The 112,670-nt window shown below is 61.5% G+C and carries 106 protein-coding genes, 7 pseudogenes and 1 riboswitch (2 of these 114 running past the window's edge); of the genes and pseudogenes, 39 read left to right on the forward strand and 74 right to left on the reverse strand.

Annotated features, from left to right (window positions below):
- From OXH74_RS22255 to OXH74_RS22265, 3 genes are all read right to left on the reverse strand, one after another.
- Window positions 1-176 carry the start of an AraC family transcriptional regulator gene (locus tag OXH74_RS22255; RefSeq protein ID WP_375738897.1) on the reverse strand. Its footprint begins 844 nt before the window's first position, so 176 of the gene's 1,020 nt are visible here — the first part of the coding sequence; the start codon lies at window positions 174-176; its stop codon lies beyond the left edge, outside the window.
- Window positions 177-186: 10 nt separating this feature from the next.
- Window positions 187-1,923, reverse strand: coding sequence for a bifunctional isocitrate dehydrogenase kinase/phosphatase (aceK, locus tag OXH74_RS22260; protein ID WP_375738898.1), 1,737 nt, complete (start codon window positions 1,921-1,923; stop codon window positions 187-189).
- A gap of 206 nt (window positions 1,924-2,129) precedes the next feature.
- A complete protein-coding gene (locus tag OXH74_RS22265) occupies window positions 2,130-3,041 on the reverse strand; it encodes a LysR family transcriptional regulator (protein ID WP_375738899.1) in 912 nt (303 codons plus the stop codon).
- A gap of 105 nt (window positions 3,042-3,146) precedes the next feature.
- Here OXH74_RS22265 and OXH74_RS22270 point away from each other — a divergent pair, with 105 nt between their 5' ends.
- The 3 genes from OXH74_RS22270 (at window position 3,147) to OXH74_RS22280 (ending at window position 6,922) form a co-directional block, all read left to right on the forward strand.
- Window positions 3,147-4,889, forward strand: a complete 1,743-nt coding sequence (locus OXH74_RS22270) for an amidohydrolase (RefSeq protein WP_375738900.1) — start codon at window positions 3,147-3,149, stop codon at window positions 4,887-4,889.
- Between the two features lie 102 nt (window positions 4,890-4,991).
- Window positions 4,992-5,723: a TorF family putative porin gene (locus tag OXH74_RS22275; protein ID WP_375738901.1), complete on the forward strand. Its 732-nt coding sequence runs from the start codon at window positions 4,992-4,994 to the stop codon at window positions 5,721-5,723.
- A 290-nt stretch (window positions 5,724-6,013) separates the two neighbouring features.
- Window positions 6,014-6,922 carry a DMT family transporter gene (locus OXH74_RS22280; protein ID WP_375738902.1) on the forward strand — a complete coding sequence of 303 codons (909 nt, stop codon included), beginning with the start codon at window positions 6,014-6,016 and terminating at the stop codon, window positions 6,920-6,922.
- A gap of 66 nt (window positions 6,923-6,988) precedes the next feature.
- Here the strand turns inward: OXH74_RS22280 and cysK are convergent, their stop codons facing one another.
- The gene (gene cysK / locus OXH74_RS22285) at window positions 6,989-7,963 is read right to left on the reverse strand and encodes a cysteine synthase A (protein WP_375738903.1); all 975 of its coding nucleotides are present in this window, start codon (window positions 7,961-7,963) and stop codon (window positions 6,989-6,991) included.
- 219 nt (window positions 7,964-8,182) lie between these two features.
- Between cysK and OXH74_RS22290 the strand changes: the two genes are divergently transcribed.
- The 3 genes from OXH74_RS22290 to OXH74_RS22300 all read left to right on the forward strand — a co-directional run bounded on the left by OXH74_RS22290 (window position 8,183) and on the right by OXH74_RS22300 (window position 10,741).
- A complete protein-coding gene (locus tag OXH74_RS22290; RefSeq protein WP_215375440.1) occupies window positions 8,183-9,028 on the forward strand; it encodes a MoxR family ATPase in 846 nt (281 codons plus the stop codon).
- 104 nt (window positions 9,029-9,132) lie between these two features.
- Window positions 9,133-9,528 (forward strand): GFA family protein, encoded by a 396-nt coding sequence (locus tag OXH74_RS22295; protein ID WP_375738904.1) that lies wholly within the window; start codon window positions 9,133-9,135, stop codon window positions 9,526-9,528.
- A gap of 34 nt (window positions 9,529-9,562) precedes the next feature.
- Window positions 9,563-10,741 (forward strand): VWA domain-containing protein, encoded by a 1,179-nt coding sequence (locus OXH74_RS22300; RefSeq protein ID WP_375738905.1) that lies wholly within the window; start codon window positions 9,563-9,565, stop codon window positions 10,739-10,741.
- 107 nt (window positions 10,742-10,848) lie between these two features.
- On the opposite strand, the gene OXH74_RS22305 is transcribed toward OXH74_RS22300, so the two are convergent.
- From OXH74_RS22305 to OXH74_RS22335, 7 genes are all read right to left on the reverse strand, one after another.
- Entirely contained in the window at window positions 10,849-11,076 is a 228-nt protein-coding gene (locus OXH74_RS22305; protein ID WP_215375488.1) for a YMGG-like glycine zipper-containing protein, read from the reverse strand.
- An 11-nt stretch (window positions 11,077-11,087) separates the two neighbouring features.
- Complete coding sequence (locus OXH74_RS22310; protein WP_375738906.1) at window positions 11,088-11,468, reverse strand: hypothetical protein; 381 nt, start codon at window positions 11,466-11,468, stop codon at window positions 11,088-11,090.
- Window positions 11,469-12,053: 585 nt separating this feature from the next.
- Window positions 12,054-12,725 carry a twin-arginine translocation pathway signal protein gene (locus tag OXH74_RS22315; RefSeq protein WP_375738907.1) on the reverse strand — a complete coding sequence of 224 codons (672 nt, stop codon included), beginning with the start codon at window positions 12,723-12,725 and terminating at the stop codon, window positions 12,054-12,056.
- Between the two features lie 569 nt (window positions 12,726-13,294).
- Complete coding sequence (locus tag OXH74_RS22320) at window positions 13,295-13,819, reverse strand: DUF2937 family protein (RefSeq protein ID WP_375738908.1); 525 nt, start codon at window positions 13,817-13,819, stop codon at window positions 13,295-13,297.
- Window positions 13,820-13,838: 19 nt separating this feature from the next.
- Window positions 13,839-14,612, reverse strand: a complete 774-nt coding sequence (locus OXH74_RS22325; RefSeq protein WP_375738909.1) for a class II glutamine amidotransferase — start codon at window positions 14,610-14,612, stop codon at window positions 13,839-13,841.
- Window positions 14,613-14,615: 3 nt separating this feature from the next.
- Window positions 14,616-15,062, reverse strand: coding sequence for an HIT family protein (locus OXH74_RS22330; protein WP_375738910.1), 447 nt, complete (start codon window positions 15,060-15,062; stop codon window positions 14,616-14,618).
- A 68-nt stretch (window positions 15,063-15,130) separates the two neighbouring features.
- Window positions 15,131-15,616, reverse strand: a complete 486-nt coding sequence (locus OXH74_RS22335) for an MFS transporter (protein ID WP_375738911.1) — start codon at window positions 15,614-15,616, stop codon at window positions 15,131-15,133.
- A gap of 104 nt (window positions 15,617-15,720) precedes the next feature.
- On the opposite strand from OXH74_RS22335, the gene OXH74_RS22340 reads away from it, so the two are divergent.
- The gene (locus OXH74_RS22340) at window positions 15,721-17,757 is read left to right on the forward strand and encodes a S9 family peptidase (RefSeq protein WP_375738912.1); all 2,037 of its coding nucleotides are present in this window, start codon (window positions 15,721-15,723) and stop codon (window positions 17,755-17,757) included.
- Here OXH74_RS22340 and OXH74_RS22345 read toward each other — a convergent pair whose 3' ends face one another.
- Window positions 17,758-18,072 (reverse strand): hypothetical protein, encoded by a 315-nt coding sequence (locus OXH74_RS22345; RefSeq protein ID WP_375738913.1) that lies wholly within the window; start codon window positions 18,070-18,072, stop codon window positions 17,758-17,760.
- A gap of 138 nt (window positions 18,073-18,210) precedes the next feature.
- Here OXH74_RS22345 and OXH74_RS22350 point away from each other — a divergent pair, with 138 nt between their 5' ends.
- Both OXH74_RS22350 and OXH74_RS22355 read left to right on the forward strand, forming a co-directional pair.
- Complete coding sequence (locus tag OXH74_RS22350) at window positions 18,211-18,585, forward strand: YajD family HNH nuclease (RefSeq protein ID WP_215375409.1); 375 nt, start codon at window positions 18,211-18,213, stop codon at window positions 18,583-18,585.
- 200 nt (window positions 18,586-18,785) lie between these two features.
- Window positions 18,786-19,466, forward strand: a complete 681-nt coding sequence (locus OXH74_RS22355) for a type 1 glutamine amidotransferase domain-containing protein (RefSeq protein WP_375738914.1) — start codon at window positions 18,786-18,788, stop codon at window positions 19,464-19,466.
- A 120-nt stretch (window positions 19,467-19,586) separates the two neighbouring features.
- Here OXH74_RS22355 and OXH74_RS22360 read toward each other — a convergent pair whose 3' ends face one another.
- The 5 genes from OXH74_RS22360 to rnd all read right to left on the reverse strand — a co-directional run bounded on the left by OXH74_RS22360 (window position 19,587) and on the right by rnd (window position 23,932).
- On the reverse strand, window positions 19,587-20,810 hold the full coding sequence (locus OXH74_RS22360; RefSeq protein ID WP_375738915.1) for a hypothetical protein: 1,224 nt from the start codon (window positions 20,808-20,810) through the stop codon (window positions 19,587-19,589).
- Window positions 20,811-20,885: 75 nt separating this feature from the next.
- Complete coding sequence (locus OXH74_RS22365) at window positions 20,886-21,335, reverse strand: YcgN family cysteine cluster protein (protein ID WP_375738916.1); 450 nt, start codon at window positions 21,333-21,335, stop codon at window positions 20,886-20,888.
- Window positions 21,336-21,531: 196 nt separating this feature from the next.
- Window positions 21,532-22,464, reverse strand: a complete 933-nt coding sequence (locus OXH74_RS22370) for a D-2-hydroxyacid dehydrogenase (protein WP_375738917.1) — start codon at window positions 22,462-22,464, stop codon at window positions 21,532-21,534.
- Entirely contained in the window at window positions 22,464-22,757 is a 294-nt protein-coding gene (locus OXH74_RS22375) for a YcgL domain-containing protein (protein WP_375738918.1), read from the reverse strand. Before OXH74_RS22375 ends, OXH74_RS22370 begins: the two co-directional genes overlap by 1 nt.
- Before the next feature lie 47 nt (window positions 22,758-22,804).
- A complete protein-coding gene (gene rnd, locus OXH74_RS22380; RefSeq protein WP_375738919.1) occupies window positions 22,805-23,932 on the reverse strand; it encodes a ribonuclease D in 1,128 nt (375 codons plus the stop codon).
- Window positions 23,933-24,067: 135 nt separating this feature from the next.
- On the opposite strand from rnd, the gene OXH74_RS22385 reads away from it, so the two are divergent.
- The 6 genes and pseudogenes from OXH74_RS22385 (at window position 24,068) to OXH74_RS22410 (ending at window position 30,398) form a co-directional block, all read left to right on the forward strand.
- On the forward strand, window positions 24,068-25,129 hold the full coding sequence (locus OXH74_RS22385) for an SMP-30/gluconolactonase/LRE family protein (RefSeq protein WP_375738920.1): 1,062 nt from the start codon (window positions 24,068-24,070) through the stop codon (window positions 25,127-25,129).
- 170 nt (window positions 25,130-25,299) lie between these two features.
- Complete coding sequence (locus OXH74_RS22390; RefSeq protein ID WP_375738921.1) at window positions 25,300-25,767, forward strand: Lrp/AsnC family transcriptional regulator; 468 nt, start codon at window positions 25,300-25,302, stop codon at window positions 25,765-25,767.
- A 246-nt stretch (window positions 25,768-26,013) separates the two neighbouring features.
- Window positions 26,014-27,189: a cystathionine beta-lyase gene (gene metC, locus OXH74_RS22395; RefSeq protein WP_375738922.1), complete on the forward strand. Its 1,176-nt coding sequence runs from the start codon at window positions 26,014-26,016 to the stop codon at window positions 27,187-27,189.
- Window positions 27,190-27,286: 97 nt separating this feature from the next.
- A complete protein-coding gene (locus OXH74_RS22400) occupies window positions 27,287-28,141 on the forward strand; it encodes a sulfurtransferase (RefSeq protein WP_375738923.1) in 855 nt (284 codons plus the stop codon).
- A 321-nt stretch (window positions 28,142-28,462) separates the two neighbouring features.
- The gene (locus OXH74_RS22405; RefSeq protein ID WP_215375385.1) at window positions 28,463-28,942 is read left to right on the forward strand and encodes a hypothetical protein; all 480 of its coding nucleotides are present in this window, start codon (window positions 28,463-28,465) and stop codon (window positions 28,940-28,942) included.
- Between the two features lie 191 nt (window positions 28,943-29,133).
- Window positions 29,134-30,398 (forward strand): annotated as a pseudogene (locus OXH74_RS22410) (OmpP1/FadL family transporter).
- A 57-nt stretch (window positions 30,399-30,455) separates the two neighbouring features.
- On the opposite strand, the gene OXH74_RS22415 reads toward OXH74_RS22410, so the two are convergent.
- The 4 genes from OXH74_RS22415 to OXH74_RS22430 all read right to left on the reverse strand — a co-directional run bounded on the left by OXH74_RS22415 (window position 30,456) and on the right by OXH74_RS22430 (window position 32,855).
- Window positions 30,456-31,007, reverse strand: a complete 552-nt coding sequence (locus tag OXH74_RS22415; protein ID WP_375738924.1) for a glutathione peroxidase — start codon at window positions 31,005-31,007, stop codon at window positions 30,456-30,458.
- A 65-nt stretch (window positions 31,008-31,072) separates the two neighbouring features.
- Window positions 31,073-31,195, reverse strand: a complete 123-nt coding sequence (locus OXH74_RS22420) for a hypothetical protein (protein WP_375738925.1) — start codon at window positions 31,193-31,195, stop codon at window positions 31,073-31,075.
- On the reverse strand, window positions 31,192-32,397 hold the full coding sequence (locus tag OXH74_RS22425; RefSeq protein ID WP_375738926.1) for an MFS transporter: 1,206 nt from the start codon (window positions 32,395-32,397) through the stop codon (window positions 31,192-31,194). Before OXH74_RS22425 ends, OXH74_RS22420 begins: the two co-directional genes overlap by 4 nt.
- Window positions 32,398-32,441: 44 nt before the next feature.
- Window positions 32,442-32,855, reverse strand: a complete 414-nt coding sequence (locus OXH74_RS22430; RefSeq protein ID WP_375738927.1) for a MarR family winged helix-turn-helix transcriptional regulator — start codon at window positions 32,853-32,855, stop codon at window positions 32,442-32,444.
- A gap of 160 nt (window positions 32,856-33,015) precedes the next feature.
- Between OXH74_RS22430 and OXH74_RS22435 the strand changes: the two genes are divergently transcribed.
- The gene (locus tag OXH74_RS22435; protein ID WP_375738928.1) at window positions 33,016-33,183 is read left to right on the forward strand and encodes a DUF559 domain-containing protein; all 168 of its coding nucleotides are present in this window, start codon (window positions 33,016-33,018) and stop codon (window positions 33,181-33,183) included.
- A 33-nt stretch (window positions 33,184-33,216) separates the two neighbouring features.
- Here OXH74_RS22435 and OXH74_RS22440 read toward each other — a convergent pair whose 3' ends face one another.
- From OXH74_RS22440 to ttcA, 18 genes are all read right to left on the reverse strand, one after another.
- On the reverse strand, window positions 33,217-33,966 hold the full coding sequence (locus OXH74_RS22440; RefSeq protein WP_375738929.1) for an adenosylcobinamide-GDP ribazoletransferase: 750 nt from the start codon (window positions 33,964-33,966) through the stop codon (window positions 33,217-33,219).
- A complete protein-coding gene (gene cobC / locus OXH74_RS22445; RefSeq protein ID WP_375738930.1) occupies window positions 33,963-34,532 on the reverse strand; it encodes an alpha-ribazole phosphatase family protein in 570 nt (189 codons plus the stop codon). Before cobC ends, OXH74_RS22440 begins: the two co-directional genes overlap by 4 nt.
- A complete protein-coding gene (cobT, locus tag OXH74_RS22450; protein WP_375738931.1) occupies window positions 34,529-35,584 on the reverse strand; it encodes a nicotinate-nucleotide--dimethylbenzimidazole phosphoribosyltransferase in 1,056 nt (351 codons plus the stop codon). Before cobT ends, cobC begins: the two co-directional genes overlap by 4 nt.
- Window positions 35,584-36,102, reverse strand: coding sequence for a bifunctional adenosylcobinamide kinase/adenosylcobinamide-phosphate guanylyltransferase (gene cobU / locus OXH74_RS22455; RefSeq protein WP_375738932.1), 519 nt, complete (start codon window positions 36,100-36,102; stop codon window positions 35,584-35,586). Before cobU ends, cobT begins: the two co-directional genes overlap by 1 nt.
- Window positions 36,090-37,577, reverse strand: a complete 1,488-nt coding sequence (locus tag OXH74_RS22460; RefSeq protein ID WP_375738933.1) for a cobyric acid synthase — start codon at window positions 37,575-37,577, stop codon at window positions 36,090-36,092. Before OXH74_RS22460 ends, cobU begins: the two co-directional genes overlap by 13 nt.
- Window positions 37,574-38,566 carry a threonine-phosphate decarboxylase CobD gene (gene cobD, locus OXH74_RS22465; RefSeq protein ID WP_375738934.1) on the reverse strand — a complete coding sequence of 331 codons (993 nt, stop codon included), beginning with the start codon at window positions 38,564-38,566 and terminating at the stop codon, window positions 37,574-37,576. The genes OXH74_RS22460 and cobD overlap by 4 nt, the downstream gene beginning before the upstream one ends.
- Window positions 38,559-39,467, reverse strand: a complete 909-nt coding sequence (cbiB, locus tag OXH74_RS22470) for an adenosylcobinamide-phosphate synthase CbiB (protein WP_375738935.1) — start codon at window positions 39,465-39,467, stop codon at window positions 38,559-38,561. The genes cobD and cbiB overlap by 8 nt, the downstream gene beginning before the upstream one ends.
- On the reverse strand, window positions 39,464-40,114 hold the full coding sequence (gene bluB, locus OXH74_RS22475; protein WP_375738936.1) for a 5,6-dimethylbenzimidazole synthase: 651 nt from the start codon (window positions 40,112-40,114) through the stop codon (window positions 39,464-39,466). The genes cbiB and bluB overlap by 4 nt, the downstream gene beginning before the upstream one ends.
- Window positions 40,111-41,379, reverse strand: coding sequence for a cobyrinate a,c-diamide synthase (locus tag OXH74_RS22480; protein ID WP_375741665.1), 1,269 nt, complete (start codon window positions 41,377-41,379; stop codon window positions 40,111-40,113). Before OXH74_RS22480 ends, bluB begins: the two co-directional genes overlap by 4 nt.
- Window positions 41,380-41,550: 171 nt before the next feature.
- The gene (cobO, locus tag OXH74_RS22485) at window positions 41,551-42,162 is read right to left on the reverse strand and encodes a cob(I)yrinic acid a,c-diamide adenosyltransferase (RefSeq protein ID WP_375738937.1); all 612 of its coding nucleotides are present in this window, start codon (window positions 42,160-42,162) and stop codon (window positions 41,551-41,553) included.
- Between the two features lie 23 nt (window positions 42,163-42,185).
- The gene (gene btuB, locus OXH74_RS22490; RefSeq protein ID WP_375738938.1) at window positions 42,186-44,057 is read right to left on the reverse strand and encodes a TonB-dependent vitamin B12 receptor; all 1,872 of its coding nucleotides are present in this window, start codon (window positions 44,055-44,057) and stop codon (window positions 42,186-42,188) included.
- 65 nt (window positions 44,058-44,122) lie between these two features.
- A riboswitch (cobalamin riboswitch) is annotated at window positions 44,123-44,331 on the reverse strand.
- A gap of 41 nt (window positions 44,332-44,372) precedes the next feature.
- A complete protein-coding gene (locus tag OXH74_RS22495) occupies window positions 44,373-44,693 on the reverse strand; it encodes a hypothetical protein (protein WP_375738939.1) in 321 nt (106 codons plus the stop codon).
- 39 nt (window positions 44,694-44,732) lie between these two features.
- Complete coding sequence (locus OXH74_RS22500; RefSeq protein WP_375738940.1) at window positions 44,733-45,383, reverse strand: O-methyltransferase; 651 nt, start codon at window positions 45,381-45,383, stop codon at window positions 44,733-44,735.
- Between the two features lie 8 nt (window positions 45,384-45,391).
- Window positions 45,392-45,916, reverse strand: coding sequence for a C40 family peptidase (locus tag OXH74_RS22505; RefSeq protein WP_375738941.1), 525 nt, complete (start codon window positions 45,914-45,916; stop codon window positions 45,392-45,394).
- A gap of 151 nt (window positions 45,917-46,067) precedes the next feature.
- Complete coding sequence (locus OXH74_RS22510; RefSeq protein ID WP_375738942.1) at window positions 46,068-46,673, reverse strand: C40 family peptidase; 606 nt, start codon at window positions 46,671-46,673, stop codon at window positions 46,068-46,070.
- 70 nt (window positions 46,674-46,743) lie between these two features.
- Window positions 46,744-47,511 (reverse strand): NAD-dependent deacylase, encoded by a 768-nt coding sequence (locus tag OXH74_RS22515; protein ID WP_375738943.1) that lies wholly within the window; start codon window positions 47,509-47,511, stop codon window positions 46,744-46,746.
- Between the two features lie 27 nt (window positions 47,512-47,538).
- Window positions 47,539-48,210 carry a DNA-3-methyladenine glycosylase I gene (locus tag OXH74_RS22520; RefSeq protein ID WP_375738944.1) on the reverse strand — a complete coding sequence of 224 codons (672 nt, stop codon included), beginning with the start codon at window positions 48,208-48,210 and terminating at the stop codon, window positions 47,539-47,541.
- A gap of 108 nt (window positions 48,211-48,318) precedes the next feature.
- Window positions 48,319-49,143 (reverse strand): tRNA 2-thiocytidine(32) synthetase TtcA, encoded by an 825-nt coding sequence (gene ttcA, locus OXH74_RS22525; protein ID WP_215375277.1) that lies wholly within the window; start codon window positions 49,141-49,143, stop codon window positions 48,319-48,321.
- Between the two features lie 100 nt (window positions 49,144-49,243).
- Between ttcA and OXH74_RS22530 the strand changes: the two genes are divergently transcribed.
- The 3 genes from OXH74_RS22530 to OXH74_RS22540 all read left to right on the forward strand — a co-directional run bounded on the left by OXH74_RS22530 (window position 49,244) and on the right by OXH74_RS22540 (window position 51,226).
- A complete protein-coding gene (locus OXH74_RS22530; protein ID WP_375738945.1) occupies window positions 49,244-49,840 on the forward strand; it encodes a DNA-J related domain-containing protein in 597 nt (198 codons plus the stop codon).
- A gap of 166 nt (window positions 49,841-50,006) precedes the next feature.
- Entirely contained in the window at window positions 50,007-50,606 is a 600-nt protein-coding gene (locus OXH74_RS22535) for a Yip1 family protein (RefSeq protein ID WP_215375270.1), read from the forward strand.
- A gap of 125 nt (window positions 50,607-50,731) precedes the next feature.
- Window positions 50,732-51,226: a SprT family zinc-dependent metalloprotease gene (locus OXH74_RS22540; protein WP_375738946.1), complete on the forward strand. Its 495-nt coding sequence runs from the start codon at window positions 50,732-50,734 to the stop codon at window positions 51,224-51,226.
- 39 nt (window positions 51,227-51,265) lie between these two features.
- Here the strand turns inward: OXH74_RS22540 and OXH74_RS22545 are convergent, their stop codons facing one another.
- From OXH74_RS22545 to OXH74_RS22560, 4 genes are all read right to left on the reverse strand, one after another.
- Complete coding sequence (locus OXH74_RS22545; RefSeq protein ID WP_375738947.1) at window positions 51,266-52,447, reverse strand: CaiB/BaiF CoA transferase family protein; 1,182 nt, start codon at window positions 52,445-52,447, stop codon at window positions 51,266-51,268.
- 37 nt (window positions 52,448-52,484) lie between these two features.
- The gene (locus OXH74_RS22550; RefSeq protein ID WP_375738948.1) at window positions 52,485-53,315 is read right to left on the reverse strand and encodes an amidohydrolase family protein; all 831 of its coding nucleotides are present in this window, start codon (window positions 53,313-53,315) and stop codon (window positions 52,485-52,487) included.
- 102 nt (window positions 53,316-53,417) lie between these two features.
- Complete coding sequence (locus OXH74_RS22555; RefSeq protein ID WP_375738949.1) at window positions 53,418-54,557, reverse strand: acyl-CoA dehydrogenase family protein; 1,140 nt, start codon at window positions 54,555-54,557, stop codon at window positions 53,418-53,420.
- A 231-nt stretch (window positions 54,558-54,788) separates the two neighbouring features.
- Window positions 54,789-56,087: a dicarboxylate/amino acid:cation symporter gene (locus OXH74_RS22560; protein ID WP_375738950.1), complete on the reverse strand. Its 1,299-nt coding sequence runs from the start codon at window positions 56,085-56,087 to the stop codon at window positions 54,789-54,791.
- 324 nt (window positions 56,088-56,411) lie between these two features.
- On the opposite strand from OXH74_RS22560, the gene OXH74_RS22565 reads away from it, so the two are divergent.
- Window positions 56,412-57,410, forward strand: coding sequence for an AraC family transcriptional regulator (locus tag OXH74_RS22565; protein WP_375738951.1), 999 nt, complete (start codon window positions 56,412-56,414; stop codon window positions 57,408-57,410).
- Window positions 57,411-57,466: 56 nt separating this feature from the next.
- On the opposite strand, the gene OXH74_RS22570 is transcribed toward OXH74_RS22565, so the two are convergent.
- The 3 genes from OXH74_RS22570 to OXH74_RS22580 form a co-directional block, all read right to left on the reverse strand.
- Window positions 57,467-58,852 carry an ATP-binding protein gene (locus OXH74_RS22570; RefSeq protein ID WP_375738952.1) on the reverse strand — a complete coding sequence of 462 codons (1,386 nt, stop codon included), beginning with the start codon at window positions 58,850-58,852 and terminating at the stop codon, window positions 57,467-57,469.
- Entirely contained in the window at window positions 58,849-59,526 is a 678-nt protein-coding gene (locus OXH74_RS22575) for a response regulator (protein WP_375738953.1), read from the reverse strand. Before OXH74_RS22575 ends, OXH74_RS22570 begins: the two co-directional genes overlap by 4 nt.
- A gap of 179 nt (window positions 59,527-59,705) precedes the next feature.
- Window positions 59,706-60,890, reverse strand: a complete 1,185-nt coding sequence (locus OXH74_RS22580) for an MFS transporter (protein WP_375738954.1) — start codon at window positions 60,888-60,890, stop codon at window positions 59,706-59,708.
- A gap of 365 nt (window positions 60,891-61,255) precedes the next feature.
- Between OXH74_RS22580 and OXH74_RS22585 the strand changes: the two genes are divergently transcribed.
- A complete protein-coding gene (locus tag OXH74_RS22585; RefSeq protein WP_375738955.1) occupies window positions 61,256-61,975 on the forward strand; it encodes a 4'-phosphopantetheinyl transferase in 720 nt (239 codons plus the stop codon).
- Window positions 61,976-62,207: 232 nt separating this feature from the next.
- Here OXH74_RS22585 and OXH74_RS22590 read toward each other — a convergent pair whose 3' ends face one another.
- Both OXH74_RS22590 and OXH74_RS22595 read right to left on the reverse strand, forming a co-directional pair.
- Window positions 62,208-63,824, reverse strand: coding sequence for an ATP-binding protein (locus OXH74_RS22590; RefSeq protein ID WP_375738956.1), 1,617 nt, complete (start codon window positions 63,822-63,824; stop codon window positions 62,208-62,210).
- A 105-nt stretch (window positions 63,825-63,929) separates the two neighbouring features.
- Entirely contained in the window at window positions 63,930-64,655 is a 726-nt protein-coding gene (locus tag OXH74_RS22595; RefSeq protein ID WP_375738957.1) for a response regulator, read from the reverse strand.
- Window positions 64,656-65,369: 714 nt separating this feature from the next.
- Between OXH74_RS22595 and OXH74_RS22600 the strand changes: the two genes are divergently transcribed.
- The 3 genes from OXH74_RS22600 (at window position 65,370) to OXH74_RS22610 (ending at window position 70,714) form a co-directional block, all read left to right on the forward strand.
- The gene (locus OXH74_RS22600; protein ID WP_375738958.1) at window positions 65,370-68,243 is read left to right on the forward strand and encodes a ribonucleoside-diphosphate reductase subunit alpha; all 2,874 of its coding nucleotides are present in this window, start codon (window positions 65,370-65,372) and stop codon (window positions 68,241-68,243) included.
- 294 nt (window positions 68,244-68,537) lie between these two features.
- A complete protein-coding gene (locus tag OXH74_RS22605) occupies window positions 68,538-69,794 on the forward strand; it encodes a ribonucleotide-diphosphate reductase subunit beta (protein WP_215375228.1) in 1,257 nt (418 codons plus the stop codon).
- A gap of 551 nt (window positions 69,795-70,345) precedes the next feature.
- Window positions 70,346-70,714 carry a cupin domain-containing protein gene (locus OXH74_RS22610; RefSeq protein WP_375738959.1) on the forward strand — a complete coding sequence of 123 codons (369 nt, stop codon included), beginning with the start codon at window positions 70,346-70,348 and terminating at the stop codon, window positions 70,712-70,714.
- 272 nt (window positions 70,715-70,986) lie between these two features.
- On the opposite strand, the gene OXH74_RS22615 is transcribed toward OXH74_RS22610, so the two are convergent.
- The 3 genes from OXH74_RS22615 to tatA form a co-directional block, all read right to left on the reverse strand.
- A complete protein-coding gene (locus tag OXH74_RS22615) occupies window positions 70,987-72,300 on the reverse strand; it encodes an alginate export family protein (RefSeq protein WP_375738960.1) in 1,314 nt (437 codons plus the stop codon).
- Window positions 72,301-72,421: 121 nt separating this feature from the next.
- Window positions 72,422-72,883: a nuclear transport factor 2 family protein gene (locus OXH74_RS22620; protein ID WP_375738961.1), complete on the reverse strand. Its 462-nt coding sequence runs from the start codon at window positions 72,881-72,883 to the stop codon at window positions 72,422-72,424.
- Window positions 72,884-72,896: 13 nt separating this feature from the next.
- Window positions 72,897-73,094: a twin-arginine translocase TatA/TatE family subunit gene (gene tatA, locus OXH74_RS22625; protein WP_375738962.1), complete on the reverse strand. Its 198-nt coding sequence runs from the start codon at window positions 73,092-73,094 to the stop codon at window positions 72,897-72,899.
- A 201-nt stretch (window positions 73,095-73,295) separates the two neighbouring features.
- On the opposite strand from tatA, the gene feaR reads away from it, so the two are divergent.
- The 4 genes and pseudogenes from feaR to OXH74_RS22645 all read left to right on the forward strand — a co-directional run.
- The gene (feaR, locus tag OXH74_RS22630; protein ID WP_375738963.1) at window positions 73,296-74,210 is read left to right on the forward strand and encodes a transcriptional regulator FeaR; all 915 of its coding nucleotides are present in this window, start codon (window positions 73,296-73,298) and stop codon (window positions 74,208-74,210) included.
- A gap of 165 nt (window positions 74,211-74,375) precedes the next feature.
- The gene (locus OXH74_RS22635; protein WP_375738964.1) at window positions 74,376-75,827 is read left to right on the forward strand and encodes a flavin monoamine oxidase family protein; all 1,452 of its coding nucleotides are present in this window, start codon (window positions 74,376-74,378) and stop codon (window positions 75,825-75,827) included.
- Entirely contained in the window at window positions 75,824-76,225 is a 402-nt protein-coding gene (locus OXH74_RS22640) for a c-type cytochrome (protein ID WP_375738965.1), read from the forward strand. Before OXH74_RS22635 ends, OXH74_RS22640 begins: the two co-directional genes overlap by 4 nt.
- 722 nt (window positions 76,226-76,947) lie before the next feature.
- Window positions 76,948-77,460, forward strand: a pseudogene (locus OXH74_RS22645) (LysR family substrate-binding domain-containing protein); the annotation flags it as partial.
- 422 nt (window positions 77,461-77,882) lie between these two features.
- Here the strand turns inward: OXH74_RS22645 and OXH74_RS22650 are convergent.
- From OXH74_RS22650 to OXH74_RS22660, 3 genes are all read right to left on the reverse strand, one after another.
- Window positions 77,883-78,266: a VOC family protein gene (locus tag OXH74_RS22650; RefSeq protein ID WP_375738966.1), complete on the reverse strand. Its 384-nt coding sequence runs from the start codon at window positions 78,264-78,266 to the stop codon at window positions 77,883-77,885.
- 70 nt (window positions 78,267-78,336) lie between these two features.
- The gene (locus OXH74_RS22655) at window positions 78,337-79,449 is read right to left on the reverse strand and encodes an S-(hydroxymethyl)glutathione dehydrogenase/class III alcohol dehydrogenase (protein WP_375738967.1); all 1,113 of its coding nucleotides are present in this window, start codon (window positions 79,447-79,449) and stop codon (window positions 78,337-78,339) included.
- Window positions 79,450-79,518: 69 nt separating this feature from the next.
- Window positions 79,519-80,958, reverse strand: coding sequence for an APC family permease (locus OXH74_RS22660; RefSeq protein WP_375738968.1), 1,440 nt, complete (start codon window positions 80,956-80,958; stop codon window positions 79,519-79,521).
- 409 nt (window positions 80,959-81,367) lie between these two features.
- Between OXH74_RS22660 and OXH74_RS22665 the strand changes: the two genes are divergently transcribed.
- A complete protein-coding gene (locus OXH74_RS22665; protein WP_375738969.1) occupies window positions 81,368-82,060 on the forward strand; it encodes a response regulator transcription factor in 693 nt (230 codons plus the stop codon).
- Between the two features lie 184 nt (window positions 82,061-82,244).
- Here the strand turns inward: OXH74_RS22665 and OXH74_RS22670 are convergent, their stop codons facing one another.
- The 4 genes from OXH74_RS22670 to OXH74_RS22685 form a co-directional block, all read right to left on the reverse strand.
- Complete coding sequence (locus tag OXH74_RS22670; RefSeq protein ID WP_375738970.1) at window positions 82,245-82,937, reverse strand: histidine phosphatase family protein; 693 nt, start codon at window positions 82,935-82,937, stop codon at window positions 82,245-82,247.
- 147 nt (window positions 82,938-83,084) lie between these two features.
- Complete coding sequence (locus OXH74_RS22675; protein ID WP_375738971.1) at window positions 83,085-84,029, reverse strand: phosphotransferase family protein; 945 nt, start codon at window positions 84,027-84,029, stop codon at window positions 83,085-83,087.
- The gene (gene solA / locus OXH74_RS22680) at window positions 84,026-85,165 is read right to left on the reverse strand and encodes an N-methyl-L-tryptophan oxidase (RefSeq protein ID WP_375738972.1); all 1,140 of its coding nucleotides are present in this window, start codon (window positions 85,163-85,165) and stop codon (window positions 84,026-84,028) included. The genes OXH74_RS22675 and solA overlap by 4 nt, the downstream gene beginning before the upstream one ends.
- 527 nt (window positions 85,166-85,692) lie before the next feature.
- Window positions 85,693-86,973 (reverse strand): aspartate aminotransferase family protein, encoded by a 1,281-nt coding sequence (locus OXH74_RS22685; protein WP_375738973.1) that lies wholly within the window; start codon window positions 86,971-86,973, stop codon window positions 85,693-85,695.
- 843 nt (window positions 86,974-87,816) lie between these two features.
- Here OXH74_RS22685 and paaK point away from each other — a divergent pair.
- Window positions 87,817-89,133 (forward strand): phenylacetate--CoA ligase PaaK, encoded by a 1,317-nt coding sequence (gene paaK / locus OXH74_RS22690; protein ID WP_375738974.1) that lies wholly within the window; start codon window positions 87,817-87,819, stop codon window positions 89,131-89,133.
- Window positions 89,134-89,240: 107 nt separating this feature from the next.
- A pseudogene (locus OXH74_RS22695) lies at window positions 89,241-90,207 on the forward strand (transposase).
- A 294-nt stretch (window positions 90,208-90,501) separates the two neighbouring features.
- On the opposite strand, the pseudogene OXH74_RS22700 reads toward OXH74_RS22695, so the two are convergent.
- From OXH74_RS22700 to OXH74_RS22730, 7 genes and pseudogenes are all read right to left on the reverse strand, one after another.
- Window positions 90,502-91,554 (reverse strand): annotated as a pseudogene (locus tag OXH74_RS22700) (transposase).
- Between the two features lie 170 nt (window positions 91,555-91,724).
- Complete coding sequence (locus tag OXH74_RS22705; RefSeq protein ID WP_375738975.1) at window positions 91,725-92,570, reverse strand: alpha/beta fold hydrolase; 846 nt, start codon at window positions 92,568-92,570, stop codon at window positions 91,725-91,727.
- A gap of 33 nt (window positions 92,571-92,603) precedes the next feature.
- Window positions 92,604-92,759 carry a catalase-related domain-containing protein gene (locus tag OXH74_RS22710; protein ID WP_375738976.1) on the reverse strand — a complete coding sequence of 52 codons (156 nt, stop codon included), beginning with the start codon at window positions 92,757-92,759 and terminating at the stop codon, window positions 92,604-92,606.
- A pseudogene (locus OXH74_RS22715) lies at window positions 92,758-93,066 on the reverse strand (catalase); the annotation flags it as partial. The gene OXH74_RS22710 and the pseudogene OXH74_RS22715, both read right to left, overlap by 2 nt.
- A gap of 12 nt (window positions 93,067-93,078) precedes the next feature.
- Complete coding sequence (locus OXH74_RS22720) at window positions 93,079-93,699, reverse strand: isochorismatase family cysteine hydrolase (protein WP_375738977.1); 621 nt, start codon at window positions 93,697-93,699, stop codon at window positions 93,079-93,081.
- A 29-nt stretch (window positions 93,700-93,728) separates the two neighbouring features.
- Entirely contained in the window at window positions 93,729-94,553 is an 825-nt protein-coding gene (locus OXH74_RS22725; RefSeq protein ID WP_375738978.1) for an alpha/beta fold hydrolase, read from the reverse strand.
- 145 nt (window positions 94,554-94,698) lie between these two features.
- Window positions 94,699-95,817 carry an SMP-30/gluconolactonase/LRE family protein gene (locus OXH74_RS22730; protein ID WP_375738979.1) on the reverse strand — a complete coding sequence of 373 codons (1,119 nt, stop codon included), beginning with the start codon at window positions 95,815-95,817 and terminating at the stop codon, window positions 94,699-94,701.
- A gap of 229 nt (window positions 95,818-96,046) precedes the next feature.
- Between OXH74_RS22730 and OXH74_RS22735 the strand changes: the two genes are divergently transcribed.
- On the forward strand, window positions 96,047-96,430 hold the full coding sequence (locus OXH74_RS22735) for a helix-turn-helix domain-containing protein (protein WP_375738980.1): 384 nt from the start codon (window positions 96,047-96,049) through the stop codon (window positions 96,428-96,430).
- Here the strand turns inward: OXH74_RS22735 and OXH74_RS22740 are convergent.
- A complete protein-coding gene (locus OXH74_RS22740; protein WP_375738981.1) occupies window positions 96,417-97,379 on the reverse strand; it encodes a helix-turn-helix domain-containing protein in 963 nt (320 codons plus the stop codon). The two genes, OXH74_RS22735 and OXH74_RS22740, sit on opposite strands and share 14 nt — an antisense overlap.
- 531 nt (window positions 97,380-97,910) lie before the next feature.
- Here OXH74_RS22740 and OXH74_RS22745 point away from each other — a divergent pair.
- Window positions 97,911-98,479: pseudogene (locus OXH74_RS22745) on the forward strand (transposase); the annotation flags it as partial.
- Window positions 98,480-98,631: 152 nt separating this feature from the next.
- Here OXH74_RS22745 and OXH74_RS22750 read toward each other — a convergent pair.
- The 4 genes and pseudogenes from OXH74_RS22750 to OXH74_RS22765 all read right to left on the reverse strand — a co-directional run bounded on the left by OXH74_RS22750 (window position 98,632) and on the right by OXH74_RS22765 (window position 102,544).
- Window positions 98,632-100,011, reverse strand: coding sequence for a purine-cytosine permease family protein (locus OXH74_RS22750; RefSeq protein ID WP_375738982.1), 1,380 nt, complete (start codon window positions 100,009-100,011; stop codon window positions 98,632-98,634).
- A gap of 299 nt (window positions 100,012-100,310) precedes the next feature.
- Window positions 100,311-100,921, reverse strand: a pseudogene (locus OXH74_RS22755) (helix-turn-helix domain-containing protein).
- 35 nt (window positions 100,922-100,956) lie between these two features.
- Window positions 100,957-101,679 (reverse strand): SDR family oxidoreductase, encoded by a 723-nt coding sequence (locus OXH74_RS22760; protein WP_375738983.1) that lies wholly within the window; start codon window positions 101,677-101,679, stop codon window positions 100,957-100,959.
- Window positions 101,680-101,695: 16 nt separating this feature from the next.
- Window positions 101,696-102,544 carry a type 1 glutamine amidotransferase domain-containing protein gene (locus tag OXH74_RS22765; RefSeq protein ID WP_375738984.1) on the reverse strand — a complete coding sequence of 283 codons (849 nt, stop codon included), beginning with the start codon at window positions 102,542-102,544 and terminating at the stop codon, window positions 101,696-101,698.
- A gap of 117 nt (window positions 102,545-102,661) precedes the next feature.
- Between OXH74_RS22765 and OXH74_RS22770 the strand changes: the two genes are divergently transcribed.
- The 6 genes from OXH74_RS22770 to OXH74_RS22795 all read left to right on the forward strand — a co-directional run bounded on the left by OXH74_RS22770 (window position 102,662) and on the right by OXH74_RS22795 (window position 108,790).
- A complete protein-coding gene (locus tag OXH74_RS22770; protein WP_375741666.1) occupies window positions 102,662-103,588 on the forward strand; it encodes a LysR family transcriptional regulator in 927 nt (308 codons plus the stop codon).
- A gap of 264 nt (window positions 103,589-103,852) precedes the next feature.
- On the forward strand, window positions 103,853-104,422 hold the full coding sequence (msuE, locus tag OXH74_RS22775) for an FMN reductase (protein WP_375738985.1): 570 nt from the start codon (window positions 103,853-103,855) through the stop codon (window positions 104,420-104,422).
- 13 nt (window positions 104,423-104,435) lie between these two features.
- On the forward strand, window positions 104,436-105,623 hold the full coding sequence (locus OXH74_RS22780; RefSeq protein WP_375738986.1) for an acyl-CoA dehydrogenase family protein: 1,188 nt from the start codon (window positions 104,436-104,438) through the stop codon (window positions 105,621-105,623).
- 9 nt (window positions 105,624-105,632) lie between these two features.
- Window positions 105,633-106,733, forward strand: coding sequence for a sigma-54 interaction domain-containing protein (locus OXH74_RS22785; protein WP_375738987.1), 1,101 nt, complete (start codon window positions 105,633-105,635; stop codon window positions 106,731-106,733).
- A gap of 81 nt (window positions 106,734-106,814) precedes the next feature.
- On the forward strand, window positions 106,815-107,945 hold the full coding sequence (ssuD, locus tag OXH74_RS22790; protein WP_375738988.1) for an FMNH2-dependent alkanesulfonate monooxygenase: 1,131 nt from the start codon (window positions 106,815-106,817) through the stop codon (window positions 107,943-107,945).
- Window positions 107,942-108,790, forward strand: a complete 849-nt coding sequence (locus OXH74_RS22795) for an amidohydrolase family protein (RefSeq protein ID WP_375738989.1) — start codon at window positions 107,942-107,944, stop codon at window positions 108,788-108,790. The genes ssuD and OXH74_RS22795 overlap by 4 nt, the downstream gene beginning before the upstream one ends.
- A gap of 32 nt (window positions 108,791-108,822) precedes the next feature.
- Here OXH74_RS22795 and OXH74_RS22800 read toward each other — a convergent pair whose 3' ends face one another.
- The 4 genes from OXH74_RS22800 to OXH74_RS22815 form a co-directional block, all read right to left on the reverse strand.
- Window positions 108,823-109,842, reverse strand: a complete 1,020-nt coding sequence (locus OXH74_RS22800) for a methionine ABC transporter ATP-binding protein (RefSeq protein WP_375738990.1) — start codon at window positions 109,840-109,842, stop codon at window positions 108,823-108,825.
- A gap of 65 nt (window positions 109,843-109,907) precedes the next feature.
- A complete protein-coding gene (locus OXH74_RS22805) occupies window positions 109,908-110,681 on the reverse strand; it encodes a MetQ/NlpA family ABC transporter substrate-binding protein (RefSeq protein WP_044875504.1) in 774 nt (257 codons plus the stop codon).
- Window positions 110,682-110,778: 97 nt separating this feature from the next.
- The gene (locus tag OXH74_RS22810) at window positions 110,779-111,444 is read right to left on the reverse strand and encodes a methionine ABC transporter permease (RefSeq protein WP_044875268.1); all 666 of its coding nucleotides are present in this window, start codon (window positions 111,442-111,444) and stop codon (window positions 110,779-110,781) included.
- A protein-coding gene (locus tag OXH74_RS22815) for an LLM class flavin-dependent oxidoreductase (RefSeq protein WP_375738991.1) crosses the window boundary here: on the reverse strand, window positions 111,441-112,670 show its 3' portion. 144 nt of this gene lie beyond the right edge of the window; the window shows 1,230 of its 1,374 coding nt (coding positions 145-1,374); the start codon falls outside the window, past its right edge — the gene reads right to left on this strand; its stop codon occupies window positions 111,441-111,443. Before OXH74_RS22815 ends, OXH74_RS22810 begins: the two co-directional genes overlap by 4 nt.

The following is a 112,670-nucleotide window of genomic DNA, read 5'->3' on the forward strand; positions in this document are numbered from 1 at the left end:
TGTTCTTGCTCAGGGTTGACCAGCCTCTGCAACTCGGCCAGGTCCTGCTCGCTGATGCCGGAACCGGCCAGCACATCGCAAGCGGCAATGCCCTGCTCGCGCAGCAAGGCGACGGTCAGGGCCGACATGTGCAGCGAGTTGAGCCAGGTGGCGCGGGAGAAATTCTGCTCCGGCATGGTTGGCGACCTATTGGATGGCTTCGGTCAGTTCCCGCTCCTGGCGCCGGTACGGAAAGACATCGATCACCTTGCCGCCACGAATGGCGTCCTGCAGGCTCTTCCAGTACTCGGCCTCATAGAGGTCGCCGTGAAGCTTGTTGAACAGGAGGCGCTGGCCCTTATCGGCAAACAGGAAGCGGGGGAACTCCTCGGGGAACACGTCGTTGGGCGCCACGGAATACCAGGGCTCGGACGACATTTCATCTTCCGGATAACGCGGCGGCGGAATAACGCGGAAGTTCACTTCGGTCAGAAAGCAGATCTCGTCGTAGTCGTAGAACACCACACGGCCGTGACGGGTGACGCCGAAGTTCTTCAGCAGCATGTCGCCGGGGAAGATGTTCGCCGCGGCCAGTTGCTTGATGGCCAGGCCGTAATCGTAGAGCGCTTCATGCACCTGGGCCTCGCTGGCGCTCTCCAGGTAAATGTTCAGTGGGGTCATCCGGCGCTCGGTCCAGCAGTGTCGGATCAGCACCACGTCGCCTTCCAGCACAACGGTGGAAGGGGCGACTTCCAGCAACTCGGCCAGGCACTCCGGCTCGAACTTGGATTTGGGAAAGCGAAAGTCGGCGAACTCCTGGGTATCAGCCATGCGCCCCACACGGTCGACGCTTTTCACCAGGCGGTACTTCTCGATAACCGTGTTGCGGTCAACCGTCTTGGCATGCGCGAAGCGATCCTTGATGACCTTGAACACGGTATTGAAGCCCGGCAGCGTGAACACGCTCATCACCATGCCACGCACCCCGGGCGCCATGATGAAGCGATCGTCAGTGTTGGCCAGATGGTTGATGAGGGCGCGGTAGAACTCCGACTTCCCGTGCTTGTAGAAGCCGATGGAGGTGTACAGCTCGGCGATGTGCTTGCCCGGCAGGATGCGTTTGAGGAAACCGACGAAATCCGCCGGGACCGGCACATCCACCATGAAATACGAACGAGTGAAGGAAAAGATGATCGACACATCTGCTTCATCGGTGATCACGGCATCGGCCTGGATCCCCTTGCCCTCGCGGTGCAGCAGCGGGATCACCAGGGGCCACTGCTCGTCACGAGTATAGATGCGCCCAACCAGGTAGGCGCCCTTGTTGCGGTACAGCGTGGAGCCGAACAGTTCGATGCACAGCTCCGGGTCCTTGCAGACCCAATCCGGCAGGTGCTCGCGCAACTGCGCCTCCAGCCGCTCCAAGTCCCCGGGGCGGTCGTCATAGGGCACATCGAAGCGATAATCGTCGAGGATCGCGCTCAGTGCCGCGTGCAGGCGCCCCTCGGGACGGTAGCAGCGGGTTTGTGGAGCCCGCTCATGGGCTCGCAGCGAAGGCCGGGTGGTGTGGATGAACATGCAGCCGTCACTGATCAGGTCATGGCTGAACAGGCTGCAGAAGATCGAGTTGTACCAGGTCTCGGACAACTCATCGTCATAGCGCAGGTCGATCAGGCTGATGTAGGCGCTCTTAACCAAGGGCCAGAGCTGCACATCCGACAACGCCTCGGCATCGAACGCTGCACGCAGGCGGGCGCTAACCTCGTTGACCTTGACTTCGTAGAGGGCGATACGCTCGGCGGCAGCGTGCTGGGTTTCCTGCCACTGCGCATGCTCGAAGCGAGCACGTGCGCCATCAGTGATCTGGCGGAAGTGCTCACGGTAGTCGTCGAAGCCTTCGAGGATCAGTCGCGCAATATTTTCTGCCGGCCATTGCTGCGCCATGGATTTGTCTCGGTTGCGGAACAGGAATGGCGAGCTTATCCAGAGGTGGGGATGAAAAAAAGCTCCGGCGGCGACGGGCCCATGAGCTGCATCCTCCACTGTGGGAGCGAACTCATTCGCGAAGGGCAGCAAAGCTGCCCCAACAAGCTTGAAGGGCAGGCCCGCGACCCGCTTTGCGAATCAATTCGCTACCAAAAACTGCACGCTCAGCCTATCTCCCGCTCCCGCAGATGCGCCTCCAGCATCTCGATGAACACCCGCACTTTGCGGGTGCGACGCCGATGGGCGAGGTAGAGGACATGCACCCAAGGCCCGAAGGCGTCGGGCTCCAGCAAGTACTCCGGCAGCAACCGCACCAGCTCGCCCCGCACCAGGTAGGGTGCGGCGCTCCACTGCGGGAGGAACTGCAGGCCCTGGCCGTCCAGCAGGCAGGCGAGGAGGAAGTCGTAGTTGTCGCTGGCCAGACGAGGCACCGGCTGGGGCACACGCATGCGCTGCTCACCCTGGCGTATCCACCAGAAGTGGCGGTTGAGCAAGGGATGGCGGAACACCAGCCAGTCGTGCTGATCGAAGTTTTCCAAGGTCACCAACCCTTTGCGCGAAAGGTAGGCCGGAGTGGCGCAGAGCAGGATGCGATTCTCGGTGAGGGGGCGGGCGATCAGTCCCGGCAGGTCGGTGGGGCCATCGCGCAGGGCCAAGTCGTAGCCACCATCGATCAGGTCGACGAAGGCGTCGTTCAAGTCCACTTCGAGGCGCACCTGGGGATGCTCGCGCATGAAGCGACAGCAGACCTCGTTGAGGAAAGCGGGCCCGAAGGATGGCGGCGCGGTGAGTCGCAAGTTGCCACGCAGCTCGCGCTGCAACTGATCCACCTCCTCTCCCGCCAGTTGCAGCTGCATCAGCACCTGGCGCGCACCTTCCAGGTAGATGTGCCCGGCTTCGGTCAGGGCCATGCGCCGAGTGGTGCGTTCGAACAGGCGCACGCCCAGTTCGCCCTCAAGGTGCCCTACCGCCTTGGTCAGGGCCGAGGGTGTCTTGCCCAGTTGCTCGGCAGCACGGCTGAAGCTGCCGCGCTCGGCGGTGGCGACGAACATGGTGAGCGCGCTGAGCTTGTCCATTCATCTGTTCCAGATCGGCACAAAAGTTGTGCGAAAGATAGCATTCTACCGCACGGCCGGCTTGGTTAGGCTCAGCGTCATACCAACAAGAACAGGAAACACCCGATGAGAACGTTTGTTCCCACCCTGATCGCCGCCGCGCTGGCCTGTTCCTCAATGGAAAGCATAGCCGCGGTGGATCTTATCTTTCACAACGCCAAGCTCTACACCGCCGAACCCGGGCAGCCCCTGCAGCAGGCCGTGGCGGTGGAGGACGGCAAGATCCGCGCGGTCGGCAGCGATGTCGACGTGCTGAAGTTGAAAGAAGCCGGTACCCAGGTGGTCGACTTGGACGGCAAGGTGCTTATGCCGGGCTTTGTCGATTCCCACTCCCACGCGGTCATGGGCGGCCTGGAACTGGCCTCGGCTAACCTCAACACCCAGCTCATCCCCATGGCCGAACTGGAACAACGCCTGCGCCAGTGGCGCGCGGACGGCAAGGCGAAGCATGGCGAGATCCTCAGCGTCGGCGGCCTGCCGTCTGCCTACTGGAGCCAGGTGGCGGAGTTCGAGCAACGCTTCAACCAGGGCGAGTGGGCCGAAGTGCCGATCGTCTTCGTCGGCTGGGACCACCACACCGGCTGGGCCAACCAGGCCATGCTCAAGCGCGCCGGCATCGACGCCGCTACGGTCAAGGCACTCAAGGGTGAGCAACTGGCGACCATCGGCCACCACGAGGACCAACGCCCCAACGGATTCCTCGCCGATGCCGGCCTGGACCCGGTGCTGGCGCAATTCCCGCCAGCCACCGCCAAGCAGTTGCTGGATGCCGGACGCGCCGCCCTGCAATACAACCTCAGCCTCGGCATCACCGCCTGGATGGACCCGGCGGCCAACGCTGCGCCGGGCGAGCCGCTGTTCGACTTCAAGCCCACCGCGCAGACTCTCGGCATCCTCCCGGTGTACAAGGCCATGGCGCAGCAAGGCGAATTGACCGCCCATGTCGCCGCGCTGCTGGTGGCGCATCCAAAGAGCACGCCGGCCGACCTGGACACCCTGGAGAAGGTGCGCCAGCAGTTCCAGGGCCTGCCCAACCTGAGCCTGCCGGGGATCAAGATCTTCGCCGACGGCGTGCCCGAGTACCCGGCGCAGACTGCGGCGCTGCTGGAGCCGTACAAGAACTCGAATAAGTCCGGCGAACTGCTGATCGACCCGGCGCACTTCGGCGAGCTGATCAGCGCGGCGGATGCCCGAGGCTGGCTGGTGCACGTCCATGCCATCGGCGACCGCGCGGTGCGCGAGTCCCTCAATGGCATCGAGCAGGCCCGCCGCGACCGGCAGAGCGGCATTGCGCACTCCATCACCCACCTGCAGCTGGTCAACCCCAAGGAATTCGCCCGCTTCAAGCCGCTGGGCGTGATCGCCTCCATGCAGCTCTACTGGGCCAGTGCCGATGACGCCACCTTGGACCTGGTGCAGCCCTACGTCAGCGCCATGGCCTTCCAGTACCAGTACCCGGCCCGCTCACTGCTGAAGAACGGCGCCACCCTCGCCGGCGCCAGCGACTGGCCAGTGACCACTCCCGAGCCGTGGAAGGCCATCTACCAGGCGGTCAGCCGCAAGGGACCGAAGGGCGTGCTAAACGCCGCCGAGGGCATCGACCGCGAAACCATGTTCCAGGCCTACACCCTCAACGCCGCCCGCACCATCGGCCTGGACAAGCAGATCGGCTCCCTTGCCCCCGGCAAGCAGGCCGACCTGATTCTCCTCGACCGCGATGTGTTCCAGGTCGAGCCCGACGCCCTGCGCGACACCCGGGTGCTCAAGACCTGGTTCGCCGGCCGCGAAGTCTTCAACGCTGATCTCTAAGCACTAGAAACCCCAGCTCCGCACTCAGCTCCCGCTTCCTGGCCGGGGCCGGGCGGAGCCTTGCCCGCACTTGCCAGAACAATCACAACACCGGGAACCACCATGCGCCGTATCACGCTCCTCGCCCTGATCCTGACCCCAATCGCCTGCCAGGCCGTGCAACTCTCCGACAACTTCGCCCTGCAGATCGACCTGAACCTGGCCAGCGACTACCGCACCCGCGGCATCTCCCAGACCCAGAACGATCCGGCGGCCCAGGTCGGCGCCACCCTGCTCCACAGCAGTGGCCTGTATACCGGGGTCTGGACCTCGAATGTCGACTTCGGTTTCGGTCTCAAGACCCGCCAGGAAGTGGACTATTACGCCGGGTGGTACTGGCAGGCCAGCGACGATGTGAACCTGGACCTCGGCTACATCAAGTACAGCTACCCGAAGGAAGGCCAGTTCAACCAGAGCGAGGTCTACGCCATCCTCGGCGCCTATGGCTTCAAGCTCGCCGCCCAGTACTCCGGCGACGCGAAGAACCTGTTCGGCGAAAAGCAGGACACGCTCTACAGCTACGTCAGCTACGAAACCGCCCTGCCCCTGGATCTGGGCCTTAAGCTGCGCTACGGGCGCAACGACTTCAAGGACCCGCTGTTCTGGTCCACCGGCGGCACCAGCTCCGACGACTACCACGAGTGGGAAGCCAAGCTGACCCGCGATTTCGCCGGCGTAACCTGGGGCCTCGCCTACATCGACACGGACCTGTCCGAATCCGAATGCGCCAGCTACTACGGCTTCACCGATGTCTGCAGCGCGACCTGGGTGGCCAGCGTGAGCAAATCGTTCTAGCTCCCCCTGTGCACGTTGGCGCAGAGCCGAAGGCGAAGCGCCACAGGCTGTCACTTGAGGTGACTGGCGAGCAGCCATGTAGGTTGGGCTGAGTTATACGAAGCCCAACGGACCAAGGCATGGAATGGCGCCGGGCCGAGTTGGGTTTCACTGCGCTCAGACCTGCGCGGCCCGCACCGACCTACGGAGCCGGTGCGTTGTAACTGTGCCGCCAATTTGAAGGCAAGTTGTAGATTGCGCCGCCCGCCAGGCGGCGTCATCGTGCGCGCTCCCCCTGCAAGGAGCGTCCCATGAAACCCGCCGATCTCATCCGCCTGCTCAGCCTCGCAGCCATCTGGGGAGCCAGTTTCCTGTTCATTCGCCTGCTGGTGCCGGATATCGGCGCCCTGCCGACAGCCTTTCTACGCGTACTGCTCTCCGGTATCGGCCTACTGGTGATTCTCGCCGTGCTCCGCAGCCAGTGGGATTTTCGCGGCAAACTGGGCAAGACCCTGGTGATTGGCATCGTCAGCTCGGGTGTGCCTGCCGCCATGTACGCCCTGGCCGCGCAAGTGCTGCCGGCTGGATATTCGGCGATCCTCAATGCAACGACGCCATTAATGGGTGTCCTGATCGGCGCGCTGTTCTTCAGCGAGAAGCTGACCGGCGCCAAGGCTGGTGGTGTGTTGATGGGGCTGGCCGGGGTCGCCGTGCTGACCCGGACGGGTCCGGTGGCGTTTGACCAGGATCTGCTATGGGGCGCTGCCGCCTGCCTGCTGGCCACCACCTGCTACGGCTTCGCCGGCTTCATGACCAAACGCTGGATCACCGAGGCCGGCGGCATGGACAGCGGCCTGGTAGCCCTTGGTTGCCAGATCGGCGCCACATTGTGCCTGGTGCCGGCTTTCATCTGGAGCGCCCCAGGCATGCCACTGGCACCACTGCTCGATATGAAGGTCTGGCTGTCGCTGGCGGCGCTGGGTTTCGTCTGTACCTCGTTTGCCTACATCCTCTACTTCCGCCTGATCGCCAATGTCGGGCCGGTCAAGACCATGACGGTCACCTTCCTGATTCCGCCCTTCGGCGTGTTCTGGGGTGTGCTGCTGCTAGACGAATCGCTGTCGATGGCCCACCTGCAAGGTGGTGTGTTGATCGCCCTGGCGTTATGGCTGGTGCTCAAGCCGGCGCCGGTAGCGGCGGCGACTGCACGCTCGGTTTAGGGACGAAGGGATAAGCGATGTGCAACCCCTCAGGTGCCGAGCGATGCCTGAGGGGCTGTCCCGATCTTACTGTTGCAGTTCCTGTTCGCCGAACAGACCGTCGAACAGCATGCTCGACAGGTAACGCTCACCCGAGTCGGGCAGGATCACCACGATGGTCTTGCCCTGCATCGACGCATCCTCAGCCAGGCGTACGGCGGCTGCCATGGCTGCGCCACCAGAAATACCGCTGAGAATGCCCTCTTCGCGCATCAGGCGCAGAGCCATGGCCTTGGACTCCTCATCGTTGACCTGCTCGACCCTGTCGACGATGGACAGATCGAGGTTCTTCGGCACGAAGCCGGCACCGATCCCCTGGATCTTGTGCGGACTGGGCTTTACCTCCTCACCCGCCATGGTCTGGCTGATCACCGGCGAGCTGATCGGCTCCACCGCCACAGACAGGATCGGCTTCCCGCAGATCTTCTTGATATAGCGAGAGACACCCGTAATGGTGCCGCCGGTACCAACCCCCGCGACCAGTACATCGATGGCGCCATCAGTGTCATTCCAGATTTCCGGGCCGGTAGTCTTTTCGTGGATCGCCGGGTTGGCCGGGTTCTCGAACTGCTGCAGCAGCAGGAACTGCTCGGGATCGGTGGTGACCAACTCATTGGCCTTCTCGATCGCGCCCTTCATGCCCTTGGCCGGCTCGGTGAGCACCAGCTCGGCGCCCAGCGCCTTGAGTACCTTGCGACGTTCCAGGCTCATCGAGGCGGGCATGGTCAGGACCAGTTTGTAGCCACGGGCAGCCGCGACGAACGCCAGGCCGATACCGGTGTTGCCGGAAGTAGGCTCGACGATGGTCATGCCAGGCTTCAGACGGCCGGACTCCTCAGCGTCCCAGATCATGCTGGCGCCAATGCGGCACTTCACCGAATAGGCCGGGTTACGGCCCTCCGTCTTGGCGAGGATGGTCACGCCCTTGGGCCCCAGGTGGTTGATCCTGACCAGAGGCGTGTTGCCGATGGATTGCGAATTGTCAGCGAAGATACGGCTCATGGCGGATTCCTTCTCATGCCTGAAAAACGCCAAGCCTATGTCGGCGCCGAGGGGAGCGTCCAGCGTCTTGGCGCCTTCAGTCGCGAGGTGACCCACCATTCAGTGACTGAATGAAGGTTCTGCGTTCACAGTCGACCGGCGCGCAAGTTATAGTCAGGTTTTCCCAAATATTGAACCGCCCGGTTTCGTACCGAGGCGCCCGAGTTCGAGGATTCCCTGATGAAGTTCGAAGGCACCCAGTCCTACGTCGCCACCGATGATCTGAAGCTCGCGGTGAACGCCGCCATCACCCTGCAGCGCCCGCTGCTGGTCAAGGGCGAACCGGGTACTGGCAAGACCATGCTGGCCGAGCAACTGGCCGAGGCCTTCGGCGCCAAGCTGATCACCTGGCACATCAAGTCCACCACCAAGGCACACCAGGGCCTGTACGAATACGATGCCGTGAGCCGCCTGCGCGACTCCCAGCTCGATTCCGACAAGGTCCACGACGTTCGCAACTACATCAAGAAAGGCAAGCTGTGGGAGGCCTTCGAGGCTGAAGAGCGCGTCATCCTGCTGATCGACGAAATCGACAAGGCCGACATCGAGTTTCCCAACGACTTGCTGCAGGAACTCGACAAGATGGAGTTCTACGTCTACGAGACCAACGAAACCATCAAGGCCAAGCAGCGCCCGATCATCATCATCACCTCGAACAACGAGAAGGAGCTGCCGGATGCATTCCTGCGCCGCTGCTTCTTCCACTACATCGCCTTCCCGGATCGCGAGACCCTGCAGAAGATCGTCGACGTGCACTACCCGAGTATCAAGGCCGAGCTGGTTTCCGAAGCGCTGGACGTATTCTTCGACGTGCGCAAGGTGCCGGGCCTGAAGAAGAAGCCCTCCACCTCCGAGCTGGTGGACTGGCTCAAGCTGCTGATGGCCGACAACATTGGCGAAGCCGTACTGCGTGAACGCGACCCGACCAAAGCCATCCCGCCGCTCGCCGGCGCCCTGGTGAAGAACGAGCAGGACGTGCAGCTGCTCGAGCGCCTGGCCTTCATGAGCCGCCGCGCCAGTCGCTGAAGCTGAACAATCCATCGCCGTAGGAGCGAGCTTGCTCGCGAAGCCGTTCGCCCGTGTTCGCGAGCAACTCCTACGAGACAAGCGTATTGGGAGAGGGTGTAGCCATGAATAGCGGCAGCTGCCTGTGCGGCGCGGTGACGTACGAGATCGACGCGCCGATCAAATCCGCCACCCATTGCCATTGCAGCCAATGCCGCAAGGGGCACGGCGCGGCCTTCGCGACCTATGGCAATGTCCGCCGCAAGGACTTCCGCTTCACCCAGGGCCAGGAGTCGGTGGCCGAGTACCACTCATCCCCTGGCGTGACCCGCACCTTCTGCAAGCACTGCGGCTCCAACCTCCAGTGGTTCGCCGAGCATCCTTATCCCGAATGGCTCTCCGTGGCCCTGGGCACCCTGGACACACCGCTGGGCGAGATCCCGCAGAAGCATATCTACCCGGAATCCAAGGCGGCCTGGTACGCGATCGCCGACGGCTTGCCGCAGGAGCCACGCTCCTAGCGCTTCACACAAATAAATAGATGAGGGTGCAGCCATGCTGCTCAACCTGTTCAACGAAATGCGCGCGGCCAAGGTTCCGGTCTCGGTGCGCGAGCTGCTCGACCTGATCAACGCGTTGAAGCACAACGTGGTGTTCGCCGATATGGACGAGTTCTACTTCCTCGCCCGCACGGTCCTGGTCAAGGACGAGCGCCATTTCGACAAGTTCGACCGCGCCTTCAGCGCCTACTTCAAAGGCCTGGAGAAGCTTGACGATTATCTCCAGGCACTGATCCCGGATGAATGGCTGCGCAAGGAGTTCGAGCGCATGCTGACCGACGAGGAAAAGGCGCAGATCCAGACCCTGGGTGGCCTCGATAAACTGATCGAGGAGTTCAAGAAGCGCCTGGAGGAACAGAAGGAGCGCCATGCCGGCGGCAACAAGTGGATCGGCACCGGCGGGACCAGCCCCTTTGGCTCCGGCGGCTTCAACCCCGAAGGCATCCGCGTGGGCGACGCTGGCAAGCGCCAGGGCAAGGCAGTCAAGGTCTGGGACCAGCGCGAATACAAGAACCTCGACGACCAGGTGGAACTCGGCACCCGCAACATCAAGGTCGCCCTGCGCCGCCTGCGCAAGTTCGCCCGCGAAGGCGCGGCGGAAGAACTCGACCTCGAAGGCACCATCGACCACACCGCCAAGGACGCCGGCCTGCTCAACATCCAGATGCGCCCCGAACGGCGCAACACGGTGAAGCTGCTGCTCCTGCTGGACATCGGCGGTTCGATGGACGCCCACGTGAAGGTCTGCGAAGAGCTGTTCTCGGCCTGCAAGACCGAGTTCAAGCACCTGGAGTACTTCTACTTCCACAACTTCATCTACGAATCGATGTGGAAGAACAACTTGCGCCGTACCTCGGAACGTACCGCCACCCTGGACGTACTGCACAAGTACGGCCCGGACTACAAAGTGGTCTTCGTCGGGGACGCCGCCATGGCGCCCTATGAAATCACCCAGGCCGGCGGCAGCGTCGAGCACTGGAACGAGGAGCCGGGCTACGTCTGGATGAAACGCTTCGTGGAGAAATACAAGAAGCTCATCTGGATCAACCCCTACCCCAAAGACACCTGGAACTACACCGCCTCCACCAACATCGTCCGCGAGCTGATCGAAGACCGGATGTACCCGCTGACGCTGAGCGGACTTGAAGACGGGATGAAGTTCCTCTCCAAATGAAAACGGGCCCTGCGGGGCCCGTGTTTGTTTAGGGGTTCTGGCGTTGCTTTACGAGGCAACGCGCGGTTGAACGAGCTTGCCGATGCAGGCGGGTCCGTGCCCTACACCTATTTCTGCTGTTTGCTGCCTTTGATGTTGCCGGCAACCCCGCCGGCGACGGCACCGATCGCCGCGCCGGTCCATCCACTGCCGCCGGCGATTGCAGCAATGCCGGCGCCGGCCGCAGCACCGATGGCCGCGCCGCTCATCGTCCCCTGCTGCTGGGGGGTCATCGAAGTGCAGCCAATCACACTCACAGCAGTGAGGGCTGCGGCAATTGATAGGAACCGCTTCATGTTCATCTCCGTTACCTGTTCTGCTGCAGGCCAGGCAAGACCATCTCAAACCAGATGGTCTCGATGACGGGTCGTTTTACACGGTCGGGATTGGAGGCGTACCACTGGTTTAGCCCTTCGCGCACACTGTCGAGCGTGTGACCCTTCAGCCCTCTGCTGAAACGCGGGATCAAGCTCTGCTCATCAGACGGCGGCTTCGCCTCATAGTAGGCCGCCTCCACCTGGTAGGCGTTGGCGATGCCGATGAGATAGGCCTTCTTCAGTTGCTCCGACGACTGCATCCATTGCTCGCCGGTGATCATGGGCACCTCGCCGGCGCGGGCATTTCCCGATGCCGTCGCCAGGGTCAAGCATGCGGCCAATGCCAGCGTGCCCAATCGCAATATCCGCATCGTCTCCCCTCCTCACTAGACTGAGCCTCGACACCTAAGCGTAGCCTGCACCGGCAGTCCTGCGTCGCCTCACCGGATAGCGCTTCGAACCAGTCGAGAACACCGGATTTACATCGCGCTCCCGCCGGGCCCAGATGCCAATGCCAAGGCGAAAGCCCGGGCTACTGCAGTCAACGAGAGACGATGCTGGTCAGGTGTTGATGTTCGATGCGGTAGGGCCTGCGGAGGGGAGTGACAACCTGGCTCATTCGTCCCCTGCTCGGAAACGACACTTGAACCAAGAGCGTATCCCCCTTCCTGGCAACAGCAAGTCTAGTCGAGGGCATACCAGACGTGAGAAAGAGGAACGGGGAAAGCCGTTCTTGGCTGGCTCGTCATTTAGGTACCTGCATCGGCACGCATAGCCAAGACTCGTCCATCTGTCTCCGCTCTCTGCCGGTCGTGCCTACGACGTGCGTTGGCCAAACCGAACACAAATGGGCGCCAGGAAAGTAACTCGAACAACCAACGGGGGCTCAGTCGTCTCCGGGCCAAAGTGCAGAAAGGGGAATCGCATCATCCGCAACCGGTCGCCAAAGGAGCCGACTAAAATCCCCTCGCAAGTACGACATCAAAAACACCACGCCGCACCTTGCCATCCTGTTTCAAATCAATCACCAGCGATGGTTTCAGGCCCGCCCAGGGATCGTCGGCAATGAAGGGGTCGCCCTTGAAATAAAGCTGCGTCGTAACCGGCACATGCAGCGATTCCATGACTCGCATGTGGATGTGCGCGGGGCGCGTCATACCCGCATATTTCTCGAGCCCCGGGAGATTGGGCGGGATCGGGTATCGGCCAGGCACAATCGTCTCGATCTCGTATTGCCCCTTTTCATTCGTGTACAGCATTCCCCGCAAGTTGAAGGTGCTGGCCTCGGTGAAATTGCCTGGCTTGTTGGTGTCATATAAGCCAGCCGCATTCGCTTGCCACACTTCAATCAATGCTCCGGGGAGGGGCATAGCGCAGTCAGAACTGAACACCGTACCTGTCAGGACGAGCCTGTCACCGGGTTCACCGAGGCTTGCCAGTTGGGTGCGAAAGGGAGCCCCGAACCGATAGTACGGACCGATGATATCGGATTGCGTGGGATGACAGAGTTGCTTGGCAGCCAGCATGGGCCGAGCCAGAAGTGCGCTTCCTACGATCACCGCACTCCCCTGCAGGAACACCCGCCGAGGAATGGCCAAAGCCGGATTAACAATCGGCGCCTTGCTCATGCTTGCCTCCTGTTCGGATATTCGCCCGCGATAGACAAATACGGTTAAGCGGCATGCCATGTAACGAATCGGGTTGCGATGGCGTGCCGTATGGCGTTCCTGGCCGTCCTGCTGTCCTTATCTAGCCTAGAGCCGGTGGTGGCAAACGCGAATTTACTGAGTGAAATTGCCCCTTCAGGTCATCCGTGATTCGGCGCGTGGTGAGAGGGTTGGCCAGTCTTCCCTCACCCCCGCCCTTCTCCCGCGGGGAGAGGAGAGACTCGTGCCGGATGCCGATCAGTACATCGAAGCATCCGTAGAATGTGGTTGAGCGCAGCGATACCCTTTCCACGGGTGAGCTGCCTGGCGGTTTGAAAACAGGCCCTGCTGGACGCGTTCTGGCAGGTTTGCGCTAGCTTTCGCCAGAAATAGACTCTCGAGCCAAGAGCCTAGTAGGAGCGCGCTTACTCGCGAAAAGGTCCGGTTCGCGGGCAAGCTCGCTCCTACACTGAATGCAGCCAGTTGCAACACTTGACTGGGGCAGAACCAATCCATTGGCGCCGATAGGACATTGCCCACAATCGTCCGGCTCAGCGCCAATGCCGTTCCTGCACTTTGCGGCTACGCCCGCCGCTGATGGCCCACCCCAGCAGCACAAATTGGCTTTCGACCAGCCAGGCCAGCAATAGCCCGGCGCCAAGGCCCCAGGCAATGGCCTCGGGCGCCAGCAGCACCTGATAGTTGTAAGCGGCCAGGGTTTCCTTGCGCAGTTCGGGGTCGGCGCCGAGCACAACATGCCAGGCGCGCAGATACCAGGGCCCCTGCATGGCCCGCCACTCCCGCTCCAGCAGCTGGGCTCGGCTGACGAGGCTGGACACACTCTGGGCATCGCTACGCATCACCGGGTCGTCGCTAACCCGGTAATGGGCTACCAGCGCATCCAGGTCACCCTTGAAGAAGCGCTTGGCCGTTGCGCGAAAGCCCTTCAGGCCCTGCTCCGCCTCCAAGCGATGGGCCTCGACGCGCTTGGCGTAATCGTCGATGAAACCGGGCACCTGCACCCCGACCAGCAGGCCGAAGGTGAACAGGATGAGGCGCAAATAGCTTCTGAACATTCCCTGTCCTCCTCGGGACTCAGGTTTGACCCTGGGCAACGATCTCGCCACGGCGCCAGAGGATCCACTCGCCCGGCTGGTAGAGCGACCAGGTTTCGTTGTCAGTCAGAGGCTCAGTGGCGATGACGGTCACCACATCGTTCGGCGTGGTCTCGGCCTGGAAGTCGACGGTCAGGTCGGCATCCTTGAGCCGTGCGGGACCGAAAGGCGCACGGCGGGTGATATGAGCGAGCTTGGTCGAGCAGAAACTGAACAGCCAGTCGCCGTCGCTGAGCAGGCAATTGAATACGCCCTTCTGACGGAGTTCGAAGCAGACCTGGACCAATACAGGCAGCAGGATCTCCGCCATCACCGGCCCCGGAAAGGCGCTCCGGACCCGATTCAACAGGTTGCAGAAAGCGGCTTCACTATCGGTATCGCCCACCGGCCAGTAGAACCCCTGGGGCGGCTCGAAGCCCTCCAGTTGGCCGTTATGCGCAAAACACCAGTTGCGCCCCCAGAGCTCCCGCACGAAGGGATGGGTGTTGGACAGGCAGACCTTTCCGACGTTGGCCTGGCGGATGTGGCCGATCACCGTTTCGCTCTTGATCGGATAGCGCTGCACGAGCCGCGCCACCTCGGATTCGACGCTGGCGGCCGGGTCCTGGAACAGCCGCAGCCCGCGGCCTTCATAGAAGCCGATGCCCCAACCGTCACGATGCGGCCCGGTGCCACCTCCGCGCTGCATCAGGCCGGTGAAGCTGAAGACGATATCGGTGGGGACATTGGCGCTCATGCCAAGCAATTCGCACATGGTTCAGGACTCTAGCTTCAAGGCATTCTTCAGTTGTTCGGCTTCACGCTCCAGCCGTGCTTGCAGCCTGTCCCGACCAAACGGCAGGAAACGCGTGAGAGCCCGCCAGAGCAGGCCGACCAGGTCGCCTCGCTCCCGCGGAATCAGGTGCAGGTGCAGATGGGGCACATGCTGGTTGGCGGCCGGGCCGTCGTTGATCAGCAGGTTGATGCCGTGTCTGCCATAGCCGGCCCATTGCAACGCCTTAGCGATCTTGTCGGCGCAGGCCAGCAGGCGCTCGCGGGTATCGACGGAAAGGTCTAATAGGCGGGGAGCATGCTCGCGCGCCACGATGAGCACATGGGCCGGGCGAAGTGGGTAGATGTCGAGAAGCACCAGGAAGTGCTCGTCTTCATACAGCAGGTGAGTCGGCAGTCTGCCGGCGGCGATGGCGCAGAACACGCAGTCCATGGGCGTTCCTTCTGTTGGATGGCTCATGCTGAACGCGTAAGGAAGCGGGCGCAATAGCGCCCGCTGTATCAAAGCCTCGGCTCGATGCGCAAACGACGATCGCCGTTCTCGTCGATGCGGGTATCCACGCCGGGCGCGTGGTCACGCTCCTGCATCATTTCACGCAGCGTGGGCTCACCGTCAGCCTGATCAGCTGCCTGGCGCTCAGCACGGCGGGCCTGGAGCTTGCGCTCGATCGGCCAGCGCAGGCTGGCGAAGACCAGGTAAAGGGTTAGGCCGATGATGCTGTACATGGTCAAGTCCAGCGCGGCCTTCCAGGCGTTGTTGCCGACCTTGAAGAGCAGATCCAGGGCCGTGATGGCGATGGCCGGGGCGAAAAGATCCTTCGCCGGGTCGACGATCGTAGGCGTCAGCAACAGCACCGCCACCAGCAGCCGCAGGGGCTCACGCAACCAACGCCACATCCAGCCGGTCAGGCGGAACCAGACCAACAGGCAGCCGAGTGCGGCGAGTCCGTAGGCGGCCCAGGCGAGGAGATAGTCGTTTTCAGTCATTGGCGTCCGTGGCATGGCTGGCAAAAGGGCGCTTATGATAACGGCTTTTCCTGGCTCCGGCGCCCCCGCCGACGTCCGGAACCTCCCTGCCCTCGAGAGTACACATGCCCGAAGCCCCCATTGCCCGTATCGAACCCGGTGACGACCCCTACCGCTGGTTGGAACAACGTGACGCCCCGGAGGTACTTGCCTACCTGGAAGCAGAGAACGCATGGATGGAGTCCGAACTGGCCGGGCAGGCGGAGCTGCGCGAAAACCTGTTTCAGGAGATCAAGGGCCGCATCCGCGAAACCGACCTGTCGCTGCCCGTGCCATGGGGGCCCTGGCTCTACTACCAGCGCACCACCGCCGGCGACGAATACCCACGCCATTACCGCTGCCCGCGCCCTGCAGACGGCAGCCTGACAATCGACGTCGGCGCAGAGCAGCTGTTGCTGGACCCCAATGAGCTGGCGGCCGGTGGCTTCCTCTCGATCGGTGCCTTCAGCATCAGTCCGAACCACGCCCGCTTGGCATACAGCCTGGATACCAGTGGCGATGAGGTGTATCAACTGTTCGTCAAGGAGCTGGGCAGCGGCGAAATCCATGCCCTGCCCTTCGAGCACTGCGACGGCAGCATGACCTGGGCCAACGACAGCCAGACCCTGTTCTTCGGCGAGCTGGACGAGACCCACCGACCCCATCGCCTGCATCGCCATCGCCTGGGCAGCGCAACCGCCGACGCAATCTTCGAGGAGCGCGACGGTCGATTCTTCCTGAGCTGCTACCGCGCGAGCTCCGAGCGTCAGTTGATCCTGCTGCTGAACAGCAAGACCACTAGCGAGGCGTGGGTGCTGGATGCCGACACGCCAGAGGCTGAGTTCCGCTGCCTGGCGCCACGGGAGGAAGGCCACGAGTATTACGTTGACCACGGCAAGCTGGCAGGCGACTGGCACTGGTTCATCCGCAGCAACCAGACCGGCATCAACTTCGCCCTGTACCGGGCCGCCGAAGCCACACCGACCCGCGAGCATTGGCAAGAGCAGATCGCCCACGACGAGGCGCGGATGCTTGAAGGCGTCAGCCTCAACGTCGGCGCCTTCGTTCTCAGCCTGCGCGAAGGCGGCCTGCCGATCATCGAAGTGCACCCCGAAGGCGCATCCGCCTACCCTGTCCAGCTGCCGGATGCTGCCTACAGCCTTTACGTCCAGGACAGCTTGGAGTTCGACAGCCCGGTGATCCGCCTGCGCTACGAGGCGCTCAATCGCCCGGCGCAAGTGCGTCAGCTGGAACTGGTTGGCGGCGCTCAGCTGGTGCTCAAGGAAACTCCGGTCGAAGGTCCCTTCGATGCCGACGCCTACGTCAGTCAGCGCCTCTGGGCGACCGCCGTCGATGGCACGCGCATCCCCATCAGCCTGGTCGCTCGACGCGAAGTGCTGGGCACGCCCGCGCCGCTTTACCTCTATGGCTACGGTGCCTACGGCGAGAGCCTCGACCCCTGGTTTTCCCATGCCCGCCTGAGCCTGCTGGAGCGCGGTTTCGTCTTCGCCATCGCGCACGTCCGCGGCGGCGGTGAGTTGGGCGAGGCCTGGTACCGTGCGGGCAAGCTGGAGAACAAGACCAATACATTCGGCGACTTCATCGCCTGTGCCGAACATCTGATCGCCCGGGGCTACACCACTGCTGCCCAGTTGGCAGTAAGCGGTGGAAGTGCAGGCGGCCTGCTCATCGGCGCGGTGCTCAACCAGCGCCCTGAGCTGTTCGCTGCCGCCATCGCCGAGGTGCCTTTCGTCGACACCCTCAACACCATGCAGAACCCCGACCTGCCCTTGACTGTCACCGAGTATGACGAATGGGGCGACCCAGCCGAACCGGATGTTTTCGAGCGGATTCGCGCTTACGCCCCCTATGAGAACGTACGCGCCCAGGCCTATCCGGCCCTGCTGGTGGTGGCCGGCTACAACGACAGCCGGGTGCAGTACTGGGAAGCTGCCAAATGGGTGGCCAAGCTGCGCGCGACTCGGACCGATGATCACCCGCTGCTGCTCAAGACCGACCTCGGCGCCGGTCATGGTGGCATGAGCGGCCGCTACCAGGCACTGCGCGATGTGGCCCTGGAATACGCCTTCCTGATCAAGGTACTGGGGCTGCCGGAACGCTGATCAGGGGTTGCCGGTAGAGGTCCCCAGCCCTTTGCTATTGCGCTCCTGGCGCTCCTCCAACAGCGGGATAGAGCTGTCCCGCTGCTCCAGGGAGTCGTTCAGTCGACGCAGGTTCTGGGAGTCGTTCTTGAGCATGGGGGGATTGCCACGTTGGGGGGCCGGCGTCATCACGGTGCGCGGCGTCACCTTCGGGAACGGCTGAGGCGTTGCGCTACCGGGCCTCGCCCCCGGCACCGACACTGGCTGCTGCGCCTGGGCGATGCCCACCATCAGCGCCACGAACGCCAGCGCACAACGAGTGGATTGCTTGACCACAAGCCGACTCCCGAGCGTTGAACTTTTGTTCAGTCTAGGCCCGCCATCCAGATTCTTAGCGGCCAAGCGACGGGTAGCCTGCGATCTGCCGAGCGGGGTCTAGACTTTCTTCAGAACCCGGTCGTTGGAGCACAGTGAATGGGCAGCGATAAGCCGACATCCTCTCCGAGCAAGCTGGACAGGCTGCTCGAAGAAGAGCGCAAGCGTCGTGAGCACAGTTACCGCGAGCAGGCGCTGAAGCTCTACCCCTGGGTTTGTGGCCGTTGCGGTCGCGAATTCAGCGGCAAGCGCTTGAGTGAACTCACCGTCCACCATCGCGACCACAACCATGACAACAATCCACCCGACGGTTCCAACTGGGAGCTGCTCTGCCTTTACTGCCATGACAACGAGCACTCCCGCTACACCGATCAGCAATGGCACAGTGAAGAACAACCCGGTGCCCGCCCGGCCCCGCGCACCACCTACAAGGCCTTCGCCGCCATCGGCGACCTGTTGAAGAGCAAGGAATAGCCTGGTAACTGGCCGTTCGGTAAACGACCGTTGAAGAACGCAGGCGAGGCAGGCAAGACAAGGCAGAAACGGTCGAAAAGCGGAGTTTGCGTGCTGTATATGAACCTTTGAGACGCCGCGTCCCGGACCGGTTTTAACGCAGCATTGCCAACGCAGGCAGTTTTCCAACGGCCTGCAAACGGATCCGCAAGGAGATCACAATGAAGATCCTGATGGTACTGACCTCCCACGACCGCCTGGGCGACACTGGCCACAAGACCGGTTTCTGGCTAGAGGAATTCGCCGCGCCCTACTTTGCGTTCCGCGATGCCGGCGCCGAGGTGGTGCTCGCCTCGCCTCGAGGCGGCAAGCCGCCGCTCGATCCGAAAAGCGATGACCCGGCCGCGCAGACCGAGGCCACGCACCGTTTCAACGAGGATGACGAAGCCCGTCGAGCACTGGCCAATACCTTGAGGCTCGACACACTGGTGCCGTCCGATTTCGACGCCGTGTTCTATCCCGGCGGCCATGGCCCGCTCTGGGACCTGGTCGACGACCCCCACTCCATCGTGATGATCGAATCGCTCTACGCCGCGGGCAAACCTGTAGGCGCCGTGTGTCATGCCCCGGCCGTCCTGCTCAACGCCAAGGCCCCGGACGGCGCGCCGCTGGTGCAGGGCAACGCCGTGACCGGATTTGCGAACTCGGAGGAAATCGCGGTGGGGCTGGCAGAGGTGGTGCCCTTCCTGCTCGAGGACGAGCTCAAGGCCCAGGGCGGCCACTATTCCAAGGTGGCAGACTGGCAGCCGCACGTGGTGGCTGACGGCAACCTGGTGACCGGTCAGAACCCTGCTTCATCCGAACCTGCGGCCGCGGCCTTGCTGGAGTTGCTGAACCGGTAATGACACAGCAGATCCAGATAGCCTTTGTAGGAGCGAACTTGCTTGCAAACGGGCGCGGTTGGTTGCCTTCGCGAGCAAGCTCGCTCCTACGAGGAGTCGTACGACCAGGTATTGCGCGGTTTACCGCAGCAGCTTGGTTCCCAGCACTTCGGAGCTGCCGCCGATCAGGTTCTCGCTGATCTGGATGAAATCCTTGGTGCTGGCCTTGTCCAGGCGCATCAGGCCGCGGGTGACATCGTCCACCGAATGTTTGCCATCGGTCTTCAGGCGGATTTCCTTGTCCAGGTCCTGCAACAGCAGCACCGCGCGTGCAGTGAGCGGCCCGCTGGCATGCTCATCGCGCAGGGACTCGACCTTGCGGCTCCACTGCCCCAACTGCTTGCGGATCAGCGCATAGCGATCGTCGCTGAGGCCACCGGCGCGGCGCATCAACTCGATGGCGTAGTACTCAGCGATGCCTTCGCTGATCCAGTCGCTGCGGTCTGTATCCCGGATACGGCTGAACACATGGACCAGCTCATGCAACAGTGAGCTGGTTCCGTTCTCGCTCACCAGCGGCCGCGCCGAATGCATGAAGAAGGAATTAGGTGCAGACAGCCCGCCTCTCCACATGGGGTCGTTGGCGCCGACGATAAGCAACTTGCCCGGCTCACGCGGGAAAATCTCCTGTGCATGGGGCCAGACGAAGGTCAACAGCGTCAGGATGTCCATACGGCGCATCCCCTCACCGACCGGCGCGCTGACGGTGACGTCGGTATTGCCCAGGGTGGCACGCCGACTGCCAAGCTTGCCGGCCAGAATCCAGCCAGTGGGGCGATCGAAGAGTCGCTCAGGGTTATCAATGCGAAAGCGGTTCTTGCCGATCCGCGGCCATCCGGTTTCGACCGCCTTCCAATCCTTGGGCAGCTCGACGGTCATGCGGGAGACCAACTCGTTGCCCTCGACCAGGTCCAACCGGGCACTGGGCACCAGGTCATCGCCGCGCAGCAGGGCCCAATCAGGCGTCATGCGGGCGTCGAAGCGACCGTCTTCGCGCGGGTGGCTGATCCGCACCCGGTAACTCAGGCTGGCCTTGCCGGCAGCAGGCGTCCAGGTGCCGTGGCCTAGGTCTTCTTGCTGCCAGCTCCCGGTAGCCTTGAAGTCGCTGTAATAGCCCTTGTCACCAAGGTCGAAGCGGAGGTGACGCACCGCTTCCCCTTGCTCCAGAGTCAGGCTGACTTCGGCCTGGTCGCTCTCCGGCAAAAAACGAACCTGATAGTCGAGATCGACCCGCTTGGCCGCCAGTAGTGGCGCACTCAGAGTCAGCAAGGCAGTGGATAGCAGCAACTGGCGAGGGGCGAACATCGAGGAAGGTTTCCTTAAGGACATGACGGTCAATCCCTGAGACTCGGTTGGCGGCGGTTTGATCCCTGGGCGGAATCAGCCCGCGCGAAAAATCAGGTAATCCTCCCAATCGTCTTCCGCGACGCTGTTTTCGCTCAGCATCCGTCCAGACTGGGAGATGCCCGCCTTGTGCACCGCTTCTGGGTCATTGCAGACCAGTGGATGCCAAGGCGGCAGGTCTTTGCCCTCGGCCACGAGGCGGTAACCGCAGCTAGGCGGCAGCCAGCGGAACTCATCAGCCTGGGCCGGCGTCAGCTGGATGCAATCGGCGACGAACTGGCGGCGGTTCGCGTAGTTGGTGCAGCGGCAGGTATTGAGGTCAAGCAGCTTGCAGGCGACGCGCGTGTAATAAACGCTGCCATCGTCCTCATCCTCAAGCTTCTGCAGGCAGCAGAGGCCGCAGCCATCGCAGAGGGATTCCCACTCCTCCTGATCGAGCTGGTCGAGGGTCTTGCGCTTCCAGAAGGGTTCTACTTTGGCGGCCATGGCATGAGGACAAGGATAAAGGGGCGCGTAGTCTAGTCGTGCCGAGGGTACGGGCCAAGCATAGCTGACCGTTGGTTACGGATGACCGGACAACTCCATCACGGAACTGGAACTACCCTGTAGGAGCCAGCTTGCTGGCGAATGCCGTGGGTGCGGGCTTCGCCAGCAGGCTCCCTCCTACGACGGAGTCTGTCGCTCAATAACCACGCTTGAAATCCACCGTGCCCCGCAGGGGCTCAGCGGCATGGAACCGACGCAGGTTATCGATGAACAACCGTGCCATGGCGCTAGGCAAGGTGGGCGCCGAGCTATGGCCGGTCAGCAGCAGGTTGGGTGCTGTCCAGAAGGGATGCCAGGTGGGCAAGGGCTCTTCGCGGCATACGTCGATCACCGCGCCGGCCAGTTGTCCCGCCTCCAGTGCCGCCACCAAGTCGGCATCCACTACCGCGACACCGCGGCCTGCATTGATGAACAGCGCGCTCGGACTCATCCGGGCAAATAGTGCGGCGTCATAGACATCGCGGGTTGCCGGCGTGTCCGGCAACAGGTTGACGAGGTAGTCCGCCCAGCCAGCCTGCTCGGCAAGGGCGTCCAAGCTGTGGACCTGCTCGAAAGGCTCCTGCGGACGCGATTCGCGGGTGATGCCGTGCAGCTCGACCCCGAACGGTGCAAGAAAACCCGCCACGCTCTGGCCGATATCACCGCTGCCGACGATCAGAACTCGCTTGCCCTCCAGGCTGCTGGGCAGGCGGTTGTCCCAACGCTTCTCACCCTGGCTGGCAACCCGTGACAGCAATTGCCGCTCATGGGCGAGGATGTAACCAAGCACATATTCCGCCATCACCTGACCGAAAATGCCCACAGCCCGGCTCAGCCGATAGTCGTGCGGGAGGTCGGCAGCCAGCAGTGGGGTGATGCCGGCCCAGGTCGACTGGGCCCAGTCAGGCTTGCAGCCGTTGCGCAGCAGCTGGGCAAGCAAGTCCGGCTCCCCCAGCCAGACCGGGCATTGCCCGGCAATAGCGAGCAGGTGCTCGACCTCGCGCCCCGCATGTAGCTGCAAGCCGGGCTCCGCTGCCCGTAACAGGTCGGCGTAGAGCGCAAAGTCGTCTTCGGCGATCAGGACATTCATCAGATTGGGTCGTTCATCCGCAGCAGTTCTTCCGGCAGGTGCTCGATGTACTCCTCCTCACCCGGCGGCATCTGCAGGTGGAAGCCCTGCTTCTCGATATTCTCCAGCACCTTGGCAATATCCTCGCGGGCCAGATTGCGCTCGGGCGTAAGCACCAGGTCGAAGGCATGCACGGGAGCACCGAAAGCGGTCAGCAGCGCTTCAGGCACCCGGGACAGGGCTTCGCTCCTGTCGACGTACAGGTACATCTCATTCTTGCGCGGACTTTTATAGATGGAGCAGATTCGTTTCATGTTCAGGCTCGCGGGGCATACCGTGCCATTTGGCACGGCGAAGTCAATCATTGGTTTGAAGCAGCCAGCGTATCCAGCAACGCCTGCCCCATCAGCTCACGGCGCCAGCCCTTCAGGGCATCGGGCAACTGATAGGGTCCGTTGGGGAAACCCGTCTTGAGCAAGGCCTCGAGATGTTTCTTGCGCAGCATCAGCTCAGGTGCCATGCCCAGCCGCTCAGCCTCGGCCTGGCCGACCGCACGCAGTGTCTTCAGCAAGCCCGACGCCTCTGGCGGCAACGGCTCAGGAATGGCCTCCGGCCAGTCGGCCGGTGGCGTTTCGGCAGCCTCTCGGATCAATTTAAGCAACGTATTGCCGTCCTGGCGCACTGTGCGCGGGTGCATATCGTCGATGCGTGCCAAGGCCACCAGGTTATCCGGTTGGAACCGCGCAAGGGGCCATAACGAGTGTTCACGCAGTATGCGGTTGCGTGGCATATCACGCAGGCGAGCCTCGATCTCACGCCAGGCGCAGAGTTCGCGGAGCACGGCGAGCTGGGCGCGGGACAGTTTCCAGGCGAGCTTCGCTTCGCGATACAGCTCCTCGGGCACTACTTCTCGGCGCAGGTTGGCGACTAGTTCGGCGCCATCCTCCAGAATCCACGACAGTTTTGGCTCTACCAGGCGAGGAGCCAGGGCTGCATAGAGCTCCGCCAGATGCTGGGCGTCTTCGGCGGCATAGCGCACCTGCATCTCGGTCAGTGGACGCTGCAGCCAGTCGGAACGGGTTTCGTCCTTCGGCAGGTCGATGCCCAGGACACTCTGCACCAGGCGCGAGTAGCCCATCGAATAGCCGATGCCGAGGTAGCCCGCGGCCAGCTGGGTATCCAGCAAGGGTTGCGGCAAGGCTCCCGTCAGGCGCAGGAAGACCTCCAGATCTTCGCTGCAGGCATGCAGTACCTTGAGCACGGCGCTGTTTTCCAGCAGCCTGGCGAAAGGAGTCCAGTCGCCGATCAGCAGAGGGTCGATCAGGTAGGCCCGCTTGCCGTCTCCGACCTGGATCAGACCGGCCTTCGGGTAGAAGGTGTCGACCCGCATGAACTCGGTGTCCAGGGCCACGAAAGGCAGGCGCTGCCACTCGGCGCAATAGCTCGCCAGTTCAGCGTCGTCGCGTATCCAGGTAATGTCGATAGCCACAGGGCTCTCCTTGAATCAATGGCGCGCAGTATATATCGACCCTGGCAATTGCTGAGCATTCGCGGCTTGCCGCATTTTCTTGCGCTCCCTATCCTGCGCGCGCCTTATCCGACAAGATCCATAAAAGGGAATGCCATGAAGAAGCTTCTGGGCCTGATCGGCCTCCTCGCCGCCGCCCTGGCGATCTACCTCGCCGTCACCCCCAGCCCCATCGACCCGCTGGCCTGGCAGGCACCTCAGGCACCACTGATGACCGGCCCCCTCGAGCCCAACGACACCTTGATGAAGGCCGACCTACTGGCCAAGGGGCAGATCCACGGACCGGAAGATACCGCCGTCGACGCACAGGGCCGCACCTATGCCAGCCTGCACGACGGGCGGATCGTGCGCATCACCGCCGACGGCACTCCGGAAACCTTCGTCGAAACCGGCGGACGCCCGCTGGGCATGGACTTCGATGCCGCAGGCAACCTGATCGTTGCAGATGCATACAAAGGCCTCCTGCGCCTTGCCCAGAGCGGGAAAATCCAGGTCCTGGCCACCGAAGCCGACGGCGTGCCATTCCGCTTCACCAATGACCTGGATATCGCCCGCGACGGTCGCATCTACTTCACCGACGCCTCCAGCAAGTTCCAGCAGCCGGACTACCTGCTCGACCTGCTCGAAGCCCGGCCGCACGGCCGCCTGCTGCGCTTCGATCCGGCGACTGGCAAGACCGAAGTACTGCTCAAGAACCTCTACTTTGCCAACGGTGTGGCGCTGTCGGCCAAGGAAGACTTCGTACTGGTCAACGAGACCTACCGCTACCGAATCACCCGCTTTTGGCTGAGCGGCGAGAAGGCGGGCACCCAGGACGTGTTCATCGACAACCTGCCGGGCCTTCCGGACAACCTGCAGGGTGACCGCCAGGGCACCTTCTGGGTCGCCCTGCCCTCACCACGCAAGGCCGACGCCGACTTCCTGCACACCCAGCCGTGGCTGAAAGCCCAGCTCGCCAAGCTTCCGCGCATGTTCTGGCCCAAGCCGGTTACCTACGGCCTGGTGCTGGCCATCGATGAAAACGGGCAGATCACCCAGAGCCTCCACGACGCCAGCGGCAGCCACCTACGCATGATCACCTCAGCCAAACCCGTGGGCGATTACCTCTATATGGGCAGCCTGGACAACGACCGGATCGGGCGGCTGAAGATTCATTGAGACCCATCGTAGGAGCGGGCCTGCTCGCGAAGAGCCCTGCGCTAGCGTATTCGCGAGCAGGCCCGCTCCTAGAGGTCTTACAGGTCCACGCGACTTCGATCGCGCCGGTCCTTATGATGTCGGGAATCATCGATTAGCCCCGCCCGCAGCGACCAGCACGGACCCGCCCCATGGACAAGAAAGACCTGCAGATACTGAGCCTCCTGCAGCAGGACGCATCGATCTCCCTCGCCGACCTCGCGGAGGCCGTGAACCTTTCCCCCACACCCTGCTGGCGTCGCCTGCAGCGGCTGCGCGAAACAGGCGTTATCCAGAAGCAGGTGGTGCTCTGCGACCCCGAACAGCTGCAACTGGGCGTCACAGTCTTCGTCACCGTTCGCACCAGCCGCCACAGCGATGACTGGACCCGGCAGTTCGTCGAGGGCACGCGCGCGATACCCGAGATCGTCGAGATCTACCGCATGAGCGGCGACATCGACTATCTGCTGAAGATCGTCGTCCCCGACATCAAGGGCTACGACGCTGTCTACAAACGGCTGATTCGCGTCGCGGACCTGTCGGATGTCAGCGCCGGTTTCTCCATGGAAGTGATCAAGCACACCACGGCCCTGCCGATGGGTCACCTGAGCCAGAGCTGACGACGCTGCATGACGCCTCTCCATCGCCGATCAGGCTATTTGATCAGCGCAAGACAGGTGTGCAGGAAAATATTTCCTCTAGATATCAGTCCCGTAGGATAATTTTCTATTGGCTCGCCTTGCTCCTGCTATGAACGCAAACTTTTTCTCACGATACTTGCGTAAGGTTTGCCCTATCAGAGCGCCTGCGTACAACCCGCCACAAAGCGCTCGAATCAAGACTTTGCGGGCATGAGGAACACCCAGGTGGACGACCGGAAACTTCATATTGAAACACTGCTGGCCCATGAGGGCCGCGAGCGGGGCCAGATCGGCGGCACCGTCAACACCCCGGTCTACCGTGCCTCCACGCTGCTGTTCCCCACTGTCGAAACGCTGCACGCACAACACGGCACGCTCAATACCTACGGCCGTCACGGCAACCCCACAACCCGCTCACTGGAGCAGGCGCTCTGCCAGCTGGAGGGCGCCTATGGCGCCATGCTCACGCCCAGCGGCCTGAGCGCGCTGACCACCGCCCTGCTGGCAACGCTGCAACCAGGCGACCACCTGCTGATGACCGATTCGGTCTATGACCCGACGCGAGCCTTCTGCGACGAAACCCTGAAGCGCTTCGGCATAGAAACCACCTACTACGATCCGCTAATCGGCGCCGGCATCGCCGACCTGATCCGACCCAATACCCGCGTGGTCTTCGTCGAATCTCCCGGCTCCTTGACCTTCGAGGTTCAGGATATACCGGCTATTGCTGACGCGGCTCACGCTCGTGGAGCCCTGGTCATGCTCGACAACACCTGGGGCACTCCCGCGCATTTCCCATCCTTCAAGCACGGCGTCGACATTTCGATCCACGCGGCCACCAAGTACATCGTCGGCCATTCCGACGTGTTGATGGGCGTGATCATGACCACCGAGGCGCTCTACCCGCGTATCCGTGGCTTCTACAAGCAACTGGGCCTTTCGGTCAGCGCCGATGACGCCTACCTGGCACTTCGCGGCCTGCGCACCCTGTCGACGCGCCTGGAACGCCACCAGCGCAACGCCCATGCCGTGGCCGAATGGCTGTCCGCTCAGCCGGAGGTGGAGCGTCTGCTTTACCCAGCGCTACCTGGCGCTCCGGGCCACGACATCTGGAAGCGCGACTTCACCGGCGCTTGTGGCCTGTTCGGTGTGGTGTTCAAACCCATCACCGAATCCGCCATTCGCGCCATGCTGAATGACATGCAATTGTTCGGCATGGGCTTCAGCTGGGGCGGCTTCGAAAGCCTGATCCTGCTCACCCGACCGAGTTCGCATCGCACCGCCACCACCTGGAATGCAGAAGGTCCACTAGTGCGACTGCACGTCGGCCTGGAACATCCCGACGACCTCATTGCCGACCTCGAAGCCGGTTTTCAGCGCCTGCGTGCAGCGCGCGACTGAGCAATCCCGCGGGTAAGAGCATGCGCAGCAACGCGACTTACGCTGCGCACCTCCCTATGATGTTGGTTACGGTCAACTTCCCGACAAGGAACACACCATGTCGCTCGCGCAACTCATCAGCCCTGAACAGCTCAACGCCCGCCTGCATGAACCCGGCCTGGTCGTCCTCGACTGCCGTTTTGCACTCGAGGACCCCGCCTATGGCCAGCGCAGCTACGCCGAGAGCCACGTCCCCGGCGCGCTCTTTGCTGACCTGGAGCATGATCTCTCCGGTCCGGTAAACAAGGGCGTAACCGGCCGACATCCCCTGCCCGCCGCCACAGAACTCGTCGAGAAGCTGCGCACCTGGGGCGTTAGCGCCGACAGCAACATCGTCCTGTATGACGATGGCCCTGGCGCCTTCGCCGCCCGCGCCTGGTGGCTGCTGGCCTGGTTGGGCAAACGGGACGGGGTATTCCTCCTCGATGGGGGACTGAAGGCCTGGCGTGATGCCGGTCTGTCGCTGACTGCCGTGCCGCCGACCATCAAAGCAGGCGACTTCCAAGGCGAACCGGATGCCAGCCTGCTGGTGGACGCACAAGGCCTGCAAAGCCTACTTGGCCAAAGCGACCTGACCTTGCTGGACGCCCGCGCACTGCCACGCTTCAAGGGCGAAGTCGAACCCATCGACCCGGTGGCCGGGCATATCCCCGGAGCGCAATGCGCCGTCTTCACCGACAACCTGGGCACAGACGGCCGGTTCCTGCCCGCCGCGCAGCTCAAGCGACGCTTCGCCGCCCTGCTTGGAGAGCGCCCGGCTGACGATCTCGTGGCCTACTGTGGCTCTGGCGTAACCGCCTGCCACAACCTCTTCGCCCTTAGCCTGGCCGGCTACCCCCTGGCGCGCCTGTATGCCGGCTCCTGGAGTGAGTGGATCACCGATCCGTCCCGCCCGATGGCGAAGGGTGACTGAGCCTGCACCAGGTCCCTGGCATCTGTGTGGGTGCGAATTTATTCGCAAAGCAGGCCAGAAGCCTGCCATGTGTTCCGCGGGACCGCTGCGCGGCCCATTGCGAATAAATTCGCACCCACAAGCGTTCCTGCCCATAAAGCACAGCCAGCTATATAGACAATAACCAAAAGCCTGAAACGGTTTAAAAACAGTCCTTTACAGCCGACATATCGCACTAGACTTGAAATTGAGCGGCTAACCCCGCTCCCGGCGGGGCCTTCACGATAACGATGAGAAGCTGCCAAACGCCCCGGTCCCGCCGGCAATCTCCGCGAGGGCTATATGGGAATTGCCGCCAGCGACCTCTGTGAACTAGTCATCCGTCCGACGCTCCTCTACCTGCGCCGCCCCTCCCCTACCGCCGAAGCCCTGTTACTGGGCGCCGCTGCCTGTCAGTCGGCGCTCGGCAGTGCACTCGACGACAAACTCGGCCGTGGCCTTTATCGCATCAGCGATGAACGCCACCAATGCCTCTGGGACCAGCACTTGGCGCACGACCCCGACCTGGCGAGCCAGGTGCGCGGCCTGGCCAGCCAGCACGCGTTCCTCGCCGCACCGCACCTCGAGCTCACGGTCAACCTCCGCTATGCCACGGCCATTGCCTGGATGCTGGTGGAGTCGAGCATCCTGGTCATGCCCGCCGCCGATGACCTGATCGGCATGGCCATGGTCTGGCGCCAGGTATTTCGCCCGGACGGAAGCCCCCGGGAGTTCCTCGATGCCTGGCGGGATCATGTCAGCGGGCTGAGCCGCGTAGCGTGAAATCGTTCACTGACCGATCAGTCAGAAAAGCATTCACTCTGGCGAAATACACGATCGAAGAAGATAACTACGTTTTTGTCCTACAATCCAACATGATTACGTAGATTGGCTACAAACTCCGAGCTGGAAAGGGCCTGCGAATCCTGTTAGCGTGCCGCCCCTTTCGCGACACCGCTCAGGAGTTAACCGTGATCAATCGCGCCCTCAAAACCGGCCTCACCCTCGCGATCGGGGCCGCCTCCAGCTACAGCCTGGCCTCTGGATTCGCCATCAACGAGCAGAGTGTGAGCGGCATGGGCACAGCCTTCGCAGGCCGCTCCTCCTCGGCCGATGACGCCACCATGGTATTCGGTAACCCGGCCGGCATGTCCCGCCTCAAGCGCGAACAGATCAGCGCCGGTGCAGCAATGATCTATGCTCGCACCGACATCGACGATGCCCGCAGCACCTCGGTGGCAGCAACGACGGCGATATGGTGCCGGCTGTGGCGGCGCCCATGGGTTATTACGTCAAACCGCTGGATGACAAATGGAGCTTCGGCCTTGGCATGTACGTGCCGTTCGGCCTGATCACCGACTACGAAACCGGCTACGCAGGCCGCTACTACGGCGACCGCAGCGAAGTCCGCGTGATCACCCTGCAGCCGACCATCAGCTACCGCATCAACGATCAACTGTCAGTCGGCTTTGGCCCCACCATCAACCGCATTGACGGCGAACTGACCTCCTCGGTCCTCAACCCGCTGTCCCCCGGTCGCAACGACGGCAAGGTGAAGGTCAAGGGCGATGACACCGCGCTCGGCTTCAATGCCGGAGTGCTGTTCGAGCTGGACGAGAAAACTCGCTTCGGACTGACCTACCACTCCAAAGTGGACTACACGCTCCAGGGGGACACCACCGTCTCCGGTAGCGGTCCAGTGCTCGGCAGCTCGGCTGGCAAGTACGATGCTTCGCTGGACCTGGAGACGCCAGAGTCGGTCGACTTCTCGATAACCCACGAACTCAATGACGCGTGGACCCTCTATGCCGGCAGCACCTGGACCCGCTGGAGCCGCCTGAAAGAGATCAAGGTCGAGAACGAAGGCTTACGCGGTCTGCTGGCCCCGGCCCTCGGCACCATTACCGAAGAACAGGAATGGCGTGACACCTGGGCCTACGCCGTGGGCACAGCGTACAAGCTGAACCCGCAATGGACCTTGCGTGCGGGCCTCGCAATCGACCAGTCACCGACTCGAAACGAGTTCCGTTCGCCGCGTATTCCCACCGACGATCGCAAGATCTTCAGCCTGGGTGCCGCCTGGAGCCCAAGCGACGATGTGACCGTCGACGTCGCCTATTCCTACCTGAAGGAAGACGACGCCGACATCAACCAGACCAGCCCGGGCAAACTGCGCTACAGCTCCACCTTCAAGAACAGCGCCCACGGCTTGGGCGCCCAGGTGACCTTTCGTTTCTGATTCGAGGCATCACCCACAAAAAGCCCGGACTGCTCCGGGCTATTTTTTATTTCGCTGTCAGGGTTTGCTGGCCAAGGCCCGTTCAACGGCCTCGATCAAGTCTGGATCATCCGGCTTGGTCAGGCTGGAGAAGTGGGCAATCACCTTGCCTTGGCGATCCACCACGTACTTGTAGAAGTTCCAGCGCGGCGACTGTCCAGACTGGCTGATCAGCTCCTTGTAGAGCGGTATCGCCTCGTCGCCGGTGACATGCTGCGGCTGGGTCATGGCAAAGGTCACGCCATAGTTCACGTAGCAGACCTTGGCGGTTTCAGCGGTGTCAGCGGCCTCCTGCTTGAAGTCGTCGGAAGGCACCCCGAGCACCTCCAAGCCGTGCTCCTTGTAGCGCTTGTAGAGCGCTTCCAGCCCCTTGAACTGCGGCGTGAAGCCGCAGTGGCTGGCAGTATTGACGATCAGCAATGGCTTGCCCGCAAAGCGCTGGCACAGGTCGATGGTTTCCTTCGAGCGCAATTGCGGCAACTGATGTTGCAGCAAGCTCGGACATTCGGCGGCCAGGGCCTGCCCCCCGAATAGCGCCAGGGCCAGGGATAACACTGGCAATGCTCTCATGGTGAATTCCTGTTCGATCGATCCGCTTACGCTACCCCTGGCACAGTCAGCCGACAATCATGGCTTCAGCAAAGGCTCATACCCAGTTGTAATAGAGCCAGGCCGCCCTGCTGCCAGCCCCACCAACCGAGCGCCAGCATCAGGGCGAACAACCCCGCGCCCAGAGCCCAGGCCAGGTTCCGGTTCATACGGCTCCGGCCGTCTGCAACCGAGCCACCGGCTGCTCGCGTACCGGCCAGTTCAGAATGGCGGCCATCAGGCTGAGAAAGATGGATATTTGCCATACCAGTTGGTAACTACCCGTTTGGTCATAAAGGTAACCGCCCAGCCAACCGCCGAGGAAGGCGCCCAACTGGTGGAAGAGGAACACGATACCACCAAGCATGGACAGGTTACGGACACCGAACAACGTTGCCACGGTGCCATTGGTCAGCGGCACAGTGGAAAGCCAGAGCAGCCCCATGGCCATGCCGAAGGCGTATGCACTCCAGATGCTGAGAGGCGAATAGACGAAGGCGACAATTACCACGCCGCGCAGCAGATACAGCACAGTCAGCAGCTTGGGTTTGGAAAAACGTCCACCCAGCCAACCGGCGATATAAGTTCCGAACACGTTGAACAGCCCCACCAGCGCCAGCAGCGTGGTACCGACCTGGGCAGGCAGATGCTGGTCCACCAGATAGGCCGGCAGATGCACACCGATGAACACTACCTGGAAGCCACAGACGAAGAAGCCCAGCGCCAGCAGCCAGAAACCGGGATGCGCAGTCGCCTCGCGCAATGCCTGACCCAGGGTCTGCTCGTGGGCCTGGGGTGGCAGCGGATTGTCCTTGAGCAGCCCGACCAGCGGAACGATCAACGCCACCAGCAAGCCCAGCGCCAGCAGGGCCGAAGACCAGCCCAACCAGCCAATCAGCCCCAGGGTGCCCGGCAGCATGGCGAACTGGCCGAAAGAACCCGCTGCACTGGCGACACCCATTGCCATGCTGCGCTTCTCCATTGGCACCGCGCGGCCCACCACACCGAGAATCACCGAAAAGGAGGTCCCTGACAGACCGATGCCGATCAACAGGCCGGCGCTCAGCGAGAGCGACAAGGCTGAGTCCGAGAATCCCATCAACACCAGACCAACGGCATAGAGCACGCCGCCAACCACGACGGTCCTGGCTGCGCCAAAGCGGTCCGCCAGCGCACCGGTAAAGGGCTGCGCCAGCCCCCAGATCAGGTTCTGCAGGGCAATGGCGAAGGCGAACACTTCACGCCCCCAGCCAAACTCCGCACTCATCGGCGCCAGGAACAGACCGAAGCCGTGCCGGATGCCCAGCGATAGTGCCAGGATCATCGATGCACCAAGAAGAATCCATCCACTGGTACGCCATACCGAAGTCATAAGAGGTTCCTTTGCGGGTAGATACCCGCTTTATCGCGAAATAATCAGTCGAGATGTTCCAGATCATCCAGCAGCGCCATCAGCGCCGCACGCTTTTCCGCCCCGATCCGCTGTGCCAACTGCGCTTGCACATGCTCCCAAGCCACCGATGCCTGAGCCAGGACATCTCGACCCGTTACGGTCAGGGACACCAGGCGATTGCGCTGGTCCTCCCCGCCTTCGAGCAGCACCAGCCCCTTACCCTCCAGCACCCTCAGGTTTCGCCCTAGCGTGCTCCGGTCCAGGCCCATGGCTTCAGCCAGGCTGGTGATGCTTGGCTGATCGAGGCGCGAGAGGTTCTTCAACAGCGAATACTGGGCGGCATTGAGCCCAATGCTGGCAAGGGCTTCGTCATAGAGCCGATTCACATTGCGTGTGGCACGGCGCAGTTTTGTGCAGAGGCATTGGGTCGGCAACATGAGTGCGTGTATATACCCGCAGTTGGTTTCGGGTCAACGGGAAGTTGTGTCGGGTGATGGGCGGCATGGTCTCAATCAGCGTATTCGCGCATGCCCCAGGAGCATTCCGAACTGGACTGAGCGCCACGATTGGGCTTTCCCAGGAATCGAAGGAAGGATCATGGAGAGACTTGAGTTCGCCAGGCAGTTGAGGTCGCAGCAGACGGATGCGGAGCAGAAGCGCTGGCAGCATTTGCGCGCAAAGCTATTGCAGGGATTGAGGTTCCGCCGGCAGAAGCCGATGGTGGCCAGCATCTGGAAAGCGGCGAAAGAGGCGTTTCCTGACTGACCACAGCCCTCTCGCCTGGCCCCTATCTCCTCTTCAGGGAGAGGGGCCAGGCGAGAGGGCAAGGGCCATACCCACCAAAACAGAAACCTCGACCAACTCCACCATCGCCCCCGCCGTATCCCCGGTCGTACCACCCAGGCGCTGTACGAACCGCCAACGCAACCAGGCAAACGCCAACAGCGAGATCCCCAGCGCCAGCAGCCCCATCCACCCAAACAGCAGCACCGCCGCGCCGTTGACAACCAACACCCAAGGCAGCACCCGACGCGGCAGATGCGAGGCCAGCGCCTCACCCAAGCCGCCCGCCCGCACATAAGGCGTAGACAGGAACATCAACGGTAGCAGCCCCCGCGCCAGCCAGGGCGCCAGCAGCAAGGGGGCAAGATGGCCGGACCCGAGCAACGCCACCAGAGCCGCGAACTTCAGCAACAGCACTACCACCAGCACCACCACGGCGATGGGCCCGCTGCGTGGGTCCTTCATGATCGCCAGAGTGCGTTCGCGGTCGCCGTATCCGCCCACCCAGGCGTCAGCCGTATCGGCCAGGCCGTCCAGGTGCAGCCCTCCACTGATACCAACCCAGAGCGCCAACAGCAGGGCCGCCTGCAACAGCGGCAAACGCCCGCCCAGCAACTCGGCCAAGCCAAGCAGCATCGCGCCCACCAGCAACCCCACGAGGGGATACCAGAGCAGCGACTGCCCCAACTGGGGCGGTGCCGGCATTCCGGATAGGCGAACCGGCAAGCGGGTGAGAAATTGCAGGGCGATCAGCAACGGAGTCATGGCTGTTCCCGCAGTCCGCCAGCCTCATCGAACTGCAAGCGGAACAAGGCGCCATGCGGCACCTCCACCTGCATCAGCTGCGCACGAGGCAATTGGCGGGCGCGGGCCACCAGCATGCGGATCACCCCGCCGTGGGTGACCAGCAATACGCGCTGGCCTATAAAACGCGGTAACAAGCGTTCGGCGGCAGCCAGCACCCGCGCCTCAAACTGCAACAACGGTTCCCCCTCGGGCGGCGTGAAGCTGTAAGGATCATTCCAGAACTGGCCCAGCGCTTCGGCGTGGTCCTCCATCAGCTGGGCGGCGCTACGGCCCTCCCAGAGGCCGAAATGCAGTTCCCGCAGGTCCGGTTCCAACTGCAGCGGCAGAGCATGGCGCTGCGTCAGGTCATGGGCGAAGGCCGCACAGCGCTGCAATGGCGAACTGACTACCACATCCCAGGGCCCGCCACCTTCGATGCCGGCATGCATCTGCGCCCATCCGGTTTCAGTCAGCGCATCATCCAGGCTGCCGCGAAAGCCACCGCCCAGCTCGGTTTCGCCGTGGCGCAAGAGGTCGAGCCTCATGCCGACCGGTCCGAAACCGCCGCCTCGGCGAAGGTGGCCATGCCATCGTGCAGCTCGCAGGCCAGGCGCAGCAATGGCAGGGCAACCGCCGCGCCGCTGCCCTCGCCCAGACGCAGGCCGAGGTCGAGCAAGGGCTCGGCTTGCAACTCGGCAAGCACGGCAACATGCCCCGGCTCCGCAGATCGATGGGAGAACAGCAACCAGTCGCGGCAGGCCCGATTCAGGCGCACCGCGCACAAGGCCGCCACGCTGCAAATGAAGCCATCGACCAGCGCCGGCAACCCGCGCTGGGCACAGGCGAGATAAGCCCCGGTCAATGCCGCCACTTCAAACCCGCCAAGCCGGCGTAGGGTTTCTTCCGGGCTGTTGCATGCTGCTACGTGCAGTGCCAGGGCGCGCTCGATCACCGCCATTTTGCGTGCTACGCCACTACCGTCCAGCCCAGTGCCGGGGCCCGCCAGTCTGGCGACAGGCAGATCAAGCAGCGCACAAGCCAGTGCGCTGGCAGTGGTCGTGTTGCCGATCCCCATCTCACCACCGACATACAGATCAGCCTCGGCGGCCAGGGCACGCTCCACGCTGGAGCGCCCCGCCTCCAGGGCAATCAGGCATTGCGCGGCAGTCATCGCTGGCTCACGGGCGAAGTTCGCCGTGCCCGTCCCGACTTGCAAATGCAACACACCGGCCAAGGGCTCCAGCGGTAACGCCGTGCCCAGGTCCACCAATTCCAGGGTGGCGCCCAGGCTGCGCGCCAGAACGCTGATGGCCGCGCCACCCCGCACGAAGTTGCGCAGCATTTCGCCGGTAACTGCCTGCGGATAAGCGGACACGCCCTCTTGCACCACACCATGGTCGCCGGCAAAGACTGCGAACCAGGGCCGAAGGATCTGCGGCCGTTCGCACCCCTGCAGGGTTGCCAGGGTGATGGCCACGTCTTCCAACTGACCCAGGGCACCGCGTGGTTTGGTCAACTGGTCCTGGCGGGCCTGCGCCCTGGCGCGGGCTACCATGTCCAGGGGTTGGCAAGGGGACTGCCACCATTGAAGACTCATCAATTCGCTCCCTTCAGCAACATGGGGAGGCCGGCGACGGTGAAGGTCACGCGCTCACAACGCTCGGCCAGGGACTGGTGCAACCAGCCGGCTTGATCGACATACCGACGGGTCAGTTCACCGAGGGGGACGACCCCCAACCCGGTTTCATTGCTGACGAGCAGCACCCGGCCGGGCAGTTCGCCGATGCAACCCAGCAACGCTTCGCGCTCTGCGTCCAGGCGTGCCAGGTCGTCCAGCATCAGCAGATTGGTCAGCCAGAGCGTCAGGCAATCCACCAGCAGACAGGTGTCAGCCGCCGCGTAATCGCGTAACACCCGTGCCAGTTCGACGGGTTCCTCCACCAGCCCCCAATGATCGGGACGGCGGGCGCGGTGGTGGGCCACCCGCTCGTTCATCTCGGCGTCCAGAGGCTGGCTGGTGGCGATGTAGATCACCTTCAGGCCACTTTCCGCGGCGAGCTTCTCGGCTAGGCGGCTCTTGCCGGAGCGGGCCCCGCCCAAAATCAATTCGCGCATTCGGCTTCTCCTCGACTCAGGACGGAGAGGCCGCAGAGTTCGCGCAATTTGCCCGTATCCAGGTGCGTTTCGACCTGGTCGGCCAGGCGCTCGATATCACGCTCGCGCAGGGCGTGGTAGTCGACCTTCTGCACCGTCTGCAAGCCGGCCCAGCGCAGGATGGCAGTGCAGGCTGCGGTGGACTCGAACAGCCCGTGCAGGTAGGTGCCCATGACTTGGCCGTCGGCACTGCGGGCACCGTCCAGCCGGCCGTCATCCAGCGTCACGGCAGGATTGGCCAGACCTTCGCCGGAGCTGACTCCGGCATGGATTTCGTACCCGCGCACCAGAGCATCTTCCAGGCGCAGACAGCCGCTGACGTTGCGCAGTTGCTTCTCAGGCGCCAGTACAGTGTCGATTTCCAGCAGGCCAAGGGCTTCGCTCTCCCCCGCGGGTCCTTCCAGGCCATGCGGGTCAGCAATGCTGCGGCCGAGCATCTGGTAGCCCCCGCAAATGCCCAGCACCTTGCCGCCATAGCGCAGGTGGCGCTGCAGTGCCGTGTCCCAGCCATGCTCACGCAGCCGGGCGAGGTCAGCGCGTACGCTCTTGGAGCCGGGCAGGATGATCAGGTCGGCCGGCGGGATCGGTTGGCCGGGCGCGACGAAGATCAGCTGCACCTGCGGATGCAGGCGCAGCGGGTCGAAATCAGTGTGGTTGCTGATGCGTGGCAGCACCGGCACCGCCACCCGCAGCAGGTCATCCGCCTTGGCGGACTGGCGCAGATCGATGGCGTCCTCGGCCTCCAAATGGAAGTCAGTGAGGTACGGCAGCACGCCCAGGACCGGTTTGCCGGTGCGCTGTTCCAGCCAGTCAAGGCCCGACTGGAGCAAGGCGATATCGCCGCGAAAACGGTTGATCACGAAGCCTTGGACCCGCGCCTGCTCGCTTTCGGAAAGCAGCTCCAGGGTCCCCACCAGATGAGCGAAGACGCCGCCGCGATCGATGTCGGCGATCAGGATCACCGGGCAGTCCACCGCCTCGGCAAACCCCATGTTGGCGATGTCGTTGGCGCGCAGGTTGATCTCGGCCGGCGACCCTGCGCCTTCGACCATCACCACCTGATAGTTATCGAGGAGGCGTTGGTGGGACTCCAGCACTGCTTGCATCGCCACCCGTTTGTAGTCGTGGTACGCGGCGGCGTTCATGCTGGTCACCGCGCGGCCGTGGATGATTACCTGGGCGCCGATGTCGGTGTTCGGTTTGAGCAGCACCGGGTTCATATCGGTGTGTGGCGCCAGGCCCGCGGCCTGCGCCTGGACAGCCTGGGCGCGGCCGATTTCGCCGCCATCGGTGGTTACCGCGCTGTTCAACGCCATGTTCTGTGGCTTGAAAGGCGCCACGGCAACGCCCTGGCGCTTCAGCCAACGGCACAGGGCCGTCACCAGGGTGCTTTTACCGGCATCGGAGGTGGTGCCTTGCACCATCAAGGTCGTCATGGGCGCTCCCTAGTGTATTCGGTCAGGGCTCGCTGCAAGCGTGCCCAGGAGGCTGCGTCCGGCGGCAAGCCAAGCCGCAGGCTGGCCGGGTGCTCGAACAAACGAGTGAGAATGCCGCGCCGGGCGAGGAAGTCATGCAGGATTGGCGCATCATCGCGGGCGAGCCACTGAAACAGCGCCGAACCTCCCGTGGGTGGCAGACCACAATCGCGCAGCAGGCCCTCCAGGCGCTGGCCGTCCTGCAGCAGGCGCTGACGCTGGAGTGCCTGGCCGGGCTGATCGAGCAGAATAGCCCTGGCGACCGCCCGCGCCGGGCCGCTGATGGTCCAGGGGCCCAGCCATTCATTCAATGTATCCAGCAGGCGCGGCTCGGCCAGCACAAAACCGAGGCGAATGCCGGCCATGCCAAAAAACTTGCCGAAGGAACGCAACACCAGCAGGCCGGACCGCGGGCAATGACCCGCAAGGCTCTGCTCCGGCGTGCAATCGATGAAAGCTTCATCCACCAGCAGCCAACCGCCCCGCTGCGCCAGCCGAGCATGCCAGGCCAGCAGCCGCTCCGGCGAAAGGCGCAGGCCGGTGGGGTTGGTCGGGTTGACCACCAGCACCACGTCGAAACGTTCCAGCTCACGCTCGGCGGTATCCGCATCGATCTCCACCAGCTCATGGCCTTCGCGGCGCCAGGCGGCGGAATGCTCGGCGTAACACGGCGAAAGGACGCCGACCCGGCAACGCTCACGCATGCGCGGCAGCGCCTGGATCGCAGCCTGGGAGCCGGCCACCGGCAACAGCTGGTCCGTGCCGTAGTACTGGCGCGCAGCTTCTTCGAGGCCGTCGTCCCACTCGGGAAGCCGCGCCCAGGCCGAGGTCGGAACACTCGGCAAGGGCCAACCATAAGGGGCGATGCCGGTGGAGAGGTCGAGCCAATCGCCCTCGGCGATGCCGTAGCGCTGCGCAGCGACGCGCAGCCGCCCGCCATGTTCAAGCAAGGAGCCAGCCTCCCAGAATCAGCACGGCCAGCCAGAGCAGCACGCCCTGGCGAACCAGGTCCATGGCCCGACCAATATCGTCCGCACGGGCAACCGGGCCTTCACCCAGCCTCGGTCGCTCGTGCAGCTCACCGTGGTAGATCGCCGGGCCGCCCAGGGTCACACCCAGTGCACCGGCGCCAGCGGCCATCACCGGCCCGGCATTGGGGCTGTCCCACAGCGGTGCCTGCTGCCGCCAGCAGCGCAGCGCCAGACGGGTCTTGCCGAGCAGTGCATAGGTCAGCGCCACCAGACGCGCGGGAATGTAGTTGAGGACGTCGTCGATGCGTGCCGCAGCCCAGCCGAAGCGCTCGAAGCGCTCGTTGCGGTAGCCCCACATGGCGTCCAGGGTATTGCTGAGGCGATACAGGACCACGCCCGGCGCCCCGGCGACAGCAAACCAGAACAATGCGGCGAACACCGCATCGCTGCCATTCTCCAGCACCGACTCGGTAGCCGCACGGGCCACGGCGGGATCATCCAGCTCACGGGTTTCGCGGCTGACCATATAGCCGACCCGTCGCCGCGCCTCATCCAGATCGCCGGCCTGCAAGGCATTGGCCACCGGCTCGGCATGTTCGTTGAGGCTGCGCAGACCGATGGCCGCATACAGCGCGATCACGCCGACCAGCCAGCCGATAAAGGGCAGCTCCGAAAGCACCCAGACGGCGATCGTCAGCGGCAGCACCGCCACCCCCCAGGCGGTGACGCCGTGGCTGCGCCAGCCACGTCCACCCGTGTTGAATCGATGCTCAAGGCGATTGGCCAGCTTGCCGAAGGCTACCAGCGGGTGCCAACGCCGTGGTTCACCGAACAGGGCGTCCAGCGCCACAGCCCCCAGGCTCAGCAATCCGATGCTCATTCGCGGTGCCCCCACTGATTGTCGAATACCAACTCATCCAAAGAGCGCGGCTGCGCCCAGCCCTCCAACGCCAGCATGGGCGCCGGGTAGAACTCGGTCACCGGTCCCAGGCAGAGCACCGCAACCGGCTTGCTGCCCTCCGGCATGCCCAGCAACTCGGCCAGCGCCTGCGGCTCGAACAGTGAAACCCAGCCCATGCCCAGACCTTCGGCACGGGCCGCCAGCCAGAGGTTCTGGATCGCGCAGGAAAGCGACGCCAAGTCCATTTCCGGCAGAGTACGGCGGCCAAACACATGGGCCTCGCGGCCATCCATCAGTGCGGCCACCAGCAGTTCCGCGCAGTCGCGGATGCCCTCGACCTTCAGCCGCATGAACTCATCCGAGCGCTCGCCCAGTGCCTCGGCGGTGCGTACCCGCTCCGCCTCCACCAGGCGATGGATGTGCCCGCGCAACTCCAGGCTACTGATGCGGATAAAGCGCCAGGGCTGCATCAGCCCAACGCTCGGCGCCTGGTGCGCAGCTTCCAGCACACGGGCAAGTAGCTCAGGCGCCACCTTGCCACCGCTGAAATGGCGCATGTCACGGCGCTCGGCAATGGCACGGTAGACCGCCGCACGCTCCTCGAGGCTGAAGCCTTGGTCGCTCATGGTTGGAACAGCTCCGCAGCCGCCCGAGGGTTGGACGGCAGGTAGAAGTGGATGTAGGAGGCCGTCAGACGGCCGATGCGGAACACCGATTCGGCCACTGGCTTGTCGTTCGGGCACAGGCCGCGAACGAGCGGCTCCAGCGTGGTTTCCAGCAGTGAATGGTGGAAGGTATGACCGCGCAGGCTCCCCTCCGGCAAGGCCGCTTCCTGCAACGCCAGCGCTGCCAGGCGCTTCTGCATGCGCGCTTGCCCCGGCAGCAGGCCGAGCAACTCGGCGGATTCGCCTTCGACTTCAGTCAGGGCGTCCAACAGATAAAGCATGCCGCCGCACTCGGCGAGGATCGGCTTTCCCGCCGCGTGGTGGGCGAGGATGGCCTCAGCCATGGCCCGGTTGCCGGCCAGCTGCGGCAAGTGCAGCTCGGGGTAGCCTCCAGGCAGGTAAAGACTGTTCACGTCCGGCAGCTGCGTATCGGCCAAGGGGGAGAAGAACACCAGCTCGGCACCCATGCGCTGCAGGAGGTCGAGATTGGCCTGGTAGAGGAAGGCAAAGGAGGTGTCACGAGCTACGCCGATTCGCACCCCGCCCAGCCACTGGTCCAGCGCGTCGCCTTGCGGCGCGGCGAACTCGACGGCAGGTGGCAGCTCCACGGAGGCTGACGCCGCCAGCGCATCGGCGGCCGCATCCAGCCGCGCGTCCAGGTCTGCCAACTCCTCGGCCTGCACCAGGCCCAGATGCCGGCTCGGCAGCTCGACATCAGCACTGCGCGGCAGCGAGCCGTACCAGCGGATCCACTCCGGCAGGCTGTCGCGGATCAGGTCACTGTGGCGCTGGCTACCAACACGGTTACCCAGTACACCCGAAAACGGCAGGTCCGGCTGATAGGTCGCCAGGCCCACGGCCAAGGCACCAAAGGTCTGGGCCATGGCAGCTCCATTGATGACCGCCATCACCGGCACAGCGAAGCGCCGCGCCAGGTCGGCGGCCGAAGGCGAGCCGTCGAACAGCCCCATCACGCCTTCGATCAGGATCAGGTCGGCCTCACCCGCCGCCTCCCAGAGCAGCCGGCGGCTTTCCGCCTCGCCCACCATCCACAGGTCGAGCTGGTAGACCGGCGCGCCAGAGGCACGGGCGAGGATCATTGGATCGAGGAAGTCCGGCCCGCATTTGAATACCCGCACGCGCTTGCCCTGTCGGGCATGCAGGCGCGCCAGGGCCGCGGTGACGGTGGTCTTGCCCTGGCCCGAGGCCGGCGCGGCAATCAGCAGCGCGGGGCAGCGCCGATGCTCGGCGAGCGCTTGTCTCTCCTCTCCCTTCGGAAGAGGGACGGGGGTGTGGGATCCCGGGTCAGACACGAATACCGTCTCCTGCCGTTCTTGCCACCCTCTCCCCAGCCCTCTCGCCGAAGAGAGAGGAGGCAAGAACAAAAGCAGCGTCCATCAGAACTCCACTCCTTTCTGGGCTTTCACCCCGGACTTGAAGGCGTGCTTCACCAGACTCATCTCGGTGACGGTATCCGCTGCGTCGATCAGTTCCTGCGGGGCGCCGCGACCGGTGGCAACGACGTGCTGGTGCTCCGAGCGGGACTCGATGTCCTTGAGCACCGCATCGAGCTCAAGATAGCCATGCTTGAGGGCGATGTTCAGTTCGTCCAGCACCACCAGGCCGATCTGTGGGTCGTCCAGCAAGGAGCGCGCCACGGCCCAAGCCTGCTGGGCCTTCTCGATGTCGCGCTGGCGGTCCTGGATGTCCCAGGTGTAGCCCTCCCCCATCACGTGGTAGCTCACTTCCTCCGGGAAGCGGCGGAAGAAGGCTTCCTCGCCCGTGGACATGCCGCCCTTGATGAACTGCACCACGCCAACCTTGATGCCGTGGCCCAACGCACGGGCAACCATGCCGAAGGCTGAGCTGCTCTTGCCCTTGCCATTGCCGGTGTGCACCAGCAGCAGGCCATACTCGTCCTGGGCCTGGGCAATCTTCTCGTCGATCAGCGCCTTCTTGCGTTGCATGCGCGAGCGATGGCGGGCATCGCGTTCAGCGGATTCAGTCATGGTTTCGCCTTTTGATTTCGGGATTAGAGCGCCTGGTAGCGCACGCTGAAGAAAACCGCCTGCCCCGGCTCGTTATAGTCCAGGGCTGTTTCGTAGTCCGCATCGAACAGGTTGGTGACGCTGGCCTGCAAGCGCCACTCCTCGGTCAACCAGTACTCGCCGCGCAGGTCCAGGGTGGCGTAGCCAGCCATACGCTCGGTGTTGGCCAGGTCGTCATAACGGCGTCCTTCGGAATGAACCGTCGCGCCGAGCCCTATCTGGCCGAACCGACGATCAACGTCGAGGTTAAAGACTTGCCGCGCACGCCGGGGCAACTCGTTGCCCCGATTGGCATCGTCGCCACGGTTCTCGCCATCCAGGAAGCTGGCATTGGCATTCCAGTCCCAACCCAACCACTGGCTGCCCAACACCAACTCCAGGCCATCAATGCGCGCCTTGCCGATGTTGTTCGGGCCGCCCCACACGCCGATGGTCGAGTCAAAGGCGATAAGATCATCCACATTCGTGCGGAACGCATTGACGGACCAATGGCCCCAGTCATGCACGCCACTGAGGCCCGCCTCGAAGCTCTCCGAGGTTTCCGCGTCGAGGCCCGGGTTGCCGTAGCCAGGGAAATACAGCTCGTTGAAGCTTGGCGCCTTGAAGGCCGTGCCGTAGCTCAGGCTGAAGCGCAGCTCATCGGTGAGTGCATAGCCCCAGGCGGCGCTGCCGGTGTCGTGGTTACCGAATTGCTCGTTGTCGTCACGACGCAGGCTGAGCTGCCAGTCCTGTCGACCGGCGTCGCCGATGTACTGGGCGAACCAGCCCTCATTGATGCGGGCGTCCTTGTCGAAGACCGTCGAACTGCTGACCTTGTCCTGCTGCCAGTCATAGCCCAGGGTCAGCACATGACCCTCAGCGAGAGTCAGGTCGTTGAGCCAGGAAGCGCTGTCGCGCTGGGAGTCGAAACGTGCGTCGAATGCGCCGTCAACCCAACTCGTTGCCTTGTCCTCGCTACGCCCGGCCTGGAGCGTCACTTTCCAGGGCTCTAGAGGGCTGAAGCGCGCTCGGCCACCCGCCAGTTCCTGGCGGTTATCGGCGTTGGCATTGTGCCCGCCAGCAGGGTGCAGGAAGCCGGAAGTGTCGATATCGTCATAGTCGTTATGGCCACGGGCCTGCATCAGGGTGCCGTCCAGCTCCAGGCCGTTGTCGAACTGGTAACCGGCGCGCAGGGAGCCGGAATGGTTGCGGTAGCCGTCGGCATCCGTCTCGTAGTAGGCACTTCCCTGGCGGCGGGAGTTGATGCCGTCGGTGTCCTGACTGCTGACGCCAAGACTGAACCAGCCCTTGCCATCGCCACCCGACAATCCAGCGCCGCCTTGGCGGTTGTCATGGGTGCCGTATCCAGCGGAGAACCAGGGCTTGAGACCCTGCTGGTCGCCTTTGCGGGTAAAGATCTGGATCACACCACCGATGGCTTCGGAGCCGTACAGGCTGGAACGCGGCCCACGAACCACTTCGATGCGCTCGATCAGTTCAACCGGGAGGTCCTGGAAGGCCGTAAGGCCGGCGCTGACGGACCCCACTTTGATTCCATCGATCAGCACCAGCACATGATCGGACTCACTGCCGCGCAAGAAAACCGTGGTGTTCTTGCCGGGGCCACCGTTGTTGCTCACCGAGACGCCGGGGACCTTTTTCAGCAGTTCGGGCACCGAACGGGCCTGAGTGCGCTCGATCTCTTCGCGCTCGATCACGGTGGTCGGAGCCAGGCTGGCGCGCACCGGCTGCTCACTTCGAGTGGCAGTAATCACCTGCTCGTCGAGGGTCAGCGGCTCAGCCGCCAGGAAAGGGGAAATACAGGAACTGCCAAGCAGCGCAAAGGCCGCCGGCCTGAAGGAAGGCTTGCGAATCAAGGTCTGGATCTCCGTCGTGCCACCCGCGCGACATCTATGGGTATTGCATGCGAAGTGCACTCCGCGATGCCCTGCTTGCACCAGGCCGGTCTCCGGGCTTGCGAGTGGGACCATGGCTCCCGGGCCGCGCCTTCCCATGCTGCGCACAGTGGCTGTGGATGCGGACCTTGACTCGCCTACCGTTGCGGGGGCAGCGCCGGATTCTTCGAAGAATGGACCGGCTTCCCTGTTTCACCCTTTAGGAACAAAGGGCACCTGAGGCAAGCTGCGAAGGTTAGAGGGTTGGCTGGCGAGCGTCAAACGTCGAGCACATGCTCAGTGCCTTGGTGTGAAGCCTGCCGGCTTGCTCGCCAGCCACTCGACGAAGGTGCGCAGGCGCGCATCACCGAGCAGGGCTTCACGGCTGTTGTAGGTCAGGGCCAGTTCCTTCTCGCTGAACAGCCGGTGGATCTGATTGTGGCAGGGCCGGCAGACCCAGAGCGTCGCGCTGATGCGCTCGCCCTTGTCGAAGCGCTTTTGCACGTACGGTTTGTCGTGCAGGGCCTTGGGAATCAGGTGGTGACGAGTCAACGCTGCAGCGCGCCCGCAGAGTTCGCAGGCATCCGGTTGTGGTGGCAGGCGTATGGGTTCTGGCATGGTCGTCAGGCACCTCCCCCGTGGCCGGGAGAGGGGAAGTCAGCGTTTGCGGCAGAGGGTCAGCCCATCACCGATGGGAACGAGCGACAGGTCGACGCGCACATCGTCTTTCAACGCACGGTTCAAGGCCTGAATCGCCCGCGTGTCAGCACTGTCCGGTTCAGCCTCCAGCACACGACCACTCCAGAGCACGTTATCGAAGAGGATCAGGCCGCCCGTCCGTACCAGCCGCAGGGCTTGCTCCAGATAGGCCGGGTAGTTGGCCTTGTCGGCGTCGATGAAGACCAGGTCGAAGCTACCCTCCTCCAGGTTCGCCAGCGTTTCCAGGGCCGGCGCCAGGCGCAGGTCGACACGGTCAGCCAGCCCGGCCTCCTGCCAGTAACGGCGAGCAATGGCGTTGTAATCGCCCGGCAGGTCGCAGCAGAGGATGCTCCCTCCTTCGGGCAGCTCAGCCGCCATGCACAGGGCGCTGTAGCCGGTGAAGGTGCCGACTTCGAGCAACCGCCGGGCACCGGTCAGCTTGACCAGCAAGGCCATGAACTGCCCCTGCTCCGGCGCGATCTGCCAACGCGCCATAGGCATACCGGCGGTTTCCTCACGAAGGCGAGCGAGCAACGGTGTTTCCCGCAGCGACACGTCGAGCAGGTAGCCGTAGAGGGCGTCGTCGAGGTTCAGTGTGCGGTTGGTCATGGGAATTCTCAGGGCGTACGGGCGAGGCTCGGATCAAACAATACGCGCTTGGCGTTCAGGTAGCTTCTTTGCCAGTAGCTGTTGGACAGGCTGTCCAGACGCACCGTTCCGCCACTGGACGGCGCATGCACGAAACGGCCTTCACCGACATAGATGCCCGCATGACTGACCTGGCCGCCGCCATTGGTGGCGAAGAACACCAAGTCACCCGTCTGCAGTGCGGAGATGCTGACATTGGGCCCACGCATCACGATCATCTCACGAGTGGAGCGCGGCAGGCTGATGCCAGCAGCATCGCGATAGACAAAACCGATCAGGCCGCTGCAATCGAAGCCGCTGTCCGGCGTATTACCGCCCCAGCGATAAGGCGTGCCGACCAGGCCCAGGGCACGAAACAGCACGTCCTCGGCTACGGGCGAGAACTGCTGGACTGGAGCAGTGATGACGGGTTGCGGCGGAGGCGGTGCCTTGCTCGCGCAGGCAGCGAGCAGCGAGGCCAGGGCAAGAATGACGAAGCGATCCAGTGCGCGCATGGCAAGTCAGTCCTGACTTGAGGAGTACGCGCTAATTTGCTGATCTCACAATGATATTGCAAGCAAAAGCTGCGTCACCGCCAGGAAAAAAGATGCAAGTGCCAGAAACGACGATGCCGCCCCCGGGGGGCGGCATCGGCATGGGACTGGATCAACGGTGCAGAGGATGATGTGCCGGAGTGTTCATCGCCAGGACGCGCTTGGCTTCCATGTAGCTGGCTTTCCAGTAGCGGTCATCGAGGCTGTCGACGCGCACGCCGCCGCTGCGGCTGCTGGAAGAATGAATGAACTGATCATCGCCGATATAAATGCCGGCATGGCTGACGCGGCCGCGGCCACGGTTGTTGAAGAACACAATGTCGCCGGGCTGCAGCTCGTTGCGGGCGATCACCGGGGCATTCAGGTTGATCATTTCACGGGTGGAACGCGGCAGCTGGATGCCGGCCTCTTCCTTGAACAGGTAACCAACGAAGCCACTGCAGTCAAAACCAGTCTTCAGCGAGCGACCACCGAAACGATAAGGCGTACCCACCAGTTCGAAACCACGTTCGAGCAGGCCATCAGAGAGGGACGGCATCTGGTACGGCTGATCATCGGTCAAGTCCGCGAGGTCACGGGCGGAGGGCTCGTTGAGCAGGGAATCCGGGGCGCCGTCAGCAATGGGCTGTTGCGGCTGCGACTGCTGCACAGGGCCTGCACAAGCAGCGAGGAACAGAGCGAAGGTAAGGGGCACGAGGGGTGCGAAGCGATTGAGCATGGGCACGACCGTGTCGGTGAAGTTGATAAAGAAGGCGCGACTATGCCTTCTATCAACTTGATTTGCAAATTTAATCGCCCGAAATGTGACTTATCAGCCCCCGCAGAACATCTAAGGCCTTCCCCTTGAGATGCACATCGACGATTGGGGTCAGATCGGTACTGGACGGGTTGATTTCCACGGTTAAACCGCCTGCCTGGCGGGTGCGGACAACCGGTTCGATGATGTAGGGAAAGCTCGCCGTAGTCCCCACCGAGATCACCGCATCGAATCCCTTGCGCAGCTCTGCGTAGAGCGTTTCGATAGCTTGCTCTGGAAGCAGTTCCTCGAACAGCACCACGGGCGGACGGAGAATACCACCACATTCATTGCATTTGGGAGGCAATTCTCCCGCCAGATGCTGCGACAGTTCGACGCTTTCCGCGCCACAGGACTGGCAATACAGCGGCGAAATCTCGCCATGGATTTCGATCAGGCGCTCCGGCGGCGAGCCCGCCTGCCGATGGTAACCGTCGATGTTCTGCGTCAACACCCAGCACTCGGGCTTGATTCGCTGTAGTTCGGCAATGGCCTCATGCCCGGCATTGGGCCGAGCGCTCAGGCAGGCGCGCCCCAATTGGGCGAGGTACTTCCAGCAGAGCGCCGGATTGCGTTGCAGCATGGGGCCGGACAAGGCCGACTCGATGGGCAGCCCCTCCTCCGTCATGCCGTTGTAGAGGCCACCCAGGCCACGGTAGGTTGGCAGGCCCGAATCCGCGGAGAGGCCGGCGCCAGTGATGATCAGGATGCGCCGGGCCTGCTTCAGCACCTTGGCGACGCGCAGCAGTTCACTCTCCATCGTCACTCCCCACCGCTACTCGAAACGCTAGTGATTGACCGTATGCGCCAGCATTACCGAAAGCTGGCACAAGGGTCGACCGCTTTCCGCATGCCACTGGTTGAAAGCGGCCTGGACCAGGGCCAGCTCCTTCTGGCTGGTGGGTGCCTTGTCGATGACATCCTGGGCCTTTAGGGCTGCAACCATGTCGTCGGTGGGGATGAAGGTATCCTTACCCACCATGCGCAGGAAACGCGGTGCAGACAGACCGCCCAACTGGTGCCCGTGTTTAGCCAGGTACTTCCAAAGCCCGACGATATCAGTCACCGGCCAATCGGCAATCAGCGCGCCGAAACTGCCCTTCTCCCGCGCTACGTCGAGGACGAACTGGGCATTGCGCGGCACGCTCTTGAGCTTGCCGAGATGGCGGATAAGTCGGGCATCCTGCATCAGCCGCTCAAGATGCTCGGCGCCCATCAGCACCACTTTCTCCGGATCGAAGCCGAAGAACACCTCTTCGAACGCCGGCCACTTGGCGTCCACCAGGCTGTGCTTGAGGCCGGCACGAAATACACGCAGCGCGATCAGCGACAGGTAACGGTCGTCAGGCAGCTGACGCAGCTCGGCATCCGTGCGCGGCTGCGGCAGCCGTGCCTCCAGCGCCTTAGCCGAACCGAATCGGTTCAGGCAGTACTCGTGCAACCAACGATAATCGCGCATGCGTTGTCCTTGCGATCCGGCATGACCCGTTGCCCGTAGGAGCGAGGGGGACGCCCAGTTCCTGCTCGCGAACCCTCGCGAGCAAGCTCGCTCCTACAAAGGCCTGGGTCAGATGTTGACGACGTCCAGCGTACGCGGCGCGGCGTTTTCGTCGATACGCAGGTTGGTGAAGTCGAACAGGTTGCGGTCGGCCAACTGCGAAGGCACGACGTTCTGCAGGGCACGGAACATGATTTCGGTACGGCCCGGCGATTTGCGCTCCCAGTCCTGGAGCATTTCCTTGACCACTTGGCGCTGGAGGTTTTCCTGCGATCCGCACAGGTTGCACGGGATGATCGGGAACTCCTTGAGGTTGGAGTAGGCCTCGATATCCGCCTCGTTGCAGTAGGCCAGCGGGCGGATCACCACGTTGCGGCCATCGTCCGCACGCAGTTTCGGCGGCATGGCCTTGAGGGTGCCGCCGTAGAACATATTAAGGAAGAAGGTTTCCAGAATGTCGTCGCGGTGGTGCCCAAGGGCCATCTTGGTCGCACCGATTTCGTCGGCGAACGTATAAAGAGTGCCGCGACGCAGGCGCGAGCACAGCGAGCAGGTAGTCTTGCCCTCCGGGATTTTCTCCTTCACCACCGAGTAGGTGTCCTTCTCGATGATGTGATACGGCACACCGATGGACTCCAGGTAGGCCGGCAGCACGTGTTCGGGAAAACCGGGCTGCTTCTGGTCCATGTTCACCGCGACGAGCTCGAACTTGATCGGCGCCACCTTCTGCAGGTACAGCAGCACGTCGAGCATGGTGTAGCTGTCCTTGCCACCGGACAGGCAGACCATCACCTTGTCGCCGTCCTCGATCATGTTGAAGTCGGCGATGGCTTCGCCGGCCAGACGACGAATACGTTTCTGCAGTTTGTTCTGATTGACCGAAAGGGTGCCCATGGTGCTCTGAAGTCCGGGGAGAGATGCGAAAAGCTGGCTATTTTACGCACAAAGCGCGCTTCGCCCCAGCCCCATCATCGCCCTGTGCTAGTCTCCGGCGATGATCACCGACCTCGACCCCGCCCAGGACCTCAGCGAACAGCTCCACGAGCTGCTACGCGAGGCCCCGCTCGGCCTGAGCGAATACGAGTTGATCCAGCGCCTCAAGACGCGCCACTCCACGCACATTCCCCACCTCGAACTCACTGATAAGCTGGTGCTGTTTCGCACCCACTTCCTGGTGTTCAACGCGCTCTACCTGCTGCGCGACCAGCTGCACGCCGACCGCAGCGCCCACCTGGCCATCAGCCCGCTATGCGTCCAGCTCATGCCTTATGAGGCTGGCAGCGCCGCCATCAGCGAGCTCGACGCCCTGCGTGACTATTATCTGGACTTGGCCAATCTGCGGGACACCACCGAAGAGGACGTGGAGAAGCTCCTCGCCAGTTTCTGGACCCGCATGCAGGGCAGCGAAGAAAAGAGCGCCGCGCTCGAACTCTTTGGGCTTCACGACAGCAGCCAGCCGCTCAACCTCGCCCTGATCAAACAGCGGTACCGCCAATTGGTGAGCGTGCACCATCCAGACAGGGGCGGCAGCACCTCGCGCCTGCAGTCGATCAACAAGGCGATGGAAATACTTCAACGCTATTACAACTGAACTTTAATCTTCGATTCGCTCTAAAAGCCCCGTCCCCCTGGCACGAAACCGCTGCCTATACTGCGACATAAGGTCGCATAGGTCGGCCGAGCACCGTTCGGCGCTGGCTACGCGTCACCGGCGCTTCGCTGGGGGGCGACCTCATAATAATGAGGAGGTGTTTAGCATGATCCACCACGTTTGGGGGCTCTTCACTCATCCCGATCAGGAGTGGCAGGAGATTCGTGGCGAAGACGAAAGCATCAGCCACATGTACCTCACCCACGTCCTGATCCTTGCTGCAATTCCCGTAATTTCCGCATTCATCGGCACGACCCAGGTGGGCTGGGTGCTGGGCAAGGGCGATCCCGTCATGCTCACGCAGGCCAGCGCACTGCAAATGTCCATACTTTCCTACCTGGCGATGCTGGCCGGCGTGGCAGTCATGGGCGGATTCATCCACTGGATGGCTCGCACCTACGACGCCAATCCAAGCGTGACCGAATGCATCGTCTTCGCCGCCTACTGTGCCACCCCGCTGTTCATTGGCGGCCTGGCTGCGCTCTATCCGCACCTGTGGCTGGGCGCGACAGTCGGCACCCTGGCGATCTGCTACACGGTGTACCTGCTTTATGTGGGCATTCCCACATTCATGAACATTCCCAAGGATGAAGGCTTCCTGTTCTCCAGCTCCGTGCTGGCAGTGGGCCTGGTGGTACTGGTAGCGATGATCGCCGCAGCCGTGATCCTCTGGGGCTTTGGCCTGGGCCCGGTTTACACCAGCTGACAGGAGTAGCAAGCACAGAGGCCGCCCTCGGGCGGCCTTTTTCATTGGGCACCCGACCGCTCGGCGTCATCGCATTCGGCTAGCGCGGGCTTTGCGGCATAATCGCAGCCCACTGGAGTTTCACTATGCCCGAGCAGATACACGCCCGCGTGGAGGCCTGCTACCAGCAGGCCGAAGCCTTCTTCAAGCGCGCCTTCCCCCGCCCCGAGGTGAGTTTCAAACTACGGGGGCAGAAGGCCGGTGTCGCCCATCTCCACGAGAACAAACTGCGCTTCAACCCACAGCTCTACCGCGAGAACCGGGACGACTTCCTCAAGCAGACCGTGGCCCACGAAGTCGCACACCTCATCGCGCACCAGCTGTTTGGTCCCCGTATCCAGCCGCATGGCGAGGAGTGGCAGCTGATCATGCGCGGCGTCTACGAGCTGCCGCCCAATCGCTGCCATACGTATGAGGTGAAGCGACGCAAGACCACCCGCTATCTCTACCGCTGCGCCTGCCCGGATAACGATTTTCCCTTCTCCCCTCAGCGCCACGCACTGGTGGCACAAGGACGACGCTACTACTGCCGACGTTGCCGGGTGACCCTGGTATTCAGTGGGGAGCAGCGACAGGAATAGTCGGGGCCTCGGGAGCGCAAAGCGCTCCTTGGCGAACCCTTATCCCGTTACCTGAGCGGCCTTCAGCGCCGCGACCTGCTCGGCCGAGTAACCCAGTTCCGCCAGCACCTGGGCGGTATGGGAGCCGACCACCCCGCCAGCATGGCGCGGCTCTGGCAGGCCGGAGGAGAACTTGATCGGGCAGGCGATCTGCTTCTGCGCGGGCAGGCCTTCACGAGGGACGTCCACCACAAGGCCACGTGCCTTGATCTGCGGGTGCTCGACAGCTTCGGACAGCGGCAACATAGGCTCGACGCAGGCATCAAGGGTGGCGAATATCTCGCACCACTCAGCGAAATCGCGCTTCTCGAACTCGACTTCGATGGCGCGCTTCAGTTCACGCTGATCTTCAGGCTTGGGAGACAGGCCCCGTGCAGTTAGTTCAGGCCGGCCAATTGCAGCGCAAAATGACTGCATGAACTGCGGCTCCAGACTGCCGACTGAGATCCAGCGGCCATCGCGGGTGCGGTAGTAGTCATAGAAGCTACCGCCGTTGAGCACCTGACTCTCCATACCCGGCTCCACCCCCGCGCCCAGATAGCCAGCGCCGGCCATCGCGTGCAGGCTGAAGGCGCAGTCAGTCATGCTCACGTCCACTTGCTGCCCCTCCCCCGTTGCCTGGCGCTGGATCACCGCGGCCAGCAAACCCATCACCCCATGCAGCGAGCCTCCCGCAATGTCCGCGAGCTGCACGCCCAATGGCAATGGACCACTGTCGCGACGCCCTGTGTAGCTGGCGATGCCGGAGATGGCCAGGTAGTTGATGTCGTGGCCTGCGCGGTCGCGGTAAGGCCCCGTCTGGCCGTAGCCAGTGATGGAGACATAGATCAGCCTGGGATTCACCGCTTTAAGCGCTTCATAGCCGATGCCCAGCTTGTCCATGACCCCAGGCCGGAACTGCTCCAGCACGATGTCGTATTCACGCACCAGCTGCTTGACCACCTCCACCGCCTCGGGTCGCTTGAGGTCCAGCGCGATGCTGCGCTTGTTGCGATTGAGATAAGCGTGGCTGGTGGACGTCCCACCGTCATGAGGCGGCAGCACGCGCACCAGATCCATGCGGCTGGGCGACTCCACACGCAACACCTCGGCGCCCATGTCGGCGAGCAGCAACGAAGCGAACGGCCCCGGCAGCAAGGTTGAGAAATCAAGGATCTTCAGTGAGGAAAGCGGGCCTTTCATGGCGACTCCTGGATTCATGGGACAGGGCATTGGCCCTTCACAGTTTGAACACTCGGCGCGCATTGCCGTGGAGAAACTTGTTCCGCACCTCCTCCGACAACTCCAGTTCGGCTACCTGTTCCATACAGCGCGAAAGCGAAAGCTGGGGGAAGTTACTGCCAAACAGTACCTTGTCCTGACCATAGCTCTGCATGTACTGCAGCAAGGCCTGCGGGTAATAGCGCGGCAGGTAGGCCGAAGTGTCGATAAAAACGTTTTCGTGCTTCCAGGCGACGCCGATCATCTCGTCGGTCCAGGGATGGCCGATGTGCCCGGCGACGACGCGCAGCTCGGGGAAATCCAGTGCCACTTCATCGAGGTAAGGCACTGGGCGACCGGTTTCCGAGGGCATCAACGGGCCAGTGTGACCGACCTGGGTGCAGAACGGGATGTCCAGCTCGATGCACTTTACGTAGAGCGGGTAATAGAGACGGTGGTTTGGCGGCAGCTTCCATAGCCAGGGCACCACGCGCAGGGCTTTGCAGCCCAGCTCGGTAACAGCGCGCTCCAACTCGTGCACGGCGGCCATGGGCCTGCTCAGATCAACCGCGGCAACGCCGACGAAGCGCTCAGGATACGCGCGGGTGTATTCAGCCACCTCGTCATTACTGCTGACCCAGCGTTCGGGCCGGCACCAGGCGCTGATCATCAGCTTGTTGATGCCAGCCTTGTCCATCTCCGCCACGGTTTCCTCGGGGCTGAGGCCCTTGTCGAGCAGCACCGTGGTGCCGGATTTTTCGAACAGGTGCACCGCTTCGGGAATCAGTTCACGGGTACGGCCGGTGGCCAGCTGGGCCCAGGCGTCTATGGCGCCTTGTGCGTTGGACATGACTGTTACCTCCCTGGTACGCGGGGAAACCCGGACTGATGTCCGGGCTGCGGAGGGCGAAAGTTAGATCGTTGGGCGCGCCGTGCGGAGAGCTCGCCTGACCTAGAGCTTCATCCCACGACTGATGATCTCTTTCATGATTTCCGAGGTACCGGCGAAGATGCGCTGGATGCGCGCATTCGCACACATCTTGCAGATCGGGTACTCCCACATGTAGCCCCAGCCGCCGTGCAATTGCACACCTTCGTCGACCACCTTGCACAGCAGCTCGGTGGTGAAGAGCTTGGCCTCGGCCGCCACTTCCGGCGTCAGCTTCTTCAAGTTGTGATCCATCACGCAGCGGTCGGTGAACACCTGCGCGACGTCGATCTGGGTTCGCATCTCGGCCAGCTTGAAACGGGTATTCTGGAGGCTCGCCACGGTCCGGTCGAAGACCTTGCGCTCCTTCACATAGTCGATGGTGGTGAGCAATGCCGCCTCGGCTCCAGCCACCGCACCGCAAGCGTTGGTCAGACGTTCCTGGGCGAGCATGTTCATCAGATAGAAGAACCCTGCCTTGGCATCGCCCAGCAGGTTTTCCTTGGGCACCCTAACGTTGTTGAAGAACAGCTCGGCAGTGTCCTGGCTCTTCATGCCGAGTTTCTTGAGGTTACGTCCACGCTCGAAGCCCTCCATGTCACGCTCGACCAGGAACAGGCCCATCGCGTGCTTGTTCGCCGGATCGGTCTTGGCAGCAACGATCACCACATCGGCCAGCAGGCCATTGGAGATGAATACCTTAGAGCCGTTGAGCAGGTAATGGTCGCCCTTGTCGACGGCCGTGGTTCGCATGCCGGCAAGGTCGGAGCCGGCGCTCGGCTCGGTCATGGCCACCGCAAGGATGGTTTCGCCGCGAATGATCCCCGGCAGGAACCGCGCTTTCTGCTCGACATTGCCGTACTCGGCAATGTACGGACCACAGAGTGCCGAATGCAGAGGGATCATGAAGCCCGGCTCGTTGATGTAGGCCAGTTCCTCCGCCATGATCTGCTCGTAGCGGAAGTCCTTCAGTCCGGCGCCGCCATACTCCTCATCAGCCCATGGCAGGAGAAATCCCATCTCTCCCGCCTTTTTCCACACATTGCGGTCGACCACGCCTGCGGCCTCCCAGGCCTCCTGGTGCGGCACCGCCTCCTTTTGCAGAAAGCTGCGGAAGGACTCGCGGAACATGTCGTGTTCGGTCTCGAAATGAATGCGCTGCATGGGGAGCTCCATGGGCTGAAGTCGTCCCGCAGGTTAGGCGGCAGCCCCCACCGCTCTCAATGACGCAAGCGCTCAGAACGAATTGACGCAATCGGTCAGCCCCTCTCCCCGGAGTGGAGAGGCGCCGGAGGAGAGGGTTTTGCGCTTACCGTTGATCCACAAAAAAGCCCGGCACAACGCCGGGCTGGAAATGCCTCCCCACCAAGAGGAGAACGCTGTTGCTTTAGCCGATCAGGCAGCCGTCTGCGGGGCGGCGCTCGGCACGGCGACCTTGCCGCCGCTGGCCAGTTCGCTCTGCAGGGTGGTTTCGTCGAGCTGCTTGCACCACTTGGCGACGACGATGGTGGCCACGCCATTGCCGATCAGGTTGGTCAGGGCACGGGCTTCGGACATGAAACGGTCGATACCGAGGATCAGCGCCAGGCCAGCAACCGGCAGATGGCCAACGGCGGACAAGGTGGCGGCCAGCACGATGAACCCGGATCCGGTCACGCCAGCAGCGCCCTTGGAGGCCACCAGCAGCACCAGCAGCAGGGTGATCTGGTGAGTGATATCCATCGGCGTGTCAGTGGCCTGGGCGATGAAAACCGCAGCCATGGTCAGGTAGATGGACGTGCCGTCGAGGTTGAACGAGTAGCCAGTGGGGATTACCAGACCGACTACGGATTTGTTCGCACCCAGCTTCTCCATCTTCTTCAGCATGCGCGGCAGAGCCGATTCGGAGGACGAGGTGCCCAGCACGATCAGCAGCTCTTCGCGGATGTACTTGATGAAGCGCAGGACGCTGAAACCATGGGCACGGGCGATGCCACCCAGGACCACCAGGATGAAGAACACGCAGGTGATGTAGAAGCACAGCATCAACTGGCCGAGCTGCACCAACGAGCCCACACCGTACTGGCCGATAGTGAAGGCCATGGCACCGAAAGCACCGATGGGAGCGACCTTCATGATCATGTTGATGATGCCGAACATGACATGAGCGATACGGTCGATGAACTCCAGAATCGGCTTGCCGTAGTCACCCATGCGCTGCAGGGCGAAGGCGAAGATCACCGAGAAGAACAGCACCTGCAGGATGTCACCATTGGCGAAGGCGCCGACGACGGTGCTCGGAATCACATTAAGCAGGAAAGCCACGGTGCTCTGCTGCTCGCCGGCAGCGGCGAAGGCAGCGATGCCCTTGGTGTCCAGGGTGCTCGGATCGACGTGCATGCCGACGCCCGGCTGCACAACGTTCACCACCACCAGGCCGATGAGCAGCGCAACGGTAGAAACGATCTCGAAATACAACAGCGCATAGCCGCCGGTCTTGCCTACTGCCTTCATGTCCTGCATACCGGCAATGCCGCTGACCACAGTGCAGAAGATGATGGGCGCGATGGCCATCTTGATCAGCTTGACGAAGCCATCGCCCAGGGGCTTCAGCGCGACGCCGGTTTCGGGATAGAAATGGCCCAGGAGAATGCCGACAGCAATGGCAACGATCACCTGGACATACAAGCTCTTGTAGAACGGTTGGCGGGACATGGCAGTGTTCCTTTCGTGTGGCACCAAGTGTGTTCCGTACACCCCGGCGTCACCATGTTCGACACATCTCCCTGGCTGGGAGACTTTGTTGTTGTGCGGTCCAGTCGAATGGACGGCGATTTCCCTATCGCAAGCCCTGTGCCAATCCTAAAAAAACCGTCAACCCCTTATAAATCAATGTTTTGAGAGAATATAAACAGAACACCAATCCAACCGATTGGCGGGTTTCCGCCCGCGTCCCTGGGGGAAATCCGCCATTTTCGCCCTTGTCGCCGCTCAAGCAGGCGACCTACCATCACCCTCCCCCGCACCTGGAATTCATCGATGCGCGAGCGCACCATCGCCAGCCATTTCGTCCGCGCCGCCCTCAGAGGGTCGCAACGCCATGGCCTTGATTGCGAACCACTGCTGCGCTTAGCCGGCATCCAGCCTGCCCTGCTCATGGAACCCCGGGCGCGGGTCGCGCCGGAGCAGTTCAGTCGGTTGATGCAGGTGCTCTGGGCAGCCCTGGACGACGAATACATGGGCTTTGGCCAGCAGCGCAGCAGGCGCGGCACCTTCGCCATGATGTGCCACGCGATCATCCACTGCCGGACTCTGGACAAGGCGCTCAGTCGAGGCACCCTCTTCTACAGCCTTTTCCCCGATGGGCCGGGCATCCGGCTGGAGCGCGTAGGCGACCTGGCACGACTGTCCGTGGACGACTCGGCGCTCTGGGATCCTGACCATTTCCTGGTAGAAAGCCTGCTGGTCATCTGGCATCGCCTGGCAAGCTGGCTCATCGGCCAGCGTATCCGCCTGGAACAAGCCACCTTCTCCTACGCCGAACCGTCCCACTCCGGCGAGTACGAACTGCTCTTCCCAACCTCCCGGCGCTTTGGGGTGGAACGCACCAGTTTGGTGTTCCAGGCACGCTACCTGGCAATGCCGCTGCTGCAGGACGAACGCACGCTGAAGCACTTTCTCGAACACTCCCCCGCGGACCTGCTGGCCCGTCCGGACGGTGGCGACAGCCTGACCAGCCAAATCCGCCGCCTGCTCGGCCGCGACTGCCGCAGCTGGCCAGATCTGGAAATGGTGGCGCAACAACTGCATATGAGCCCACAGACCCTGCGCCGCCACCTGCGCGAAGAAGGACCGAGCTTTCAGGAGCTGAAAGACCACCTTCGCCGTGACCTGGCCATCTACCATCTCGGTCGGGACGAACTGTCGATCCAGGATATCGCCGAGCAACTCGGCTTTTCCGAGCCCTCGGCCTTTCACCGGGCCTTCAAGAAGTGGACCGGACTGACGCCAGGCGCCTATCGGGCGCAGGAAAGCTGACCGCAGAGACTTATCTGACCTGTAGGGGAGAATTCACTCCCCACCGGACTTGCGGATCAAAGCTGAGGAAACCGAATCCGAAAATCGGCACCACCCAGGTCCGAATCTTCGAGGAACAGCTCGCCCTCGTAGCTCTCGACAATGTCCTTCACTACCGCCGTGCCAATACCCTGCCCTGGGTGCTGGCTGTCCAGCCGCTCGCCACGTTTGAGGATGCGGGCACGCTGATTGGCCGGCACCCCGGGGCCATCGTCCGCCACACGCACCTCGCACAATCCGTCTCGCACGTCGGCGCTGATGCGGATATGCCCCAGGCAAAGTCGATAGGCGTTCTCCAGCAGGTTGCCAAGCATTTCCAGCAACGCCCCCTGCTCCATCGGAATCATCAGCCCCGGATCAAACTTGCGTTCGATCTGAACGCGCTTGTCGCGGTAGACCTTGTCCAGAGCATCGCAGAGGGTATCGATCAAGGGCGCCAAGCGTACGCGGTGGCGCACCAGGCCACTCTTGCGCAAGCTTGCACGCTGCAGCTGATAGCCGATCTGCTGGCTCATCCGCTCGACCTGGTTCTGCAGCACCCGCGCCTGCTCACCCTCGCCGGACTTGTCGGCCAGCACCTCGCTGACACCCTGCAGGACTGACAGTGGGGTTTTCAGACTGTGAGCCAGGTCATCCAGGGAATGGCGGTAGCGCTCGCGTTGGCGGCGTTCGCCATCCAACAGGCGGTTCAGCGAGCGAGTCAGGCGCAGCAACTCTCGCGGGTGCTTTTCACTCAGGCTATCGCGACTCCCGGCCTCGACCTCATCCAGCTCGGAGCTGAGCCCGCGCAGGCTGCGAAAACCCCAGGTCAGGCCGAACCAAAGCAGGGCCAGCAGCACCACCGCGGCACCACTCAGCCAGATGTATAGCTGCTCGATGAAATCGTCGTACAAACCTTGGTAGTCACTGGCCGGCTGCATGGAAACGACATAGAAGGAAACCTTCTGGCCACGTAGCTGATCGACCCCCATCTGGTGAGCGAAAAACTCCCGCCCATTGACGTCCTTCAACTGCATGAGTTCATGATCATGCTGACCGAGTTGCGGCCGGTAAGGGACGTTCTCGTTCTCTGACGATCGAGACCACCAGACCAGCTTGCCTTCGCCGTCATAGATGTAAGCCAGTTGGCTGGCATCGAGCTCGTCGTACTCCGAGGACGGCAGATCGTCAGGCATATCCAGTCGGCCATCAGTGATGTATGCACCTGCGATCAGCGCGCTGGCATCGGACTCCAGGCGCATATGGATGGATTCCTCTAACGCAATGACGAATGCCCCGCGCAAGGCGGGTAGCAGCGCTAGCATGAACAACACCGAAATCGCGGCTGCCCCCAGCATCAAACGCAGCCGCAGGGAGTTGGCCGCACCTCGTAAACAATGCGTCACCAGTACTTTCACGCTCATCGGCACCGCTCGGTAAACAGGTAACCCAAGCCGCGAACCGTCTCGATCGGTTTGAAACCACCGTTGCCTTCAAGCTTGCGGCGCAAGCGTCCGACCAGCACCTCGATGACGTTCGGGTCACGCTCTTCGTCATCTGGATAGAGCTGCTCCATCAGGCGCTCCTTGGCCACGACCTGCTGATGATGGCGCATAAGGTACTCGAGAATGCGGTACTCGAAGGCAGTCAGTTGCAACGCCTCGCCGTCGATCTGCGCTTGCTTTCGATTGAGGTCCAGCAGCAGTGGGCCCGCCTCGATCGTGGGCTGGATAAAACCCGATGAGCGCCGCAGCAAGGCGTTCAGCCGAGCCTCCAGCTCTTCGAACTGGAACGGCTTGACCACGTAATCGTCAGCACCGGCTGCCAGCCCCTCGACCTTGTCCTGCCAGTTGCCACGGGCCGTCAGGATCAGGATCGGAAAGCTCTTTCCCTGGCTACGCAACTGTCGGATCAGCTCCAGGCCACTCATGCCCGGCAGGCCGAGATCGATGATGGCCAGATCATGGTTGAACTCAGCAACCCGGTACAGCGCTTCCTCGGCATCAGCAACAGCATCCACCACATGGTCATGCTCACCCAGGCGAGTGAAGAGATGGTGGCGCAACAGCGCCTCGTCCTCCACAACCAGCAATTTCATCGGCAAGCCCCCAAAGGGAGGACTCGAACAGGAGGTCGGCAGGCCCAAAGGCCATGCCCGAACAGGACTTCATACATCTGGATGCCCTCCAGGCAACGGTGACGGCGAGAGTGGGGAATAGCTTGCCAGCTGTTTACTGAACCGCACCTGAACCTTCCCTGAACAACCGGCCCACTCCTTCAAAGTTTACGCGCACGCCACCCGGCCAGCAGGAACAACGAAACCAGCACGGCCAGCAGTGGCAGCCAGCCGGCATGTTCCCATACGTAGCCGCCGGCATAGCCGACAAGGCTCGAGCCCAGGTAATAGGCGCAGAGGTACAGCGCTGAAGCCTGCGCCTTGGCTTCCTTTGCACGCTGCCCCACCTGGCCGCTCGCCACGGCATGAGCAGCAAAAAAGCCCAGTGTCACCAATGCGAGTCCGACTACCGAGGTCACCAGCAGCGGCAGGGCGCACAGGCCAGCACCAATGACGATCGTGCCCACGCCACCTTGCACGACTCGCCGCGCCCCGAGTCGCGGAACCAGCCGTCCGCTCCAACCGGCACTGAAGATGCCCACCAGGTAAACCAAAAACAACAAACCAATCAAACTATTCGACAGCCCGAATGGTGGCGCCGCCAAGCGGAAACCAATGTAGTTGAACAGCGCCACGAAGCCGCCCATCAGCAGGAATGCCATGAGAAACAGGCCACGCAGTTCAGGGTTGGCCAGATGCCCGGAGAAGTTGCCCAACAAGCCCGACAGCGACAACGGATGCGCTTTGAAATGCCGCGACGGGGGCAGCCACCAGAGGAACAATCCCAGGGCCAGCAATCCCAGCAGGCCGATGCCGCCAAGAGCCAGCGGCCAACCGCCCAGGTCACTGAGCAGACCGGCCAGCAAACGTCCGAGCAGGCCACCGAGCGCGGTTCCGCCGATATAGAGCCCCATGGCCGCCGGCAAAGAATCGGGATCGAACTCCTCACCGACATACGCCATCGCCAGCGCCGGAAGCCCGCTCAGAGCCAACCCCAGCAGTGTCCGCAGAATAAGCAGCACCTGCCAGGAATCCACCAGCGCACACGCAATGCCAAGCAGGCTGGCCAGCCCCAGCGCCGCCGCCATGACCGCTTTTCGGCCCCAACTCTCGCTGAGCGCGCCGGACAACAGCAAGCACAGGGCAAGGCTCAGGGTGCTGAGGGACAAAACCAGACTACTGCTGGCTGCGGAAACACGGAAATGCGCAGCCAGCAAAGGCAGGAGTGGCTGCACACAATAGAGCAAGGCGAAAGTGGCGAAACCGGCGCAGAACAACGCCAGCGTCGCGCGCCGATACGCGGCGGAACCTCGGGTGAGATGGGTATCTGAAGCGTTCGACGCCATTGCTGAGCTCACACAACCGGCCCCAGTGAACCGAGTTGCAAGCCTAGCACGCCGCCTGGGCGTAATACCCGACTACGCGGTAGCCGGGCTTCGCTGCGCTCTGCGTCAACCTACGGGTCGCGCGTTGATACGGGCAAAAAAAAACGGGAGCCCAATCGGGCTCCCGCACTCAATTCAGAGAAAATGTCTGGAATCGGCATTCGCCGGGATTCCAAACTACAACCTCACCTGCGTTCCAGAAGAAACGCACCTGCAGTTTTGCAAAAGACTGCCCGGCAATCCGTTTCGCTTTGTTGGCCATTTGCAAACATATGTAACTGTTCACCCGGCTGGCCGATTCTCGATGGGCCATGCAAAATGCCGCCATGAGCTCGAACCGCCCCGCCTGCTGCAGTGCTATCGAATCCACCTGGCCATTCAACGATGCGCTGCCGGGTATCGTCATGCGCTCATGCCACTTTGACCCCGCCCTGCTGGCCCCGACCGACTTCGCCCTATCCACGATTGCAGTGCCTGTGACCATTCAGCGCTCCGTCGCCAAGCGGCAGACCGAGTTCCTAGCCGGCCGACTCTGCGCACGCGAGGCCCTGCAGACCCTCACCGGCATTCCCGACGTCCCCGGACTGCATGAAGACAGGGCGCCCATCTGGCCCGAAGGTATTTGCGGTTCGATCAGCCATAGCCACGGTCTGGCCTCGGCACTGGTAGCCAGCCATACACACTGGCGCGGCCTGGGCCTCGACCTTGAAACCCTGCTGCCCGCAAGCCGCGCCCAACGCCTGGCCAAGGAAATCCTCACGCCAGCCGAGCTAAACCGTCTGGGTAGCCTCGACCCAAGTCAATACGCCGAGCGGATCACCCTCACCTTCTCGATCAAGGAAAGCCTGTTCAAGGCGCTCTACCCGCTGGTTGGCCAACGCTTCTACTTTCAGGATGCGGAGCTGCTGAACGTCGACTCAAATGGCCGCGCACGTCTTCGCTTGCTGCAGGATCTCTCCAGAGACTGGCATGCAGGCCGCGAGCTTGGCGGGCACTTCTGCTATTTCCAGGAAAGGCTGCTGAGCCTGGTGGCGATTCCGGCGTAAGGCTTAAGACCAGGCATGCCGGTGGGCAGAAGAGAACCATGTAGAAGCGAGGGGGGACGCCGAGTTCTTGCTCGCTAAGGAATCGGCACGCGCGCCTTCGCGAGCAAGTTCGCTCCTACAGTGGTTGCAGCCAGCCATTCAGGGTGGGCTTCATTGAGCAACGCGATATCTACCAGCCAGGGAAAACGGCGCCGCGCGAATTCACTCGCCAGGCAGACCAACAAGATGCTCTCTACAAGGTTTCTGCTTCGGATTGCCGCCTTGGCCAGACAAGGCTGAAGCGCGCGCCACCCAGTGCATCACTGCGGCCAACCTGTGCGCGACCGGCGTGCCAATAGATGATCCGCCTGACGATGGAAAGCCCCAAGCCATGCCCGCCAGAAGCGCGGGTGCGACTGTCGTCCAGGCGCATGAAGGGCGTGAAGATACGATCCCACTGACTCTCCGGCACGCCGGGACCGTCGTCCTCGACATCGATACGGCAGCGCCGGTGGCCGATCTGGTAGTTCAACGTCACCCTTGCCTCGGCGTGGCGCATGGCGTTGCTCACGAGGTTCTGCAAGGCCCGGTGCAGATAGCGGGGTTCCGCTTCCACCCAGGCCCCCTCGGCATCCACGTTCAGGCACAGCCCGCGTTCGACTTGCACGGTGGCGCGCAAGGGCGAGAGCTCGGCGATCACCTGATCGAACAGCGCGTCCAGGTCCACGCGCTGGAAGTGCAGGGCTGGCGTACCCTGCTCCAGGCGCGCGTAGGTGAGCATCTCGTCGACCAACTTGTCGAGTTCTTGGATGTCACCGTCCATGCCATCCATGTACTTGCGCCGGGCCTCTTCGGTCTCGGCATCGGCAATCATTTCCAATCCGAAGCGCAACCGCGCCACGGGGGTGCGCAATTCGTGGGACACCGCGCGCACCAACTCGCGCTGGACCGAAACCAGCCGCTGCAACTGCTCGGCCATGCCATTGAAGGCAGCGGCGAGGCGCCCTACTGAATCAGCGCCGCGGGCTGGCACACGGGCATCCAGCTTGCCTTGGGCAATGCTCGTGGCTGTGCTCTCCACCGTCATCAGGCGGTGCTCCAGCTGGCGCACCAAAAAATAGACCGTCAGGCCGATCAGCGTCAGCCCCAGCGCGCCGATCAACACCAGCAACTGAGGCGGATAGGGGTTCATCTGGTATATCGGGCCCATTTCCAGCACCCAGGGCGTATCCACCATTCCGGCGAAGACCCGGATCGAGTCGCCATCCTTGCCCAGGGCCATCACCGTGTCGCCTTCATCCACGCGGCGGCGCTGGTCGGCATCGAGGTCTGCCTCCTTCAGCGGAATCAGGCGAAGGTCGAAGCCGAACTGCTTGCGCTCCTTCAATGAAGCCAGCCGCTGCGGTTGCTCGTTGACCGGAAAGCGCACCAGTTCGTCCATCAGCAGGTACACCGTAGCGCGCGCCAACTGTTCGCTGATCTGCTGTACCTCGCCCGACAGCAACACCCCTTCGGCAACGCTGAGCAGGCTGTAGACCCGAGCCGCGTGGGGGCCGGTCTCCTGCACCAGAACCTGGCCACGGTTCAAGCGTCCGCGGGCGCTGCTATCCAGGCGCGCCTGCTCCATCGGCTGGAGCTCCAGCGGGATGCCGAGCAAACGCCCCCAGAGCACCACGGCCCGGCGCCGCTCCACCTCATCCATTGGCTGCAGGTTGTCTGCCATGAGGCGAAACGTGCCGCGGGCCAGACTCTCGCGGTACTGGTCGGCGCGCACCTGGTTGACCTGGTGGATGGTGAACACGCCGAGCAGCGCGACCAGCACCAAAGCCACCAACATGCCGCCATAGATGCGCAAGAATATCGAGTTCATCGCAGCCCTGCCCGTAGGAGCGAGCTTGCTCGCGAAAGGGTCCACGCGAGATTTCTCGCGAGCAAGCTCGCTCCTACAAGGTAGAAACCGTGCATCCTCGCCACCTCAGGCCAACCCTTCGGCGGCTTCTCGGACAAACAGGTAGCCCTTGCTACGCACCGTCTTGATCAGGCGCGGGTGCATGGGGTCGTCCCCGATCTTCGGGCGAATGCGCGAAATGCGCACGTCGATTGAACGGTCCTGACCGTCGTATTCGATTCCGCGCAGGGAATTGAAAATCTCCTCGCGGGAGAGAATGCGCCCGGCGTTCACCGCCAGCAGCCAGAGCAAGTCGAACTCGGCGCTGGTCAGCTCAATGCTGCGCTCGCTCAACCAGGCCTCACGCATGGCGTTATCGATCACCAGCGGGCCGAACTCCAACCGTCGCAGGTTCTCGGGCGCGGGTGGCTCGATTGGCGCCTCACTGCGGCGCAACAGCGCACGGATGCGCGCCAGCAGCACGCGCGGGCGCACCGGCTTGCATACATAGTCATCGGCGCCCAGCTCCAGCCCCAGCACCTGATCCATATCGTCGGTACGCGCGGTGAGCATCAGGATGCGGCCGTCGTACTGGCCGCGCAGCTTGCGACAGATCGACAGGCCATCCTCGCCCGGCAGCATCAGGTCCAGGACCACCAGGTCCGGGCGGTCCTTGAGGATGCGCGCCACAGCCTGGCCACCATCGGACTCGATCGACACCTCCAGGCCGTTGCCTTCCAGGTATTCCCTCGTCAGCTCGGCCAGACGCTGATCGTCTTCGACAATGAGGATTCGCCAGGCTTCTTGCTCCACCACGCACTCCCACAAATAGACATCGGGCCATAGAAAATGGCCGGCATTGTAACAATGCCAATGGTTTAGCACAGCGGGGACCAACTCGGCATGAAAACACAACATATTGTGTTAGCTTGCGACGCGCTCTACAGAGTCAGTTCCGCAAAAAAATACGCCATTTAGCGGCGACGAACGGCAAAGCCTAGAGCCTGCGGGGCTTAGCTCTTGTTACCCAGGAGTCACCCACAAATCACCCACAACTTATCCACAGGCTAGATGTTGTGGGTCGCCTTGCAATACCCCCAATAGCGCATTATCTTGTACCCCCATCGAGCCCAGCCCCTACATATTGGGGTCAGGGCAGGCCGCCGGACACAATTAGAATCAAGCGCAACAGGCTTTTTCAGAGCCCAACCACCGGTGAGCCACAAGCGTTGATCGACCCACCACCCGCCACTGGCGAGCGGTGCCGGCCCAGGACACAAAGAACGTGACTGGGAGCTGGAATGAGGTGTCGCGCTGAATGTGCGCACCACTAGGTATTGTGTTGTCACGGTGGTTTGACACCGAGACGTTTGACTTGTAGGGCCAGGGAGGCACTTGAGTCCCGCCCCTCATAGCCTCGAAGCATCGACTTTCGCGCCCGGCGCCTTGCCGTGCGTATTGCGTCGCGGAAAGGAAATGAAGAGCAGCTCAGGCGCCCATCAATAAATTGAGAACATGGAGAACCCCATGCAGACCGACACCACTCGCGAGAACCCGCAGGCTGTAGCGCCGCAGGCCGCCGAATCCAACCAGGATCTGGCAGCCACTGCGCCCGGCCAGCTGCGCGTGATCAAACGCAACGGTACCGTCGTCGCCTACACCGACGACAAGATCACCGTTGCCATCACCAAGGCGTTCCTCGCCGTGGAAGGCGGTACTGCCGCAGCTTCTTCGCGTATCCATGAAACCGTCGCGCGCCTGACCGAGCAGGTCACCGCGACCTTCAAGCGTCGCATGCCCTCGGGCGGCACCATCCACATCGAAGAAATCCAGGACCAGGTCGAACTGGCCCTGATGCGCGCCGGTGAGCAGAAAGTCGCCCGCGACTACGTACTCTACCGCGATGCCCGTGCTCAAGAGCGCGCCAAGCGCAGCGCCGAAAGCGATGTGGCCCAGCCGCATCCGAGCATCCGCATCACCCGTGCCGACGGCAGCCGCATCCCGCTGGACATGGGCCGCCTGAACACCATCATCAGCGAAGCCTGCGAAGCCCTGGCCGAAGTCGACGGCTCGCTGATCGAGCGTGAAACCCTGAAGAACCTGTACGACGGCGTTGCCGAGAAGGACGTCAACACCGCCCTGGTGATGACTGCCCGTACCCTGGTCGAGCGTGAGCCGAACTACTCCTACGTCACCGCCCGCCTGCTGATGGACACCCTGCGCGCCGAAGCCCTGAGCTTCCTCGGCGTGGTCGACAGCGCCACCCACCACGAAATGGCCGACATCTACGCCAAGGCCCTGGCGGTATACGTCGAGAAAGGCGTCGAGTTCGAACTGCTCGATCCGAAACTGAAATCCTTCGACCTGGAAAAACTGGGCCGCGCGCTGAACCACGAGCGTGACCAGCAGTTCACCTATCTCGGCCTGCAGACCCTGTACGACCGCTACTTCCTGCACAAGGACGGCATCCGCTTCGAACTGCCGCAAGTCTTCTTCATGCGCGTCGCCATGGGCCTCGCCATCGAAGAGCCGCAGAAAGAAGAACGCGCCATCGAGTTCTACAACCTGCTGTCGTCCTTCGACTACATGTCGTCGACCCCGACCCTGTTCAACGCCGGCACCCTGCGCCCGCAGCTCTCCAGCTGCTACCTGACCACCGTTCCAGACGACCTGTCGGGCATCTACAACGCCATCCACGACAACGCGATGCTATCGAAATTCGCCGGCGGCCTGGGCAACGACTGGACTCCGGTGCGCGCACTGGGCTCCTACATCAAGGGCACCAACGGCAAATCCCAGGGCGTCGTCCCCTTCCTGAAAGTGGTCAATGACACCGCAGTCGCCGTTAACCAGGGTGGCAAGCGCAAAGGCGCCGTCTGCGCCTACCTGGAAACCTGGCACCTGGACATCGAGGAATTCCTCGAGCTGCGCAAGAACACGGGTGACGACCGCCGCCGTACCCACGACATGAACACCGCGAACTGGATTCCGGACCTGTTCATGAAACGCGTATTCGAAGACGGCACCTGGACCCTCTTCTCCCCGGCCGACGTACCCGACCTGCACGACCTCTACGGCAAGGCCTTCGAGGAGCGCTACGAGTACTACGAAGCCCTGACTCAGTACGGCAAGCTGAAGCTGCACAAAGTTGTCCAGGCCAAAGACCTGTGGCGCAAGATGCTCTCCATGCTGTTCGAGACCGGCCACCCGTGGCTGACCTTCAAGGACCCGTGCAACCTGCGCAGCCCGCAGCAGCACGTGGGCGTGGTCCACAGCTCGAACCTGTGCACCGAGATCACCCTGAACACCAACAAGGACGAGATCGCGGTCTGCAACCTGGGTTCGGTGAACCTGGTCAACCACATCGTCAATGGCAAGCTGGACGTCGAGAAACTCGGCCGCACCGTGAAAACCGCAGTTCGCATGCTCGATAACGTTATCGACATCAACTACTACTCGGTTCCGCAGGCGCAGAATTCCAACTTCAAGCACCGCCCGGTCGGGCTCGGCATCATGGGCTTCCAGGACGCCCTGTACCTGCAGCACATCGCCTACGGCTCGGACGCTGCCATCGAGTTCGCCGACAAGTCCATGGAGGCCATCAGCTACTTCGCCATCCAGGCCTCCTGTGATCTGGCTGACGAGCGCGGTGCCTACCAGACCTTCGAAGGCTCCCTGTGGTCCCAAGGCATCCTGCCGATCGACTCGCAGAAGCTGCTGATCGAGGCCCGTGGCGCGAAGTACATCGAAGTCGACCAGAGCGAAAGCCTGGATTGGGCGCCGGTGCGCGAGCGCGTACAGAAAGGTATTCGTAACTCGAACATCATGGCCATCGCGCCGACCGCGACCATCGCCAACATCACCGGCGTATCGCAGTCCATCGAGCCGACCTACCAGAACCTCTACGTGAAGTCGAACCTCTCCGGCGAGTTCACCGTGATCAACCCCTACCTGGTACGCGACCTAAAAGCCCGCGGCCTGTGGGACCCGGTCATGGTCAACGACCTGAAGTACTACGACGGCTCCGTGCAGCAGATCGAGCGCATCCCGCAAGACCTGAAAGACCTGTACGCCACCGCCTTCGAAGTCGAAACCAAGTGGATCGTCGACGCCGCCAGCCGCCGTCAGAAGTGGATCGATCAGGCCCAGTCCCTGAACCTCTACATCGCCGGCGCCTCGGGCAAGAAGCTGGACGTGACCTACCGCATGGCTTGGTACCGTGGCCTGAAAACCACCTACTACCTCCGTGCCCTGGCCGCCACCAGCACCGAGAAATCGACCATCAACACCGGCAAGCTCAACGCCGTGTCCTCGGTAATCGACGAAAGCCTGCAAGCCGCACCGGCACCGGTCCCGCAAGCCTGCTCCATCGACAACCCCGACTGCGAAGCCTGCCAGTAACGCGGTCCCCGGAGCGGCCCCACCACGGGGCCGCTCCCTCCCCTCTCCCCCTGAGAGAGGGTGTCGGAGTGGGCCGCGCTCGGATGAGGGACGTTTCAGAGCGCACGCTCCAAGCACCACCGATCCAACAGCCCCGCTCACAAAACGGGCGGGCACAGGCCAGGGCAAACCATCGCCCCGCCTTCCGCCACGAGCGGACCGTTGCCTTGCATGCACCGAGCAACGAACTAAGATTTTACTGTATATCCATACAGGCCGGTAACTGACCGGCCCTCAAGCAGGAGAGCAACCGCCATGCTGAGCTGGGACGAATTCGACAAAGAAGACAGCGCACCCGTAGCCGCCAAACCGGCTAACGCCGCCACTGCCGCCGCCGCAGGGGCCAACCTCGACAAGCTCGACAACGAAGCCGCCGGCTCCGTCAGCGACGCCCGCGCCGTTTCCGCCAGCGACTCCGATGCGGTTGCTCGCGCCAAGAAGGCCCTGGACGACCTCGACATCCAGGAAGGCCTGGACGACCTCGAAGGCGCCTCCGCGCGCGTACAGGTTGGCGACAAGCAAATGATCAACGCCCGCGCCGACCTCAACCAGCTCGTACCTTTCAAGTACGACTGGGCCTGGCAGAAGTACCTGGATGGCTGCGCCAACCACTGGATGCCGCAAGAAGTGAACATGAACGCCGACATTGCCCTGTGGAAGAGCAAAGACGGCCTCAGCGAAGATGAGCGCCGCATCGTCATGCGCAATCTCGGCTTCTTCTCCACCGCCGACTCCCTGGTAGCCAACAACCTGGTGCTGGCCGTCTACCGCCTGATCACCAACCCCGAGTGCCGTCAGTACATCCTGCGCCAGGCCTTCGAAGAAGCGATCCACACCCACGCCTACCAGTACTGCATCGAGTCGCTGGGCATGGATGAGGGCGAAATTTTCAACATGTACCATGAGATCCCCTCGGTCGCTAAAAAGGCATCCTGGGGCCTCAAGTACACCCGCTCGATCTCCGATCCGAAGTTCAACACCGGCACCCCGGAGACCGACCGCCAGTTCCTGCGTAACCTCATCGCCTACTACTGCGTACTGGAAGGCATCTTCTTCTACTGCGGCTTCACCCAGATTCTCTCCATGGGCCGCCGCAACAAGATGACCGGCACCGCCGAGCAGTTCCAATACATCCTGCGCGACGAATCCATGCACCTGAATTTTGGCATCGACGTGATCAACCAGATCAAGATCGAAAACCCGCACCTGTGGGATGCCCAGATGAAGGACGAAGCTACCCAGATGATCCTCCAGGGCACCCAGCTCGAGATCGAATACGCACGCGACACCATGCCGCGCGGCGTACTGGGCATGAACGCCGCAATGATGGAGGACTACCTCAAGTTCATCGCCAACCGCCGCCTGACCCAGATCGGCCTGAAAGAGGAATACCCGGGCACCACCAACCCGTTCCCGTGGATGTCCGAAATCATGGACCTGAAGAAGGAAAAGAACTTCTTCGAGACTCGTGTCATCGAGTACCAGACTGGCGGTGCGCTGAGCTGGGATTGATTTGGGGTCGCGTAGTTTTTCAACAAACACTGAAACTTTTTCACTGAATGTTGAAACGAATGCACCGAGACGGTGCATAGCCGCTGCCTGGGGAGGCAGCGGCGACAGTCATCCAAGGCTGGCTAGTAGTACGGTCAAGACCATTGGCCCCAAAGGAACTGGGGTAGAAGGAGCACGAGAAAGGGCCGGTGAGCAATGCTCACCGGCCCTTTTTTCATTGGGGACAGTTCCGCTTACGGCCACAAGTGAGCTGGTGTTCATCTCGCGGTCCACAGAAGTCTGCCCATGATTCGCTATCGCGCCCGCGACCTCCACGCGTCATGCCGAGCACAAGCGACCAATGCACGCATGCATGCATGCATGCATGCATGCAAAGATCATTGGGTACATGCTGATCATACGTGCGTGAACATGCCGTCATCCTCATGTTCTCCCAGCATCAAGTGCGAGCGGTCGTGGCACATGCCTAAAAATATTAGGCATGGAGCTATAAGTGGCTTGCCGGATAAAGCAATAACCTCAGAAGTGAACAGTCCACAACGAGGTGCACCATGATCCCGCTCAAACTTGATTATGAAATTGGCGAACTGACCAGCTATGGAAGCGTCGCCAACCTGGGGGCCACTGTCGTGACCGGCTCTCCTGAGGCTTCAGGAAAGGCCATCTTCGGAGCACCGGGAGATCCCATCTTCGTCGGTCTTTTCGGCTGCACGACAGGAAAATTCCTGGTGACTTATCCCTACAATGAACACGGCACAGTACTGCGAGGGAAAGCTACTTTGACTGACGAAGGGAGCGGCCAGTCGGTGAGCTACGAACCGGGGGACAGCTGGTTTGTCGAGGCCGGAAAAATTGTGCTATGGGAGATCAGCACCCCGACCTTCGTCAAACAATATCTGGCGATTCCTCCGACCAATTGAAGGTCTAAATCCTCGCCGCCGGCCTCGGCAAACACCCTGGTATTCCAGGGTGTTATCATTGAAAAGAAAACTTCCCAGTCGAACTCTCAATCGCGTTGAACAGTGCTTGTCGCTTTGGACCGTTGCCCTTTCCAACCAGGAGATAATCGTGGTTCTCTTCGCTTCAATCGAAATGCGACTCTGAAGCCCCCTCAACGCTGCGATTGACGAAATGCTCCAGCTCGCAAATGGTTGAGTAAGACGGAGCAGAGCCGCGTGAAGTAACCGCGTCGTCAAAACTTGATGTTGATGTAGGTCTCGAACAGGTGCGAGGTCTCATCATCGCCAAAGGTCTGCTTAGCGCCCTCTTCGGGACGGGCCACCCCATACAGGGCCCCCACGGTGACTTTGGGCGTCACCAGCCAGTCCACGTGCAGGTTCAGTTCCTTGGCGAAGTCCTTGCTGGTCACCCCTTCCGGCGCCTTGTCGTAGCTGAAGTCGTAGAGGATCGCACCAACCATCAGTGTCTCAGTTGGGTAGCCAGTGAGCTTCAGCATATCGACCTTCTGGTTGACGTTAAACAGCATCGACTCGCCAACAATTTCACCGTGGAACCAGGTACCCCAATCGCCACCGTATCCGTACAGCAGGGAGTCGTAGTCGTCGGAAAAGACCGCGTGACGGTACATCAGCACCGGCGTCCAGGGAGCATCCTGGAAGGTGTAGCTGCCCTGCACGTACCAAGCCTCGCTCGTCTTGTCCGCCTCACCACCTCGCTGCCAGGCGTACTCCGCCGCCAGGGCGACCTGCGGCAGCGCCTGGATCGGGCTGCCCGATGCGCGCACGTCGTAGACATTCATGCCGTCGCGCAGCGGGTTGTCCGCATCCAATGTATGGAAGCCAGTGAAGCCAACCGTGCCGTAGCTCTCGTCGCGCCACTCGACGTTGCCCCCGCGCACCCGGACTTTTTCCTTAATGTCGGCTACATCCAGATCCATTCGCGCCTGGAGATCGAACAGGTCGACGTGCAGTTTGCCGGTGTCCAGTTGGGCCAGAACGGTGTTGTCAAACGCCTTGTAGGGGCCGAGCCAATAACCGGCATCGTGGCCTTGGTCGACGTGCCCCTCGCCGATCAGGAAACCATTACCCACCATGAAGGCTTGGCGCCCGAAACTGAGCTTGAGGGCATCCTCGCCAAAGGAAGAGAAGACGGAGCCGCTCTTCCAGCCAAGGTAGGCCTCGTCGACATCGGAGGACTCCGGGTCATCGCGGGTGAAGCCGGCGCCGTCGCTGTCACCGCGTGTGAAGCTCGCCACGGCACTGACACCGCCGTAGAAGGAACCGAAGCCACCCAGGGGGCCGCTGAAGTCCAGGCCGGGCTTGGCGAAGTATTCGAAGCGACTGCTATCGCGATTAACCGGCAGGCCGAAGAAACTTACGTCAGAGCCGAATGCCTGATCGGAGTTGTAGACATAGCCGGCGCCCAGTTCCAGTTTCGGAGTAAAGCTTAGTTCCGATACCTTGAACTCCTCGAATGCATTTGCGCCGGAGGCCAGCGCAAGAAGAACTGGAAATGCGACAACAGATTGCTTTAGATGCAAGCGCATGGCTGCCTCTCTGGTTATTTTATTTATTGGAGAGCTGAAAGCAGTGCCCGCAAAGCGTGGGGCACAACTCCTGGAGGGGAGTTACTGCTATTGAGCAGTACTTACGACTTAGTCGTTGGCATTACTCGGTTTTGGCAATCACGCCAGAGGTATACATATCTGCGACGATGTTCCAGCGCTTGCCAGTGTTCTTCCAGACGAAGAGGCTCTTCATGTTGAATGGCTGGGCATCCTTTGAGGTAGGCGTGACGGTCCAGGTGACCCAGCTCACGACCACATCATTGCTGACCTGCTGCGTGCTGTTCAGGTCAATCTTGACGTGCTTGTTGTCCTTAACCAGACCCGCTACCAGCGCCGAAACGTCTTCAGTGCTCGCGTAGATCTGATCGACACCTTCACCTGTGATTTGCGTACTGGGGACATAGATTTCTTTGGCCAACTCCGCAGCCTTACCGGCATTCCACGTATTCTCGATGAAGTCGAGACGTTCACGGATCTGGCTATCGATGGAGGTTGCGGCAAGGGACGGCAGAGTTATCTGTACCGCTGCGGCGAAGGAAATCGATTTAATTATCTTGTTCATGACAGCTCCACTCTTACACTATTCTCTGGTTTATTTGTTCTTGAGAATCGGCGGACAGATTTGCATCCGAAGTGTCACTTCCCACAGACGCTCTAAATCCCTTTATTGCCTCACCAAGATCACTACCAATACTCTTCAGCCGCTTCCCGCCAAACAGCACAAGAACTACTAAAAGCAGTATGGCCCAGTGTTTCCAGTCGAATACACCCATGACATTACTCCTGAGTAGGCAACGATTTGATCGTACGTAGCAGACATGTCGGGCAGTATCAGAGCCGTGCCAAATTCATTGGCAGACGTGCCAAGTCACACCCAAATTAGAGGGGGTTGCTTACGGGCTCAAAACGTCGTATGGGTGTAGCGGGCGGCATTGCGCGAGTCACGACCGTCCGGATGGTTAGCGAGGCAAAGCATGAACACGACTTTTTCGAAGGATGATCAGTTCGATTCCTGGCTGGACGCCGTGTCTGCTGCATGTGGCAGGTATGACGCCACCAGATTGGGTGGTCACTCCCAGGGAGCGATGTCGATGTATCGCCGTGGCGCACTTGAGCTGGCGACCATCGACATTGACCAGACGAGGCTAAAGCGACGCCAAGAAGACGTCAAAGGAGACGACGGTAAGTTCTACTTCATGGTTGCCCAGTTGAACGGGCAAGCTCGCATGGAGCAAGGCAGCAACAGGAACATGCTGCTTCCTGGGGATCTCATGCTACTGGATTCTGCACGCCCCTCTGAGTTCCAGTACGACAGCTCATCGCGCCAGTTTTCACTGATCATTCCTAGGGATTTCTTCAGCTCGTCTGCATTTCGGGGCTCGATCAACGCCGGCGTAAAGGTACCAGCCACCTCCCAAATGGCACGCATGACTCGCCTGCTTGTTGATGAGGCGATCCAACAGCCCAGCCTGGGCCAGCAGGAAAGTGAAGCTGTTTTGGCTGCTGTGGTGAGCTTGTTGGCGCCGGTGGTTGGCACGGAAACACGGGGCATGACCAGCCAGCGGAAAGCTTTCCAACGAGCCATGGCGTTCATCGAACAAAATCTCCATCTACCAGATCTCAATCCGGTGATGATCGCGAAGGAAGTGGGAATCTCCCTCAGAGGCCTTTACCGATGCTTTGCAGAACACGACATCGTTGTCGCAAAACATATCCGAGACAGGCGCCTGGATGTCTGCGCAGAGCTGATCCGGCGCAAGGATAACACCCCCATTACGGAGCTTGCTCATACCTGGGGCTTCAACGAGCCAAGCCACTTTTCCACGTCGTTCAAGGCTCGGTTCAACATGACTCCGTCCGAGTACCGCCTACGATACGCTGGCGTCTGACCTGCGTTGTTCCCCCACCTTTTTCTACCGTGTCACACGCTTGTCATGGAAACAAAAGCGAGTGACGTGGAGCTGTAAACGGACCAAGCCGCTTGGTGCTAATTATTCATGTACCGAAGCAAGCTTTCTTGTTTCGCATTCTTACAAGTGCCCGAGAGAACAAGAATGAACAGTAGCGATGACTCCGTGAACAACATCCGTCGCCGGAGCTTTATCAAAGGGGCTGGCAGCCTTGTCGCTGCCGGCGCCTTTGCCAGTGTGGCCGGCGTATCAACCAAGGCTCATGCCACGGAAAGCAAAGCCAGTCGCCCTGCCAACGACTACGACGTGATTGTCATCGGCGGCGGCTTTGCCGGCGTCACCGCCGCGCGGGATCTGGCAGAAACTGGCCAACGCATCCTGATCATCGAAGCACGCAACCGACTGGGTGGCCGCACCTTCACCTCGTCGCTGGAAGGCGAACAGATCGAACTGGGCGGCACTTGGATTCACTGGGGGCAACCCCATGTTTGGGCCGAAATGCTTCGCTACGGGCTCACTCTCAAGGAATCGCCCGGCGCCGTGCCTGACGTTGCGAGCTGGATCGCTGACGGTAAGCTGAAGAAAGGGACTGCTCTCGAAAGCTTCGAGATCATGGGCAAGGCCTACCAGAAGTATGTCGACGTCGACGGCCAAATGGGTCGCACTGTGTTTCCCCGTCCGTTCGATCCGCTCTTCACGGACAACTGGAAGAAGTACGACTCGATGTCGCTCACGGACCGCGTCAAGCAGCTCGATCTGACGGCTGAAGAGCGTGACGTCCTGAACTCTCTTCTCACCGTCTGCTGCCACAACGACCCTTCCCAGGGCGGCTTCCTCGACATGCTGAAGTGGAACGCCAACGCGTACTACGACGTGGGCGTACTTTGGGACATGTGCGCTCGCTACAAGATCAAGGAAGGAACCCACGCACTGATCCAAGCCATGGTGGACGAGGCCAAGCCGGACGTCCTGATGGCGACCCCGGTTCAGGCGGTGAAACAGGACGCTAACGGCGCCGAAGTGACCACCGTCGATGGCAAAGCATTCAAGGCGAAAGCCGTTGTGGTCGCACTGCCCCTCAATGTGCTGACCGACGTCTCCTTCGCCCCCGCACTCTCTGCCGTCAAGCTCGAATCCTCGACTCAACAGCACACTGGCAAAGGCGCCAAATTCTACGTGCGCATCAAGCAGAAGATCGGGCGCTGGTCGGGCTCGGCCCCATTCCCGAACCCCATCGTCTCGGCCTGGACGGAAGAAGAGTTCGAGGACGGTACCACCATCGTCTGCTTCGGTCCGCCGGATGTTATCGACATCACGGATGACGAGGCTGTGACCAAGGCGATCCGGACGCTGATCCCCGATGCAGAAGTGGTGGCAGCCACCGGCTACCAATGGGAGCTTGATCCGTTCTCCAAAGGCACTTGGTGCTGGTACCACCCCAATCAGTTCGGCAAATCGTTCAAGGAGCTTCGTAGGCCGGAAAGCCGCCTGTTCTTCGCCAGCGCCGATAGCGCTAATGGCTGGCGTGGTTTTGTCGACGGTGCAATCGAATCCGGTATTCGAGCCGCACACGAAGTGAAGGTGTTCCTGAAATGATCTCCAAGAAACTCCGCACCGGCTTCGTCGGCGCTGCCCTATGTGTGCTCACGATGCAAGCTCTAGCCGCATCCCCCTCCTGCTCTCCCGAGCAGGAGGGGGCCGGTCAGAAGATATTCCAAGCCAAGTGCGCCGCTTGCCACACGGTGGAGAAAGGCGCTGCTCACATGATGGGGCCGAACCTTCATGGCTTGTTCGGACGCAAGGCCGGATCAGCAGCGGGCTTCAACTTTTCGCCCGCAATGAAGAACAAGGGAATTACCTGGAATGCCGAATCCTTCGAAACGTTCATTACGAAACCTCAGGCGTTCGTCAGCGGGACCTACATGCCCTTCGCCGGCCTGAAAGCGCCCGAAGACCGTCGCAGTCTCGATTGCTACATCTCCAAGCAGCATTGAGGTTGCCATCGTCGTCCAACGCGATGGGACCTATCAGTTACATCCCCTGACTGCCCTGTCGCCAGGCCCCAGACTCTTCGGCCTAAGCTCCCGGAAACTGACGTGATTTCCTCCGGGAGCTTTTTTTGCCTATAGGCTCTCGTGTCCATTCCGTGCTTCAAAATCTGAATTCGTTCGTTCTGAGGATTGCCTTGTCCTTGGAAGGCCGGCACGAGTATGCGCTTATATAAAGCGAAGGTTGTACTAGCACTCGCACCGCATTTTCGGGCTTTCTCGGTCAAGTCCTTCCCATGACGCGATAAGAACTCGCCGCCGATGAGCCACCAAATATGCCTCTGCGAGGCGCTATTTACCTGGAGACTGCCGCTTCGCCTCAGCGAAAATGCCCCTTCGGGAAGCTATTTGCCTCGCTACCGGCGGCCACGCAGTGAGGCGCTAGCGAAGAAGTCACTTGCTTTAGCGGTACTTCGTCTCGTGAGCTGATCTCATCAAGCAGCAGCTCTTGGCCGATTCTTGCCGGTCGTACCCGAAATTTGAGGGACTTTCTCCGCTCTACGCTATACCGCGATGTTTTTTTCTCTCTCCAACCACAGACAGATCTATTTCCTGCCCGCTCAAGACCCTCCTCGAAACGGTCTTTGCCCCCTCCCCGACCAATGCCGAATCTCTCGCCCGCGACACCTCTGCGTGCCGAGTGCTTGATCGGAGAGGCTGGGTTCAGGGATCTGTTCGACATCGGCTTGGCTCAATCGGCGGAGGTCGGCGAGGACCTGGTGGCCGAGCCGGTGTGGTTCGACCCGCTGGCGGTGGCGGTCCCCGCCCGCCATCCCCTGTTGACCTATCGCTACGTGCCGCTCGACGAGGTACTCCGCTATCCCCTGGTGCTCTGCGATTCGCATGTCTGCAAAGGGTTCTGGCAACAGCTGCAGCAAGTGTTGGGCACGGTGGATACGCGGCTGACCATCGACGAACGCGTCCCCACACTGGAGCTCATGATGGCGCTGGTGGCGGCTGGCTATGGGCTGGGCTTCTCCAGCCTTGCAAGGATCACCGAGCTTAACAATCCCGATGTCGTAGCCCGGCCGTTGGCTGGCTGCCCCGCGATGCTGACCACCTATTTGGTAGGGCGCGAGGGCGAACCGGCCGAGCAGTTGTCCAGGTTTGTCGACCGGGTGAGGCCGGCAGAGAACCGGGCGTTACTGCTGGAGCGCACATCTCAGAAGGCGCTCGTTTGATCGCCCACGCAGCCAGCTGCCTCAGATCGCAAAGCGGTCTGCACTTCTGGCTCTTCATAGTGAGTGACAAAACGAACTCGATGACCTGAGCAGTAACCAGCGTAGGCAGTTGAAAGCTCACCTTGAACGCGAAGCGGAGGCAAAGCAAACATCATGACTGAGCGCCATGCTATTTCGCACTGATCGAAGCCTTCAACGACCTGGCTGCATCATGAAGGCAAGCGTATGCAGGGGTTCTACCCCGTTATGGAAACTCTGAAGAAATCCTGTAGTCGGGAAACGAGCGCTCTGTAACCCGCATGGTTGCTGGGGGCGAATTTTCAAGGACTGGCGTTTTCAGACCATCCCCAGGAAAATCAGGGCGATTCATCCAATCGTGAAGCCATGGCTCGCTGAAGCTCCATGGCTCCACGATCTAGGGTTTACGACGCCTTAAAGCAATATACGGCAAGCTTGTTACCGTCCAGATCTCGAGCATAAGCGGCATAGGCATTCTCTGCCCAGCCACGCGGGCCAGCAGCGCCCTCATCTTTCGCGCCAGCGGCCAGTGCTGCCTCATGGAAGGCATCAATAGCAGCTCGGTTCGGGGCCTCAAAGCTCACGGTCACGCCATTGCCAACAGTAGCAGGCTGACCGTTGGAAGGCTTCAGTACGAAAAAGGACGGCTTGTCCACGCCCCAGATCGAGCCGTTGTCTCCCAGGTCGGCCAAGCGTTTGAAACCCAGCTTGCCTAGCACTTCGTCGTAAAACTTACGCGCTTTTTCCAAATCGTTGGTGCCAACAGTTACATGAGTGAAGATCGACATGAATGTCTCCGTTGTGGTTGGGTTACTGCAGGGAAAGATCGGCACCACCGAAGAGGTACCGGGAGAATGCCTAGAAATGAACGACCGAACGGATGCTCTTGCCTTCGTGCATCAACTCGAAGGCCTCGTTGATCTGTTCCAGGCCCATGGTGTGGGTAATGAACTTGTCCAACGGTATTTCACCCTTCTCGGACTTGGCGACGTAGCTCGGCAGTTCGGTTCGACCCTTCACGCCACCGAAAGCGGAGCCGCGCCAAACACGACCAGTGACCAACTGGAACGGACGGGTGCTGATTTCTGCACCTGCAGGTGCCACGCCGATAATGGTGGACTCCCCCCAACCCTTGTGGCAGCACTCAAGGGCTGCGCGCATTAGCTGGACGTTCCCGATGCACTCGAAGGAGTAATCGACCCCACCATCGGTAAGTTCGACAATGACCTCTTGAATCGGGCGGTCGAATTCCTTCGGGTTAATGAAATCGGTGGCGCCAAGCTCTTGCGCGATTGCGAACTTAGCCGGGTTGATATCTACGGCGATTATGCGCGAAGCCTTCGCCATCCTAGCCCCGATGATGGCAGCCAGGCCGATGCCACCTAGGCCGAAGACGGCCACGGAAGCTCCCTCCTCCACTTTGGCCGTGTTGAGCACGGCGCCGATACCCGTGGTAACACCACAACCCAGCAGGCAAACCTTTTCTAGAGGTGCTTCCTTCGGGATCTTGGCCAGCGAAATTTCCGGCAACACGGTGTATTCAGAGAAGGTCGAGCAACCCATGTAGTGATAGATCGGCTCGCCGTTGTAGGAAAAGCGGGTTGTGCCATCTGGCATCAACCCCTTCCCCTGAGTGGCTCGCACGGCTTGGCACAAGTTGGTTTTGCCGGAGGTGCAGAATTTGCACTTACCGCACTCTGCCGTGTAGAGAGGAATAACGTGATCACCGACTTCAAGCGAGGTAACCCCTTGACCTACGGACTCGACGATACCTCCACCCTCATGGCCAAGGATGCAGGGAAACACGCCTTCAGAATCCTGGCCGGAAAGCGTATAGGCATCGGTATGACAGACGCCGGTCGCAACGATGCGAACCAAAACCTCACCGGCTCTGGGTGGCGCGACATCGACTTCAACAATTTGCAACGGCTCATTAGGGGCAAAAGCCACTGCAGCCTTTGACTTTATCATCTTAACACTCCAAATCGGACATTCATTTCTGCGTAAAGCAATACATCAACATAGAACCGGAAGAACTCATTAGGCCTCGGTGAGAAACTGGCCCAATCTGCTGTACTGTGCTGGTTTAGCACTGCGTAGCCAAATGGCGTAACACACGCCGCCGAGACCAATTGCGACGATACTGATTGGCAGTAAAGCTCCCCAGGCCGAATCAGTTCCGATCATTAAATCGAGGTGAAAAACTTCCATACCCACAAAGACCAACAGCGCAATCATGCTCAATGCAGGCGCAATGACACAGGTCCAAATAGATTGACCCCGACGGTCACGCCAGAAGAAGAAAATGACAGCAAGAGAAGTCAAGGCCTGTACCAGCAAAAGCCCGATAGTCGAAAACGCAGCAGTATCAGGTAACACAACACTCATGGGGTCAGCCCCAGCATAAGCAAAAGCCCCCAATACAACGGCTACGAGGACTGCTTGAACGATACATGCAATAACCGGGGTGAACTGGGTTGGATGCACAATGGCCATCACCCTGGGCAGTACAGATTCACGTGCTAAGGAGAAGATATAGCGAGAGTTGGTATTGTGAAAACTCAGAAGTGCAGCGAACAAACTGGTAAGCATCAGGATGGCGATGGCATCAGAAAAAGCCTTTCCAGCCAGCCGCTCCGCCATGCCATACCATAACTCAACGGGATCCTTAGCTGCTTGAGCGACTACTTGATCAGCCCCCCACACAACAATGAGCGCCCAAACCGATACCGCGTAAATCAACATGATGGTGCTAACGGCTATGTACGTGGCCAATGGAATGTTGCGCCGCGGATCTTTTGCTTCTTCAGCGTAAATCGCCGTTGTCTCAAAACCCACATAGGATCCAACCACAAAGACCATAGCAATGCCAAAACCATCGCCGAACGCACCTGCAATGGAAAATGGCTCCATGGCATATCCCGATGGCCCTCCTTTGGACAACGCAAAGACGTCGAACAGCACGATGACGAGCAATTCCATGAACAGCAAAGCAAACAACAGCCGCCCACTTACTTTAATATTCGAAATACTGGCAACCAGAATAATCGCCAACACAACGAAACAACTCACCCACCAATCCACCTCGACACCAAACCATTGCTGCAAATTAGCAGACATGAAGTATCCGAGCATGGCATATATCGCCAACTGCATTGCATTGTACGAACAGATAGCGATAAACGCCGCCCCAATACCCGAAGGGCGCCCCAACCCCTTCCCGATATATGAATAGAATGCACCGGCATTTTTCGTGTACCGACTCATCGCCACAAAACCGACACTAAACACCAAATAAGCAAACCCAACAATTAGATAAACAGACGGAACCGAAATCCCATTACCCATCGCCAATGCAACTGGTACAGCACCTATCAGCGCAGTAAGAGGACCGTTAGTTGCAATGACAGCAGCGACGATTGAAAAAAGTCCAAGTGCGCCAGCCTGCAATTGTGGAGCTTCACCTTTATTTATAGCCATACCTGCATGTCCTATAGTTATATTTGACTAATGCATAAACGTTATTTGGCACGCCTCTATTGAATAATTTCTCAACCTTTCAACGGCAACCTAGTCTTCTTTCCAACACACTGTGCCGTCAATCAATCAAAAGATTGACTTAAGAGCCGACATCAGAGCACACCCTAAAAGTTACCCACACACAGCGCACTGTGAAGAATGGTAACAACACAGAAACAAAACCAAGATCATCAAAGGATGGCAGAGAAACAAAGGGACTTTTCCGCCGACTTTTAGAAACGACGTGAAAAATTCAGGCGGGAATAAGCCCCTGCCAGGGAATTATCTCAAATAGGCGATACGACCTCTCCTGCGCACCTGGCCCACAACTTGCAAAACTTTCTGAGATTTGCTTGATGGAGGAATCAAAATGCTTACCACAACCTCAGCCGTCCATCCTGTTGCTACCAATACGCTGGCCTTCCTATCGGATTTCCTAAATGTTGACAGCCTCGCCTTTTACACCGTAGAGCCGCACCAGGGCGGTGCACATTTTGAGCTCTTGAATGTACCGAGGGCGTTCTATCAGGACTATATTCGCCATGGACAAAATCTTGATCCCTTTGCAGCAACCAGAGCCCAAAGACTAGACTGCTCCACCGCCTTGCTAACCGAGCACATAAGTGACAAAGCATCTGACAAAGAGTTTTCGCACTTACTTAGCGCACACGGCTTCGCGGACACAGTAGAAATCTTTTTCCGCTGCAGAGGTGAGCTACTTGGTGGCGTTAGCATATTGATGAACGAGTCACAGTGCAGTGATCAAGTACGCCAGTCCCTGTATAAAAAAAGCCGAATGGTTCAGCCTTTCATAGAGTTCAGCGTTACCAACATATTGGCAAGGCCACTGACGCTACGCCTAGATGAATGGATCGCCTCTCATGCCAACCTTTCACGCCGCGAAATTTCCGTAGCCCGACTGGTTGCCCAAGGAAATTGCAATAAGAAAATCGCTGAAGCGCTGTCTATTACTGTTGCAACAGTAAAAACTCATCTAGTTCATATATTCGAGAAGACGGGCGTTCAGAGCCGCGCCGAACTTATTGCCCGAATGAATAGCTAGGTTTTGTAGGAAAAGCGCCCGCTCTCGGTGATACTGCGTTAAAGCCAGTCCGGCCAGAATGCTCATTTACAACAGCATCAGCGATGCGTAGGCGCTATTCGTTCAGATCCTGGAGCAGTTCGGTCCAGTACCCTTTTGGTTACCGGGTCGTACTCATGCACATTCGAGGTATTTCAAGAACTACCTATGTGCGCACCGCTGTAATATCCCTGATGTAATCCGAGGCAAACCGCTCCAGAGTAGTGCTACGGCGTGTCGCATCATAGTAATCCGGTTGATGATTCACCAACCTGACGATCTGATCATCCGGGTGATCGCCTACATCGATGATGTTCAAGCAGGCATAGTCTTGCTCAAGACTTGGATAATAGGCGCGCGGATCACCGCTCAAGGCATAGGACAGCAATGCAGTATTAACGCCACCATGCCCGACAATCAGTAGTGTTTGCCAACCTGACTTTTTGCGAATGCCCGCCATAGCAGTATTTACGCGATCACAAAAGTGACCTATCGTTTCACCGCCGAGAAACCTTTCTTCATCAGACAGCCTCTTTCGCCCAACGAATAGCCCATCGCGTATAGCCTGCTCCGACGTTAACACATCCGCCCCTGCCACTATCTCCCCTAAATCTTTAACTATTTGTACCTCATTTATAATTCCAAGCTGTTGGCATATAATTTTCGCGCTTTCCTGAGTACGCTGATATGGCGTAGCCAATACCGTATCCAGATTGACTTTCCGCGCCTCGAAGAATTTAGCGACCCGCTGGACTTGCTGACGACCATTTGCAGTGAGTGGAGGATCGCCTACGCCCTCAGCATCACCAAAGTAATCGACTTCTGCATGGCGCATCAAAAATATGCGTCGACGTACCATCGAGACCTCCAAGGCATAAAAAATGAGCACGCAATGCGTGCTCGGAAGATGGAGCTAAGAATGCCCTGACAAGACATCTCTTGAAAAATGCACTCTCGCTACCGCTGAGCAGCCATTTCGCAAACTCAGGGCTTTTTCATAGTGTCTCTAGCGTTGAGCCAAGCGTAGGTGAAGCCCAAAATCAGCATGTTCAATCCGCTGACGAACCTTATTCAGGCTGCGAAGAAACTCTCCCTCATAGTCATAATCAGCATTCTTATCACTGGCACCCCGGGCTACGGTCCAGAGCCCCAGACTATTAAAGTCTGCTGCCAGAGCCATCAATGTAACTCGAGAACAATGATAGCGTTCGTGCTCCCCGTAGTAGTCCTCACACAACTGAGCAATGCGATCTTCATCCATCTCAGCATAAGTCGCAATGAAACCCAGCTCGTAACTGGCATCACCATTTCCCGACAGGTCATAATCAACCAGACGAACTGCTCCAAGGGCGTCTTCCATGACGTTGGCGCCGTAGAGGTCGTTATGGCACGGAACAAATTCGTTCCGACGTAGATCAACGACACTCTCAACCTTATCAAGTGTCTTAACCAAGTCACTGAAGCCGTCAGGCATACTGACACCCAGTTGTCGCGCGCAGGCGAACATCGATCTCGCATCAGAAAAAGGATTAATGTCTCTAGCGAACACTATCGGGCTGGCATGAAGCTTGGCGGCAGCAGCAGCCAGGCGCTTCATCCCTTCACGATTACTGACGTCCAGCAATTTGCCAGGTATAAACTCGATTACCATGCCGAGTGGCTCACGAGAAATACCTAACAGCGATGCGCCAAATCCTGCCTCACCGGCCAATCGCGTGTTTTCCATCACAACACCCGAGGGAGGCATTACCCCCAAACCTTCCCAAGTGGTATTCCACAGTTTGATCATGCACTGCTTGTTATCGCCGATGACATGAATATTTTTGTGGGCACCGCCGCCAGGCATCCACTCGAATCGAACGTCTTCATCTCTCCAGTCGGGCAGTTTATTGAGCACAGCCCGCGCATCGTCTAACAGACTTGGGTTGAGGATCACATTTTGGCAGCTCATACCAACTCCTCCTTCGCCAGCGTCTCCACACGATCGATAGCAAAGGTGTCCAGATCTGGTCGGTCAATGCCATCTACGAAATCAGCAAGCGCGTTACCGACGACAGGTGCATAGCGGAAGCCACGCCCGGTACAACCTGCCCCCACAATGACGTTATTGAACTGCGGGTGATTGCCAAGAATCCAATGACCATCACGGCTTTCGCTCCACATACAGACCGCGAAGGCTGCAGGCGCACCGTCCAGTTGTGGCAGACGTGTCACTAGAATGTCTTTCACCCGGGCAAGGTCGTGTTCGGTTAGGTTTTGACTGATGCTGTCGGGATCGATAATGTCGGCGCGAGTAGCAACGCTGAACTTATACGTACCATCAGGCTCGGGGCATCCGTAAGCTGGCATAGCAGGATCCCCGGGCGGCGCTGCAAAAAAGAGAGCAGGCAGGGCTTGGTGGCCCTCCGGTACCTTGAAGTTAACGAGTACCTGACGCTCCACATCAACAGGGAGATTCACTCCAAGTACTTTGCTGCTTCGTGCTCCCGCTGTAACGACTAATTTGTTAGCCCAATAATTCCCTTTTGCGGTGATGATCTCGACCCCCGAGTCATTTGCTTGCCATGAGGTCACCTTTTCATTGAAGTGAAAAACCGCGCCATTTCTCCGAGCGAGCTCCTGCAAGCTACGGATTGCAGTTTCTACCAAAATGATTGCGCCATTAGGTTCCCAAACAGTCAGCTCCTCCGGACGGGTATTGACCCAGGGGAAACGAGCCTTTGAAGCGCTATGATCGAGCACTTCATATTCAAAATTACTAAGTTTGAGGTTTGCCAGTGTTTTGTCGAACCACTCGGATCCCGGCTGCCCAATGAACGCGGATCCGGTAGTGATCAGAATATCTTTGCCGACCTGACTCGAGACGTCGGCCCACATCTTCCAAGCGTTCTCGGTCAATTTGATATAAGCCTGACCAGAACTGTTCGACTGACGGGCGAGGCGCGTGGCACCACCATGAGATCCCATGCTATGCGGTGGTTCAAACTCGTCAATCGCGAGTACGCGATAACCGCGTTGAGCCAGTTGCCAGCTAGTAGCACTACCCCAGGTACCAGCACCAAGTACGATGACATCAAAGTCGTTCATCTTTACCTCACAAAATTGTTTTTATTGACGTGAAGAGCGGGGCTATATGTGCTGGCAAACCATGTCTGCAACGGCACCCGAGCCCACTTGGGCAGGAATGAAGCCCTACCTGCATACTCGGCCAGAAGGCGCCGAATGTCTTCCACCTTTGGATTGATCTTCGTGTAAATAAACGTAGCGACGCTTGTAGCAAACTGCAGAAAAATCAACCATTTGATTGATGCGAATAGACAGGGCGTCTGACCTCACCGACAACCTGAAAACGCCCACAAACTTCTTGCTAACTTTAGCAATGGCTTTTGCACGTCGAATACTTGACGTGAATATGCTGAAGAGGGTTCTGCATGGGCGCCCGAGGTAAAACGCCAGACGCCTAGCAGCGATCAAGATCATGGCCTGCGCCATGAACAATGGACGAGGGCATTGGGAAATGCGTCATATCAGAAAGGTACGACTCGCATTAGTTGCGGCGGGCGACGGGTTTCCACCGCACGACGCAACCCATGCAAAAAATCACATTGTTATAGTTATAGTTTCCGAAGGCCATTTTCCAAAGCACGCAACAAATAATCAGCGTGACTGCTATCGAACGTCAACGGTGGGCGAATCTTGAGAACATTGTCCCCAGGCCCGATTCGGCTGATTAATACGCCGTTTTCTCTTAACCAATTTATAAGACGCTTAGCTTCCGCCGCGGCAGGCTGCAGTGTGCGCTGATCACTAACCAGCTCTACGGCAAAGAACATCCCCCGATTACGCACATCCCCGATGATGCTGTATTGCGCCGCCAGTTCTCGCAAGCCTTGGCCAAGAGTCTCCGAAGTACGCAATACGTTCTCCATGAGCTTACGATTCTCGATTTCTTCTAATACAGCCATTCCGACAGCTGCAGCCACGGGGGAGCCACCGAAAGTATTAAAGTACATGGCATTTCTGCCAAAACTATTGATTAGGTCCAAGTTCGTCACGAGTGCGGCAAGCGGGAAACCGTTCCCCATCGGTTTCCCCATCGTGACGATGTCAGGCTTGGCACCGCACCCCTGATGACCCCACATATGCTTACCGGTTCGACCAAAACCAGACTGCACCTCATCGACAATCAGCAAGCCCCCCGCCTCATGAACCAGTTCAGCGAGTCTTTCTACATAGCCTTCGGGTAGCGTAGGTATCCCTTCATTTGCAAAGACTGTATCAATCAACATTGCCGCCAATCTGACTCCTCGCGCCTTCATCGAGTCGATGGCCCGCACAACTTTAGATAAATAGGCCTCAAGCAATTGCGCCTCGCTCAAGCCTTCACTGTGATACATACAAGGTATCGGGATGGCCTCGGCGCTCAAGGGGAAGGGTTCTGGCGATGCCTGCATTGCAGTAGTCAAAGAAGCAAGCGTACTTGAATTGCCGTGATAGTTGTACGTACTAACTATGACGCCCGTGCCGCCAGTGGCGTGCCGTGCGATACGCAGAGCGAGTTCGTTCGCCTCGCTCCCCGTGCAGGTAAACATGACGCCATCTAGATGAGCATCAAACGTCTGCAATAGCCTCTCAGCATAGTTAACGATCTTGTCGTTCAGATAGCGCGTGTGAGTATTCAGCGTTAGCGCTTGTTCGTACATTGCCCGTGCAACATGGGGATTTCCATGGCCAACGCAAGGCACGTTGTTATAGCCGTCAAGATAGCGCTTACCTTCTACATCGATCAGCCATACGTCATTTCCTGATACCAGGTTTAGCGGACGCTCGTAGAACATGGGAGATTCACTTCCCATGACGCCCTGGCGTCGCTTCAACAGATTCTCACTTTCCACTGGCGTTGCTCCAATAGTCACTACTCTTGATCATCTTCGTCGTATTGCTGCCGATACGCGAGGCGAGTGCTTTAGCCTTCAGTATCCAAGGAGCACGCAGGAATTTCATCCATCAAAGGGTTGATTTGCTAATGGCCCGCCATCGATCTGAGCACCTCGGCAGTCGATCCGGGACAGAGCACATACCCAAGCGCAAGGAACACAAACACGAAGTGCCGGCAGGCTAAGAATGCAGGGCCTTTCATCGTCTCGCTCTGCTGCTTCCTCGGCATATAACCTTGGCACATGCAGAAAAGCATTAGGCATGTCTTCAATGACAAGTCAGTCGGTCGCGGTAGGGATGAAAGTTACCTGCCACCCCCCGCACAGATCCGTACGTGCGGAACTACCGCATACGGCTCCTGCCTCGGGTATGTGACGCGAAGCGATCCTCAGGGTACGGGTGTGCATTCTTTGGGCTGGGTATGTAGTGAGGGGCCTTGCCGGCAGTAGACGTGGCAATGCAAAGGGAGTCCCCTTCAATAAGCTTTGCCAGATGAACGCTTCTGGCCGATTCCTGCCTGTTCCAACCAACAGCTTTGGGGTGACTTCTGCCAGTCACGAATTCAGCGCCAGGAATGGCAGGAATGGCAGGAATGGCAGGAATCCATTTCGCCTTGTCTTGCCTTGAGACGGCCAGTACCAATTCTTTGCCAGATCGTTTTGCAGGCATGCCAGCCCTCTTTCTGGAGCTGACTTAACTTCCTATAAATATTCTCATCGTGGCGGTAGTTGCAGCTGTCGCGGCAGTGTCTCTCAGCACTAAGCCTCAGGCTTCATGCAAAAATACAATTCAAGTGACCTATGAACATGATTGCCAATACCGCCTTGCTTGACCCGATGGAAACCGCCAGCGTCGACGAACTGCGCCAGCACCAGCTGGAGCGCCTGCGCTGGAGCCTGAAGCACGCCTACGAGAACGTCCCGCTGTACCGCCAGCGCTTCGATGAAAAAGGCGTGCATCCGGATGACCTGAAGTCCCTGGAAGACCTGACCAAGTTCCCCTTCACCGGCAAGTCGGACCTGCGCGACAACTACCCCTACGGCATGTTCGCCGTGCCCCAGAGCGAGATCGTCCGCATCCACGCGTCCAGCGGCACCACCGGCAAGCCCACCGTGGTCGGCTATACCCAGAACGACATCGACACCTGGGCCAATGTGGTGGCGCGCTCGATCCGCGCCGCCGGCGGCCGCAAGGGCGACAAGGTGCATATTTCCTATGGCTACGGCCTGTTCACCGGCGGCCTGGGCGCCCACTACGGCGCCGAGCGCCTGGGCTGCACCGTGATCCCGATGTCCGGGGGCCAGACCGAGAAGCAGGTCCAGCTGATTCGCGACTTCCAGCCGGACATCATCATGGTCACCCCGTCCTACATGCTGAACCTGGCGGACGAGATCGAGCGCCAGGGCATCGACCCGCACAAACTGGCCCTGCGCCTGGGCATCTTCGGCGCCGAACCCTGGACCGCCGAACTGCGCCGCGCCATCGAAGAGCGCCTGGGGATCACTGCCCTGGACATATACGGCCTGTCGGAAATCATGGGCCCGGGCGTCGCCATGGAGTGCGCGGAAACCAAAGACGGTCCGACCATCTGGGAAGACCACTTCTACCCCGAGATCATCGACCCGGTGACCGGCGAAGTGCTGCCGGACGGCCAACTGGGCGAGCTGGTGTTCACTTCGCTGTCCAAGGAAGCGCTGCCGATGATCCGCTACCGCACCCGCGACCTGACCCGCCTGCTGCCGGGCACCGCGCGGCCGATGCGGCGCATGGACAAGATCACCGGCCGCAGCGATGACATGCTGATCATCCGCGGCGTGAACGTGTTCCCGACGCAGATCGAGGAGCAGGTGCTGAAGGTCAAGCAACTGTCCGAGAACTACGAGATCCACCTGTTCCGCAACGGCAACCTGGACAGCATAGAGGTCCACGTCGAGCTCAAGCACGAGCACGAGCATGAGAACCTCAGCGAGTCGCAACAGCAGGCGCTGTGCAACGAACTGTCGAAGTACATCAAGACCTACATCGGCATCAGCTCGCGCATCGTCCTTCGCCCCAGCTACTCGCTGAAGCGCTCCGAAGGCAAGGCCTGCCACGTGTACGACAACCGCAACAAGTAAGCGCAACGCCCATGAAAAGCCCCGCACATCAGGCTGTGTGAAAACCTGGCAGTCCGGGGCCGAGCTGAAGACAATGCCCGTATCGATCGATACGGGCATTGTCATTTATGGGCTACATCCAGGGCGAGGGGCGTCAGCAGAGCAGCCTGTTTCCACCGACGCTGGACGAACTGGTACCCGAGGACCACCTGGTGCGGGTCATCGAGGCGTCTGTCGCCCGCTTGGATTTGCAGGCCCTGGGCTTCAGCAAGGCACAACCACAGAAGACTGGCCGGCCGCCCTACTCTCCGGCGGACCTGCTCAAGCTGTACCTGTACGGCTATTTCCAGCGCATTCGTTCCTCACGCGGGCTGGAGGCCGAGTGCCAGCGCAATGTCGAGGTCATGTGGCTGCTGGGCCGGCTGGCGCCGGACTTCAAGACCATTGCCGACTTCCGCAAGGACAATGGCACGGCCTTCCAGGCGACCTGCCGGGCGTTCGTGCAGTTCTGCCGCCGGGCGGGACTGATCACTGGCCAGTTGGTGGCCATCGACGGCAGCAAATTCCAGGCGGTGGCGTCGTCACGCAAGCACCTGAGTCTCAAACAGCTCAAGCGTCAGCAGGAGAAACTGAACACGCACATCGCGACCTATCACGCCCAACTGGATGAAGCCGACCGAACCGAGTCGACTGAGACGATTGATCGTGCTGCGGTCAGGGCCGCGCTGCAGCAGCTGCAGGACCGGCAGGCCGATAACCTGACCCACCAGGCGCTGCTGCAGGCACAACGCCTGTCCGTTGCAGCCACAGTGCACGAAAGCCAAGCGCCGGCACCTCACCCGCCATACCCATGAAGCAGCTTTCGAGCGCATGCAGCAGCGCCTGCAGGCGCAGCCCGACATGATGGTCAGGCGCCGCTCCATCGTGGAGCACCCCTTCGGCAATCTGAAACAGTGGATCTTGGGCAACGGCCGCTTCCTGCTCCGCCAGTTGCAGGGCGCGCGTACGGAAATGGCCTTGGCGGTCAACGCCTACAACCTGAAACGGGCCATCCAAGTGCTCGGTGCCCGCCGCCTGATCGAACTGATGGGGTGAGCCCCCGTTTCGCTTGCCTTTACCCCTGAAACGGCAACGCCCCGAACCAGTCGGGGCGTTGCTGTGGCCTCACATCAGGGCGTTTTCACACAGCCTGGGCCGGTAGGAGCCGCTGACCATGACTGCTACCGGCCGATTCTGTTGAAAAAGGCGGTTTTGCGGTAGCCAGCCGGCCAGGCGTGACAGCTTTCGAAGTGGCTGCAAGCCACTTCAAATTGCCTTTCGGCATTTCTCTGAGCGTTCTTGCTCAGTTTTGCGGGTTAATCCGAAGGTTTCTGCTCGCGGCAGACGTACCTATCCCGTGATTCGTGGCCCGTGAGACATGAGCTTGGCCATGCGTCGCAGGTTCTGCACCGTCGCGGCCAAGGTGAGTTCGTCAGTCGCGCCCGTCAGGCCACGCAGTCGTAAACGGTCAAGTTTCATGATCCGTTTGAGGTGGGCGAACAGCATCTCCACCTTCTTGCGCTCGCAGCGGGAGCGGAGGTACTCCGGTGTCTTGGCGATGCGTCGCGCTACGTCGCGAGCAGCCTCATGGATACTGCGCACGATCTTGCGGTTCGGCGTATTGGGGCAGCACTTGGCTTTCAGCGGCCAGGTGGCGCAGTCGGCTTGGCTGGAGCGGTAGATGATGGTGTTGGCCTTGGTTACCCGCGATGTTGCTGGGGGAAGGCGCGCCATTCACTGCGTAGCGGTTTGCCGGTTGGGCAGCGGTATTCATTGGCTGCCTGACTCCAGTGAAAGTCGTGGCTGGAGAAGCTGTCGTCCTTGCGCTCGGTCTTGTCCCACACCGGCACATGCGGCTCGATGTCCTTTTCCTCGACCAGCCAGGCCAGCATCGGGGCCGTGCCATAGGCGGTATCGCCGATCAGGCGTTCCGGCGTGAGGTCGAATTGCGCTTCGACGCGCTCCACCATCGTTTTGGTCGACTCGACTTCGGCGGTCCGATGCGCCGGAGTGGCTTCCACATCCAGGATCACGCCGTGCGCGGCGTCGATCAGATAGTTGGTGGCGTAGGCAAAGTAAGCCGGGCCACCTGGCGCGGCGGTCCGCCGCGCCTGCGGATCGGTGAGCGACATCTTCTTGGGCAGGGCTTCCTCATCGAGGGCTTCGAGGTACTCGCGCACGGCGCGGCTGGTGAGCACCGGATCGCGCCAGTCGAGCTCATCGCCCGCCACCCCACGTTGTCGGCTGGCATCCGCCTTGATGATGCTGGCGTCCACAGCGAAGCCTGCGCCCTTGATCCAGACACTGGTCGATGCTGCGCAGGAGGTTTTGGGTCGGGACGTGCTCTTCCAGATTGAACGAGTGAAACAGGCGCGCCTGTCCTCCCCGTATCCGCCCCATCATGCTGCCTGCCCCACGCCCACTGAGAGCATGATTTTGCCGGCGGCATGGGACGGCAGCTACTTTTTCAACAGAATCGGCCAAGAGCTGCCCATCAGCACCGATACTGTATTCCTGATTTTCATAGCCAGCCTGCGTTCTGGGTGATCGTATCGAGTACGCAACGAGGCTCGTTACCCTGCAACAAACGCCGCTATATGTGCCGCGCTGGCAACGGGATACTGCAGTTGCGGGCCATGCCCTGAGCTGGGCAGGGTCAACAGGTGCAAAGTGGGCAGGGTGCGGTTGAGCGCGTACCAGTTTTCCACGGGAAAGACGATGTCGTGATCGCCACCAAGGTGCAGCACTGGCGTTTTCGTTTGCTTGAGGGCGTCCAATGCCACCTGCACTGGGAACATGGGGTTGCGCGGCCCGTCGCCCAGCGACTGCGCGGCCCAGGCATAAGGCACCGGAGTGCAACGCCCTTCACTGCGCCGGGCAATTCGTTCGGCCGAACGCACCGCAGCTTCCCGGCTGCTCGCCGAGGTTGGCTCGAAAAACAGGCTGACGAAGTCCTCGAAATCATTCGAGCGGGCGGCCAACTGGTAGAACAACGGCTCACCGGTCTTGACCAGCGGTCCGGGTGGCGTGGTGGCGATCAGCAACAGGTGACTGAGCAGTTGCGGCGCTTGCAACAACACCAGTTGCGCCGCGACGCCGCCGATTGACCAACCACCCAGCACCACCCTCCCCAGCTTCAGCGCGCCGATAAGATCGATGGCATCCTTAGCCAGCGAAGCCGGGTCATAGGTCGGCTGGCCTGTGGACCAGCCGAGGCCGCTGTAGTCGAAAACATAAACCCGAAAACGCTGCGCGGCGAGCGCATCGAGAAAAGCCGGGTCCCAATCGTCCATGATGCCCCTGAAGCGCAGGCAGAGCACCAGTGGCGTGCCTTCGCCGATGACTCGATAAGCCAAGCGGCGTCCGTCGACTTCGACGAACTGATTGGGAACTGCGTAGGCGGATGTGGAAATGGTCATGATTGCTCGCTCCAAGTCAAAGGGGGGGCAGATTCAGCGCGCCAGCCCGAGCGCCTTCGCCACACCTGCGCCGTAGGCCGGGTCTGCCTTGTTGCAGTTGTCGATATGACGCAGTTTCACCTCGTCGGGCGCATCACCCATCGCCCTCGCCGTGTTGTCAAATAGCGCCTGTTGCTGCGCCTGGCTCATCAGCCGCACCGCGCTCACCCGCCACAGTGGAAAAGCGCACAAACAGCGGTGTCTGCTTGCCCACTTCGGCAAACAGCTTGGCGCGGGTGAAGCGGGTGATGTCGCCGGTCACAGTAAAGGTGCCGTATGCGCCGGCACCCTTCGCATGCATGCGCCGCTCGGGGATCACCTCACGGTCGAAATGGGCGAGCTTCTCGATCAGCCAGATATCCTGCAGCAGAGCCGGCCCGCGTGTCCCGGCGGTCTGGATATTGAGATTGTCGACCACCGGGGCACCAGAGGCATGGGCCAGTTTGCTCTTGGGCATGACAGATACTCCTCAAGCTAGTGCGTCGAGCAACTCGGCCGTGGTGACTATCGCATGGGCGTAGGTCGGGCCATTGATCTCGTGAGCAGCGTGCAAGGCTTCCTCGCTGAAGGCTGCCGTCGCGTCGCGCACCAGGGTCATGTGGTAGCCCAACTCGGCGGCAAAACGGGCAGTCGATTCGATGCAAGTATTGGCCAGCATCCCGACCAGAATCACCTTGGCGATACGGTGCTGTTTGAGTTGCAGGTCCAGATCGGTGTTGGCGAAGCCGCTGGCCCCCCAATGCTCATGCACCAGAACATCGCCGTCCTGAGGCTGAAAATCGGGGTGCCACTCGCCACCCCAACTGCCGCGGGCGAACACCTGAGCCTGGCTGGCACCCAACTGATAGGGGCTGGGATGCGTCCATGCCTGGAATTCGCCAGGGAAGGCTCGGTGATGTGGGACATAGAACACCCGGGCCCCAACCTGGCGCGCAGCTTTTACCACAGCCTTCAGATTGGCCAGCACCCCTACCCTGTCCGCCACAGCTTTGGCCATGCCATTCAGCTTGCCGCCATCGCTGAGAAAGTCGTTATAGGGATCGACAAGCAACAAGCCGGTGTCGGCCGGCGAATAGGCGACAGCAGTCATAAGCGCTTCCTCTTGGTTGTTTAGTCCGTTTAACCGCGCAGGAAGGCCAGCATGTCGGCGTTGAGCTTTTCCTTGTGGGTATCGGTAATGCCGTGCGGCGCACCGGGGTAGATCACCAGTTTGGCGTGCGGCACCAGCTTGGCCGAGGCACGGGCGGCGGCATCCACGGGCACGATCTGATCGTCGTCGCCGTGCAGGATCAGCGTGGGGATATCGAATTTCTTCAGGTCTTCGCTGAAGTCGGTTTCGGAAAAGGCCTTGATGCAGTCGTAGGCGTTCTTGTGCCCGGCCATCATGCCCTGCATCCAGAAGGCGTCGATCACGCCTTGGGAGGGCTTGGCACCGGGGCGGTTGTAGCCAAAGAAGGGGCCACTGGCGACATTCCGGTACAGCTGCGAGCGGTCGGCGAGCGAAGCGGTGCGGATGCCGTCGAATACCGAGAGGGGCAGGCCGCCGGGATTGGCCTCGGTCTTGACCATCAGCGGGGGAACCGCCGAAATCAGTCCAGCCCTGGCCACCCGCGCGGTGCCATGCCTACCGATGTAGCGCGCCACCTCGCCGCCTCCGGTGGAGAAGCCGAACAGCGAGGCCCCGCGTACGTCCAGATGGTCGAGCAACTGGGCCAGGTCATCGGCATAGGTGTCCATCTCATTGCCATTCCAGGGTTGGCTGGAGCGGCCATGGCCACGGCGGTCGTGAGCGATCACCCGATAGCCGTTGCTGGCCAGGAAGAACATTTGCGCCTCCCAGCTATCGGAGTTGAGTGGCCAGCCGTGGCTGAGGACGACAACCGGGCCTGTGCCCCAATCCTTGTAATAGATCTCGGTACCGTCGCGAGTAGTAATGGTGCTCATGGTCTTGCGCTCTCCATTCTCAGGTTGCGGACGGGTTGCTGCGGAGCCACTGCTGCGCATACAACCGCCTAAGGGTAACAACATCGTCGTAGCCAGCACGGCCGAGCCGAGCAACAGCTGGCGACGGCCTTTATTCAGAAGTAGTTCAGGGTTTGGCGGCATCGGCTAACTCTCCCTTGGTTGGCGATTGCGGCAGGCGCACGCGCATCAGGTTCCAGGTGCTCACCCGCTCTTCCCACTCGTCGCCCTCGACAGGCGTCAGCGGCAGGGCCAGGTTGCTGACCACCATCCACTCGCCTTGCACCACACTGCTGGCGGGAAACAGCAGGCCACGCGGGGCACCGCTGCTGGCGATGCCCTGAAAGCTTCCCGCACGTATGCGAATCAGCCCGCGCTCATCGAGCCCCAGCAGTTGGTCGATCTGATTGGCCAGCAGCCACAGCAGGTGGTCGTGGAACAGCAAGCCGTCGGCTCCGGGCAAGCTCTCGGCCAGCACCTGCAGCTCGCCGCTCGGCAGGCTCATGCGCAGCAGGCGGCCGTCGCCGGCATTGTTGATGTACAGCAGGCTCTCGTCGGCGTTGAAGGCCAGGCCGTTGGCGCCGAAGGGCAGAGAGCCCGCGGTGGCCAGCAGCGGATCGCGCGACAGCACCTCTATTGCGCAGGGGGCGCAGCGCGTGGCGTTAGCGATGCGGTAGAGCGCCCCCTGGAAAGAGTCGGAAACGTAAAGGTCACCGTTGTCGGCGAAGACCAGGCCATTTGGCGCAGGCGCACCAGCAGCACCGAAGTAGATCCGGTCCTGGCTGCCGTCCGGGTTGGCCACGCTGCGCGGGGCGGGTGCCGCCGGGCTGAGCCGGGGGAAGTCGAGCAGGTCCTCGACCGGAGTGTCCGCGGTGAAATCGGCCGCGATGCGTTGCAGCTTGCCGGCGCCGAAGTTGAGGATGTAAATCTGGCCGTCGGCATAGCCCAGACCGGTCAGCGGCGTAGCGACAAAAGAGCGTTGCGCCAGCAACTGGCCGTCTGCTGCATAGCGCAGCAATTGGTTGTTACGCACACAGGAGGGCTGGCGAGCATCGAAAGTACCCACGTAGATTTCGCCGTTGACCGGGTTGACGGCGAGCCCTTCCGGGTAGCGCACACCGGCCGGCAGCTCGGCGAATGGCTCGACCTCGAGCAACTGCGGCCCCTGCGGCTCGGCCCACACACCGGCGGCAGCTGTGGCCAGAAACAGGCTCAGGATGCCCATGCAGCACTTCGACAGTTTCATATCGCCTCCACTCGCGTCGACGCTGGTCGAACGCTTCCGGGGGCTCGTCAGGACGCCGAATGCCGGGGCAGCGGATGGCGAGCGATGAGTCGATGCTCGCTGCGCGCGGCAGCAGGCGGCTACGTAAAATCGGCAAAAATGCCCGACGCTCAGGATCTGCCTGTTTTACGTAGCCGCAGCGCCTGTCTCGGCGCAGCCTGGGGCCGTCACCCTTGGCCAGGACATTGTCATGCCACCGCGAATCACGCCACGCCAACGCGCCCGCCAGGCCTCCTACGAGCGGCTGCTGAAGCGGGTGCTGGAGTTGTTGTCGCTCGGCAGCGGGCGCACGCCGCGCCTGACCGAGCTGTGCCGCACGCTCGGGGTCAGCGAACGCACCCTGCGCAGCGCCTTCGTCGCCACCCTGGGTATGGCGCCGGCACGTTATCTGCGTCTGCGTCGCCTGCACCTGCTGCGCGCCGCACTGGCGGTCGCCGATCAGCATCAGACCAGCGTCACGGAGATCGCCCGGCGCTTCGGCTACACCGATTGCGGGCGCATGGCGGCGGACTACCACGCACTGTTCGGCGAGTACCCCAGCGCCACCCTGCTGCGCGGGGTCAGCCCTGGCTGAGCGGCGTCGGCAGCGAGCGCCGGCTGCGCAGCGACTGCGACGGCAGTTCGCCGAAGTAGCGGCGGTAGAGACCGGCGAAGCGGCCGAAGTCCCACACGCCGAAGCGCGTGCAGATCTCGGTGATGGTCTCTCCCGGTGCCGCGCGCAGAATGGCGCGGCGGATTGCGTGCAGGCGATGCTGCATCAGGTAGCGGTGCGGGCTCATGCCCAGATGGCGGGTGAACAGGTTGCGCAGCGTGCGCTCCGAGGTGTTGCAGGTCTGGCACAGGTCGGCCATGTGCAGCGGGGTATCCGGCATGGCGTCCAACAGTTCCAGGGCACGCCGCAGGATCTGCTGATGACTGTGCTGGGTAGCCTGACCGCGCTGTGCCGGAGTCGCCGGCAACAGGCTGCGGAACACCCGATCCATCAGCTCGCTGCGCGCCGCATACTCGGCCGCCGGGGCATGCAGCTCCTGCGGTGCGCAGTGATCGATGCGCAGCAGGCGCAGCGCCAGCCAGATCAACGGGGCCAGGTCCTGCTGGGCCAGGCAGACCAGATTGCGCGAGAGGATCGACGCGTCGAACTCGTCCTCGTGCTGCTGCGCCCAACGCAGCACCAGTTCGCAGGACATGGCCACCGTCATCCAACTGGCCGGTTGGCTGGCGTCGATATGGAACATAGCCTCGGGCACCATCCAGCCGATCAGGCGCCGATCCAGACGCTGCCCGCCTAGCACAGTGCACTCGTGTCGGCTCAACGGCAGGAAGATATTGAAGAAGCCGGGCAGGCCAATGCCACTGTAGACGGTGCCGGCGCCCTCGCGGCCGAACATCAGGGCCACACCGTCCAGTTCGATGACGCGCAGGCGCCAGTCGCGCTGCTGCCGCGAGCGCAGCACATAATGTCCCGCTACCCCATACAAAGCTTCTTCGAACTCGTCGAAGTCGGCACAGATCAGCCGGCTCATGCTACCCCCCCCAGAAAAGTGCCCTGCGCCGGGACTGGACAACCGCAGTTCAAACCGCATTCAGTGTAGAAGCATTCGCAGCTGCCCGTTGTGCACAGGGCAAATGGAGGCAGGGAGACTAGTGTCGCATCAACCACGATATGTCAGGCGGTTGCAGAAGCTGAGTGCAACACGGCTCTTGAATTGAAGCGGACGCATTCGCTGCATCGCCATCGTTTCCCATCATCTCTGTCATTACCTCAATCGGGCACCTCCAGTCGAAGTGCTTACGTGCGTGTGAGTCAGGGGGCAGGCCGCTCCTTTTGCTTATGAGAAAAGAGGACGCGCATTTATTTTCATGGCCCTAAGTCAGCGTGTTGGACCGATGGGCCGCTTCTGGCCCAGACCGTGTAAAAAAACGTTGGCATCGACCTCACTGTGAGTTGATCGATTCAAATCAGCGGGGGACGCCAATGAAGCGCTTCCATTCAGGGAGAGCACCGAGGCCAAAGCGCGCTGCTTCCCGAGAGCCTGGATGACTACGCTGCGGGCATGGGTGTCGAGGAGCTATCGGCGGTCGCAGACAGAGGGGTACTTCAAAGGCGAGGAAATCCTCGCTTGTCATGAGGCTGGAATCACTGATTTTGTGCCCAAGGCGCTGACCTCGGGAGCAACAGCGGCGGGCCGATTTGGCAAAGGCGATTTCATCTATGACGCTGCAAGGAACGAGTACCGAGCCCGGCAGGGCAAAGCTTGATCTGGCGTTTCGTAGCGTCGAGAAAGGGCTGAAGCTGCACCGCTACTGGAGTTCACACTGCCAAGGTTGTGCCTTGAAAGAACACTGTACGCCTAGCTTAGAGCGGCGAGTGAGGCGCTGGGAGCATGAGGCAGTGCTCGAGGCGATGCAGAGTCGCCTGGATCAAGCGCCCGAGATGATGCGGATCCGCCGCCAAACGGTCGAGCACCCGTTCGGCACGCAGAAGTCCTGGATGGGCGCCACCCACTTCCTCACCTGCACACTCGACCGGGTGAGTACCGAGATGAGCCTGCATGTGCTCGCCTACACTCCCAAGCGCGTGTTGAATGTGTTGGGCAGCGGTGCCCATGACGATTGCGCCTGATTGAGCCTCTCACAGCCTCCTGGGACCAAGAAAATCACTCAGCAGCTGATTGCCATCGCTTGCTGCGTTTTTACACGGTCTGGGCCAGAAACAGACCATGGACCAGCTGCTATCGACTTCATCATCTCCGTATCGCCCATGTCACCAAGGAATCAGTCAGGGACAGGAGATTGGGATTGATGCTGCTTGATTGAGGGCTTGCTGTTCACTATGCAGTACAGCGCCCCTGCGAGTACCAGGCCCACAGCCCAACTAATGTCGGCCCCTAGCCAGTTCGCTACAAAGCCGTTGTAGAACGAAAGCTTCATGAACGGGATCGTGCCGATGATCGAGACGGCATACACCATTAGCGTGCGTCGATTGAAGCGCCCGTACCGACCTTTGGAATTGTAAAACTCGCCCACCTCATAGTGACCGCGACACACCCAGTAGTAGTCGGCCAGGTTGATCGCACTCCAGGGGATCAGCAGATAGAGCTGTCCAATCAAAATGTCTGCAAAGAAGGTGTCAAAACGATACTGGGTGGCGATGGCGATCAGCGTTGCAGCTACGGTCAGCACTGCCATCACCAACGCTTTTGCAGAAGCTGTGACGTATCGCAGCCCACCAAAGGCTCCGAAGATCGTCACCGAAGACATGTAGGCGCTGTACAGGCAGAGCACGTTGTACTGGATCACCCCGAGCGCAATCACACCCAACGCCAATGGTGCCCAGGGGCCGAACAGCGTGGCAATTGCGGTTGCAGGGTCATGCCCAAGCGCTGCTGGGATCGCAACGGCCACTAGAGCGCCCAAGGCCATCATGGCGAAAGAGCCTAGCGCGCAGCCACAGTATGTTGTCCAGAACGTGGCGCGAGTGCTGACATTGGCCGGAAGGTAACGCGAGTAATCCGCCACGTAGGGGCCGTAACCTAATGTCCAGGACGCCGCCTGTGCGACGACCAGGTTAAAGGCCGTCAGCGAAAAGCCCTCGCCTGTTACCGTCGTCGATATCGCGTCGCTGGGGTGCAGCAGGATCAAAGCCAGCGCGCTGGCAAATACCAGAGTTGACATCAGGCTCATCCACGCCCCTAGACGGTGGATCAGCTCATAGCCTACGAAACCAATAATGAAGGTCAGAATGCCCACCGCCACGATGGCCTGGTCATCGCTGATGGGCACCAGTGCCTTCAAGGCATCACGCATCAGGACGCCACTGGCGGCCAGGAATAGCACCGCCGCCGTGACCATCACCAGTAAGGGAATCGCAGCGCCGTAGACACCAAATTGTGCACGGCTCTGAATCATCTGTGGGACGCCCAAATGTGGGCCTTGGGCGGAGTGTGCGGCCATGAATATGGTGCCGACGAGATTGCCGATCAGCAGGCCGAGCAATGTCCAGGCGAAGCTCAACCCTGAGGCGATACCTAACGTGCCGACGACCAGAGCAGTCACTTGGAAATTCGAGCTGAACCAGATAGTGAACAACCGTCTGGGGGTGCCATAGCGCTCAGAGTGAGGGACAAACTCAATACTTCGCTTTTCAAGCTTCACGATCGCCTCCTGATTTATCCCCACGATTATCAGTTGACGATTGAGAGCGCTTCGGCCCGACGCCGAACACCTCGTAGCTATTAACGACCCATGCGATCAGCGGTTCGTCTCCCCTTGAATAGCCCCGGAATCGCTAGAGACCTTCCTGCCTCAGAAAGACGCCGGCACTACTGGAGAATTCATTCCGATTTGACCAATTGTTGCCTACCGCCACCGGCAGCTTCGGGTTGGTAGCTGCCCTCGGCCAACGTCAGCTACCGACCCCTATACGGATGTTTAAGAGTGAGTTGACTGTCGTGTCACGCTATTCCAGAGCAGCAACTCGATCTGCGCTGAAGTAATTGCCGCGGGGTCGCGTTCAACAGGCAGCGCATCAAACGTCGGAGAGCCGTTGCGTCCCGGTACCCAACCTGCGCCGAGACCGCTTCGACGGAGTATTCGCCGGATTCGAGCAGCGCTCAGGCCTTGTTTAACTGCACCCGCTGGATGAGCTGCCGGGTGGAGTGTCCCGTGGCCTTATGGACGCGGCGCGACAGGGTCCGCTCGGACATGCCGACGCTTGCAGCAGAAAGACGGCTGAGCATGACGCGGCAATCTCCTTGCCGTTGGCGATGTGAGTGCTCAGCGCAGCGAGCAAGGGGACCGCCCACGGCTCCTCGAGGCGCCGCTCGAGCATGCCGATGTCACTGACGCCAATACCCGGTATGACCCAGCATGAGTTGTCCTCGGCGCTATTCTCGATCGGCTCCACGTGTAGTTGCAGACCATGGCCCAACGCCACCGGTCCGGGTTGAGGGCCGCATACCCGCCAGCGCGGCGTGGCCAGGCCGCGCCGCTCGCCGACAGTTGCGGCGGTGGCGAGAATGTCCAGGGTGGCGGCCACGCTCGAGGCGAATGCCCCCGGACACAGTCTGGTGAGTGGTTGCCGAGGGGAGTGCCGGGTGATCAGAACGAGTGTTTGCCGATAGATGCACCGCCATCGACATAGAGAGTTTGCCCGGTGATAAAGGCGCTGCGCTCTTCGAGCAGGAAAGCCACCGCCGCAGCGACTTCCTGCGCACGCCCGAGACGGCCCATCGGCACTGCCGCGAGGTAGGCCGCTTCACCGGGGCTGCCCACCGGATTTCCTGAGCGGAAGAGCTCGGTATCGATCGGGCCCGGTGCGACTGCATTGACGGTGATTCCAGTCTGAGCCAGCTCCAGTGCCCAGCCCCGGGTGAAGCTGACCAGGGCTGCTTTGGCAGCGGCGTAGGAGGTTCTCTGGCGAATGCCAAGAACGGTCAGGCTCGAAATGTTCACGACGCGTCCCCAGCCGTGCGCGCGCATGCTCGGCAGGAGAGCCTGGGTCGCTTGCAGCGCCGGGTGCAGGTTAACCCTCATGACTTCGTCGAAGCTGGCAAGCTCCACTTCGCCGAGTGCTTGGGGGCTGACCAGGCCGACATTGTTCACAAGGCCATCGAAGTCATGGCGCGCCGTCAGGTTGTCGAGCACACGGGCTACGCTGTCAGCGTCGCCCAGATCTGCAGCTACCAGTTCGCCGGGGAAGCTTGCGTCGTCCGCCTGGCGAGCGATTCCGACGACACGGTGACCATTGCTCGCCAGTTGCTCGGAGATGGCTCGACCGATGCCCTTGCTGGCACCGGTAATCAGAAAGGTACGGGCTGACATCAATTGCTCCTTCAGCTCAGTCTTTCTGCAGGCGCCGCAACAGGGCCTGGCCGACCGCCGCCGCGGACGCAGGGTTCTGTCCGGTGATCAGTTCGCGGTCGATCACGACATTGGGAGTCCAGGGCGATTGGTTGCTCTGGTACTGACCGCCGGCGCTCTCCAGGGCGGTCTGAGGGTAGAACTTCATTTGTCCGCCACCCAGAAGGCCCTTGGCCTGCTCCTCTTCCTGGTTGCTGATGACCGTCATGCGGTAGCCGGCGTAGATCCAGCCTTTCGGCGTCGATGACGTATCACCGGCCTCCACTGCATGGATCAGTTGCTGCGGCTGGTCCAGTGCCGAGAGCAGGGCGATGGGGCCGTGGCAGACCAGGGCGGTCGGTTTACCGGCAGCGTGGAAGGCGTGCAGCAAATGGCCAAGGGCGGGATCGGAAATCAGGTCCTGCATCGGTGCATGGCCGCCGGGCACGTAGAGCGCGTCGAATTGTTCGTAGCCGATCTGTTCTACCCGCGCCAGGCTGATCACCGGCGAGTGGGATGGCGAAGTCAGCTGTAGTCGTTCCAGTAGTGCCTGGTACTCCGCCAATCGCTTCTGGTCGCCACCGAAGTATTGGGCGGCTGCCGAGCTGTGGTCCAGGCTCGGGGCGCGGCCTCGGGGTGTCGCGAAGGTAACCTGATGGCCGGCGTCGAGCAGCGCCTTGGTGGGTTCCAGCAATTCATTGAGGTAGAAGCCGGTGGCGAACACTTTGCCATCGCGCAGTTCCAGATGATCCTCATCGGAAAGCACGACCAGCACATTCGCGGCGTGGGCACCCAGGCTGGCGCTGCCGATGGCGGTAGCCAGAGCAAGTTGTTTCAGGGTCTTCATCGCTTTCATTCCTTCACAGGCGCGGGCCGAATGCTGCGCGTTGCGGAGCACTTTATTGATGCCTGTATCGGCGATAAATTGGCTTTTCTGGAAATCATTTTTGCTACAGAGGACAAGATGACGCGGCGATTTGATCACCTCGGAGATGTCGAGGCGCTGTTGGAAGTGGTCGAGCGCGGTTCGATCAGTGCGGCGGCCGTTGCCCTGGCCACCACGCCATCGGTGGTCAGCCGAGCGATTACCCGTCTGGAGTCACGCCTGGGGGTGCAGCTGCTGCGTCGCACCACACGTCGCCTGAGCCTCACCGATAGCGGCCGTGAATATGTCGAACAGGCCCGCACGGCCTTCCAGCAAATCGCCAGTGCAGAGCGGGCACTGAGTGGGCAGGGCGAGGTTCAAGGCCGGGTGCGTCTGAGCGCGCCGACCACCTATGGGCACCACCGGCTGCCCGCCATTCTGGCTGCATTTGCCCAACGCTACCCGAAGGTGCAGGTGGAGTTAGGGATCACCAATCGCAACGTCGACCTGGTTGCCGAAGGTTATGACCTGGCGATCCGTCTTGGGACATTGCCTGACAGCAGCCTGGTTGCCCGCCGGCTGGAAGAGGCGTCACTGTGTCTGGTAGCGGCACCCAGCTATCTCGCGCGGGCGGGAACTCCCCATTCCCTTGCCGATCTTGCCGAGCACAACTGCCTGCCTTTTGTCATGCCCAGTAACGGCCGCCCTGGGGTCTGGCAGTTCCGCCAGGGCGAGCAGGAGCAAACGTTCATCCCCCAAGGGAATCCTGTCATCGCTGACGATGTGCTTGGCTGCATCTCCCTGGCGGAGCAAGGCGTCGGGATTTGTCAGACCTATGAGTTCATCGTCGCCGAGCGCTTGCGTCAGGGGCGGCTTGTTCGTCTTCTCGAGACGTTCGAGGGCGCCAGACGACCTTTTTCCATCATCTATCCGCCTCATCGCCAGTTGTCTGCCGCGAGCCGGGTGCTGATTGATTTTCTCGTACGGGGTGGCAGCGAAGATACGCCTGGTTCTGTTGTCCGATGAATCGCCGTAGAGCGTCCGCTATTGGCCAGCCGTTCACCAGCTTCTCCCCTGGAGCGATTCGTACCCGCACTGACGGCGAACCCGTTGTTGCTGCACCAACAGCGAACGAACTGTTTCCCTGCAAACACTCATTCAACAGTTCACTTCACCAGCAACAGTCAATCTACACAAAAAAACCATAATCCATTGATTTTTATATATTTAACTTAATGGAATGGGAATTGCTTTGGCACGTCGACCCTATCTGCCAAAGGAACACCAACCATGAGCACCTCCTTCAACGTCGTCGCCGTCTCGGGTGGAGCCTATCGCCCGTCGCGCACCCTGGCCCTGGCCGAGGCGATAGTCGATGCCCTCAGCCAACATCTTCAGTTCGGCGCCCGCCTGATCGAGCTGGGCGACATCGCCCGAGCGGTCGGTGGCGCCCTTTCGCGCAAAGAGTTGCCGGCCGATGTGGAAGAGAAACTGGCGGCCATCGAGCATGCTGATCTGCTGATAGTCGCGGCGCCGGTCTATCGGGGTTCCTACCCGGGTCAGTTCAAGCACCTGTTCGACCTGATCGACCAGCACGCGCTGATCGATACTCCGGTGCTGCTGGCCGCCACCGGCGGCAGTGAGCGCCATGCGCTGGTCATCGATCACCAACTGCGCCCACTGTTCAGCTTCTTCCAGGCGCTCACCCTGCCCATCGGCGTATACGCCTCGGAGGCGGATTTCCGGGACTACCGGGTCACCAGCGAGCCGCTGCAAGCGCGCATCCGCCTGGCCGCCGAGCGCGCCGCCGCCGTGCTGCGTGGCAACCACGACGGCGCCGTGCTGCGCAAGATCGCCTGACGGGTCGCCAGCCATGAGCCTGCATCAACAACCCACCTTCCTCAAACCACTGCAAACTGCACAGCGGCTCGCCGAACAGTTCACCGAGAGCGCCGTGGAGCGCGATGCTCGCGGCGGCACGCCCAAGGTCGAGCGCGACGCGCTGCGCGCCAGCGGCCTGCTGGCCCTGGCGATTCCCAGCCAGTACGGCGGCATCGGCGCCAGCTGGAGCGAAACCTTCGAGGTGGTGCGCGAGTTCGCCCGCGTCGACAGCTCCATCGCCCACGTGTTTGGTTTCCAGCACCTGATGCTGGCCACCGTGCGCCTGTTCGCCCGGCCCGAGCAATGGCAACCCTGGTTCGAGCAGACCGCGCGCAAGAACTGGTTCTGGGGTAACGCCCTCAACCCGCTGGACACCCGCACCGTGGTGAAAAAGTTCGATGGCTGGTACGAGTTCTCCGGCAAGAAGAGCTTCTGCTCCGGCGCCAGCGACTCGGAGATGCTGATCGCCTCCGCCGTGGACGAGAGTGCCGGCGGCGAGCTGTTGATCGCTGCCATTCCCAGCGGGCGTACCGGCATCAGCCTGCACGACGACTGGGACAACATCGGCCAGCGCCAGACCGACAGTGGCAGCGCCACCTTCGAGCGAGTGCGCGTCGAACACGCCGAGTTACTGCTCGATCCGGGCCCACTGAGCACACCCTTCGCCTGCTTGCGCCCGCTGATCGCCCAGCTGCACTTCGCCAACCTGTTCCTCGGCATCGCCGAAGGTGCCTTCGAGGAGGCGCGCCAGTACAGCCTCAAGGAGAGCCGCCCCTGGTTCCGCTCCAATGCCCGCCACAGCAGCGAGGACCCCTATGTCCTGCGCCACTACGGCGAGTTCTGGGTCGGCCTGGAGAGCGTGCGCCTGCTGATTGAACGCGCCGCCACGCAGCTCGACGAAGCCTGGAGCAAGGAGCACGCCCTGAGCGGCGAGGAGCGCGCGCAACTGGCCCTGGCCATCGGCACCGCTAAAGTGGCCGCCACCCGCCACGGCCTGGACATCTGCAACCGCCTGTTCGAAGTCACTGGCGCGCGGGCTACCCACGCCTCGCTACGCTTCGACCGCTTCTGGCGCAACCTGCGCACCCAGACCCTGCACGACCCGGTGGACTACCGCATCCACGAACTGGGCGAGTGGGCGCTGAACGGTACGCGCCCTACTCCGTCCTTCTACTCGTAAGGCACGCCCATGCAACTGCTGACCCTCCCCCCGTCACCGACACTGGCCACCTCGATCAGGGCGACCGCTCAGGTCTTCGAAGACCCCAGATCGCAGGCGCTGCTCGCCCACTTGCAACAGGTCGCCCCCAGCGAGGCCAGCGTCCTGATCATCGGTGAAACCGGTACGGGCAAGGAGCTGGTAGCGCGCCACGTCCATAACCTCAGCGCTCGCCGCAACGGCCCCTTCGTGGCGGTCAACTGCGGCGCCTTCTCCGAGTCGCTGGTGGAGGCCGAACTGTTCGGCCACGAGAAAGGCGCCTTCACCGGCGCCCTGGCGGCCAAGGCCGGCTGGTTCGAGGAGGCCAATGGCGGCACGCTGTTCCTCGACGAGATCGGCGACCTGCCAATGCCGATTCAGGTCAAGCTGCTGCGCGTACTGCAGGAGCGCGAGGTAGTGCGTCTGGGTTCGCGCAAGAGTATCCCGATCAACGTGCGGGTGCTGGCGGCAACCAACGTGCATCTCGAGAAGGCGATCAACGCCGGGCACTTCCGCGAGGACCTGTACTACCGCCTCAACGTGGTTAGCCTGCAGCTCCACCCGCTGCGCGAGCGGCCCGGCGACATTCTGCCGCTGGCTCGCCACTTCATCGCCGAGTACAGCCGCCGCCTCGGCTACGCCGAGGTGACCCTCAGCGAGGAGGCGCGCCAGCGCCTTGCCGGCTACAGCTGGCCGGGCAACATCCGCGAGCTTGAAAACGTCATCCACCACACCCTGCTGATCTGCCGCGACCACCTGATCCGCGCCGAGGATCTGCATCTGTCCAACCTGCGCATCGAGCGCGAGAAAGACAGCCAGCCGCGCACGGAGAGTGTCGACGAGCTGCTGCAGCGCGCCTTCCTGCGCCTGTTCGAAGAACAGGGCGGCGCTCTGCACGAAAAGGTCGAGGATGCCCTGCTGCGTGCGGCCTACCGCTTCTGCCACTACAACCAGGTGCACACGGCCAACCTGCTCGGGCTGTCACGCAACATCACCCGCACTCACCTGATCCGCATCGGCGAGCTGGTGGTGAACAAGCGCCGCCCGATCGAGGTCTCCCAAGGCAGCCGGGTGATCAATCTGTCGATCTGAATCCCAAAAAAGACCCATGCCACGCGTGCACCCAACGGGCCCCAGCGGCCCTCAACCGACGATGGCAACGAGGAAATCATCATGAGTCTGGATATCTTCTGGTTCCTGCCCACTTCCGGCGACACCCGCTACCTGGGCCACTCGGCCAGCGGCCGCCCGGCGACCAATGCCTACATGCGCCAGATCGCCGTGGCCGCCGACCAGCTCGGCTACGACGGCCTGCTGATTCCCACCGGCGCCAGCTGCCTGGACCCCTGGGTGACCGCAGCCAGCCTGGTACCGGTGACCCAGCGCATCAAGCTGCTGGTGGCATTGCGCACCTCGCTCGGCAACCCCACCGCGTCGGCACGCCAGGCCGCCAGCCTGGACCAGGCCAGCAACGGCCGTCTGCTGCTCAACGTTGTGCCCGGCGGCGATGCCACGGAGCTGGCCGCCGATGGCGTGTTTCTCGCTCATGACGAGCGCTACGCGGCGTCCGACGAGTTCCTCACTATCTGGCGCCGCCTGCTGCAGGGCGAAACCGTCGACTTCGAGGGCAAGCACCTCAAGGTCGAGGGCGCGCAGAACTTCTTCCCTCCGTTACAGCAGCCCCATCCGCCGCTGTACTTCGGCGGTTCCTCGCCGGCCGCCCACGAACTGGCGGCCAAGCACGTGGACGCCTACCTGACCTGGGGCGAGCCGCCGGCCGCCGTGGCCGAGAAGATCGCCGACGTGCGTGGCCGCGCCGCCAAGCACGGTCGCACGGTGCGTTTCGGCGTGCGCCTGCACGTGATAGTGCGCGAGACCAATGAGGCGGCCTGGGCTGCCGCCGACGAGCTGATCAGCCACCTCGACGACGCCACCATCGCCGCCGCCCAGGTCAACTACGCCAAGATGGATTCCGAGGGCCAACGGCGCATGGCCGCCCTGCACGGCGGCAATCGCAAAAATCTGGAAGTGGCGCCCAACCTCTGGGCGGGTGTCGGCCTGGTGCGAGGTGGCGCCGGCACCGCCCTGGTCGGCGACCCGGAAACGGTGGCCGCGCGCCTGCTGGAATACGCCGAGCTGGGTGTCGACAGCTTCGTGCTGTCCGGCTACCCCCATCTGGAGGAGGCCTACCGCTTCGCCGAACTGGTGTTCCCGCTACTGCCCGGCAAGGGCAAGGTCACGGTGGACGGCGCATTTACCGGCGGCGCCTTCGATGTTCGCGCCGGCAAGGAGAAGGTCGCATGAGGATCATCGACCTGCGCTGCCGCCCAGCCTTTCTGCATCCCTTCTTCGGTGGCGTACCGGGTTCACCCGAGCATGCCACTGCGCGTTGGCTCAACCGGCGCGTCGGCACCCGCGGCCCGGACGACCACTTCGAGCGCTCGCTGACCCAGGAAGGTTTCCTCGGCGAAGTGCGCGAGGCCGGCCTGCACAAGGCGGTGGTGGTCGGCCGCCATACGCCGGGCCAACACCTGCCCAACAAACGCATCCACGAGATAGTCCATGGCCATGCCGAACTGATTGGCGTCGGCGCGGTGGACCCGACGCTGCAGGGCGTGGAGGGCGCCCTGGCGGAGATCGACCTCGCCATCGACGTGCTCGGCCTGGCCGGCATCGACCTCGAGCCGGGCTTCGCCGAGCCGGCCCGGCATCCGGACGATGCGCTGTACTGGCCGCTCTACGAGCACCTGCAGCAGCGCGGCATCCCGCTATTCCTGATGAGCGGCCCGACCACGCCCGACCCGGCCCACAACGACCCGGGCCGCCTGGCCGCCGTGGCCCGAGCCTTCCCGCAGTTGCAGATAGTGGTCTACCACGGCTACTGGCCCAACGTGCAACAGGCCATAGGCGTAGCCTTCCGCTACGAAAACATTCACCTGGTGCCTGACATGTACCTGTTCTTGCCAGGCAGCGCGGCCTATGTGCAGGCGGCCAATGGCTTCCTCGCCGAGCAGCTGCTGTTCGGCTCCTCCTACACCTTCCGTCCGATCCGCCAGAGCATCGAGGATGCCCAGAGCCTGGGCTTCAAGGACGAGGTGCTGGAGAAGTTCTTCCACGGCAATGCCGCACGGCTGTTCAAGTTGGCGTAAGCCATGCTGCGCCCTTGGCACGGGGCGCAGCCTCAATACACCCGCTGTACCCGGTCGGCCAATTGCCCGGCTCGCGCCAGGACGGCGTCGGGCTCATGGCAATGCGGCAGCGCCACCCGCAGGCACCCCAGGGCACGCCCCTGGATGCGGTCGATACCCCCGTGCAGAAGACGCAGTCCCGACCCCAGCGCTGCCGTCAGTCCGGCCAGGTCGGGCTCCAGTGCTCGCTCGCCGGTGTAGTGCAGCTCCAGCCACAGCTCTGTGGCGGCCGCAGTGCCCTGCCCTGTCCTGGCCGGTCCCCCGAGCAGAATCTGGCTGACCTCGTGGCGTGGATCACCAAACACCTGCCAGACCTCACCCTGCTCCACCACCTGGCCGCGCTCGAGCACCGCCACGCGGTGGCAGAGGTCGCGGATCACCTCCATCTCGTGGGTGATCAGCACGATGGTCAGGCCGAGGCGGCGATTGATGTCGCGCAGCAGTTCGAGGATGGCCTGGGTACTCTCCGGATCGAGGGCCGAGGTGGCCTCGTCGCACAGCAGGATGTCCGGCTGCAGCACCAGTGCACGGGCGATGCCGACACGCTGTTTCTGCCCGCCGGAGAGCTGCGCCGGATAGGCATCGCGGCGCTCGGCCAGTCCCACCAGGTGCAGCAGTTCATCTACCCGGTGAGCACGCTCTGCGCGCGGTAAGCCGGCCATGCGCAGGGGCAGCTCGATGTTCTCGGCCACAGTGCGAGTGGCCATCAGGTTGAAGTGCTGGAAGATCATCGCCACCTTGCGCCGCAGCACGTGCAGGCGCGCACTGTCGAAGCGGGCGATGTCCTCACCGTCGATCAGCACCTGGCCCTCGCTGGGACTCTCCAGGCGATTGATCAGACGCAGCAACGAGGACTTGCCAGCGCCACTGCGGCCGATGATGCCGAAGATCTCGCCGCGCTGGACCTGCAGGTCGATGTCCTGCAAAGCACTCAGCGCGCCGTAGCGCTTGCCGATACTGCGCAATTGCAACTGCGCCGTACTGGCGAGAATGTCTTGGGAAAAACTTGTCACGGTGGAAGGTTCCAGTCAGTGATCGGCGACAGGCGCCGCCAGTGGCGGCACCCGTCGTGTCGGGATTAGAAACCCGGTGCGATCTGGCCCTTGTAGCGGGTCAGGATGAAGTTGCGCACTTCGGGGGTGTTGAGGGCCTTGGCCAGCTTCTGGATGCCCGGATCCTGGATGTTGTCCGGACGCGCCACCAGGAACTCGACGTAGAGGTCCTTGCCCTTCTCCACGATCAGCGCCTTGTTGGTGTCGATGCCGGCCTCCAGGGCGTAGTTGGCGAAGACGAAGGCCAGGTCCACCTGGCTGACCGCACGGGCCAGCAGCGCGCCTTCCAGTTCGCGGAACTTCAGCTTCTTCGGGTTCTCGGCGATGTCGCGGGTAGTGGCCAGGGTGTTGCTCGGGTCCTTGAGCTTGATCAGCCCCGCCTCGTGCAGCAGCACCAGGGAGCGACCGGTGTTCACCGGGTCGTTGGGGATAGCCACGCTGGCGCCGTCGGGCAGATCCTTGAGGTCCTTGATCTTGGTCGAGTAGGCGCCGAACGGCTCGATGTGCACGCCGACCACCGGCACCAGGTCGGTGTGCCGGGTTTTGTTGAAGTCATCGAGGAATGGGCGGTACTGGTAGTAGTTGGCGTCGAGGTTCTTCTCCGCCAGCTGCAGGTTGGGCTGGATGAAGTCGGTGAACACTTTGATGTCCAGATCGACCCCTTCCTTGGCCAGGGCAGGTTTGACGAACTCGAGGATCTCCGCGTGGGGCACCGGGGTGGCGCCTACCACCAGTTTCTCGCCGGCATGGGCGGACAGGCTCAGAATGGCGGCGGCGAGAACCGCCAGGGACTGCTTCAACATGATGTGACTCCTATGGGATCGGGTGGCCGTCGTCGGGCGAACGTGGGGCCGAGGCGGCAGCGAAACCCGGCTGCCGCTGACGGGTTAAGCGAGTTCAGCGGCGGGTGAAGTGCCGCACCAGGCGGTCGCCGCTCATCTGCAGGGCCTGCACCAGCAGAACCAGCAGCAGCACGGTGACCACCATCACGTCGGTCTGGAAGCGCTGGTAGCCGAAGCGGATTGCCAGGTCGCCGAGGCCGCCGCCACCGATCACGCCGGCCATGGCGGTGTAGTCCACCAGCACGATGGCGGTCACGGTGACGGCGGCGATCAGCCCGGTGCGGGCCTCCGGCAGCAGGGTGTACCAGATGATCTGCCAGGTGCTGCCACCCATGGACTGGCTGGCCTCGACCAGGCCACGATCGACCTCGCGCAGCGCGGTCTCCACCAGGCGCGCAAAAAATGGCGTGCAACCCACCACCAGCGGCGGGACGGCGCCGCGCACGCCGAGCGAGGTGCCGGTGAGCAACGTGGTCAGCGGGATCAGAACGATCAGCAGGATGATGAAGGGCAGCGAGCGCAGCACGTTCACCACCACCGACAGGCCGCGGTACAGCGTCGGGCTGGCCAGCAGCTGGCGCTGACCAGTGAGGTACAACAGCACGCCCAGCGGCAGGCCGAGCAGCACGGTGAAGCCCAGCGCACCGCCGAGCATGCTCAGGGTGTCGAGGCAGGCCTGGCCGATCTCGCTCCAGTCCAGGTTGGCGAGCAGTTCGTTCATCGCCCGGCCTCCCGCCGCAGTCTGGCTACCGGGTGAGGTGCGCGCAGGCGGTCACCCTGGCCGAACAGCTTGTTGCGCAGCGTGCCCTCGGCATACTCGCGCTTGAACAGACCGCGCGCCTGCAACTCCGGCACTAACAGGTCGACCACCGCCTCGAACGTCTCCGGGGCGACCACGCTGGCCAGGTTGAAGCCGTCGACGTCGGTTTCCTCGACCCACTCCTGCAGCTGGTCGGCCACCGTCTTGGCCGAGCCGACCAGCACCGGGCCGTCGCCGCCGATGGCGCAGTAGTCGGCGATCTCGGCGGTGGTCCAGGTGCGCGTCGGGTCGGCGCGGGTGAAGGCCTCTACCGCGGACTGGATGGCCTCACTGGGCACCTCGCGCAACACCTGGTCCGGCTCGTACTGGGAAAAATCGATGCCGGTCCAGCCGGCCATCAGGGTCAGAGCACCGGTGGCGCTGGCGTACTCGCGGTACTCGCGCAGGCGCGCCAGGGCGGCCTCGTCGGTCTCGGCGACTATCACGGTGAGCTGCTCGAGGATCAGGATGTCCTCAGCCGCACGCCCGGCGGCCAGAGCGGCGGCGCGGAAGTCGGCAACCTGCTTCTTCAGCACCGCCTTGCTCGGCGCGGCGACGAACACGCATTCGGCATTGGCCGCGGCGAAGGCCCGGCCACGGCTGGAGGCGCCGGCCTGGTAGAGCACCGGGGTGCGCTGCGGCGACGGCTCGCAGAGGTGGAAACCGGGCACCTGGAAGAAGGTGCCCTCGTGGCCGATGCCGTGCACCCGGGCCGGCTCGGCGTAGACGCCACTGTCGCGGTCGGCGACTACCGCGCCCTCCTCCCAGCTGGTCTCCCACAGCTTGTAGCAGACCTGCAGATACTCCTCGGCCAACGAGTAGCGCTGGTCGTGGGACAGCTGGTCGCGCTGGCCAAGGTTGCGCGCACCACTGGCCAAGTACGAGGTGACGATGTTCCAGCCGGCACGGCCGCGGGTCAGGTGATCCAGGGTGCTCATGCGCCGAGCGAAGGGAAACGGATGCTCGAAGGACACCGACGCGGTGACTCCGAAGCCCAGGTGCTCAGTGGCAGCGGCCATGGCCGGCACCAGCTGCAACGGATCGTTGACCGGCACTTGCGCCGCCGTGCTCAGCGCGGCGTCGGCGTTGCCACCGTAGACGTCATAGACACCCAGCACGTCGGCGATGAACAGACCGTCGATGCGGCC

Origin of the sequence: Metapseudomonas boanensis (assembly GCF_042232855.1) — a bacterium.
In the GTDB taxonomy this organism is placed as follows: Bacteria; Pseudomonadota; Gammaproteobacteria; order Pseudomonadales; family Pseudomonadaceae; genus Metapseudomonas; species Metapseudomonas boanensis.

Bases quoted from the DNA above. Each gene is read 5' to 3' on its own strand.
- OXH74_RS22340 (WP_375738912.1), top strand. From the start codon at position 15,721: ATGCCCGAAGCCCCCATTGCCCGTATCGAACCCGGTGACGACCCCTAC.
- OXH74_RS22305 (WP_215375488.1), bottom strand. From the start codon at position 11,076: ATGAAGCGGTTCCTATCAATTGCCGCAGCCCTCACTGCTGTGAGTGTG.
- OXH74_RS22430 (WP_375738927.1), bottom strand. From the start codon at position 32,855: ATGTTGCCGACCCAATGCCTCTGCACAAAACTGCGCCGTGCCACACGC.
- OXH74_RS22460 (WP_375738933.1), bottom strand. From the start codon at position 37,577: ATGACGACCTTGATGGTGCAAGGCACCACCTCCGATGCCGGTAAAAGC.
- OXH74_RS22555 (WP_375738949.1), bottom strand. From the start codon at position 54,557: ATGCAGCGCATTCATTTCGAGACCGAACACGACATGTTCCGCGAGTCC.
- OXH74_RS22325 (WP_375738909.1), bottom strand. From the start codon at position 14,612: ATGTGCGAATTGCTTGGCATGAGCGCCAATGTCCCCACCGATATCGTC.
- OXH74_RS22570 (WP_375738952.1), bottom strand. From the start codon at position 58,852: ATGAGCGTGAAAGTACTGGTGACGCATTGTTTACGAGGTGCGGCCAAC.
- OXH74_RS22390 (WP_375738921.1), top strand. From the start codon at position 25,300: ATGGACAAGAAAGACCTGCAGATACTGAGCCTCCTGCAGCAGGACGCA.
- OXH74_RS22765 (WP_375738984.1), bottom strand. From the start codon at position 102,544: ATGAAGACCCTGAAACAACTTGCTCTGGCTACCGCCATCGGCAGCGCC.
- cobO (WP_375738937.1), bottom strand. From the start codon at position 42,162: ATGACTGAATCCGCTGAACGCGATGCCCGCCATCGCTCGCGCATGCAA.
- OXH74_RS22425 (WP_375738926.1), bottom strand. From the start codon at position 32,397: ATGACTTCGGTATGGCGTACCAGTGGATGGATTCTTCTTGGTGCATCG.
- OXH74_RS22585 (WP_375738955.1), top strand. From the start codon at position 61,256: ATGAGCTCGAACCGCCCCGCCTGCTGCAGTGCTATCGAATCCACCTGG.
- OXH74_RS22495 (WP_375738939.1), bottom strand. From the start codon at position 44,693: ATGCCAGAACCCATACGCCTGCCACCACAACCGGATGCCTGCGAACTC.
- OXH74_RS22655 (WP_375738967.1), bottom strand. From the start codon at position 79,449: ATGATAAAGTCAAAGGCTGCAGTGGCTTTTGCCCCTAATGAGCCGTTG.
- OXH74_RS22620 (WP_375738961.1), bottom strand. From the start codon at position 72,883: ATGAACAAGATAATTAAATCGATTTCCTTCGCCGCAGCGGTACAGATA.
- OXH74_RS22375 (WP_375738918.1), bottom strand. From the start codon at position 22,757: ATGAAACGAATCTGCTCCATCTATAAAAGTCCGCGCAAGAATGAGATG.
- OXH74_RS22400 (WP_375738923.1), top strand. From the start codon at position 27,287: ATGTCGCTCGCGCAACTCATCAGCCCTGAACAGCTCAACGCCCGCCTG.
- OXH74_RS22515 (WP_375738943.1), bottom strand. From the start codon at position 47,511: ATGGAGAGTGAACTGCTGCGCGTCGCCAAGGTGCTGAAGCAGGCCCGG.
- OXH74_RS22720 (WP_375738977.1), bottom strand. From the start codon at position 93,699: ATGACTGCTGTCGCCTATTCGCCGGCCGACACCGGCTTGTTGCTTGTC.
- OXH74_RS22550 (WP_375738948.1), bottom strand. From the start codon at position 53,315: ATGTCCAACGCACAAGGCGCCATAGACGCCTGGGCCCAGCTGGCCACC.
- tatA (WP_375738962.1), bottom strand. From the start codon at position 73,094: ATGGGTGTATTCGACTGGAAACACTGGGCCATACTGCTTTTAGTAGTT.
- OXH74_RS22310 (WP_375738906.1), bottom strand. From the start codon at position 11,468: ATGCGGATATTGCGATTGGGCACGCTGGCATTGGCCGCATGCTTGACC.
- OXH74_RS22355 (WP_375738914.1), top strand. From the start codon at position 18,786: ATGAAGATCCTGATGGTACTGACCTCCCACGACCGCCTGGGCGACACT.
- OXH74_RS22505 (WP_375738941.1), bottom strand. From the start codon at position 45,916: ATGCGCGCACTGGATCGCTTCGTCATTCTTGCCCTGGCCTCGCTGCTC.
- OXH74_RS22420 (WP_375738925.1), bottom strand. From the start codon at position 31,195: ATGAACCGGAACCTGGCCTGGGCTCTGGGCGCGGGGTTGTTCGCCCTG.
- OXH74_RS22635 (WP_375738964.1), top strand. From the start codon at position 74,376: ATGAACAGTAGCGATGACTCCGTGAACAACATCCGTCGCCGGAGCTTT.
- OXH74_RS22710 (WP_375738976.1), bottom strand. From the start codon at position 92,759: ATGAGCCAGGCGCAGCAACAGGCGCTATTTGACAACACGGCGAGGGCG.
- OXH74_RS22280 (WP_375738902.1), top strand. From the start codon at position 6,014: ATGAAACCCGCCGATCTCATCCGCCTGCTCAGCCTCGCAGCCATCTGG.
- paaK (WP_375738974.1), top strand. From the start codon at position 87,817: ATGAACATGATTGCCAATACCGCCTTGCTTGACCCGATGGAAACCGCC.
- OXH74_RS22545 (WP_375738947.1), bottom strand. From the start codon at position 52,447: ATGAAAGGCCCGCTTTCCTCACTGAAGATCCTTGATTTCTCAACCTTG.
- OXH74_RS22320 (WP_375738908.1), bottom strand. From the start codon at position 13,819: ATGTTCAGAAGCTATTTGCGCCTCATCCTGTTCACCTTCGGCCTGCTG.
- solA (WP_375738972.1), bottom strand. From the start codon at position 85,165: ATGAACGACTTTGATGTCATCGTACTTGGTGCTGGTACCTGGGGTAGT.
- OXH74_RS22740 (WP_375738981.1), bottom strand. From the start codon at position 97,379: ATGAGCCGGCTGATCTGTGCCGACTTCGACGAGTTCGAAGAAGCTTTG.
- cobT (WP_375738931.1), bottom strand. From the start codon at position 35,584: ATGAGTCTTCAATGGTGGCAGTCCCCTTGCCAACCCCTGGACATGGTA.
- OXH74_RS22540 (WP_375738946.1), top strand. From the start codon at position 50,732: ATGCCCGAGCAGATACACGCCCGCGTGGAGGCCTGCTACCAGCAGGCC.
- OXH74_RS22370 (WP_375738917.1), bottom strand. From the start codon at position 22,464: ATGAATGTCCTGATCGCCGAAGACGACTTTGCGCTCTACGCCGACCTG.
- cysK (WP_375738903.1), bottom strand. From the start codon at position 7,963: ATGAGCCGTATCTTCGCTGACAATTCGCAATCCATCGGCAACACGCCT.
- ssuD (WP_375738988.1), top strand. From the start codon at position 106,815: ATGAGTCTGGATATCTTCTGGTTCCTGCCCACTTCCGGCGACACCCGC.
- bluB (WP_375738936.1), bottom strand. From the start codon at position 40,114: ATGAGCGACCAAGGCTTCAGCCTCGAGGAGCGTGCGGCGGTCTACCGT.
- OXH74_RS22290 (WP_215375440.1), top strand. From the start codon at position 8,183: ATGAAGTTCGAAGGCACCCAGTCCTACGTCGCCACCGATGATCTGAAG.
- feaR (WP_375738963.1), top strand. From the start codon at position 73,296: ATGAACACGACTTTTTCGAAGGATGATCAGTTCGATTCCTGGCTGGAC.
- OXH74_RS22295 (WP_375738904.1), top strand. From the start codon at position 9,133: ATGAATAGCGGCAGCTGCCTGTGCGGCGCGGTGACGTACGAGATCGAC.
- OXH74_RS22590 (WP_375738956.1), bottom strand. From the start codon at position 63,824: ATGAACTCGATATTCTTGCGCATCTATGGCGGCATGTTGGTGGCTTTG.
- cobU (WP_375738932.1), bottom strand. From the start codon at position 36,102: ATGCGCGAATTGATTTTGGGCGGGGCCCGCTCCGGCAAGAGCCGCCTA.
- OXH74_RS22500 (WP_375738940.1), bottom strand. From the start codon at position 45,383: ATGACCAACCGCACACTGAACCTCGACGACGCCCTCTACGGCTACCTG.
- OXH74_RS22315 (WP_375738907.1), bottom strand. From the start codon at position 12,725: ATGAGCAAGGCGCCGATTGTTAATCCGGCTTTGGCCATTCCTCGGCGG.
- OXH74_RS22560 (WP_375738950.1), bottom strand. From the start codon at position 56,087: ATGTCCCGCCAACCGTTCTACAAGAGCTTGTATGTCCAGGTGATCGTT.
- OXH74_RS22335 (WP_375738911.1), bottom strand. From the start codon at position 15,616: ATGACTGAAAACGACTATCTCCTCGCCTGGGCCGCCTACGGACTCGCC.
- OXH74_RS22535 (WP_215375270.1), top strand. From the start codon at position 50,007: ATGATCCACCACGTTTGGGGGCTCTTCACTCATCCCGATCAGGAGTGG.
- OXH74_RS22435 (WP_375738928.1), top strand. From the start codon at position 33,016: ATGGAGAGACTTGAGTTCGCCAGGCAGTTGAGGTCGCAGCAGACGGAT.
- OXH74_RS22605 (WP_215375228.1), top strand. From the start codon at position 68,538: ATGCTGAGCTGGGACGAATTCGACAAAGAAGACAGCGCACCCGTAGCC.
- OXH74_RS22415 (WP_375738924.1), bottom strand. From the start codon at position 31,007: ATGAGAGCATTGCCAGTGTTATCCCTGGCCCTGGCGCTATTCGGGGGG.
- OXH74_RS22330 (WP_375738910.1), bottom strand. From the start codon at position 15,062: ATGGACTGCGTGTTCTGCGCCATCGCCGCCGGCAGACTGCCGACTCAC.
- OXH74_RS22300 (WP_375738905.1), top strand. From the start codon at position 9,563: ATGCTGCTCAACCTGTTCAACGAAATGCGCGCGGCCAAGGTTCCGGTC.
- OXH74_RS22770 (WP_375741666.1), top strand. From the start codon at position 102,662: ATGACGCGGCGATTTGATCACCTCGGAGATGTCGAGGCGCTGTTGGAA.
- OXH74_RS22365 (WP_375738916.1), bottom strand. From the start codon at position 21,335: ATGGCCGCCAAAGTAGAACCCTTCTGGAAGCGCAAGACCCTCGACCAG.
- OXH74_RS22510 (WP_375738942.1), bottom strand. From the start codon at position 46,673: ATGCTCAATCGCTTCGCACCCCTCGTGCCCCTTACCTTCGCTCTGTTC.
- OXH74_RS22520 (WP_375738944.1), bottom strand. From the start codon at position 48,210: ATGCGCGATTATCGTTGGTTGCACGAGTACTGCCTGAACCGATTCGGT.
- cobC (WP_375738930.1), bottom strand. From the start codon at position 34,532: ATGAGGCTCGACCTCTTGCGCCACGGCGAAACCGAGCTGGGCGGTGGC.
- OXH74_RS22575 (WP_375738953.1), bottom strand. From the start codon at position 59,526: ATGAAATTGCTGGTTGTGGAGGACGAGGCGCTGTTGCGCCACCATCTC.
- OXH74_RS22735 (WP_375738980.1), top strand. From the start codon at position 96,047: ATGCCACCGCGAATCACGCCACGCCAACGCGCCCGCCAGGCCTCCTAC.
- OXH74_RS22760 (WP_375738983.1), bottom strand. From the start codon at position 101,679: ATGTCAGCCCGTACCTTTCTGATTACCGGTGCCAGCAAGGGCATCGGT.
- msuE (WP_375738985.1), top strand. From the start codon at position 103,853: ATGAGCACCTCCTTCAACGTCGTCGCCGTCTCGGGTGGAGCCTATCGC.
- OXH74_RS22670 (WP_375738970.1), bottom strand. From the start codon at position 82,937: ATGGTACGTCGACGCATATTTTTGATGCGCCATGCAGAAGTCGATTAC.
- OXH74_RS22565 (WP_375738951.1), top strand. From the start codon at position 56,412: ATGCGCGAGCGCACCATCGCCAGCCATTTCGTCCGCGCCGCCCTCAGA.
- OXH74_RS22385 (WP_375738920.1), top strand. From the start codon at position 24,068: ATGAAGAAGCTTCTGGGCCTGATCGGCCTCCTCGCCGCCGCCCTGGCG.
- OXH74_RS22705 (WP_375738975.1), bottom strand. From the start codon at position 92,570: ATGACCATTTCCACATCCGCCTACGCAGTTCCCAATCAGTTCGTCGAA.
- OXH74_RS22810 (WP_044875268.1), bottom strand. From the start codon at position 111,444: ATGAACGAACTGCTCGCCAACCTGGACTGGAGCGAGATCGGCCAGGCC.
- OXH74_RS22660 (WP_375738968.1), bottom strand. From the start codon at position 80,958: ATGGCTATAAATAAAGGTGAAGCTCCACAATTGCAGGCTGGCGCACTT.
- OXH74_RS22405 (WP_215375385.1), top strand. From the start codon at position 28,463: ATGGGAATTGCCGCCAGCGACCTCTGTGAACTAGTCATCCGTCCGACG.
- OXH74_RS22440 (WP_375738929.1), bottom strand. From the start codon at position 33,966: ATGACTCCGTTGCTGATCGCCCTGCAATTTCTCACCCGCTTGCCGGTT.
- OXH74_RS22780 (WP_375738986.1), top strand. From the start codon at position 104,436: ATGAGCCTGCATCAACAACCCACCTTCCTCAAACCACTGCAAACTGCA.
- OXH74_RS22675 (WP_375738971.1), bottom strand. From the start codon at position 84,029: ATGAGCTGCCAAAATGTGATCCTCAACCCAAGTCTGTTAGACGATGCG.
- OXH74_RS22730 (WP_375738979.1), bottom strand. From the start codon at position 95,817: ATGAAACTGTCGAAGTGCTGCATGGGCATCCTGAGCCTGTTTCTGGCC.
- OXH74_RS22580 (WP_375738954.1), bottom strand. From the start codon at position 60,890: ATGGCGTCGAACGCTTCAGATACCCATCTCACCCGAGGTTCCGCCGCG.
- OXH74_RS22725 (WP_375738978.1), bottom strand. From the start codon at position 94,553: ATGAGCACCATTACTACTCGCGACGGTACCGAGATCTATTACAAGGAT.
- cbiB (WP_375738935.1), bottom strand. From the start codon at position 39,467: ATGAGCATCGGATTGCTGAGCCTGGGGGCTGTGGCGCTGGACGCCCTG.
- OXH74_RS22615 (WP_375738960.1), bottom strand. From the start codon at position 72,300: ATGCGCTTGCATCTAAAGCAATCTGTTGTCGCATTTCCAGTTCTTCTT.
- ttcA (WP_215375277.1), bottom strand. From the start codon at position 49,143: ATGGGCACCCTTTCGGTCAATCAGAACAAACTGCAGAAACGTATTCGT.
- OXH74_RS22360 (WP_375738915.1), bottom strand. From the start codon at position 20,810: ATGTTCGCCCCTCGCCAGTTGCTGCTATCCACTGCCTTGCTGACTCTG.
- OXH74_RS22275 (WP_375738901.1), top strand. From the start codon at position 4,992: ATGCGCCGTATCACGCTCCTCGCCCTGATCCTGACCCCAATCGCCTGC.
- OXH74_RS22270 (WP_375738900.1), top strand. From the start codon at position 3,147: ATGAGAACGTTTGTTCCCACCCTGATCGCCGCCGCGCTGGCCTGTTCC.
- OXH74_RS22785 (WP_375738987.1), top strand. From the start codon at position 105,633: ATGCAACTGCTGACCCTCCCCCCGTCACCGACACTGGCCACCTCGATC.
- OXH74_RS22650 (WP_375738966.1), bottom strand. From the start codon at position 78,266: ATGTCGATCTTCACTCATGTAACTGTTGGCACCAACGATTTGGAAAAA.
- OXH74_RS22265 (WP_375738899.1), bottom strand. From the start codon at position 3,041: ATGGACAAGCTCAGCGCGCTCACCATGTTCGTCGCCACCGCCGAGCGC.
- OXH74_RS22350 (WP_215375409.1), top strand. From the start codon at position 18,211: ATGGGCAGCGATAAGCCGACATCCTCTCCGAGCAAGCTGGACAGGCTG.
- OXH74_RS22795 (WP_375738989.1), top strand. From the start codon at position 107,942: ATGAGGATCATCGACCTGCGCTGCCGCCCAGCCTTTCTGCATCCCTTC.
- OXH74_RS22665 (WP_375738969.1), top strand. From the start codon at position 81,368: ATGCTTACCACAACCTCAGCCGTCCATCCTGTTGCTACCAATACGCTG.
- OXH74_RS22530 (WP_375738945.1), top strand. From the start codon at position 49,244: ATGATCACCGACCTCGACCCCGCCCAGGACCTCAGCGAACAGCTCCAC.
- OXH74_RS22610 (WP_375738959.1), top strand. From the start codon at position 70,346: ATGATCCCGCTCAAACTTGATTATGAAATTGGCGAACTGACCAGCTAT.
- aceK (WP_375738898.1), bottom strand. From the start codon at position 1,923: ATGGCGCAGCAATGGCCGGCAGAAAATATTGCGCGACTGATCCTCGAA.
- OXH74_RS22600 (WP_375738958.1), top strand. From the start codon at position 65,370: ATGCAGACCGACACCACTCGCGAGAACCCGCAGGCTGTAGCGCCGCAG.
- OXH74_RS22640 (WP_375738965.1), top strand. From the start codon at position 75,824: ATGATCTCCAAGAAACTCCGCACCGGCTTCGTCGGCGCTGCCCTATGT.